The following is a 115343-nucleotide window of genomic DNA, read 5'->3' on the forward strand; positions in this document are numbered from 1 at the left end:
GACCGAAGGCCTCAAACCCTATGAATTCGTGCCGGTGGCCCTGGTGGCGGCAGCGGTGAGTACCGGCACCGGCATCCGCGACCAGGAAACCACCCTGGGCACCGAGGCGCAGTTCCTCGACGGCGCCAACGGCAAGGTGCTCGCCCAAGTGGTGCGCAAGGGCACGGGCAAGCCGCTGTCCAACGACTCGCAGGTGATGAAGGCCGATGACGTGAAAGGCGTGATCGATGACTGGGCGTCGGACCTGCATCAGTCGTATGTGAAGCTGAAAAAACACTAGGGACTAGAACGCATTCCTGGCGGGTTTGTTGTAGTAGCTGAGCAGGGCGTCGTAGCGACGGGTGATGAGGTAGTAGTCATCACTCAGTTGCTGTGGTGGGGCGTGTTCCCGCCAGTCCCGATGCAGGGTGCGCAACGCCTGGAGGTACGCGTCGGCTGACGAGCGGGTGGCATACCAGAGGTGAGTAGCCTCATCCTCCCGTTTGCTGCGTGGCATTTTAACCAGGAAGGCCTTGCTGGCATCGCTGGCCTGTTGCAGCGTCTCGGTCAAACTGAGCAGTTGCTGGGGCGTCAGGCTGGCGTCGCGTACACCCTGGTCAATCTGGTTCATCGCCTGGCGAGCCGCGATCATATGGTTGAGCAGGTGCCAATGCAGGTCCCGGCCGAAGCGCGATTCGATTCGCGCCAGTTGTACCGGACGCAGATGGATGTCTTCGTTTTCCAACTGGGTGCGTAACTCGGCGGATGCCCTCAGGTATTCTTCGCCCCGCTGAGCCAGTTTCCCTTCCAGACTCTTGTTCATGGCCTGCGCCACAAACTGGCGCATGTTCGACGGCATACCTTCGGTTTGTATCGGGTCAACCATGTCCGCCAGCGAGGTGAATTTATTCAGCTTGTCGGCATACACCGTGGCGAGAGTACCGAGGTGGCTTCCGGGCTGCTGGCGCTCTAGTTTGAGTGTGTACAGCTGCGAACAGACCGCCGCCTGGATAAGGCGTGGCTCGGGCTCGTCACGGTCGCCAAACTTATCCTGGGTGGGCGCTTCGGGCTGTGTCGAACGCATACGGTAGTACGCCAGGCGCGTATCGCGATCAATGCGGTTCACGCAGTCAATGATCGGCGCCAGTGCGCTGGCCGTCGCGGTGGCAGGGCTGTCCCGTTGGTCGAGCCATAATTGCACGCGTTGCAGCGGTTTGGTGGCGCCGGCCACACCGAGCAATCCCAGGCCCAATACCAGGCTGATGGGTAACAACCATTTCGGATTCATTGCGCGGCCTCCTGGCCATACCACTGTGCCTGGGTGGCGGGCGCCTGACAGTCGGGGGCGGTGCGAGGCATGCGGCTGCACAGGCGTTCGGGCCACTGTTGCAGGCCCTGGTTACGGGTCACGTGTTGCTGGTTGTCGAGCACCGTCAAGCCGGCGTACAGCACAATCCCACTGGTGACCAACAGCACCATGCCCAGGGCCGTCCAGCGTGGGTGGCGGGCGGTCCAGGGGGGGTGGCTGTTCATGAAGGGCCGCTTGATGACGCCGATAACCGCCAGGGTCGCGACCAGCGCCAGGCTGGCAAACGGGCCGAACGCGTAACCCAGCGCTGCGGCAAGGATCAGCCCTGGCAGCAGGTCCCGTATCGGCAGCAACGGCAGGTGAGTAGGGCTGAACCAGCGCGGCAGGCGCTCACTGAATCGTTCATCGAGCACGCGGTACTGATGAGCCAGCGGGCGCCAGACCTGCCAAGCCAATCCCGCGCCTATCACGGCGCTCAACGCCCACAGCAGGCCGTAGCCCAAGGTCGGCAGCACATTGCCGGCCAGGGGCTCGGCATTCACCAGCACGCCCACCAGGCAGCTCAACACCAATGCGACAATCCAGGGCCAGGTGTCCATGGTCGTGTCCCAGCCTTGCCAGAAATACACGGTACCGCCGGGCATCGCTTCGGCTTCGGCCACATGGTCGGCGTAGATATCTGCGCTGAGTGCCTGGCAAGCTTTCCAGTCATGTTCATCGAAGCGTTGGGCGAAGGCACGGCGCTGCCCCAGGCTCATCGGTGCCAATAGCAGCCGGGCGGCACGTTGTTGCGGGCTGTTGGGCGCTTCGGTGGCCAGTGCCCGTTGACGTGCCATGAAGACCGGGCCTTGCTGGCGTTGCAACAGCCGCGCCCAATCCCCCGCCGGGCAGTCATGACCGGCGCCGCCATGCCAGTGCTGGCCGGCGCACACCGCGTCGAACACCGCGCTCGACCAGTAGTGACTCTGCGCAAGCAGGCGGGCCAGCCATTGGTTGAACCACTCGGCATGCGGGTGATTGTTCACCCAGGGATGCTCGGAGCGCGCGGCATAGGCAGCCAGGAACGCAGCCTCGTCCTTTTGCTCAAGGGCCTGGCGCAAGGGTTGCTGCAAGGCGCTGCGGTGCTTGCGCTCGAGTCTTTCGATCAGCTCGCCGGGCAACTCCAGGCGCTGCCAGGCCGTCAGCCAGTTGAAGGTTTCAAAGGCCCAGCGGGTGTCTTCGGGGTTGAGATGCCCCTCGATGTCGCGCAACAACAGCTGGATTTCAAAGTGCAGCGCATTGCCATGGGCCATGGCCGCCTGGTAGTGGTCGGCAAGGCTGTCGCCCCGGATGTCGATGATCACTTCGTCGACTTCCTGCAGGCTCTGGCTCCACGCCAGTGCGGCCTCATAGGCTTCGCGCAGGCGCTGGAAACCCTCGGGGTCATCATCCGGCCGGGTTTTCTTCAGCAGGGCGGCGTATTGGCGCTTGATCGCGCGGCTATCGGCATCCGGGGCCAGGCCGAGGACATTCCAGCAAGTCATGTGCAGTGCAACTCCGTAGGCAATCGCGCGCACATTACCTGTTTTACGGGTTGATAAACCAGCGGTAGTAGGGGGTAGGGCTCGCGGTAGGACTGGCCCGGTCCAGCCCTGCGGCGACCGGGCACGTGGTGTTACTTAAGCGGCGTCAACGGCGGCAGCTTCCACTGGCCGTTACCCACCTCAGGCGTGGGCAGGTAAATCCGCAGGATTGCGTAGAACGGACCGGGTGGGGCCGGCAACCAGTTGCTCTGCTCGGCTTTAGGCGGCTCGTGGTGCTGCAGGGCCAGGGTCAGGCCGCCATCGGCGTCGCGCTTGAGGCCGGACAGCATGTGCGAGTTGATCAGGTAGCGTTTCTTGTGGTTGGGCACCAGTTGCTTGGTCTTGGCGTCGTACATGGTCAGCGACCAGAACGCATCGGCCGGTGGCAACTGGTCCTTGGCGAAATGCACGGTGTAGCTGTGGCGTGCGCCGTTGGCAGGCTTGCCCTCGCTGTCGATGACGTAGCTCAGGTACGCGACCTCATCGCCGGAGTTACCGAAAACCCCCATGTCCGCACCGGCGTAGCGGTACAGGTAATTGTTGTTCAGGTGGTCGCGGCTGCCGTACAAATCGGCACTGGAGACCTGATGCGTGTCGACCTTGTCCTTTTTGAACGCGGCAAACTCGGCGCGGGCATCGGAGATACCGTCTTCCAGGGCCTTGCGCTGTTCAGCGGTCAACGCCTTGACCTTGAAGGGCGCGCCTGGGGCGATACCGATCTTGGCGAAGCGCGCCAGCAGGTCTTTCTCGCTGTCCTGGGGCGCGGCGAAGGCCAGCATGAAGTTCAGGTAGCGAAACAGTTGCGGGCCTTCGGTCATGGTCGCCATGGGCTTGGGCCACTCCACTTTCGGAGCCTTGGCCGGCGCGGCTTGCTTCACGTAGCTGCTCAGTGACTGCACTTTGTAGCCGTTCTGGATCTGCTTGACCTTGTTCAGGTCCTTCTCGTCGAACAACTGCGTACGGTAGAGGGCGTAGGCGATGTTGCTTTCGCTGTACACCACCCGGTCCACGTTGACCGGCTGCTGACCTTTCCAGTCAGGGCCGGCGATCATGTAGTGGCCGCCGTTGTTGCCGGTGCTGCGGGTGCCCAGGTAGGCGATGTTCTGCGTGTAGAGATCGATCAACTGCACCGAGTAATAACGGTTGTCTTCGATCCTGGGCAGTGTCAGGACCTGGGGCTCGCTGCGCAGGTCCAGCCAGACGAAGGAGTAGGGCGTGTCCAGGTTCGGGGTGGCGAAGGCGGTGTCCTTGGGAGTGACGATCTGGGCAGTGTTGCCGATGTGGTTGAACGGTGCCTTGAAGTTGGCACCGCCCTTGTCGACGGCCTGGGTGTAGAGCGTCTTGTACATCTCCACCACCGGGTAGCCATACAGGTAGGCTTCCTTGGCGATGGCCCGGGCTTCGCTGGGGGTGGCGGTAAAGTCGGCCCAGGCGCCGGTACTCATGAGTATCGAGAGGCTCGCCAACAGCAGGCGCGTCGGTTTTCCAATCATGTTGTCGCGTCCTTCCAAAGTGCGTTTGACTGACGGGGAATAAAGGCGATGAGTTTCCTGTTTTATTTCCCGAACGTCACGTTAATCCCTGCGAATTATGCGAACTCATCAATGCCGATCCGTACGGCGGCTTGAACCTGTGGGTAAAGACGCACAAATAGCCGCCTCGATGGGCGGCATTGTGTAAAAGAGGGGGGGGGGTCAGGCGGCAGGCAGCATCGATTTGACTTTGTCGCGCAATTGATCGATGGAGAACGGCTTGGCGATCACCTGCATGCCGGCGGGCACATCGATGTTCTCGGCATAGCCGCTGGCAAACAGGATCGGCAGGCTGGGGCGCAACGCTCGCACCTTGGCTGCCAATTGCTTGCCGTCCATGTCCGGCAGGCCGACGTCGGTCATCATCAGGTCGATGTGCTGCGCGGCATTTTCGACAATTTTCAAGGCTTCTTCAGCGTCTGCAGCTTCAAGCACCAGGAACTCCAACTCTTCGAGCACATCAACGATCAACATGCGCACGATGGCATCGTCTTCGACGACAAGGAGGGTGGAGGGGGCTGCGGACATAATGAGGGTTCCCGAAAAAATGGAGGTGCAGGTCTTTAGCGGTTGAAAGACCATTCTCTAATGAGTCGCGTCAATCTCGGCAAGTTCCGTTGGCGCGGGCATTGTGACGGGAATGGAGGAAAATGTCGCGTTAACCACGAGGGGCCGCGAGCTATCAGTGGCACCCTCCTGCGCGCCGTTCAACGCCTTGCTTTTTCAGGAGCCCCAGCCCTGCCGGGGGCCGGGGCAATCCCATGCATCAAGACGGCAAGGGCGTGGACACCATCATTGAAACCGCAAAACTGTCGATCTTGTCTGTGACGATGTCATTGGGCTGGAACGCGCTCACGTGGAATTCCTTTTTGCCCGCCGGCGAAACCTTAGGTTTCAAGGTGCTGCTGATACTGCCGCTGTTGAGGATTTTTTCGACGCCTTCGCGCATGGACTCTACGTTGTCAAACCTGACCATCCCGCTATTGGGTTCGAAGAAAAACCACTCTTTTTGGCCATCCTTGACTCTGATGCCTGCCAGCATGGCGTGATCTTCCGTGCTGATCCTCAGGTATTTTGACGTCGTGGACTTGCTCAGATCGTCAATGATGGACTGAGGATTGAACAGTGAAGGGGTGGCGTTTATATGGAAGGTGTCTTTTGTGTTTACGGCGTAATGCAGTGTTTTTAAATCCTGATTGAATTTGTCATGCAGCGAAGAGGGAGATTTAGTCGTGGAGGCCTTGCGAAGGTTGTCGAGGAATGTTGTTTCGTCTCCTCGGTGCAAGGCGAGCGCCATAGCATTCGATAGCCCTGCGCAATCTCCGTTGGAGGTCAAATCAACACGGCCGAGGTAGTCCGTCTGGGCAAAGCGATTGATGGAGACGCCGGGAAGATTCTCGACGTCGCGGGTAAGCAACGCAGTGAAATACTCGCCCTCTTCAATTCTTTTGGCCTTCAACTCCCTGGCCAGAATCCCCATTTCTTCAGGGGTCCTACCAGGTTTTGCCGCCAATGCCATCAACGCCTCGAAACTGCGCTGTCCAGCGTAATCCGGCAGATCATCCAATGCGCCGTTTCGATAACCCAGGTTGAATTTTGGAAGTGTGTTGGAGGTTCTCGCGCCGGCGATATTCGTTCCGACACTCGCCAGGCATTTATCTGCGACTCTACCGAACAGATTGCCGCGCAGGGGGGAGAAATCCTCGATTGGCGGGCCATAGGGCAGGTTCCGGACAGGGTCATAACTGAACCACTGATCGTTTTTCAACACGGCAAAGCCTTCGACACTTTGCTCTCCGACCTTATAAGACCCTATCAGCGTCGGGCCATGTTCCTTGTTTGCGGCCTTCAACAGGTCATAGCTTCCGGACGCGCCACGCACCTTGTTGATCAGTAACTGCCCGGAATCGCCGAGAAATCTTGCGCCGCGCGTGGCCAGCTTGGCGGCTCCCGTCGCCGCGCTCCTCACTCCGCTCAACGGGTTGAGCGAGCTGATAAGGCTACTGCCGATGACGCGACCCGCCTGCAGTGCCTTCATGGCAGCGGACGCCGAGGATGAAGCCACCTTGGCGACCTTTGCGCCCGCACCGTAGCCCGCGGTCAGCAGCCCCAGCGCATCCAGGCCAAGGTCCATGAGCCCGGCTTCATAGTCACCGTCGCGGAAGTTGACAATGGCCGATCTCAAGGGAATCAAGTTGAGAGAAAACTGCCTCAGTCGCTCATCATTTTCTTTCTGCTGATCGAGTGTGGTGCTTCCATTGGCTTGCTGCCATTGGCTTTCGATATCAAGGTGCTCAAAAAAAGCGCCTGCCAGGTCGTGTGTTCGGGCAGAGGTGAAACTCGATGGGGGACGAGAAGGGTCCTCCGGCGGCTGTTCTTGCCCGAGCCGGTCCTGATGCCCAGGGGTGAACTTTTCGACTTTGGTCAATATATTCGCGTCGCGCCATTCACCCCGCGTAATGGCTGCCTCACTCTGTCGCTTGACGATGCGTTTGTTCCGGACATCGATCTCATAAACATTGACCTCGGTTTTTCCGTCAACCTGCCTTTCGGTTCTTACCAGCAATTCGTTGAGCTTGGATTGGAAAGCGGCCGGGTTTATGAAACCCCTGCCAATCTTGTATTGGTTGTATTGAAATAATTCGATTTTACCGAACTCCAGGTTTTTCCGATCTTCCAGTGGCAGCTCGGAAATCATGTGTTTTACCTGGGTCTGAATGCCATCTTTGAGTGATTGAATTGCCGATTCGTATTGCCCCAGGAATGTCCCATTGACGTTGAGCCTGGGTTGCTGGTTGATCGCGTGGATAGGAAGGCCAGGGTCGTCGGTTCTCCAGTTGACGTTAATGCCCATCATGGCCATGTCCAGCATCGAGTGCTTGCCAGGCAGTTGCCTGGCCTCGTCATCGGAAACGGTTGAGAGACTTTTTGACTCAAAGTCGATGCCCTCGCCAAAGTGCTCCTTGAGCTTTTCCAGGGCGATGGCTTTTCTGCTTGGAGTCTCGGCCATCAATGATTGGGAGGCCTTGACTCTGGCGCTTAACTGCTCATTGAACGCGGTCCGGATGCTGTCCACTTCCTGAGGGGTGTAGGAGGCATCGTCCTTCTTTGCGACCAGTCCGTTGGACACGCCCCAATCCAGCAACAAGGGCGTGATGATGTGCTCCGCTGGATCATTCAGGGCTTGTGCGGCACTCATGACCTGGCCGTAGCTCATCCGGGATGCCGTCCCCGGGGCACTCGCCTCGACCTTGGCCACCGCCAGGCAGAAACTCACCCAGGCCTGGCTGCCGTTGACCAGCGAGCCGGGAATATCCCTGACCAGGAACTGGGGCGCTGTACGTGACAGCAACAGGTGAGTGGCCAGCTTGGCCGTGGCTGGCGTAGCCCGGCCTTTAGCCACCAGATGATCACTGAGCCCCTGGACGATGGCTGACGGTGGCAGGCCCCAATAGTTTTGATGGCCCAAGTCAAAGCCAGCGATTGAATTTCTCACAGGCAACACGACGGACTCACGATCGAGACCGATGTGAAGGGCGGCCAACAGGTAGTCGCTGATACTGGTGGGCGTGGCGATTCCATTCAGCCCGCCCTGGATTGTCTGCCCTATGGTCTGGGCCATGGGGGACTTGAGCAGGGTGTCCAGCGCCCTCGCGGGGTCTTGCAGTTCGACATCCGAAAGCGCGCTGGCCTTGATAAGCGCACCCAGCGCCCCTTTGGCCAGCTCTGCCCGAGCTAAGGAGGGCTCTGCCTGGATAATGCGGCGCAGGATGCCGGACTCGACGATGACCCGTATCTTGCGGCGTTGTTCCTGGGTCAGGGGAAGGGGCCAGGATAAGCCTCCGCCGAGATCACCCAGCGGCGGTTCCAAGGCGCGGGCGTTCGCGGCATCTGCCAGGTGAAGCAGGTCGGCTCGGGTTTCAGGGATAGGTAAATCATGGTGCTTGATAAAGCTTTCCAGGTTGACAGTGGAGTCGCTGCCCGGAGCGCCGGACGCGTGAAAGGCCGAGTGTGGATCAATGACTGTTTGAGTGGTTTTCAAATGTGACAACACGGCGGCTGGAGCCGCGTCCTCTCCCAGGCTCTTCGTCGCCTCGGTGAGCTGGTGCGCGAGGTTTTTCCAGTTCTGTGCGTTTGCCTGTGCGCGTGCTTGGGGTGAAAGAGGCTGCGATTCATCCGCGGAGCGTCGTGCAGATGTGGCGACGGGGTCGCTGTGGGTGGACAGGGTGTTACCAGGGGTGGCCTGCGACTGAGCAGGCGTCGATGCAATGGAGTGATCTATAACCGAGGGGCGTGGTTGGAAGCTCAATGAGGATGCCATCTTCATTACCTGTGGTTGTTGGTCCTCCCTGGACCTGCTTCAGACCTCCGTTGAGTGTCGGGAGCGCACCAAGGTGTTCCTCCGGCATTGGTTCCATAAATGTCGGGCGTCGGCGGTGGCAAGTTGGGCGTGTTCATGGGTTTAAACCTTAATCCGCGTCAGAAACGTAGCCCTCTACCGACACTTTGGGGCAAACTCCCGGTTTTTCCCTATTTGGCCAAGGCATGCCCATGACTCCCGCGTCGTCCGTCGATGAAAAGAGCTTTCGTACACTGCTCAGCCGAAACGTGGCATTGCCCCTGGGTGTGGGCGTGCTCAGCGCGGTGTTTTTCGTCTGTCTGATCACCTATTTGCTCTCGGTGATCCAGTGGGTGGAACACACGGACCGGGTCATCAACAACCTCAATGAGTCGTCCAAGCTGACCGTCGATCTTGAAACCGGCATGCGTGGTTTCCTGATCACCGGGGACGAGCACTTCCTCGACCCGTACGAAGTGGCCAAGCCGCGCATCATTGCCGACCTGCGTAACCTGCAGGAGCTGGTGGCGGACAACCCGCAACAGGTGGACCGTCTGAAACGCCTGGAAGCCCTGCAAGCCGAATGGAACAAATACGCCCAGTCGATGATCGACCTGCAGCGCCAAAGTGGTGACTATCGCAACGCCGTGAAGTCCGGCCGCGGCAAGCGCCTGACCGACGAAATCCGCAAGGAATACGAAGACGCGGTGGCGATGGAGCAGCAGTTCCGGATCACTCGCAATGAACAGGTCACGCGCACCACGGTGATCAGCGTCACCCTCTATCTGTTGTTCGTTCTCGGCCTGAGCGGGATCCTGGCGTATATCGGTAGAAAAAATTTACTTTCTCTGTCAGATAGTTACAGCGCAAACCTCGCGTCACAACAGAAGATTGCGCAGCGTCTGGAGCGGCAGGCCTGGCTGCGTAACGGCCAGACCGAACTGGCCGAACAAGTGCTCGGTCAACTCACCCTCAACATGCTCGGACGCAATATCCTGCAGTTCTTTGCCCAGTACATGGGCTCAGCGGTGGCGGCGCTGTATGTACGCGAAGAGCACGGCGGCCTCAAGCGTGTGGCCACCTATGGCTTCTCCCGCGAGCAGGAACAGCTGGAGCAGTCGATCTACAGCGATGAGGGCATCGTTGGGCAGGCCGCCCAGCTCGATCGCCTGATTCGCCTGGACGACGTGCCGGTGGACTACTTCAAGGTCAGCTCCGGCCTGGGCGAAGGCTCGACCCGCAGCGTGCTGGTGGTTCCGACCAGCGATGACGACCGCGTCAACGGTGTGATCGAACTGGGCTTTTTGCGCCCGCTGGAGGAGCGCGACGTCGAACTGCTGGAGCTGATCGCCGGCAATATCGGCACCTCCATCGAGGCCGCCCGTTATCGCCAACGCCTGCAGGAAGTGCTGGCCGAAACCCAGCAGCTCAACGAAGAACTGCAGGTACAGCAGGAAGAACTCAAGACCGCCAACGAAGAACTCGAAGAACAGTCGCGCATTCTCAAGGAGTCCCAGGCTCACCTGGAAACCCAGCAGGCCGAGCTGGAGCAGACCAACGAGCAACTGGCCGAACAGACCCAGACCCTGGCCGAGCAGCGCGACGCCATGGACCGCAAGAACGTCGAACTCAACCAGGCCCAGCTGGAGCTGGAAGATCGCGCCGATGAATTGCAGCGCTCCAGCAAGTACAAGTCCGAGTTCCTCGCCAATATGTCCCACGAACTGCGCACGCCGCTGAACAGTTCGTTGATCCTGGCCAAGTTGCTGGCGGAAAACCCCCAGGAAAACCTCAGCGCCGAACAGGTCAAGTTTGCCGAGTCGATCTATTCGGCGGGCAATGACCTGCTCAACCTGATCAACGACATCCTGGATATTTCCAAGGTGGAAGCCGGCAAGCTGGAAGTGCGCCCGGAAAACTCAAGCGTCACGCGCCTGGTCGATGGCCTGCGCGGGATGTTCGAACCGTTGGCCGCCGACCGTAAGCTGGGCTTCCAGGTGCAGGTGCAGGCCGATGCACCGATCATGCTGTTCACCGACCGCCAGCGCCTGGAGCAGATCCTCAAGAACCTGCTCTCCAACGCGATCAAGTTCACCGAGCAAGGCGAGGTCAGCCTGTCGGTGTCCCGCGCGCCGGGGGAAGGCATCGCCTTTACCGTGCGCGATTCGGGCATCGGGATTGCCCCGGACCAGCAGGAAAGCATCTTCGAGGCGTTCCGCCAGGCCGATGGCACCACCAACCGCCGTTACGGCGGCACGGGCCTGGGCCTGTCGATTTCCCGCGACCTGGCCGCGTTGCTTGGCGGCTATATCAGCGTGACCAGCGAACCCGGCAAAGGCAGTACCTTTACCCTGGTGCTGCCGGAGCAGTATGTCGAACGCGAGGAAGATGCCGCGCCGATCGAGCAACCGCGCCAGGTGGTGACAGCGCCCGCACCCACGCCCATCGCAATTTCGCCGCTGCCGGTGGCCGACACCAGGCAGATCCCGCGCTTCGCCGATGACCGCGACAAGGCGCCGTTCACCACCCGCTGCATCCTGGTGGTGGAGGACGAACCGAACTTCGCCCGCATCCTGTTCGACCTGGCCCATGAGCTGGGTTACCAGTGCCTGGTGGCCCACGGCGCGGACGAGGGCTACAGCCTGGCCGAGGAGTACATTCCCGATGCAATCCTGCTGGACATGCGCCTGCCGGACCATTCCGGGCTCACCGTGCTGCAACGCCTCAAGGAGCACGCCAACACGCGCCATATCCCGGTGCACGTGATTTCCGTGGAAGACCGTGTCGAAGCCGCCATGCACATGGGCGCCATCGGCTATGCGGTAAAACCGACGACGCGCGAAGAGCTCAAGGACGTGTTTGCGCGCCTTGAGGCCAAGCTGACCCAGAAGGTCAAGCGCGTACTGCTGGTGGAGGACGATGACCTGCAGCGCGACAGCATTGCCCGCCTGATCGGCGACGATGACATCGAAATCACCGATGTCGGCTACGCCCAGGCCGCCCTGGAGCTGCTGCGCACCAACGTCTATGACTGCATGATCATCGACCTCAAGCTGCCGGACATGCTGGGCAACGAGTTGCTCAAGCGCATGGCCACCGAAGATATCTGCTCGTTCCCGCCGGTGATCGTCTACACCGGGCGCAACCTGACCCGCGATGAAGAGGCCGAACTGCGCAAGTATTCGCGCTCGATCATCATCAAGGGCGCCCGTTCGCCAGAGCGCCTGCTCGACGAAGTCACACTCTTTCTGCACAAAGTCGAATCCCAGCTGTCCCATGACCGCCAGAAGATGCTCAAGACCGCCCGCAGCCGCGACAAGGTATTCGAGGGGCGCAAGATTCTGTTGGTGGACGACGATGTGCGTAACATCTTCGCCCTGACCAGCGCCCTGGAGCATAAAGGTGCCGTGGTGGTGATCGGGCGTAACGGCCGCGAAGCCATCGAGAGACTCAATGAAGTCGACGATATCGACCTGGTGCTGATGGACGTGATGATGCCGGAGATGGACGGCTACGAGGCCACGGCCTTGATCCGCCAGGACCCGCGCTGGAAGAAACTGCCGATCATCGCGGTGACGGCCAAGGCCATGAAAGACGACCAGGAGCGCTGCCTCGCGGCGGGTTCCAACGATTACCTGGCCAAGCCGATCGACCTGGATCGCCTGTTCTCGCTGATTCGCGTGTGGCTACCGAAGATGGAACGCATTTAAGTGGAGCAACGTTTTTTGGAGAAGAGCAGCGATATTGAGCTGCGCCTGTTGATCGAGGCGATTTACCTCAAGTACAGCTACGACTTTCGCGACTACTCCGGCGCGTCGGTCAAACGCCGCGTGGCCCATGCCTTGCGCCAGTTCGACTGCGCTACGATTTCTGCGCTGCAGGAGCGGGTGTTGCATGACCCGGCAGCGTTCATGCAGTTGCTGCAGTTCCTGACGATCCCGGTGAGCGAGATGTTTCGCGACCCGTCGCACTTCCTGGCCATTCGCCAGGAAGTGGTGCCGCTGCTCAAGACTTACCCGTCGATCAAGGTCTGGATTGCCGGCTGCAGCACAGGCGAGGAGGTGTACTCCATGGCCATCCTGCTGCGTGAGGAAGGGCTGCTGGAACGCACGATCATCTATGCCACCGACATCAACCCCGCGTCCCTGGATAAAGCCAAGCAAGGCATCTTCTCCCTGGAGAACGTGCGGGCCTACACCGCCAATTATCAGCAGGCCGGGGGGCAGCGATCATTTGCCGACTACTACACGGCGGCTTACGATTACGCGATCTTCGACAAATCGTTGCGTGAGAATGTGACCTTCGCCGACCACAGCCTGGCGACCGACAGTGTATTCTCAGAAACTCAATTAATTTCATGTCGTAACGTTCTGATCTACTTCAATAAAAAATTGCAGGATCGAGCGTTTGGATTGTTTCACGAGTCGCTGTGCCATCGCGGCTTCCTGGTCCTGGGCAGTAAGGAAACCCTGGACTTTTCCGCCTACAGCAAGCAATTCGAACCCTTGGTCAAGCAGGAACGGATCTACCGCAAATCATGAACGACGTTGCCGCCAACCCGATTCGCGGGATTGAAGCCATCGTCGTCGGCGCCTCCGCCGGCGGCGTCGAGGCGTTGCTGAGTATTTTCAGCGAACTGCCCGACACCTTCGGCCTGCCGATCATTGCCGTATTGCACCTGCCGGATGAGCGCCGCAGCCAACTGGCGGAAGTCTTTGCGCGACGCCTGCCGATTCCGGTAAGGGAAGGGCAGGACAAGGAAGCGATCCAGGCGGGCACGTTGTATTTCGCCGGGCCCGGTTATCACCTTTCGGTCGAGCATGACCGCAGCCTGTCCCTCAGCCAGGAAGAGCGGGTACACCATTCCCGGCCGGCGATCGACTACCTGTTTGCCTCCGCCGCCGATGCCTATGGCAAGGGCCTGCTGGCGATTTTGTTGACGGGGGCCAATCAGGACGGCGCCCACGGGCTGGCCCATGTCAAGCACTCGGGCGGTACCACGGTGGTCCAGGACCCCAGCGAAGCACGGATTGCCGTGATGCCGCGGGCGGCCCTGGCCCTGCACACCCCTGACCATATTCTGACCCTGAGCCACATTGCCGCATTGCTGGCTTCCCTGGAATCCTCCCCATGTTAAGTACTGTCCAGGCCAAACTGCTGATCGTCGATGATCTGCCGGAAAACCTGCTGGCCCTCGAAGCGTTGATCAAGCGCGAGGACCGTCAGGTCTTCAAGGCTTTGAGCGCCGATGAAGCCTTGTCCCTGTTGCTGGAACACGAGTTCGCCATGGCGATTCTCGATGTGCAGATGCCCGGCATGAACGGGTTCGAGCTGGCCGAACTGATGCGCGGCACCGAGAAAACCAAGAACATCCCGATTGTGTTCGTCAGCGCCGCCGGCCGTGAACTCAACTATGCGTTCAAGGGCTATGAAAGTGGCGCCGTGGACTTCCTGCACAAGCCGCTGGATATCCACGCGGTCAAGAGCAAGGTCAATGTGTTTGTCGACCTGTACCGCCAGAGCAAGGCGATGAAGCAGCAAGTCGAAGCCCTGGAACGCAGCCGCCGCGAGCAGGAGCTGTTGCTCACGCGCCTGCAGGCCACCCAGGCCGAGCTGGAGCAGGCAGTGCGCATGCGCGACGACTTCATGTCGATCGTCGCCCACGAGGTGCGTACGCCCCTTAACGGCCTGATCCTCGAAACCCAGCTGCGCAAGATGCACCTGGCCCGGGATAACGCCGCCGCGTTCACTCTGGACAAGATGCACGCCATGGTCGACCGCGATGAGCGCCAGATCCAGAGCCTGATCCGCCTGATCGAAGACATGCTCGACGTCTCGCGTATCCGCACCGGCAAACTGTCGATACGCCCGGGGCGCTTCGACCTGGCGCAATTGGTGAGCAACCTGGTGGAGAATTTCGCACCGCAGGTAGCCGCCGCCGAATCGTCGATGCACCTGGCGGCCGAGGGGCCGGTGGTGGGCAATTGGGATGAGTTTCGTATCGAACAGGTGGTCACCAACCTGCTGACCAACGCCCTGCGCTACGGGGCCAAGAGCCCGGTGGAGGTGCGCGTGTATACCGAGCATGGCGAAGCCAGGGTAGAAGTGCGTGACCACGGGATCGGCATCAGCGAAGAGAACCAGAAGCGTATTTTCCAGCAGTTCGAACGGGTGTCAGCCAGCCAGGTTGCCGCGGGACTGGGCCTTGGGTTGTTTATTTCCGAACAGATCGTGGCCGCCCATGGCGGCACCATCGAGGTCGAGAGCCAGATAGGCCAGGGCGCCTTGTTCCGGGTGTGCCTGCCCCTTGAACCGTCGGCATGAAATCAATCGTCACCCCGACGCAACCTCTACGTGACCCCATGGTCGTAATTGCAGCAATTGACCGGACAAAGGCTTCCCATGAGTGAAGATGCACAAGATGTCGTACTGATCGTCGAGGACGACGAATCCATTATGTTTGTGCTGGGTGAGTACCTGGCCGGCCTGGGGTATCGGGTATTGAAGGCGATCAACGGGGAGCAGGCCTTTGAAATCCTCGCCACCAAGCCACACTTGGACCTGATGGTCACCGACTACCGTTTGCCCGGTGGGATTTCCGGCGTGCAGATCGCTGAGCCGGCCATCAAGTTGCGCCCGGAATTGAAAGTGATCTTTATCAGCGGCTACCCCCAGGAAATTCTCGACTGCAACAGCCCGATCACGCGCAATGCGCCGATCCTGGCCAAGCCGTTTGACCTGGATACCTTGCAGGAGCATATACAGCGTTTGTTGGCCTGAAGGGCCAAGTGGTGAATCAGGCTCTTCCTGAGCCTGAATGACACTGCTTGGCTAATGGCCATTTACGCCCGAATCATCTCCCGCACCTTCGCCGTCAACAAATCAAAGGTAAACGGCTTGGTGATCAACTGCATCCCCGGATCCAGGAACCCACCACGCACCGCCGCATGCTCGGCATATCCGGTAATAAACAGCACCTTCAGGTCCGGACGAACCTGCCTGCCTATCTCTGCCAGTTGGCGTCCATTCATGCCGGGCAAGCCGACGTCGCTGATCATCAGGTCAATGCGCTGGCTGGATTCGATAATCGGCAGTGCGCCATCGGCATCGCCCGCTTCGACAAAGGCGTAGCCCAGCTCACTCAATACCTGGCTGACCAGCACGCGCACCGCCGGGTCGTCCTCGACGATCAGCACGGTTTCCCCCCTGTTGGCGATCGGCAACAGGGCAGGGTCCACGGTCACATCGGGGGTGATTTCGCCGACAAAACGTGGCAGGAACAGGCTCACCGTGGTGCCTTTGCCTACCTCGCTATGGAGGGTTACATGGCCCCGCGATTGGCGCGCGAAACCGTAGATCATCGACAAGCCCAGGCCGGTGCCCTGGCCAATGGGCTTGGTGGTAAAGAAGGGGTCGAATACCCGGCCCAACAGGCTTTCCGGAATGCCGCAGCCGGTGTCGCTGACGCTCAGTTCCACGTAGTCGCCGGGCTTGAGCGTGCCGTAGGCGGCCGTGAAGACGCTGTCGAGGTGGCGGTTACAGGTTTCGACAACCAGGCGGCCCCCACTCGGCATGGCATCCCGGGCGTTGAGCGCCAGGTTGAGCAGGGCACTTTCCAGTTGATTGGGGTCGGCCTCGGCGGTCCACAACTGAGTGTCCAGGCGCATGTCCAAGGCGATGCTTTCGTTGAGGCTGCGTTGCAGCAGCTCGCCCATGGACGTCACCAGTTGGTTGATCTGTACCGGCTTGGAATCCAGCGACTGGCGCCGCGAGAACGCCAGCAGGCGGTGGGTGAGGCCGGCGGCGCGGTTGGCGGAGGTCACGCCGAGGTCGATCAGGCTGTCCAGGTCATCCAGCTTGCCGCGGGACACACGCCTTCGCAGCAGCTCCAGGCTGCCGATAATGCCGGTGAGCATATTGTTGAAGTCGTGGGCGATACCGCCGGTCAACTGGCCGACGGCTTCCATCTTCTGGGATTGGCGCAAGGCTTCTTCGTTGCTGCGCAACTGCGCCGTGCGTTCTTCGACTTGCTGTTCCAGCGTCTCAAGGGTGCGCTGCAGGCGCAGTTCGCTCTCGCTCAGGTCGATCAACCTGTCCCGTGCCTCATATTGCCGACGCCGTCCACGCAGGGCGGCGCTCACCAGGCTGATCAACGTCACGGGGTGGAAGGGGCGCTCCAGGAACGTCACGTTGCCCAGCAGGCCGCTGAGGTGGGATGAACCGTTCTGCTCGCTGCCGCCGTGATGGGTCATCAGCACGATGGGCAGGTCGGACCAGGCGGGCTGCTGGTGCAGGTATTCCAGCAGGGGCTCCAGGTCCGCGCCGCGCAGGGCTTCGGCTGCGATGATCAGCATGCCGGCGCCTTGCTCCACGGCCTCGCACAATACGGGCAGGCTGCTGGCAACCATGCCGGTGTAGCCGGCTTCCTTGAGCATCATCAGCGCCAACGAACCATCACGGCCCATGGGCGCCAGGACGATTGCGCGTTCGGATACAGGTGAAATGGTGGTCACACGCCCTCATCCTTGAGCAAAGGCGAACCGGCGCCCATGTAGGTCGGGATGCCGCGCAAAACCCCTTGGAAATTGTCCAGCGGTTCTCCGACGGTCATGCCACGGCTGCTGATACGGTATTCACGGATAGTCGACTCGTGGGCGCCGGTGCGTTTCTTGATAATCGAGATGGCGCGGCGCACCTTGCCCAACGCCTCGAAATAACGCAGCAGAATCACGGTGTCGGCCAGGTAAGTAATGTCGACAGGGGCCTGCATGTCGCCGACCAGTCCATGTTGCGCAACGGTCATGAACGTCGCCGCGCCACGGCGGTTGAGGTACAGCAGCAGTTCATGCATATGCAGGATCAGCGCGTTTTCTTCCGGCATTGCCGCCTGGTAGCCATTGATACTGTCGATGACCACGGTCTTGATCCCGCGCTCGTCCACGCAACGACGCACGCGGTGGGAAAACTCGCCGGGGGACAGTTCGGCCGCGTCCACCTGTTCGATCAGCAGGTTGCCGGTAGCCTGCAAGGCGGCGAGGTCGATGCCCATATTGTTCATGCGCTCGAACAGCAAACCCAGTTCTTCATCGAAGATAAACAGCGCGGCCTTTTCGCCACGGCCTACCGCCGCTGCGGCGAAAATCATCGAGATCAGCGACTTGCCGGTACCGGCCGGGCCGAGAATCAGGCTGCTGGAGCCGGTCTCTACGCCGCCGCCCATCAGGGCATCCAGCTCGCGAATGCCACTGCTCAAGGTCTGGCGTATGTAACCGCCACGATGCTCGGCCGCGACCAGGCGCGGAAAGACGTGGATGCCATCGTGCATGATGGTGAAGTCGTGAAACCCACCCCGATATTTCTGCCCGCGATATTTCACCACCCGCACGCGACGGCGTTCGGCGCCGTAGTTGGGGGTCAGTTCTTCCAGGCGAATCACCCCGTGGGCCACGCTGTGCACGGTTTTGTCGAGGGATTCGGTGGTCAGGTCGTCGAGCAGCAGCACGGTGGCGTCGTAGCGCACGAAGTAATGCTTGATCGCCAGGATCTGGCGGCGATAGCGCAGCGAGCTTTGCGCGAGCAGGCGGATTTCCGAGAGGCTGTCGATGACCACTCGGGTCGGCTTGACCCGCTCCACCACTTCGAAGATCTGCCGGGTTGCTTCGCCCAGCTCCAGGTCCGAAGAGTACAGCAGGCTCTGCTGATGCTCGGCATCCAGCAGGCTCTCCGGCGGGGTCAGCTCGAAGATATGAATATTGTCGTCCAGGTCCCAACCGTGGGACTCGGCGCCCTGGCGCAACTCACGCTCGGTTTCGGACAGTGTGATGTAGAGCGTTCGCTCACCCGCTTTCGCCCCGGCCTGCAGGAAGTGCAGGGCGACCGTGGTTTTACCGGTGCCAGGCTCACCTTCCAGCAGGAACAGGTGGCTGCGCGATAGCCCTCCGGCAAGAATGTCGTCGAGACCTTCGATGCCGATGGCTGCTTTTTCGGTTAACAACGCTTTGGATGTAGACAAGAAGTGCCCTCAGGTCACATACGAGTAGAGGATGCGCATCCAGGTGGACGCGCCATGTTCTCTTGACCGTAGCGCTTTGTGGCGGTTCAAACTGATGCGCGATTATTGTGCCTACAGGCCTTGCTGCAGTGCCGGATCGTCAGGGTTTTGCTGTTCGAGCTGGGCGAGCAGCACCTGCACATTCTGCAATTGGCCGCTTTCTTTCCAATAGTTGACCAACAGCACCCGGGCCTTGCGATTGGCCGGGTGGCGCTGGACGATTTCCTCCAACTGGCGCTGGGCCGCTTCCAATTCCTGCTGGGCATGCAGGGTGGTAGCGAGGTCGTAGCGGTAATCCTGATTGTCCGGCTCCAGCTCCACGGCCTTGGACAGGCCGAGCAACGCATAGGGGCGCTCGCCATGGTGCAGCAGCCACATACCCAGGGCATGTTGCAGGTAGGCCGACTCAGGGTGCGCCGCCAATTGCCGGGCCAGCAATTGGCGGGACTCATCGGTCTTGCCCTGTTTATCCAGCAACTCGATCTGCGCGACCACCGCTTGCAGGTTGTCCGGCTGCAAGCGCATGGCCTGTTCCAAGGCGTTTTGCGCTTCCGGCAGCAGGGCGCTGTGAATGTACAGGCGCGCCAGTTGAATCCAGCCTTCGGCCGTTTCCGGTTGGGCCTTGAGCTTTTTCACGAACTCGTCCAATACCTGCTGCAATGGCCCGAAGTACAGGCCCAAGGTGTCGGGCGACAGGCCGAGCAGGGCATTGGCGGCGGCAAAGCGTACGCTTTGTTCGGGGTCATCGAGCACCGGGCCGAGCAGCAGGGTGCGCTGGCCGCTGGGCACCAGGCCGACAATGCTGTGGATGGCCGCTTCGCGCACCAACGCTGAGTCGCTGGTGAGGTCTTTGTCGGCGAGCTTCAAGGCCTGGGGGCTGGGGTAGTTGGGCAATTCGGCATGCAGCGCGGCGCGGCGTTCGGGTGACAGGTCCGGCCGGCCCAGTTGCTGATACAGCACGCGCGCGGCGCCCGGCTCGCCGTTATGCGCCTGTTTCAAGGCTTTTGAGTAACCGTGGGCAATGGCAGGAGGCACGGCCACCTGGGCGGTGCGGGAGAAATACCAGGTGATCAGCACAATCAACAACAGGGCGCACAGGCCGATGATGGAGTAACGGCGTGACTTTGACATGCAGGCGTCCGAAAAGCTGAAGAAGCAAAGCCGCAAGCTTCGGCCAGACCACGGCAGGTGTCAAACCCGCATCAGGTCAGCACGTATTCCACCGGTTCCAGGGCCGGCGGCAGGTCGGTTTCGCCGAGGGCGGCCAGCAGCTCACGCTCCAGGGTGCGCAGGATCGCATTGCAGGGCAGGTCGTTTTCGTCAAAGCCGAAAGGGTCTTCCAGGTCGTCGCCGATCTCATCGAGGCCGAAGAAGGTGTAGCTGACAATGGCGGTAAACACCGGCGTCAGCCAGCCGAGGGGTTCGGCCATGGCGAACGGCAAGAGGATGCAGAACAGGTAAATGGTGCGGTGCAGCAGCAAGGTGTAGGGGAAGGGCAGCGGCGTGCTTTTGATGCGCTCGCACGCGGCCTGTACCTGGCTGAGGCTGACCAGGCGGGTTTCCAACTGGGTGTAACGCCATTCGCTGAGGGCGCCTTGCTCGGCCAGGGCGGAAAATCCCGCGCCAATCTGTTGCAGCACCCGGTCAGGCAGGTTGGGATGACTCGCTTCCACACTGGCCCAGGGCTGGATCGCCCGGGCTTCGTCTTCGTGGCGCAAGCGCGCGACCAGCCCGTGGGCGAAGCCGCCCAGGCCCCGTAGCAGGCGCCCACGCTCCGTCGGGTCAGTGAGCACCTGGGTCTCGCGAATCAGCGAGCGCACCTCAATGATCATCTGCCCCAGTTGCTTGCGGCCTTCCCACCAGCGGTCATAGCAGGCGTTATTGCGAAAACTCATGAAGATCGACAGCGACAGCCCGAGCAACGTAAAGGGCGTGGCGTTGACCTTGGAGAAATAGGCCGGGTGCAGGGTTTCCACCAACACGATCACCGACGCCAGCAGCGTGACCAGCAGGCTGCGCAGGGCGATGCGCTTGGCAATCGAGCCCTTGAGGGAAAACAGGATGCCCAGCAGGTTCGGTTTGGGACGTACGATCATCGCGGGGAGGACTTCTTCGGTGGCGCAGGCCCTCAGGTTAGGAGCTTGCACTGCGCACGTCCAATCGCTTGGGCTGACCGGACGATCAGCGCGGTCGATGATTGGCCAAACCAGTCAGCCATGTTGAAGGCTTTGACCATTGCTGCCGTGGCGTTGCAGAGCGACTATTTCGACGATCTCGACCGTTCAAGGAAACAATAATGCAGATTGAGAACAAGGTTTTTCTGGTCAGCGGCGGCGCTTCCGGCCTCGGTGCGGCCACCGCAGATATGCTGGTCGCGGCCGGCGCCAAGGTCATGCTGGTGGATTTGAATGCCGACGCCGTGGCGGCCAAGGCCAGGCAGCTCGGCGACAACGCCCGCAGCGCAGTGGCGGATATCAGCCAGGAGGCCGCAGCCGAAGCCGCCGTGCAGGCAACGGTCGCGGCGTTTGGCGGATTGCATGGCTTGGTCAACTGCGCGGGGGTGGTGCGCGGTGAAAAGATCCTCGGCAAGACTGGCCCCCATGGGCTGGCCAGCTTTGCCCAGGTGATCAACGTCAACCTGATCGGCAGCTTTAACCTGCTGCGCCTGGCGGCGGCGGCGATCGCCGAAACGGAAGCGAACACCGACGGCGAGCGCGGGGTGATCATCAACACCGCTTCGGTGGCTGCGTTCGACGGGCAGATCGGGCAGGCCGCTTATGCGGCGTCCAAAGGCGCGATAGCCAGCCTGACCCTGCCCGCCGCACGGGAGCTGGCGCGCTTCGGCATTCGCGTGATGACCATCGCCCCGGGCATTTTCGAAACCCCGATGATGGCCGGCATGACCCCGGAAGTACGCGACTCCCTGGCCGCCGGCGTGCCGTTCCCGCCACGCCTGGGCAAGCCTGCCGAATACGCCGCGCTGGTGCGGCACATCATTGAAAACAGCATGCTCAACGGCGAGGTGATCCGTCTCGACGGCGCCTTGCGCATGGCGGCCAAGTAAGGAGGATGAGCCATGAATGATCCCATCGTGATTGTCAGCGCCGTGCGCACGCCCATGGGCGGGTTCCAGGGCGACCTCAAGGGCCTCACCGCACCGCAACTGGGCTCTGCCGCCATCCGAGCGGCGGTCGAGCGTGCCGGCATCGCCGCCGATGCCGTGGATGAAGTGTTGTTTGGGTGCGTGCTGCCGGCCGGCCTGGGCCAGGCGCCTGCGCGTCAAGCCGCCTTGGGCGCCGGGTTGGATAAGTCCACGCGTTGCACCACCCTCAACAAGATGTGCGGCTCGGGCATGGAAGCGGCGATCCTCGCCCATGATTCCCTGCTGGCCGGCAGCGTCGACGTGGTGATCGCCGGCGGCATGGAAAGCATGTCCAACGCGCCCTACCTGCTGGACCGCGCACGCAGCGGCTATCGCATGGGCCATGGCCGCGTCATCGATCACATGTTCCTTGACGGCCTGGAAGATGCGTATGAAAAGGGCCGCCTGATGGGCACCTTTGCCGAGGAGTGCGCGCAGCTCAACGGCTTCAGCCGTGAGGCGCAGGATGCGTTTGCCATCGCGTCGCTGACCCGTGCGCAGGAGGCAATCACCCATGGCAGCTTCGCCGCCGAAATTGTCCCGGTACAGGTCACCGTCGGCAAAGAGCAGAAAACCATCCTGCATGACGAACAACCGCCCAAGGCCAGGCCGGAAAAAATCCCCGGCCTCAAACCGGCGTTCCGCGAAGGCGGCACCGTGACGGCGGCCAATTCCAGCTCGATTTCCGACGGCGCGGCAGCGTTGCTGCTGATGCGTGAGTCCGAGGCGCAAAAGCGTGGGCTCAAGCCGCTGGCGGTGATCCACGGGCATGCGGCGTTTGCCGATGAACCGGGGCTGTTTCCGGTGGCGCCGGTGGGCGCGATTCGCAAGCTGATGAGCAAGACCGGCTGGAGCCTCGACAACGTCGATCTGTTCGAAATCAACGAAGCCTTTGCCGTGGTCAGCCTGGTGACCATGAGCAAGCTGGAAATCCCCCACGCCAAGGTCAATGTCCACGGCGGTGCCTGCGCCCTGGGCCACCCGATTGGCGCGTCCGGCGCGCGGATCCTGGTCACTCTGCTCTCGGCCCTGCGCCAGAAAGGCCTCAAGCGGGGCGTCGCCGCCATTTGTATCGGCGGCGGTGAAGCCACGGCCATGGCCGTCGAATGCCTGTATTAAGGACTGAGCCCAATGCTGCCCAATGACGAACAACTGCAAATCAGCGACGCCGCCCGGCAATTTGCCCAGGAGCGGCTCAAACCGTTTGCCGCCGAGTGGGACCGTGAGCACCGCTTTCCCAAGGAAGCCATCGGCGAGATGGCCGAACTGGGCTTTTTCGGCATGCTGGTACCCGAACAGTGGGGCGGGTGCGCCACCGGTTACCTGGCCTACGCCATGGCCCTGGAGGAAATCGCCGCCGGTGACGGCGCCTGCTCCACCATCATGAGCGTGCACAACTCGGTGGGCTGCGTGCCGATCCTGAGCTTCGGCAACGATCAGCAGAAAGAACAATTCCTCAAGCCCCTGGCCAGCGGCGCCATGCTCGGTGCTTTCGCCCTGACTGAGCCGCAAGCCGGTTCGGATGCCAGTGGCCTGAAAACCCGTGCACGCCGTGAAGGCGATCATTACGTGCTCAATGGCTGCAAACAGTTCATCACCTCCGGCCAGAATGCCGGGGTGGTGATTGTGTTCGCGGTGACTGACCCCGCAGCGGGTAAGCGTGGGATCAGCGCGTTTATCGTGCCCACCGATTCGCCGGGCTACAGCGTGGCGCGGGTCGAGGACAAGCTCGGCCAGCATGCCTCCGATACCTGCCAGATCCTGTTCGAGGATGTAAAGGTGCCGGTGGCCAACCGCCTTGGGGAGGAGGGCGAGGGCTACAGGATCGCCCTGGCCAACCTTGAAGGCGGTCGCGTCGGCATCGCCTCGCAATCGGTAGGCATGGCCCGCGCCGCGTTTGAGGCTGCACGCGACTACGCCCGCGAGCGCGAAAGCTTCGGCAAACCGATCATTGAGCATCAGGCCGTGGCCTTTCGCCTGGCGGACATGGCCACGCAAATCGCCGTGGCGCGGCAGATGGTGCACTACGCCGCCGCCCTGCGGGACAGCGGCAAGCCGGCGTTGGTCGAAGCTTCCATGGCCAAGCTGTTCGCCTCGGAAATGGCTGAGAAAGTCTGCTCCGCCGCCTTGCAAACCCTCGGCGGTTACGGTTACCTGAGCGACTTCCCCGTGGAGCGGATCTACCGCGATGTGCGGGTCTGCCAGATTTACGAAGGCACCAGCGATATTCAACGCATGGTCATCTCACGCAATCTCTAAGGAGCCGATACATGAGTTACGAAACGATTTTGCTCGAAGTCCAAGGCCGCGTCGGGCTGATTACCCTCAACCGCCCGCAAGCCCTGAATGCCCTGAATGCGCAGTTGGTCAGTGAGTTGAACCAGGCCCTGGATGGCCTGGAAGCCAACCCGGAAATCGGCTGCATCGTGCTGACCGGCTCGAAAAAAGCCTTCGCCGCCGGCGCCGACATCAAGGAAATGGCCGAGCTGACCTACCCGCAGATCTACCTCGACGACCTGTTCAGCGACAGCGATCGCGTCGCCAACCGGCGCAAGCCGATCATCGCCGCGGTCAACGGCTTCGCCCTCGGCGGCGGCTGCGAACTGGCGCTGATGTGCGATTTTATCCTGGCCGGTGACGGCGCCAAGTTCGGCCAGCCGGAAATCAACCTCGGCGTGCTGCCGGGCATGGGCGGCACCCAACGCCTGACCCGCGCCGTGGGCAAGGCCAAGGCCATGGAAATGTGCCTGACCGGACGGTTTATCGATGCGGTGGAAGCCGAGCGCTGCGGGATCGTCGCGCGCATCGTTCCCGCCGATGAACTGCTCGACGAAGCGCTGAAAGTCGCCACGCTGATTGCCGGCAAATCGGTGCCGATCAGCATGATGGTCAAGGAAAGCGTGAACCGTGCGTTTGAAGTGAGCCTGTCGGAAGGCGTGCGCTTTGAGCGCCGGGTGTTCCATGCCGCGTTCGCCACGCAGGACCAGAAGGAAGGCATGGCGGCGTTTGTGGCCAAGCGCGCGCCGGAGTTCAAGGATAAGTAGCCGTTGCCAGCTGTATAGCTGCAAGCTTCAAGTAATCGCCAATGCGCTTTTACTTGAAGCTTGCAGCTTAAGACTTGCAGTTCTTACAGCTGGTAGTTTTTGAGTTCCCGGGCAATCACCATCCGCTGTATCTCGCTGGTCCCTTCGTAAATCTGCGTGATCCGCGCGTCCCGGTAGTAACGCTCCACCGGGTAATCCTCCAGATATCCATAGCCGCCATGAATCTGCATCGCGCTGGAGCAGACCTGCTCGGCCATTTCCGAGGCAAACAGCTTGGCCTGGGACGCCTCCGAGAGGCAGGGCTTGCCGGCGCTGCGCAGGCGCGCCGCATGCAGGATCAGTAAACGGGCAGCGTTCAGGCGGGTTTGCATGTCCGCCAGCAGGTTGGCCACGCTTTGGTGTTCGATGATCGCCTTGTCGAATTGCACCCGGTCGCGGGCATAGGCCAGCGCCGCCTCAAAGGCCGCACGGGCGATGCCCAGGGCTTGGGCGGCAATGCCGATGCGACCGCCTTCGAGGTTGGACAGGGCGATGGCCAGGCCTTTGCCGCGCTCGCCAAGCAGGTTGGCCTCGGGCACGCTGCAGTGGTTGAGGGTCACGGCGCAGGTGTCCGAGGCTCGAATACCCATCTTGTGCTCGGTGCGGTCGACCACAAACCCCGGGGTGTCGGTGGGGACCAGGAACGCGGAAATGCCTTTCTTGCCCAGGTCCGGGTCGGTCACGGCAAATACAATCGCCAGCTTGGCGCGCTTGCCGTTGCTGACGAACTGCTTGGCGCCATTGATCACCCACTGGCCGTGGCGCAGTTCGGCGCGGGTGCGCAGGTTGTGGGCCTCGGAGCCGGCCTGGGGTTCGGTCAGGCAGAAGCAGCCAATCGCCTGGCCACTGGCGAGGTCGGCCAGCCAGGTGTGTTTCTGGGCATCGGTGCCGTAGTTGAGGATTGGCCCGCAACCCACTGAATTATGGATACTCATCAGTGCGCCGGTGGCGCCATCGCCAGCCGAGATCTCTTCCACGGCCAGGGCATACGCCACGTAGTCGACATAGGTACCGCCCCATTCTTCCGGCACTACCATGCCCAACAGGCCCAGTTCGCCCATCTTCGCCACCAGGGCGTCGTCGATCCAGCCGGCTTTTTCCCAGGCTTGGGCATGGGGGGCGATTTCACCACGGGCGAAGTCGCGCGCCATGTCACGGATCATTACCTGTTCTTCAGTATATTCAATGTCTTGCATGGCTTATTTCGCAACCTGCTCGAAGTGATGAAAGAAGCTGTCGACGTGGCTTTTGTCCAGTCCATGGAGCGTCGGCGGGTTCCAGCGAGGGTTCTTGTCCTTGTCGATGATCAGCGCGCGGACCCCTTCGATCAGGTCGCCGCGTTCGAACCATTGGCGGTCAAGGTGCAGCTCCAGGGCAAAGCACTGTTCCAACGGCAGGCGCCGGCCGCGTCGCAGCATTTCCAGGGTCACGGCCATGGCCAGGGGCGAGCGGGTCTGCATCAGGTGGACGGTGTTCAGTGCCCACTCATGGCTGTCGGCGACAGTGACTTCCTGGAGCTGCTCGACGATGCTCGGAATGTCCGGCAGGCCGAAGAAGTGGTCGATAGCCGGGCGCAATGCGGCCAGCGGCGGGTCGGGCAGGCGCTGCACCGCCAGCTTGGCCAGCACGCCTTGCAGGTCTTTGAGGGGCGACTCGTGCCATTGCAGGCTGTCGAGTTTCTGGTCGAGGCTGGCCAGCTTGGCGCTGTCCAGGTACCAGTTGGCCAACCCGCAATACAGGGCGTCTGCCGCGCGAACCTGCACGCCGGTCACGCCGAGGTAAATGCCCAGCTCGCCGGGAATGCGCGGCAGGAAGTAGCTGCCACCGACGTCCGGGAAGTAACCGATCGCCACCTCCGGCATCGCCAGGCGGCTGCGTTCGGTGACGACGCGCAAATCCGCCCCCTGCACCAGACCCATGCCGCCGCCCAGGACAAACCCATCCATCAGGGCCAGTACGGGCTTGCGGTAATGGTGGATGGCCAGGTCCAGCGCGTATTCCTCGACGAAGAAGTCTTCGTGCAGGGTGTCGCCGCGTTTGAAACTGTCGTACAGGGAGCGGATATCGCCGCCGGCACAAAATGCCTTGTCGCCCGCACCGCGCAGGACTACGGCATGCACCTGCGGGTCGTCTGACCAGGCGTGCAGCTGTTGCGCGAGGCGGCGGACCATGTCCAGGGTGATGGCATTCAAGCCGGCGGGGCGATTGAGGGTGAGGTGACCGATATGGTTGCGTACTTCGGCCAGTACGTCGTCCTGACGCCTCTCGGCGCTGCTTGCTTCGCTTGAAACCTGAGCAGTCATCTGTAACTCCCTGCTTTTATTGTTCTTTATCAAGATGTTCGTGAGTAAACACTCTTGTGAGAGTATCAGTGCAAATTTGCACAGTACAACCCGGAATCATGCAGGTCGTTTTTGCATTTATGCAGGGTGGCGGGCGTGGGTTCAGGTCACGCGGGTTGCCAGTACTTCACCGATGCTGCGGCGCCGAGCGTGGGTTTCTGCAGCATGGATCAATTGCTCCAGCTCCGTCGGGGCCACGTCGTAGAATTGCTCCATGTCTGCCAGCGCCAGCTTCAAGTCGGCGGCCGTGATAGCGGGGTCTCGGGCGGCCCTGGGGTCAGGCAGGACAGTCGTCGACGTCTCGACAGCACCCTTGGGGTAGCGCGTTCGCGTCGCATTATTGTAGGCCAATGCGCAGGCCAGCAAGGCACCGGCGCCGAGTAATACGGCCCCCAATTCGTGCCAGCCCAGGGCGGCGGAGGCAGGGTCGGCCAGGACCAGGCTCATGGCCAGGCCACCGGCGGGCGGGTGCAGGCACCGCAGCCAGCACATCAGCACCACGGCCATGCCGGCCGCCAGGCAGGCACCGCCCAGGGTGCGCCCAAGGACGCGGGCCACCAGCAATGCCACGACACCGGCGCACAGGTAGCTGCCGATGATCGACCAGGGTTGTGCCAGCGCACCGGACGAAACCGCAAACAACAACACCGCCGATGCCCCCAGCGGGCCCAGCAGGTGCAGGGCCACCTCCATGCCAAAAAACTGGGCACAGAGCCACACACTGAAAAATGTGCCCAAGCCCATGCCAATCGCGGCACGGCTCCATTCGGTGGGGCGGGTGTTGATAGCAGCGGGAAACCAGCGAGAGCGCATTGAAAGGAAATCCATAAACGGCGGGCAAAAAAAAGGCTTGTCTGGTTGCCCGGAAAAGCCCTTTGAAAGTTCCTGCATTTGGGGGAGGAACCCGCGCAGTGTGCCGCGCCCGGCAGGGCAGCGCCAATGCATATTAATGAGGGTTAAATACAAAAATAATGAGGTTATCAAGGCGTGGCGGAGCGGTAGATAGCTACCGCATGTGGCCATCGAGTTTACAGTTGGGGTTCAGACGCAACTCAAGGTTGGGCAGGTTTAGCCAGGTGCAGCAGCACATAGGGGTTTCGGTCGAACTCACCGCTCAACGTAGGCGTGATAGAGGCAAAGCGCGGGTCTTCGAGCCCTTCGAAATCCGCCTGGCTCATCACCAGCCACGCCGGCCCTTGCAGCGGTGCCAGGTCAGAGGCTTGTTGGGTAAACAACGGCACCTGGTCGCAGTCGAGGTTGACCATGTATTTGATCGCCTTGGCGTCTTTGCCCAGGCCGTGCAATACCACGGGGGCGCGCTGTTGCTTGACCTGCTCATGCACTTGCAGGGTAAAGGTGCGGGTGTCGTAGACGCTGCGTTCGAGCGGTTCGACCACGGCAATATAGGTTGCCCACACCGCAAGCACGGCGGCAAGCGCCGGACCCAGCGGCCGCAGGCGAGCCCTGAACAACGCCAGCAATGCCAAGGCTTGCAGCACGCCGAGAACGGCGAACACCGGTCCCAGCTGGCTCAACTCTTGCGGATAGCGTGGCCGCGCGAATACCAGCCCGACGATCAGCAGGCCTGGCAGCAGCGTCCATAGACCCAACATCAGCCCACGCAACCCTGCAAACAACCGCCCCTCAGCGGCCTGGAACGGGTACGCCGCAATGATCGCCGCCATCGGCAACATCGGCAGCACATAGCGGGCCTTCTTTGCCTGGGGAATCGACAGGCCCAGCATCACCAGCAAGCCTGCCGCGGCGCAGTACAGCACCAGTTGCAACGCCGGTGTCGGCACGCGGCGCCCACCGACCGCAACCGCCAGCAGCACCAGCAGCGCCACGGGATAGGCGAGGGCGTAGTTGCCCAGCGAGCTGGTGAAGTAATACAACGCGCCGCTGGAGCCTTCACTGCCGTCCATTCGCCCCAGGAACTGCATGCGGATCACATCCTGCATGAAGCTTTCGCCGCCACTGAGCTTGGCCATCAGCAACAGCAGGCCGACACAGGCCGCCAGCAGCGCCAGGGCCAGCAGGCCAAAGCTGAACAGTTGGCGCCATTGCCGGTTGATCAGGTAGTAGCTGCACAGCACGCCCGTGGGAATGACCAGCCCGATCGGCCCGCGAATCGCAAAGCCGAGGATCAGCAGCAGGTACAGCCAGTACAGGCGTCTGCCCGCACCGAAATGGTCATGGGCATAACCGAGGTAGAACACCGCCAGGGCGATGGCGGCGAGCATCTGGTCAAGGGACACCGCACGGGTTTCACTGATGAAGGTACTGCTCAGCAACAACAGCGCGATGCTCAGCAGCCCCCAACGCTGGGAGTAGGGCGCCGTCAGGCGATACACCAGGATGACGATCACTGCCGAGGCAATCGACGTGGGCAGCCAGGCCGTGAGGCTGGTGACCTCGCCCAGGGGCAGGGACAACAGCCAGGTCATCAGCGTCGAGGTGGCCAGGTAATCGGCATACGGCTGCCCGTAGGTGGTGGGGAAAAAACCCGGCCCATGGCGCAGCATCTCCTGGGCAAACACCACGAAGCGTGAGTCGAAACCGATAATCGCCTGGTGCCAGCTGCCGGCGATGAACAACAGCAGCGCCAGCAATCCCAAGACGAGGGATTGGCGGCGGATCGTCGGGCTGAGCAGGGGCGGTTGAGCTTTGTTCACGAATCAGGCTTCCACGACCTGCGGCACCCACTGTTGCTGGGGGATCGGCAACTGGCAGGAATCGCCACGACCGATCGGGTAATACTGGAAGCCCTTGCGCGCCAGGCGCTCACCGTCATACAGGTTGCGGCCGTCGAAGATCACCGGGGTTTTCAGGCGCTGGTGGATCAGCTCGAAGTCGGGCGCCTTGAACTGCTGCCATTCGGTGCAGACGATCAGCGCATCGGCGCCGAGCAAGGTGGATTCCGGCGTGCCCATCAGCATCAGTCGCTCCTCGTCAGCGTAGATACGCTGGGTTTCCTGCATGGCTTCCGGGTCGAACGCCCGTACAGTGGCGCCGGCGGCCCACAACGCTTCCATCAGCACGCGGCTGGGTGCGTCGCGCATGTCGTCGGTGTTGGGCTTGAACGCCAGGCCCCACAGGGCAAAGGTCTTGCCGCGCAGGTTGCCCTGGAAGAACGCATTGATACGCTCGAACAGCTTGCTCTTCTGGCGCTGATTGATGGCTTCCACGGCTTCCAGCAGGTCGCTGGAGCAGTTGGCCTGCTTGGCGCTGTGGATCAAGGCACGCATGTCCTTGGGGAAGCACGAGCCGCCGTAGCCGCAGCCGGGGTAGATAAAGTGATAGCCGATGCGCGAGTCGGCGCCGATGCCCAGGCGCACGGCTTCGATGTCGGCACCCAGGTGTTCGGCCAGCTCGGCGATCTGGTTGATAAAGCTGATCTTGGTCGCCAGCATGCAGTTGGCGGCGTATTTGGTCAGTTCGGCGCTGCGCAGGTCCATGAAGATGATGCGGTCGTGGTTGCGGTTGAACGGCGCGTACAGGTCGCGCATCACGTCGCGCACTTCTTCGCGCTCGCAGCCGATGATGATGCGGTCCGGGCGGCGGCAGTCGGAAACGGCCGAGCCCTCCTTGAGGAATTCCGGGTTGGAGACGATATCGAACTCCAGGTGCCGGCCGGCCAGGTGCAGGGCTTTTTCGATATGGGCGCGCAGGGTGTCGCCGGTGCCAACCGGGACGGTGGATTTCTCCACCAGGATCACCGGTTCGATACGGTGGCGGGCTACTGCGTCACCCACCGACAGCACGTACTTGAGGTCGGCCGAGCCGTCTTCATCCGACGGCGTACCCACCGCGATAAACAGCACTTCGCCGTGTTCGACGGCAAGCTTTTCGTCAAAGGTGAAGTGCAGTCGCCCGCTCTCCAGGTTTTCCTTGACCATGGCCGCCAGCCCCGGCTCGAAGATGCTCACATGGCCTTGCTGCAGGAGCTTGACCTTGTTCTGATCGACGTCCATGCAGATGACATCGTGACCGACTTCGGCTAATACGGTGGCCTGTACCAGACCGACGTAACCACTACCAAATACACTGATTTTCATGGGGCATTCCTGGCGCTTGCAGCGCTAGCACGGCGAGAGTTAATAACCAGCACACCAAGGATGACAAGCGCCACCCCCAGGGTTTTCGAGAGGGAAAAATGTTCGTTGAACACCGGCAGGCTGGCGGCCAGCAGGTACACCAGCGCATAGCTGATGCTCAGCAGCGAATAGGCGCGGCCCAGGGGCAGGTGCTTGAGGGCGCCGAGCCAGCAGAGCATCGACAGCGCGTAGGCCAGGATCGCCAGGCTCACCACGCCGAGCGCCGCGAAGTCGATGGCATTGCTGTGGAACGCCGTCAGCCATTCGGTAGGCAAGGGCAGGCGCGTCATGCTCCAGCGCATGCCCAACTGGGCGGCGCTGACCAGGCCAACGCTGCCCAGGGCCAGGGCAAACCCACGCACGCGGCTCATACCTGGCGCCCCAGCAGCACCACACCGGCAATCACCAGCACCACGCCCAGCCAATGCCGTGTGTCGATGGGCTCCTTGAACACACAGCGCGCCACCAGGGTGACCAGGACAAAATTGAGGCTGAGCATCGGGTAGGCGATGCCGACTTCCAGGCGCTGCAACACCAGCAACCACACCAGCAAACCAAAACCCAGGCACAGCAGGGCCGACCACAACCATGGCGAGCGCAGTTTCAGCGCCCAACCGTCGGGCTGGTCGCGCCAGCCTTCCACGGCGAATTTCTGCGAGACCTGGCCCATGCATGTGAGCAGGCAGGCCGCCAATAACAGGAGCAGTGTGATCATGGCGCAACCTGCGGGAACACCAGGATCACGATATTGCCTTGCTCGTAGCGCTTGCCGTCCTTGGGCAGCAAGTCCACTTCGGCGAGTTCGTCGTCGCCCTTGACGCGCATGACCACACCGACCGCGCCGTGTTTGCGCGCGTCGCTCATCCATTGCTGGACCTGCGTGGTGTCGACCTTGTGATGGGCTGCATCGTCGAAGGCCAAGCCATATTTCACTTCGCCGACGGTGTTATAGAGGGTCACGTCCGGGCGCTTGACGCGCCATGCCAGGGCGGAGGCCGCGCCGAGGTCGTTGCTCAGCAACGCGCTGGTCTGGCTCAACTCCTGGAGGTGATCGATGATGAACTGGTCCGGGATCTTGTTATAAACCACCGAATGGGGCAATGCGGCCGGGACCAGCGCCACCAGCAACCAGCTGCCGACCACCGGCGCTGCCCACAAGCGCAGCGGGCGCGAGGCCTGCAACAGGTTGGCAACGATCCAGCCGAACAGGAAGACAAACACCAGCACCAGGCTGAGGGTTTCACTGCCGTGCTCGTACACCGGTTTTTTCAGTTGGAACCAGGTCAGGGCCAGTAACGCCACAACGCCAATCACCAGGTTCAGCCAGCCGTTGATGCGCAACACGCGCCCACGGGCCTGGGCCAGTTTGTCGGCCAGGGTGTGGCCCATCAGCAACGCCAGCGGCAGCAGGCACGGCATGATGTAGGAGGGCAACTTGCCCTTGGCCAGGCTGAAAAACGCCAGGGGCATCAGCAGCCACAACAACAGGAAGGCGGTTTTCGCCGCGCGTTTTTCCTGCCACGCCTGTTTCAGGGTGGACGGCAACAGCGCCACCCACGGCAGGCAGAAGGCAATCAGCAGCGGCAGGTAATACCAGAACGGTTCGGCATGCTGGGCATCGTCGCCGGCAAAGCGCTGGATGTGCTCGTGCCAAAAGAAGAAGTTCCAGTAGTCCGGCTCCTGCAGGTGCACGGCCAGGGCCCACGGCAGGCTCACCGCAATGGCCACGACCACGGCGACCAGGCCGTAGCCGAGCAACTCGCGAAAGCGTTTCTGCCAGATCGCGTAGGGCAGGGCGATCAACACCGGCAACAGCCACGCGAGGAAGCCCTTGGTCATAAAGCCCATGCCACAGGCAAAACCGAGCAGCGCCCAGGCCCCCAGGCGGCCGTTGCGGGTGGTGCTGTCGAAGCAGAACCACAGGGCGACGCCGGTCAGGTTGACCCAGAACGTGAACTGCGGATCGAGGTTGGCATAGCCGCCCAGTGCCGCCACGCTGACAAAACTCATGTACAGCACACTGCTGACCAGGCTTTTTTGCGGGTCATTCCACAAGCGGCGCGACACCAGGTACACCAGCAGGATGCTCAAGCCGGTGCTCAGCGCCGAGGCGAAGCGCACGCCAAACAGGTTCTGCCCGAAGATCGCCTGGCCCAGCGCGATCATCCAGTAACCGGCAGCCGGTTTTTCGAAGTAGCGGATCCCCATGAAGTGCGGCGAGGCCCACTTGCCGGTCAGCAGCATTTCCTGGCTGATCTGTGCATAGCGGGTTTCATCCGGAATCCACAGGCCGTGGGTGGCCAGCGGCAACAGGTAAAACACACCGAACGCCAACAGGAGCAGGGGCAAGGCCCAACGCCGGATCATGCCTGCTGCACTCCGAGCCACCCCTCACGGCCGCTCAAGGCGCCGCGCACCAGGTGTTGCCGGGGCAGGGTGGTCAGGTCCGCAGGCAACAAGTCGCCCAGGGGGTTGAAGTCGATGCCGCGCTGCCCTGCCTGGGCGAGCAACTGGCGAAAATCATTGGCCATCAGAATCCCTTCTACTTCTGCGTGGATCGTGTAGACGTTGAGCTTCGACTCGGCAAACCGGTCAAGAATGAAGCCGTTGAAGTCTTTGGCGGCCACCACCGGCCCGACGACTTCGTCGAAGGTCGGCAGGTCCACCGGAATTTGTGGCGTACCCGCGCTGCCATCGGCCAATGTCGGCCGAAACAGGCTGGTACCCCGGCAATCGCTGTTGTAGCGGAAGTTGAAACCTTGCTTGGCCTGCACCACCCGCTCATCGGCACGCCAACCAGCAGCCGCCGAACAGTCGATGCGCTCGCCGAGGATGTCGCTCAAGGTCTCCACGCCGCGTCGAATCTGCTCCACCAGCTGTGCATCGCTCCAACGCCCGGTGTTGGCCTGCCAGCCGTGGTGATCCCAGGCGTGCAGGCCGACTTCATGCCCCGCCGCCTTGGCCTGGCGCATCAAGTGCCCCAGGTCACGGCCGATCGGCTTGCCTGGCCAGGCGGTGCCGGCCAGCAGGATGTCCCAGCCGTACAGGCCGGCCGCGTTGGAACGCAGCATCTTCCACAGGAACTGCGGGCGGATCAGGCGCCACAAGTGGCGCCCCATGTTGTCCGGCCCGACACTGAAGAAGAACGTCGCCTTGACCCCGGCCTCATCCAGGGATTCGAGCAACCGTGGCACGCCTTCACGGGTGCCGCGGTAGGTATCGACGTCGATGCGCAAGCCTGCCTTCATTACTTTTTGTCCGCGATTTCGAGCATGGCTTCACGCAGGAAGAAGTCCAGCGTATTGCCGATGGTTTCGCTCATCTCCACGGTCGGCTCCCAGTTCAGCAGGCGCTTGGCGTTTTCGATGCTTGGCTTGCGGTGCGCCACGTCCTGGTAACCGGTGCCGTAGAACGCCTTGCTTTCGACGTCGCGGAAACCGGCGAACGGTGGGAAGTTGCCGCGCAGCGGGTGCGCCTCAAACTGACGCAGCAGCTCTTCGCCCAACTGGCGGATGCTGGCTTCGTTTTCCGGGTTGCCGATGTTGATGATCTGGCCGTTGCAGGCATCGTTGTCGTTATCGATGATGCGCGCCAGGGCTTCGATACCGTCGGCGATGTCAGTGAAGCAACGCTTCTGCTCGCCGCCGTCGAACAGGCGGATCGGCGTACCTTCCACCAGGTTCAGGATCAGCTGGGTGATCGCCCGGGAGCTGCCGATACGCGCCGAATCCAGGCGGTCCAGGCGCGGGCCCATCCAGTTGAACGGACGGAACAGGGTGAAGTTCAGGCCCTTGGCGCCGTAGGCCCAGATCACGCGGTCCAGCAGTTGCTTGGAGACCGAGTAGATCCAGCGCTGCTTGTTGACCGGGCCGACCACCAGGTTGGAGGTGTCTTCGTCGAAATACTGGTCCTGGCACATGCCATAGACTTCGGAGGTCGACGGGAAAATCACGCGCTTGTTGTACTTGACGCAGTAGCGCACCAGCTTGAGGTTTTCTTCGAAGTCCAGCTCGAACACGCGCAGCGGGTTGCGGGTGTATTCGATCGGTGTGGCGATGGCCACCAGTGGCAGGACCACGTCGCACTTCTTGATGTGGTACTCGATCCACTCGGTGTGGATGCTGATGTCGCCTTCGACGTAATGGAAGTTCGGGTGGCTGCGCAGGCGCTCGATGGCGTCGGAGCCAATGTCCAGGCCGTAGACTTCATAACGGTCGTCACGCAGCAGGCGCTCGGACAGGTGGTTACCGATAAAGCCGTTCACACCGAGGATCAGCACGCGGGTCCGGCGCGGCTTGCGGCCGGACTCGGCACCGCGCAGCACGGAGCCGTCGACCAGGCCCAGTTCGTTGGCCAGCGACGGACCCGCCAGGTACAGGCCGTTGTCATTGCGCTGGCCGAACTTGACCACCAGGGAGTCTTCGCCGCAGGCGATGCGCAGCGGGTTGACGCTGATCACACGGCCCGGCGCCAGGCCTTCATTGCCCTTGACCACTTCGGCTTGCCAGACGATGAGCTTGTGCTCGCCGACGGCGCAGAACGCGCCTGGGTACGGTTGAGTCACCGCGCGCACCAGGTTGAACAGTTCTTCAGCGGGTTTTTTCCACTCCAGCTTGCCGTCGGCGGCCGTACGGCGACCAAAGTAGGTGGCCTGGCTTTCGTCCTGGGCCGTTTCGGTCAGCTTGCCCGCAGCCAGTTGCGGCAGGGCGTCGCGCAGCAGGCTGGTGGCCGCATCACGCAGCTTGGCGTGCAGGGTCAGGCCGGTGTCGGTGCGCTCGATCCCGACTTTTTGCTGGGCCAGGATCGCCCCGGCATCGGCGCGCTTGACCATGCGGTGCAGGGTCACGCCGGTTTCGGTTTCGCCGTTGACCAGCACCCAGTTGGCCGGTGCGCGGCCACGGTATTTAGGCAGCAGCGAGCCGTGCAGGTTGAACGCACCTTTGCTGGCGGTGGCCAGCAGCGGCTCGCTCAGCAGGTTGCGGTAGTAAAAGGAGAAGATGTATTCCGGGTTCAGCTTGGCAATACGCTCGATCCACAGCGGGTGGTTGGCGTCTTCCGGCGCATGTACCGGGATGCCGTTGCGCGCGCAGAGTTGGGCGACAGAGCCGTAGAAATTGTTTTCCTTGGGGTCGTCGGCATGGGTAAACACGGCGGCAATGTCGTAGCCGGCAGTCAGCAGGGCTTCAATGCCCGCACAGCCAATATCGTGGTAAGCGAAGACAACGGCTTTTGAATTCATGACGAAACCTGATCGGAAGGAAAAGTAGTGGTGGAATGGGAGGACACCAGGCCGTCGACGACGACCACGGGTGCCGGTGCCGCCGGTTGGTTGCGCAGCACTTTTTCAATAAAGAAGCGGGGGCGGGCGCGCACGTCGCTGTACATGCGCCCCAGGTATTCGCCCAGCAGGCCCATGCCGATGAACTGGCCGCCGGTGAACACGAACAGCACCGCGAACAGTACGAACAGACCGTCACCGGCCCAGTCGGCGCCGAAGGCCAGGCGCATCACGATCAACGCAAAGGCGAAGAACACGCCCAGCGCCGCCAGGCTGAAGCCGACGATGGACAGCAAGCGCAGCGGCGTGGTGGTCATGCAGGTCAGCAGGTCGAACATCAGGCTGATCAGGCGCATGGCGCTGTATTTGGATTCGCCGTGTTCACGCTCGGCGTGGTGCACCAGGATCTCGGTGGTGTGACGGGCAAAGCCGTTGGCCAGGATCGGGATGAAGGTGCTGCGCTCGCGGCAGGCGAGCATGGCGTCGACGATGGTGCGCCGGTAAGCGCGCAGCATGCAGCCGTAGTCGCTCATGGCCACGCCGGTGGAGCGTTGCACGGCGAGGTTGATCAGGCGCGAAGGCCAGCGGCGAAAAGCCGAGTCCTGGCGATTGTTGCGTACCGTGGCGACCACGTCGTAGCCCAGGGCGGCCTGTTCCACCAGGCGCGGGATTTCTTCGGGGGGGTTCTGCAGGTCGGCGTCGAGGGTAATCACCACGTCGCCCCGGCACTGCTCGAAACCGGCCATGATCGCCGCGTGCTGCCCGTAGTTGCGATTGAGGATCACCGCCACCACGTTGCTGCCGTCTTGCGCGGCGGCGTCTTCGAGCAATTGGGCGGAGTTGTCGCGGCTACCGTCATCCACCAGGATGATTTCGTATTCGTAGGCCAGTTGCTTGCAGGCGGCAGTGGTACGACGCAGCAGTTCAGGCAGGCTTTCTTGTTCGTTGTAGACCGGGATAACGATCGACACGCAATGAATAGGGTAGGGTTTCAAAGATTCATGACCTCGGGACTGGAGCAACTTGGCGCGTGAAAGCAGTAGTAATCATTGGACGAACACCTGGCCCGCACTTAAAAAGCGGCACTAAAGATGAAGCGTAATCAACAGCTTAGCTGGTGTTGTGGAATTCGCTCTGAAGTTTCACGTTCAAGATTAAGCGCAAAAATGTGCAACAGATATGAAAGGCAGATGAAAAACTCGTTTATTTGACAGGTAGACAGCTAGGGTTCAGCTAGGTAACTAAGGTATGGCAGGGGAAGGTCCGCAGGCTGAATAGGCGTTGTCTGCAGGTGAGGCGCTTTAATCCGCCAGCCCTTGGTCTTAATTGAAGAATCTTCTCTGCAATGCGCTTCAAGTGCCGGTAAAGTAAGCCATCTCTTGCCAGGGTACTCGGATGAATAGCGTGCAGCGTATAAGCGGCCAATGGCGGCCCGTTTTGATCGGATTGTTGATGACGGCGGCCTGCGCCAGCGCCGTACGGGCAGATGATGGCGTGGCGCTCACCGCGCTCACCCAAGTGCCTGAGGGTGTTGAGGTGCGCGGCAGGCAGGTCGCCGCCTACACCTGGGACGACCGCCAGGGCAAGAACCTGCTGGTGCTCTCCGAGCAGGTCAGCGAACGCGAGGATGACGGTACCCAGTCGGCGTTTGTCTATGCGGCCCAATACCTGATCGACGGTGACCGTCCCAAGCGCATGTGGATGCTCTACGACGACGTGCAGCATTGCCAGTTCGATGCGGCGCTGCGCTTCGACATGGCCGCGACCAAGGTCACCGACCTCACTGGCGATGGCATCACCCAGGCCACCGTGGGCTATTCGCGCTCCTGCACCAGCGATGTCAGCCCCAACGAATTCAAGCTGATCATGCATGTCGGCAAGTCGCAGAAGTACCGCCTGCGCGGGGTCGACCGGGTCGGCGCAGCCTGGTGGGATGAGGAGGCCGGGGCCCTGCGTGGCATGCCGCTGCCCAAGGATTGCAGCGTGGCCGGGCAGCAGGCGCTGGTCAGCCAGTACAAGGAGCAGGGCACGGAGTTGCCGTTGCCGGGTTGCTATGGCGATGAGAAGGACTTTGCCAAGGCGCCGGAAGCTTACCTGGCCTTTATGCGTCAGCACTGGTTCGCCTTGATGCAGAAGCAGGATGCCGAATGGAGCCAGGCCCAGACCCAGCCCCAGGCGCCCACCGAGGATGAAGACACGGCACCGTGATTTTGTGCCAGGGCTTTTCCTGGGTTAGACTCGGTCTTCGCCAATTCACTAAATACCTCGATTAAACAATGAGTTGTTCGAGGTATTTAATCCAAAGGCTGATCTACCTTGACCGAGTCTATCCGCAACCCGTTGACCCTCTACCTCACCCGCCTGGCCCCCTCCAGCCAACTGACCATGCGCTACGTGCTGCAGGACGCCGCCGACCGCCTGGGCTTCGAAGACATCAACCTCGAAGACATCGACTGGCACCTGCTGCAACCCGAACATGTCATCGCCCTGGTCGCAGCATTGCGTGAAGACGGCTACGCACCGAACACCTCATCCTTGTATGTGAATGCCGTGCGCGGGGTGATGAACGAAGCCTGGCGCATGAGCCTGATCAGCCAGGAACATCTCCTGAAAATGCGCACGGTCAAGGCCACGCCCGGCACGCGCCTGGGCCAGGGCCGCAATCTGCGGCGCACGTTGATCCGGGAAATGATGGAGGTCTGCGCCGCCGACCCTCGCCCCCAGGGCCTGCGTGATGCAGCGGTCATCGGCATCCTGTATGGCTCGGGCATGCGCAAGTCCGAGTCGGTCAACCTCGACCTGGCGCAGATCAACTTCGATGAACGCAGCTTGCGGGTAATCGGCAAGGGCAATAAGGAATTGGTCAAGTATGCGCCGGACTGGGCTTTCGCCAAGCTGCAGGCGTGGTTGGCGTTCAGGCGCGAACAGCTCAAGGAAGGCGAGCAGGACGACAGCTTCCTGTTCAACCGCATACGCCGGGGCAGCCATATCACCCGGGAACGTATCACCAAGCATGCGATTTACTACATCGCCCGCCAACGGGGTGAGCAGGTGGGGGTGAAGATCATGCCCCACGATTTTCGCCGCTCGTTTATCACGCGGGTGATCGAGGAGCATGACCTGTCGATTGCACAGAAGCTGGCGCATCACACCAATATCCAGACCACCGCCAGCTATGACGTGCGTGACGACAACGAGCGGCGGCGGGCGGTGGATCGGTTTGATCTGTAGACGAACAGCTGCGGACCTACAGAATCGGTTTGCCGCCGGTGACCGCATAACGCGACCCCGAGATATAGCTGGCCTCGTCCGATGCCAGCAGCACATAAATCGGCGCCACTTCCACCGGTTGGCCGGGGCGGCCCAGTGGGGTTTCGCTGCCGAAACTCTGCACGTCGTCATCGGTCATGGTCGCCACGATCAACGGCGTCCAGATCGGGCCGGGCGCGACGCTGTTGACGCGGATGCCCTTGCTGCCGAGTAATTGCGCCAAGCCACCGGTGAAGTTGGCGATTGCGCCCTTGGTGGCGGCATAGGCCAGCAGGGTCGGCTTGGGCATGTCGGAATTGACCGAGCTGGTGTTGATGATCGAACTGCCGGCCTTCATATGCGGCAGCGCGGCCTTGCAGAGGCGAAACATCGCGGTGATGTTGATATCGAAGGTCTTGACCCATTCCTCATCCTCGATCTCTTCGAGCGTTTCGTGGGTCATCTGGAACGCAGCGTTATTGACCAGCACGTCAATGCGCCCGAACTGTTCCACGGTCTTGTCGACCAGCGCCTGGCAGGTGGCTTTTTGCGCGATGTCACCGGGCAGCAACAGGCATTGGCGGCCGGCTTCCTCGACCCAGCGCGCGGTTTCCCTGGCGTCTTCGTGTTCGTCCAGGTACGCGATGGCCACATCGGCGCCTTCACGGGCGAAGGCGATCGCCACTGCGCGGCCAATGCCGCTGTCGGCGCCGGTGATCAAGGCGATCTTGTTGGCCAGCCGGCCGGAGCCCTTGTAACTCTGTTCCCCACAGTCCGGGTACGGGTCCATCTTGCGCTGGGTACCGGGTACGTTTTGCGCCTGGGGGGCGAAGGGCGGGCGTGGGTAGTCAGTCATTTCCAATCTCCATAGGTTTCGAACGGTGCTATGGGATTAGTAGTTTCATGGCCGGCGATAGTTGTAATGGATGCCGGCCAGGCCCGACGAGCGGTATCGCTCAGCCGTGGGGCGGGGCGCTCGCCAGGTGCGCCGGCAGACGGCCCAAGGTCCACAGCGTGGTGAACATCGCCGCGAGCGCACACAGCGCGATACCCATGAGCATCGGCGCCGGTGTGTGGTCGGCGAACACTCCGACCAGGGTCATGGACACGGCAGCGGTGATCATCTGGATCGCGCCCAACAGGGCGGAGGCAGATCCCGCCACAGCACCATGATCTTCCAGGGATAACACGCCCGCCGCCGGCAACAACAGGCCGAGGAAACCGAAGCCGATAAACAGCGACGCCATCATCAAGGCCAGGCTGTCGACCCACAGCGTGGTCGCGGCCAGCAGCACCATCACGGCGGCTACGGCGACCACCGACCAGCGAATCAGTGGCGCCAGGCCGAAGCGCGCGCTCAAGCGTGCAGTGAGTTGGCTCATGGCAAAAAACGACGCGGCGTTCAGGGCGAAACACAGGCTGAACTGGGTAGGCGTAAGGCCGAAGTATTCGATATACACGAAGGGCGCACTGCCGATAAACACGAAGAACGTCGCCAGCCCGAACCCGCACACCACCGACAGACCGATGAAGACCGGGTCACGCAGCAGTGCGCCGTAGCTGCTGAATGCCGTGCCCAAGGTCTTGCCCAGTCGGCGCTCGGCGGGATGGGTTTCGGGCAGCTGCACAATTGTCATCACCAGGCACAGCACGGCCACCACCGCGAGCACGGCGAATACTTCGCGCCAGCTCCACAATGAAATCACCAGGCTGCCGGCCAGCGGCGCGAGAATCGGCGACACACTCATCACCAGCATCAGCAAGGCCATCAGCCGCGCAGCTTCATGGCCGGTGTACAGGTCACGCACGATCGCCCGGGGAATGACCATCCCGGCACAGGCACCGAACGCCTGCACGGCACGAAAGCCGATCAGCACTTCAATGGTGGGCGCCAGCGCGCAGCCGACGCTGCCCACCGCAAAGATCAGCAGCCCGGCGTAAATCGGCGGCTTGCGCCCGAACACATCGCTGATCGGGCCGTAGAACAGCTGGCAAACCCCAATGATCATGAAAAATACCGTGAGGCTCATCTGTACCGCCGCCGGCGAGGCGTGCAGGCTGGCGCCCAGGGTGGGCAGGGCAGGCAGGTAGATGTCGATGGCGAACGGGCCGACGGCGGTAATCAACCCCAGCAGTAACGCAAGGTGGGCAATACTTCGGGACATGGGCGGTTTCCGGCAGCGCAAAAGTCGATCAGCTTAAGGGATCCGCGCAGATCCGCAAACTTAGGCTTCACTAACAGGGATTGATGCCGATAACGGTAAGAACGTTGCTTCGACGGTTGGGTATGGGGATGTCAGCATGACGATCAAATTACGCTTGATGCTGTTGATTGCCACTGGGTTGCTCACGGCTCTGGTCATGAGCCTGGCCGGCTACCTGGGGAATGTTCGGATGAGCGAGGCCGTACAGGATAGCGAGGTGAGCATGACGGTCCTGCGCAACCATATGGAAGCCGACATGATGCACGACGCACTGCGTGCCGACGTGCTGTCCGCGATGCTCGTGGGGTTGGGCAAAAGCACCAGCAGCAAGGATGAGGTCAACACCTCGTTGAAGGAACACGCCGAGCATTTCCGTCAGGTACTGGGGGACAACCTCAAGTTGCCGCTGGATCCCACGATCAAAAGCGGCCTGGAAAAAATCAGACCCAGCCTGGACACCTATATCAGTGCCGGCGAGCGCATCGTCGCGCTGGCACTGGAGAATCCTGAGGCCGCTCGCGGGGAACTGGACACCTTCAACAAGGCGTTTTCCCAGCTGGAAGATCAAATGGCGGCGATGAGCGAGCTGATCGAAAGCAATACCCAGGAGACCAGCGCCAGCACGCGGCAGACCATCAGCCACGCCAATTTGACCTTGGGCGCCGTATTGCTCGCCAGCCTGTTGCTGCTGCTGGCCCAGGGGCGCTGGGTGTTGTCGAGCATCATGGCGCCGCTGCAGGCCGCCAGTCGCATTGCTGCCAGTATCGCCCGGGGTAACCTGAGCGAGCCGATTGTCGAACCCAAGCGCAAGGACGAAGCCAGCTCGTTGATCCGCAGCCTTGCCACCATGCAGCGAGATCTACGCGGCATGATCGAGGTGGTGCGCAGCAATGCCCACGGCGTCAATGGCATGAGCGAACGCTTGAGCCAGGGCTGCCATGACGTCGCCGGCAGCAGCCAGCAGCAAAGCGCGGCCGCCAGCACCATGGCGGCCGCGGCCAGTGAAATGACCGCCAGTATCGAGGAAATCACCCGGCATGCCGGGCGTGCCCTGGATATGGCCAACCAAGCCGAAGCCCTGGCCAAGGACGGCGGCCGGGTGATCCATCAGGTGGTGAAGGACATGGATGGCATTGCCCGCTCAGCGCAGCAATCGGCCCAGGTCATTCGTACGCTGGACAAGGAGTCCGAGGCAATCTTCAGCATTATCCAAGTGATCAAGGGCATCGCTGACCAAACCAACCTGTTGGCCCTGAACGCCGCGATTGAAGCCGCCCGCGCCGGCGAACAGGGACGCGGCTTTGCAGTGGTCGCCGATGAAGTGCGCAGCCTGGCGGGCCGCACCAGCGCCTCGACCCAGGAAATTGCCAGCATGGTCGGGCGTATCCAGCAGAACACCCGGGAAGCGGTGACCAGCATGGAGGAGGGCGTCACCCAAGTGGACAAAGGCATGGCGGTAACTGCCGAGGTGGAGCGAGCGATCCGCGATATTCTGCAGGCCACCCTGAATACCACCGAGTTGGTGAACGACATCTCGCGCACCATCGGTGAACAGAGCCTGGCCAGCAACGAGATCTCCCACCAGGTGGAGATGATTGCGGGAATGTCGGAAAACAACAGCCGCATCATTGGCGAAACCGCCTCGACCACCGATGAGCTGGCCGGGCTGGCCGGCAAGTTGTCGCAATCCGTGGATCGCTTCAGCCTGTAACACCGCACAGACCTGATACACGCTTTATGGACCGGCCCCCTGTGGGTCGGTTTTTTTTGGCCGGTCCACCGGCCCACTCGCAGGGCTCGTTGACCGGGCACTGCAAAAAAAGATTGAATATTCACACCTAATGTTATTTAAATAACAAAACAAGAGCGCCACGACCTGCCTGGTCGGGGTGCAACAAGGTGGAATAGCAATGAGCAAGATCGCAGTCATCGGCAGCAATATGGTGGATTTGATCACCTACATCGACCGCATGCCGGCCCAGGGCGAAACCCTGGAAGCGCCTGGTTTTGCCCTCGGGTGTGGCGGCAAGGGGGCGAACCAGGCGGTGGCGGCCGCCAAGCTTGGGGCGCAGGTGCTGATGTTGAGCAAGGTCGGCGACGACATGTTTGCCGACAACACCCTGGCCAACTTCCAGCGTTTTGGTATCGACACCCGTCATGTGCAGCGGGTGCCTGGGGTTTCCAGCGGTGTCGCGCCGATTTTTGTGCGAGCCGACTCCCACAACAGCATTCTGATCGTCAAAGGCGCCAATGCGCATTTGTTGCCGGCGGACATCGACGCAGCGGCCGCCGACCTGCGCGAGTGCACACTGATCGTGCTGCAGTTGGAGATCAATCTGGAGACGGCCTACTACGCCATCGAATTTGCGCACCGGCACGGCATCGCGGTGCTGCTCAACCCGGCACCGGCCCTGGCCGGCCTGAGCGGGGAGCACCTGGCGCAGCTGGATTTCCTGATCCCCAATGAATCGGAACTGGCGTTGATCACCGGCCAGGTCGTGGACTCGCCGGACGCCGCCCAGCGCGCAGCGCGCACGCTGGTAGCCAGCGGCATTCGCCACGTGATCGTCACCCTCGGTGAACACGGTGCGTTGTACGTGGGAGAGGAGGGCGAATTCCGGGTGCCGGGCCGAAAGGTCGTGGCACGGGACACCACGGGCGCCGGCGACGCCTTTATCGGATGCTTCATCCAGCACTGGAGCCGCGACGGCGGTATCCGGCAGGCCATGGAACAGGCCGTGGCGTATTCCGCCTGCTCGGTCATGGCCCTGGGCACCCAGACGTCATATCCCGACAGCGAGGCGTTCGCCCGTTTCCTGCAACAGCCGTAACCCCCAAACCAGCCCGGAGAACAATAATGAACAAACCTGCGCTGCAACAGACACCCGATGGTTTCTACCTGAACCGCACGCCCTGGTTCGCCTTTATCCTGCTGTGCAGCATCTTTGCGCTGTGGGCGGCGGCGGCAAGCATGAATGACGTGCTGATCGCACACTTCAAGAAAGCGTTTTTGCTCAGTGATTTCCAGACCGCCTTTGTGCAGTCGGCGTTTTACCTGGGCTACTTTTTCGTGGCGATTCCGGCGGCAATGGTGGTGCGCCGCTTCAGCTACAAGAGCACGATCCTGATCGGGTTGCTGCTGTACATGTTCGGCTGCCTGCTGTTTTTCCCGGCGGCGTCGACGGCCAAGTACGGCATGTTCCTGCTGGCGCTGTTTGTGATTGCGGCCGGCCTGTCGTTCCTGGAAACCGCCTGCAACACCTACTCGACCCTGATGGGGCCCAGGGAAACCGGGACGCGGCGCTTGAACATCTCGCAGACGTTCCACCCCTTCGGTGCGATGGCAGGGGTGTACGTCGGCAGTTTCGTGATGTTCAAGGACACCGACGCGACCACGGAACAACTGACCCGGATGAGCGCCTCCGAGGCCGCCGTGCAGCAGTTGCAGATGATCCAGTCCACGCTGTTGCCCTACAAGTGGATGATCGCCGTGCTGGTGCTGATGTTTATCCTGGTTGCGATCACTCGGTTCCCGGCCTGCAAGGGCAATAAGCCGGCTGACAGCAAGCCTGGCAGCCTGCGCCACAGCCTGGGCCGACTGTGGCGTAACCCGCGCTTTACCTTTGGCGTATTGGCGCAGTTTCTCTACGTGGGCGCCCAGGTCGGCGTGTGGAGTTTCACCATTCGCCTGGCGATGCAAATGGGCGGAATGAATGAGCGCAGCGCCTCATGGTTTTTGCTGACCACCTTTGCCGCCTACTTTGTCGGCAAGATGATCGCCAACCTGTTGATGCGCCGCCTGCATCCGGCCAAGGTCCTGGCGATCTACGGTGTGCTGTGCATTGTGCTGCTGGCCTACACCATTCTGGTGCCGAATATTTCGGCGGTGTACGCAGCGGTCGGCGTGAGTATTTTCCTCGGCCCGTGCTGGCCGACCATTTACGGCCTGACCATCGATGGGCTGGGTGAAGACACCGGCGTCGGCGGTTCATTGCTGGTGATGAGCATCGTCGGCGGCGGGGTGATTCCGATCTTCCAGGGCCTGTTGTCCGATGCCAGCGGCGGCAATATGCAACTGGCCTACAGCGTACCGTTGCTGTGCTTTATCGTGATCGTGATGTACGCGGTCAAGTGCATGCGCCAACCTGGCACGTTGCCGTCGAGCGCCGCCGCGGCGGTGGCCTCATGAATACGCGGATCCCGCTGTATCCAGCGGTGTTTGCCGAGCAGGAGAGAATCCTGTTGCAGTCCGAGGATTTCAAGGTCAGTGCCTGGATCTATCCATCCGGCGTGCTGGCCGTGAGCCTGGAGAACAGCCGTGGACGCCTGGTGCTGCTGCCTTATCAAGGGCAGATGATCTGGTCGGCGGTGTTCGACGGCTGTGACCTGACCATGAGCAACCTGTTCGAGCAACCCCGGCCCAGCCCGACGGTCATCGATACCTACGGCTGCTTCATGTTTCACAGTGGCCTGCTGCGCAACGGTTGCCCGGCGCCGGATGACACCCACGCCTTGCACGGCGAAATGCCTTGCGCCCCGATGGACTCGGCCTGGCTGGACTTCGGCGAGGGCTTTGTGCGCCTGGGCGGTTGCTATCAATACGCCAAGGGCTTCGGCGATCGCTACCGGGCGTGCCCCGGCGTGACCCTGCGCGCCGATTCGGCGGTGTTCGATATCGACATGGACGTGACCAACCTGGCCGGCAAGCCTATGGAACTGATGTACATGGCCCACATGAACTACGCCTTTGTGGCCGGCGCGCGGTTGGTCGAGCCATGGGGCATGCAGCGCCTGCGCCTGCGCACCAGCATTCCGGGCCACGTCAAGCCGACGCCGGACTGGAGTGCCTACATGGCGCAACTGGCCGAACAACCCGGGCAATTGGCCTGTCTCGATCAGCCGGGGTTGTACGACCCTGAAATCGTGTTTTTCTTCGACGGCGTCGGCACGGATGCCACCGGCCAGGCCCACTTCCTGCTGGATCATCCCGATGGCGCGGCGTTCTACACCCGCTATCGCCCCGAACAATTCGAGCACGCCGCACGCTGGATCCTGCACACGCCGGATCAGCAAGTGGCGGCGTTCGTGCTGCCATCGACGTGCGAACCCGAGGGCTATAACGCCGAGAAAGCCAAAGGCCACGTGCGTCTGCTGGCGGCGGGAGCCAGCGCTTCGTTCAGTGTCACCACCGGCTACCTGAGTGTGCAGGAACGCCAGCGGTTGCTGGGTTAAACCAGCAATTGCGCGCCATGGGCCTGGATGGCGTCCTTGTAGCTGCGGGGGATTTTCTTGTCGCTGACCACGTACTGAAAGTCCTCCAGGGTGGCGAAGTGAGCGGTGCGCACCGTGTCGAACTTGCTGAAGTCGGCGAGCAATACACGTTGCTGGGCCTGGCGCATGACCTTTTGCTTGACCTCGACTTCATTGAAGTTGAAGCACGTCACGCCGAATGCCTGGCTGACGCCGGCGGCCGTCACGAAGGCCCAGGTCAGGCGCACGCTGTCGAGGATGCTGCTTTCGGCACTGTTTTCAAACACCTGGTTCTTGCGGTGGAAGGTGCCGCCGCACAACACGATGTGGCAGTTGGGCTTGTTATGCAGCTTGAGCAGCACGTTCAAGGAGCTGCACACCGCCGTGAACTCCAAGTCGTCGGGGATGAAGTCGATCACAAACGGCGAGGTGGTACCGCAGTCGAAAAACACCGTGTCACCGGGCTGGATCAGGCGCGCGGCGAGTTTGCCGATGCGGCGCTTTTCCTCGACGTGGCGGGTGTCCTGCTCGGCAACCCGGTAATCGCTGACCTCGCTGCCGACCCGGGTGATGTAGCCACCCAGCAGGCGCAGGTGATCACTGAAGTGGTTGAGATCGCGGCGCAGGGTCATCTCCGAAACCTCCAGCAGCGCCGCCATTTCCCTCAGGTGAATGGCGTTCTGGTCCTGCAAGGCTTGTTGGATAAGCTTGAGTCGCTCGGCTTTTCTACTGTCCACGAGTATTCCAGGGCTTGATTGTTTGTGTTAGACAAGTGACATTTAATGTTATTATTGTAACATATTAGTGTGAGTGCTGTGACAAGCGGCACACGACCATTCGCAACATACAGGCAAGGGCACGTTAAATGAACACTCTTCAACCCGCAGCATTGGCCAAGTACATCGATCACACCTTGCTGGCGCCCGACGCCTCCCGCGAGCAGATTCGCACCTTGTGCGAGGAAGCCCGGGAGCACGGTTTTTATTCGGTGTGCCTGAACTCGGGGCAGGTGCCTTACGCCGCTTCCTGCCTGACCGACGACAGCGTGGTGATTTGTGCCGTGGTGGGCTTTCCCCTGGGCGCCGGCCTGAGTGACACCAAGGCCTTCGAAGCCGAACGGGCGATTGCCGCCGGGGCAGGGGAGATCGACATGGTGCTCAATATCGGCTGGTTGAAGGACGGTTTGCTGGAGGCAGTGCGCGAAGACATTGCCTTGGTCCACAAGGCCTGCGGCGCCGTGCCGTTGAAGGTCATCCTGGAAACCTGCCTGCTGGACGACGAAGAGAAAGTCCAGGCCTGCGAAATCTGCCGGGACCTGGGTGTGGCGTTCGTCAAGACCTCCACGGGGTTCAGCCGAAGCGGTGCCACCGCCGAAGACGTGGCCCTGATGCGTAAAACCGTGGGCGCCGCGGTTGGGGTCAAGGCGTCCGGGGGCGTGCGCGATTATCCGACGGCACTGAAAATGATTGAAGCTGGGGCGACACGCTTGGGCAGCAGTTCGGGGATTGCGATTGTCGGCGGGGCGATGACGGCGGCCAGTGGTTACTGAGTTTCGGGCCGGTGCCTGGCAGCCTGTAGGGAAATCCCTACAGGCCGCGCAAATCATTAGAGCACTATCCGGATTTCTTCATGGCTCTTTGCTATATGTCACGCTAGAGTGATTGGAAGATTCAATGAAGTCTTGATTTCTCCGGCCTCGGCCGAGGCCGCAGGACACTTCATACCTGTGGAGTGCACCATGAAAGTTCTAATCGCCGATGATTCATCCATGTCCCGCAAGATGGTCTTGCGTTCCCTGCCGGAATCACTGACCGAAGATGTTCGCCAGGCCTGTAACGGTGCCGAGGTGATGGAGGCTTACCACGCCGGTTTGGTCGACCTGCTTTTTCTCGACCTCACCATGCCCGTCATGGACGGCTTCCAGACCCTGGAAGCACTCAAGCGCGAAGACGCCAATGTGGTCGTCGTGGTGATCAGTGCAGACATCCAACCCCTGGCCAGGCAACGGGTATTCGACCTGGGCGCTGCTGCATTCGTAGCCAAGCCGGTTACGGCTGAAGCTGTAGTCAATGCCTTGCACGTCATAGGAGTGCTTTGATGGAAACCTTGGCCGCACTCACCGAAGACCAACGTGATGCCCTGCAGGAACTGATGAACATCGCCATGGGACAGGCGGCCGAGCGACTGGCGCTGCTGACCGATACCATGGTGACGCTTTCGGTTCCCTTTATTCACCCGCTGATCCGGGAACAGAATCACCTGTTGATTCCGGAGCATCTGCGCCGGAGCTTCATGATCGTCACCCGCCAGTCTTTTCTGGGTGAGTTACGTGGCGAAGTGTTCGTGTGCTTTGGCTCCAAGGGGGCCGATGAACTGGCCGAACTGCTGGGCTACAAGGGCAGCGGCCTGGAGCAGCAGCACGAATTGATGCTTGATGTCACCAACATCCTGACCGGCGCCTGCATCAGTGGCCTGGCAAGGCAGGTGGCGACTCAGGTGAGCTATGACGCACCGTCCATTCTCGTCCACACCGAACATGCGGCGAATGCACTGGATGAATTGAACCTGAATGAACACCTGGCGATGGTGCTGGAAATCCGTTTCGAGGTTCAGGCTCATCAGTTCTCCTGCGACTTGTTGATCTGCATCACTGAACGTACGGCAGGCGTTGTCGTTCGGGCCATAGATCGTTTGCTGGACGAGCTTTGAAGGGGCCTCTTCATGACAGACAGCAAGGTAATTTCCCGGGAAACCCTTGAGTCGATGCTCAAGGCCATCAATATGGGCGTGCTGCTGGTCGACCAGGACTGCAAGGTGCTGTTCTCTAACCATTTCATGTCCATCAACAGTGGCCGCAGCGCGGAAGAACTGGTCGGCCGTACGTTGTTCGAAGCCTTTCCGGAGCTGCCGGAGGCCTGGACCCGGCAGAAGATCAACAGCGTCATCACCCTGCAAAACTTTGCGTTCACGTCATGGCAGCAGCGGCCGCACCTGTTCAATTTCGAGAGTACCCGGCCCATCAGTGGCATGGTCCGGCTCATGTATCAGAACTGCACCTTCTTCCCCGTGCAAGATGCCGATGGCAGCAATCTTGGCGTGGGCCTGGCCATCAGTGATACGACTGACACGGCTGCCCGCCAACTCGAGTTGACGCAACTTAACAAGTTGCTGGAAGAAGAGAAGGGTGCCCAGGCGCTGCTGATCGCGCGGCTCGAAGACGCACAGGCGCAGTTGCTGCAGTCCGAGAAAATGGCGGCGATAGGGCAACTTGCTGCAGGCGTGGCCCACGAGATCAATAACCCGATCGGGTTTGTCGGCTCCAACGTCAACAGCCTGCGTCGTTACCTGGTGGACATCTTCGCGCTGCTCGAAGCCCATGAACAGGCGACCGACGAGAGGCATGCCAGCGCTCATCCCGAGCTTGCGGTGATGCGGGACAAGATGGATTACACCTTCATGCGCCAGGACATCGACGACCTGCTGGCCGAGTCGGTCGACGGCCTTGACCGGGTCACTCGCATCGTCAAGGACCTGCGCGAGTTCTCCCACGTCGACAGTTACGAATGGCAGTTGGCCGATCTGCACAAGGGGCTCGACAGCACCCTCAACGTTATTTGGAACGAGATCAAGTTCAAGGCTCAGGTGATCAAGCGCTACGGCGATGTCGAGCCCATCGAATGCATGGGCTCACAGATCAACCAGGTCTTCCTGAACCTGCTCATCAATGCCAGCCATGCCGTGGGGGCCGACGGCGAAATCACCCTCAGCAGCGGCAGGGAGGACGGGGGCGTCTTCGTCGAAATTGCCGACAACGGCCACGGCATTCCCCTTGAAATCCAGAACCGGATATTCGAACCGTTCTTCACAACCAAGCCGGTGGGCATGGGGTCGGGCCTTGGCCTGTCGTTGTCGTACAGCATCATGGTCAAGCACCATGGACGGCTCACCGTCGACAGTGAGCCGGGCAGGGGAAGTCGCTTCCGCGTCTGGTTACCCTTACGCCAGCCGGTAATCGAGGCTGTCTCTACCTGCGCCGTTGAAGGACGCTGATCATGGATACGCTGTCTTCCTGCGAAAAACGACACACCGTCATGCTGGTGGATGATGAGGAAAGTATCCTCAACAGCCTTCGGCGCCTGCTGCGCGCAAAGCCTTACGACTTGCTGCTGGCCACGAGCGGGGCCCAGGCGCTGAGCCTTTTCGAACAACACGCTGTCGACCTGATCGTCTGCGACGCGCGCATGCCGTTCATGGACGGGCCGACCTTGCTGCGCGAGGTGCATAGGCGCGATCCGCACTGCGTGAATATCCTGCTGACCGGCTACGCCGATATGAGCATGATCACCCAGGCGATCAACGATGGGTATGTGTTCCGTTACATCAGCAAGCCCTGGAATGATGAAGAGCTCAAGCTCACTCTCGATCAGGCTCTGGAAATGAAGAGTGCTCGCTGAGCGTAACCCTGCGAATTCGTCGCCAAGCCTATAACTCAACTAAATAGTCATTTAGTTGAGTTGGCTATCGGGGCAGGGCTCAGGCCTGGGCGAGGGCGCTGATACGCCGTTCGCTGATGCGCTCGACCGTGTCCATATGTTCGGTGCCCCACACGCACAACGCGCCCAGCGCAGTGGCCAGGGACTGCCCGAAGGGTGTCAGGGAATACTCGACCTTGGGCGGGATCTCCTGGAAGTCGATCCGCGCGATGATTTCGTCGCGCTCCAATTCCTTGAGTTGCTGGATCAGTACCTTGTCGGTCACGCCGCCAATCGCACGCCTTAACTCGCCATACCGATGAACATGTCGCGCCAGGTTATACAGGACCAGCGGTTTCCATTTGCCGCCAATCACCGCCAGGGCAGCCTCGAGCCCGCAATTGAAGGTGTTGTTCGCCATGTGATGGTGCTCCAAAGGGGTACTTACTAAAAGGTGCATACTATTCAAAAGAATAGTCTGGATCTAGAGTTGGGCCTCAACATTCTTCGGAGTTAACCATGAGCAGGCTCGACGGAAAAATTGCAGTGATCACCGGTGGCAACAGTGGTATTGGCCTGGCAACCGCCATGCGCTTTGCAGCGGAAGGTGCACAGGTTGTGATTGTGGGACGCAGGCAGGAAGAACTGGACAAGGCGCTCGGGCTGATCGGGCCTGGAGCGCTCGCCATTCAAGGGGATATCTCGAGGCTGGACGACCTGGAGCGCATTTTCACCCACATCAAAAGCGTCAAAGGTCGCGTAGACGTGCTGTTCGCCAATGCGGGCCTGGGGGATTTCCAGCCGCTCGGGTCGATCACCGAAGAGTCGTTCGATCGCACGTTCGGCATCAACGTCAAAGGCACACTGTTCACCGTGCAAACAGCGCTGCCACTGATGCACGCCGGCGGTTCGGTCATCCTCACCGGTTCGACTACCGGCACCATGGGCACACCGGCGTTCAGCGTGTACAGCGCCACGAAAGCCGCATTGCGTAATTTCGCCAGGAGCTGGGCGCTGGATTTGAAAGGCAGCGGTATTCGCGTCAACGTACTTTCACCGGGACCGATCTCGACACCGGGCCTGGACCTGGCGCTTTCAAGTACCGGCCAGAAGGATGCAATCATTGACGATATGACGGCGCAGTTGCCACTGGGCCGTATCGGCCAACCGGAAGAAGTTGCGGCGGCGGCATTGTTCCTGGCGTCGGACGACAGCAGCTTCATGACCGGCAGCGAAATGTTCGTGGATGGAGGGTTCGCTCAGGTTTGAGCCAGAGAGGGGTTTTGCCTGTTGGAATCTGACGGGCACTGCCCCTCATTACGTAACATCGTATTACGCATAATGTATATTATGTTAAATCGTGTGTCAGGCTCAGCCACTTCCCGCTCTCGTCGCCTACTGCGGTGCACCATCGCTATCATAGGTGCTGGATTCGTACCTGACGGCATTACTCATCGCCGGAGGGAACGCTGATGCTTGACTTACTTCTCAGCGAATCAAGATTCATGAGTGTGTTCCCGGAACGCTTACGTACTCGGCACCGTGAATCCGGCTTCACGTCCATGATAGCGCTCGAAGCGTTTAAGGGAGAAAGACGAGAGATCCAAGTCGGTCGAACCGCGTATGCACCACTGTGCAAACGCCTCGCCCAACGCGGCGGAATGTTTGAAGCCGTGACCGGAACAGGCGGACACCACCAAGGTGTGCTGCCACGCCGGATGCTCATCGATAATGAAATGGCGATCCGGCGTCACGGTGTAGGCGCAGACAGCAGACTTGACCACGCTCGAGGTAACACCGACGATGCGGCCGCGCACCTGGTGCTCATACATGTCCCGCTCTTCCGCCGGCGAGACCGTACGATCCATTGTTTGCGGCAACGAAGTAGTGTGGTATTGCGCGGTGGCGATTTTCAGGCTGCCCTCGCCGTGTAATGCGGGAAAGCCGTAGTTGATTTTGTCGTCGCCACGGCCGTGAGTGAGGATAAACGTCGGTGAGTGATCCACCCACTCGGCGCCCTCCTCCAGCCCGAACCAGAACAGCTTCTGCCGGTAGACGCTGAGCAGGCTGTCAAACGGCTCGCCCAGCAAACCGCCGCTCCAGTTGCCGGCGCTAATCACAAGCTTGTTTGCAAAGAGCGTGCGCAGATTCGTAGTGACATGGACTCCCTGCTCATTCGAGCTAATCCCAGTGACGGTTTCGCCTTTGTAGAGGATTGCTCCGTGTTGCTCGGCCAACTTGAGCTGCACATCAATGCAACGTTCAGGACGTACAAAACCTCCACCTGGCTCGAAATAGCCGATGGCAGTGTCGTGTACGTTGGCAAGTTGTGGAAAGCGCTGGCGAATCTGTTCGGCGGATAAAACGTCGTGCTCGATGCCATAGGCCTGTGCTAGGCCGATGGTGCGCAATGTGAAGTCGGTTTTATCGTTGGGGTCAAACTCGGGACTCGAAGTCAGAACCAATAGACCCGACTGTTCGAACAGCGACTCCCCTGATAATTGCTCAAGCTCGCGCCAGATGCGGTGGGAATTGCGCACAATGGGAACGTACTGCGCGCCCTCACCCACCGAAAGCCGGGTAATACGCGTATCGCCATGGCTGGAGCCCAGGTTGTGAGGTGGGTGATGGCGGTCGATACCCACAACATTCGCACCCGCCTTCGCCAACTGATACACCGTAGCGGCCCCCATGGCCCCCAATCCCAGTACCACTACATCACACCGCTCGGACATCAACTCTCACCTGTCAAAAAGAAGCCAGTTGAAAGTGAAGCCGATTAAGAATCAACGACTAAAAGAGCATATGCATATTATCAACCGAGCATCACCGGCCGCTCTGCTGCTGCAATACTACGCAGTGCTGAGTCCAAACACGCGCCTCTCCCGGCAACACAGGAGAGGCCGCCTGCCTGCATACCGTTGAGCTATCAGAGGAATAGAAAAAACAACATCATAATGATGGCACTGTCTGATACCGTGCACATAAACACAGCCACTCCGAGGATTGTCATGGGCGCAGGCGCTCCTATTCCGCCGAATGAAATTGAACGGCTTAAAGAGGTCGCGAAATTTTGTCCAGCTGACAGCGAGTACGATACTGTCTTCGATAAAATCGTCGAGATGGTTTCTGCTTACTTCAACGCACCCATAGCGCTGATTTCGATCGTCGATGAGCATCAGCAATGGTTCAAGGCGCGCGTAGGGCTTGAAGAGACGCAGACACCACGAGAAGTGTCCTTCTGCGCTTACTCGACGCTCGATAACGCCCCGCTGGAGGTATTGGACGCGACGCTTGATCCCCGTTTTAAAGACAATTCCCTGGTAACGGGGCCTCCGTATATTCGTTATTACACAGGCACCCCACTGATTACCGAAGAGGGTTTTACGCTGGGAAGCCTGTGCATCATTGATACAGTCTCACGTGCCGCTATGAGTGAGCGTGATAGCGCGATGCTCAGCGGTTTTGCTGAACTGGTGATGATGCACATCCACAGCATGCGCTCTCGAAACTTCGTCGACCAACCCACAGGGTTATTTAATCGACTCCGGTTTGAGGAGGATATACGCCAAGCGCTAAAGACCCACAGCGCGTGCCAAGCGTATGCGGTTGACATCATCTCGCCAAAGTTCCTCAACGATATCGTGAAGGCGCTGGGTTACAGTTTTGCCACAGACTTGGTCCTGGCAATCAAAGCGCGCCTACAAAAACTATTACCGCCACAGTGTCTACTTTATAAAATTAGCCCGACGCGGTTTGGTTTCCTCCTTGAGGAGGATCAAACGGCCGAGCACATTTGTGAAAACATCCTCAAGGACTTCAAAAAGCCTGTCGAATGCCACGCCATCCCCATACTCATGCAAGTCGGGATTGGCGTCCTGCCTATTCATAGCTCAGGGCTCCAGCAAGACTGGCTTCGCCTGGTGGTCAGCGCTGCGGATGAGGCGCGTGACCGCAGGCTGGGATGGTCGCGCTATGAGCCCCATTTTGATGCGGCTCAACAACGCGCGTTCATGTTGTTGAGTTCGTTGCCGGAGGCGGTCTGCGCCGACAAACAGTTCAGCCTGGTGTACCAGCCAAAAATCAAACTGCCCTCAGGACGGTGTCATTCAGTAGAAGCACTATTACGTTGGACACATCCTTTACTGGGGCCCATCAGCCCTGCTGAATTCATACCCTTGGCTGAAAAAACCGCACTCATACCTTCTGTTGGATTGTGGGTGCTCAACGCAATCATCCAGCAAGCGGTTATTTGGAAAGCGCAAGGTGTGCGCCTGCGGATAGCGATGAACATTACCGTCAGCGATCTTGAAAGCGCCGAATTCGTCGACTCGATGATCCATGAGATTCAACAGCACGGCCTGGACCCAGCTGGCTTTGAACTTGAGTTTACCGAAAGCATGCTCATGACCAACCCTGAAGAAGTCATCCGGCAACTGGAGCGTGTCCGTAAGTTTGGCGTAGAGGTTGCTGTTGATGACTTTGGCACCGGCTACAGCAACTGGGCTTATTTGAAGGAGCTCCCGGCCAATACCGTCAAGCTTGACCAATCTCTGATCAGCGGGCTGGGCAGCAATCAAAATGACAAGCAACTGGTTAAAACCCTGATCGGACTGGCTAAGGGGCTCGGCTACCGGGTGGTTGCAGAAGGCGTAGAAAATCAGGAAATCCTGGACCTGTTAATACAGTGGGGATGTTCCGAAGCACAGGGTTATTTGATAGCCAAGCCTATGAGCGCCGAGGCATTAGAAGCCTGGATAGCACAAGGAATCGATGGAGGTCGGGGCCGGTAGAATGACTGCCGGGGACGCGCAAGCAAGGACTCTATAGATCGCGGACACCACCTGCATTGTTGCGTCTTCGATCGTGCCTTCATTACGGCACAAAACCCAACCGTGATCTGCCAACGCTCGCTCGAATGCCTGGGTACACGCGCTATGTTCTTCCAGCTTATGGATCACCGTGCTGCTCAGCCCACGCCGTCGTGCCGCTGCCCTCGCCCATGAAATCTCAGGGGCGGTGACAATCCCGACATGCAGGTCTGGCACTCGCACGTTTCGATCAATGTTCAACTGCAGGATCTCTGCAAACGGAATTATCCGGCGAAACGCGGCATCCGACGGGTACCAGCGATCGATCAGGATGATGCTGCCTGGTGGCTGTTTAGCCAGCACCTGCCGGGAAATCCAGGCACGGCTGTCAGCAAAGCGTTCACACACCCTCAGCTCCAAGTCCCGGGAGGGACTTCTGACGAGCTGGTTAACAAGCGCCATTGTTCCCTCCCGGTACGGATCGCTTTTTCTCTCGCAAAGCCGGATCACCTTTTTGTTGCCTGCTCTCAGTGCTTTCGTAACGGCCTCCAACAGCGTGGTTTTGCCGGTGCCCTTGGGCCCATCCAGAGAAATAAACAGCGGACGATTCATTCTTCACTTAACAATTGAGATACCGTTTTTTTGCCCTGTCCGGACGCTGGAACCGCTCGGTGCGACTGCGCGAAGGCCCTATGAACAGAAAGTGATGAACACTCTACCCTTGTTTTGGCTCACGGGTCCCAAATCCACGCTGACAACCGCTGGTGAGCATCGGTTATCGCCCATCAGTCATGCGTGAGTGAGGTACCAGCGCCAGTCCTGCTCCCCGACTTCAGCGTTGAATTGACGGAACTCGCGCCATTTGATCGCCAGATACACCTTCAGGAATTCGGCGCCCAGCGCCTCGCGTGCCCAGGTTGAATCCTGCAAGGCCTGCAACGCGGTCAGCCAGTCGGTGGGTAGAAAATCGGTCGCCTGCTCATAGCCATTTCCCACGATCGCCGGGCCGGGATCGCTTTGATGGGTGATGCCGTAGTGAATCCCCGCGAGTAATGCGGCAGCGGCAAGGTACGGGTTGGCGTCCGCCCCGCAAATGCGGTGTTCGATGTGCCGACTGATTGCTGACCCGCCGGGCACGCGGAACGACACCGTACGATTGTTGACGCCCCAACTTTTGGCCAGTGGCGCGTAACTGCCGGCCTGGAACCGGCGATATGAATTGGCATGGGGGCAAAATATCGCCAGCGAGTCAAACAAGGTCGCCATCATCCCGCCAATCGAGTGACGCAACAGGAGCGTACCCTGTGGGTCTTCGCTCGCATACAGGTTGTTACCCTCCTCGTCGGCCAGGCTGACGTGCAAATGCATGCCACTCCCGGCCTGGTCACTGAACGGCTTGGCCATGAAGCAGGCTTGTAGCCCATGTTTGTTGGCGACACCTTTTACCAGGCGTTTGTAACGTACGCCTTCATCAATAGCCTGGAGTGCGTCGAAACGATGTTCCAGGGTCAACTCGACTTGGCCTGGAGCGTACTCGGAGATGGCCGTCCTGACTGGCAGGCCCTGTAGCGCACACGCAGCGTAGAGGTCATCAAGAAAGGGTTGCAGCTGCTCCAATTCGTATAGGCCATAAACCTGCGGTGCCTGGGGACGGATGCCGTTGGTCTGCTGCGCTGGCTGCGGCCGACCGTTGGCATCGCGTTGCTGGTCCAGCAAGTAAAACTCCAGCTCAACGGCCATTACCGGGTGGAAACCATCGGCTTTGAGTCGGTCAATGACATGCACCAGTACGTGTCGCGGGTCTGCCGGTGCGGCATGAATACCTTGGGTCGGGTGCATGCTCACCTGCACCTGGCCGGTGGGGTTGGTGCGCCAGGGTTGCAGGGTCAGGCTTCCCGCCAAGGGGTATGTCCAACAATCGGCATCGGCGACATCCCAGACCAGGCCTGTGTCTTCGACGTCTTCACCCTGCACGGTCAAGGCGAGAATGGAACTTGGCAGCGGCCGACCGTTTGCGTAGATCGCCAGCAGTTCGTCGCGATGCAGCAGTTTGCCTCGCGGAACACCGTTCGCGTCGAGAAGGAACAACTCGATGCTCAGCACTTCAGGGTGGGCGGCCAGATAAACTTCGGCCTCTTTTTTATCAGCAAATTGCATGTCACACCTCTTGGCGCTCATTCAAGCGACTGGACAGTATTCAAGAACAATGGAACTTATGAACAGATAACCCGCGCTCCAGGTAAGGCAAGCAGCGCGGTCAGCGCGTTATCCAACTCACCGATCAGCCTGTCGACATCCCCTTCACTTGTTTGCGGACAGCACAGGGTCATGTTGTGAAAAGGCGTGATCAGGATCCCGCGATTGATCAGATAGAGATGCAGCGCCATTTGAAGGCTGTCATGAAAAGCCGCCTCGGCTTGCGCGCCGGTTCTGGGCGAGGTGGCACAGAATTGAAACTCACAACGAGCCCCCAACTCGGTTACCGACCAGTTCAGTTGGTGCCGCTTGAACAACGCTCGAAATCCCTGGGCCAGTCTTGAGGCCAGGGGCAGCATGCGCTGGTACGCAGACTCGGTCATGACCTCTTCGAGGCTGACGCGCATGCAGCGCATCGCCAGTGCGTTGGCGGACAAGGTGGTGCCCATGCCACTGTGGCCATGCCCGCCGCTCGCTTCGCTGATGCTTTTCTGCGCATCGTGCATGGCCAACGCAACGTGCTCGGTCATGCCAAAGACTGCGCAAGGCACGCCACCGGCGATGGGTTTCCCCACTACGAAAAAGTCGGGCTTCAAATCCCATTGGCGCGTGCATCCACCGATGCCGGTAGAAATAGTGTGGGTCTCATCAATGACCAACAGACTGCCGTATTTTCGCGTCAGCTCGCGGCACTGTTGCATGAACCCCGGATCGGGCAGGACCATGCCGATATTGGTCATCGCCGGCTCGCACATCAGCGCGCACACGTCGCCCTGAGCTAAAGCAGCCTCCAGTGCAGCGACATCATTGAAGGGAATGGATCGACTGTATTGGGTCAAGTCGTAGGCTTGTCCCACCAGGCCCGAACGGTGCACGGTCTTGCCCTCTCGGTAACGGACCATCACGTCATCCACGGTGCCGTGATAACAGCCGTCGAACACCAGTAGAACATTGCGCTGGGTGATAGCGCGCGCCCAGCGCAGCACATAACGATTGGCGTCGGTAGCGTTGGCGGTAACTTGCCAATAAGGCAACTCAAATCGCTGGGCCAGCAACTCAGCGCAGACCACCGCGTCTTCGCCGGGCAGCATCGTGGTCAAGCCATTGTTCGCCTGCTCGGCTATGGCGCGGGCGATAGGATCAGGTGAGTGGCCAAACATCGTGCCGGTGTCGCCGAGGCAAAAGTCTATGTAGTCATGACCGTCGACATCGGTGAAGCGGGCACCTTTGGCACGCTGGACAAAAAGCGGCGAAGGCATCGACCAATCGCTCATCCAGTGCATGGGCACACCGTTGAACAGCGCCGCCTTGGCACGCTTGGCCAGCGCCATTGACATTGGGTTGTTTTCTATAAAACGGGCACGCTCGGCTGCGGCAAAGGCAGCAATCGCTGATTCACCAACTCCACTGTTCGACATGATTAGAACCCTTTGTTAAGTATCACCTTAGTTAAACTTCGTTGCCGTATAGATAAGCCACACGCCCTCATTCTCCAGGTGCAGCAACAGCTCCCGAATATTGGGTGAATATCGCTCCGCAAACTTATAACGTGGGTGTTGGCTTTAACTATTTACATTGCCAGCTGATATACAGCCTTGATATATCGCGCAGATGTTCATTCAAACGTCATTAACCGGATTGAGGGGCTTTATTCTCGACCAGGCAATTACCGCCATCGACCACGATAACTTCACCGGTGATGTAACTGGATTCTGGAGACGCCAGAAATGCAACCGCCGCCGCCACTTCGTGGGGACTGCCTGCCCGCCCGATCGGGGTAAAGCGCCCCGCCTCTGCTTCAACCGGCGTGGTTGAGCCCGTGGTGATCCATCCGGGCGCCACGCTGTTGACAGTAATCCCGTGCTTGGCGACTTCAAGTGCCAGTCCCATGTTCATGCCCACCATCGCGGCTTTGGCAGCGCTATAAGCGGCTTCGCCCGGGTTGCTCCCGCGGGTGCCCGTGGTGGAACTGATATTGACAATGCGCCCGTAACTTCGCGCCCTCATAGCGGGCAAAACAGCCTGCGTCAGAAGAAAAGCGGTGGTTAGGTTTCTGGCCAGTGAAAGGTTCCACTCATGCAGTTCCATACTCGCCAACTCCGAGAAAACCTCAGGGCTGCCTTGCATGGCCATACCGGCGTTATTCACCAGAATATCGACCCGCCCCCAGACCGACACCGCCCAGAGGCCGAATTCCCGCACCTGACGTTCATCGGTGAGGTCAACCGCCCTGCCCTCCACTTCAAACCCTTCTGCGAGCAGCTCTTTAACGCGTTCCTCGATGCGGCGGCTACTGGCGGTGATGATCAATCTCGCACCCGCTGTACCTAGCCTGCGAGCGATCGCCATGCCAATACCCGCTTCACTGCCGGCACCACTGACAAGTGCCACATGCCCCCTCAAATCAGTATTTAACATGGTGTTCCCCACGGACTTCATTTGGAATAGAAGTGGAAATTAGGCTAATAAACCTGATAAAAAAAGACGATCATCATCAGAAAATCTGACAACCACCATGGCGTTCACCAGTGAGTCACTGAAAGTTTTCCTTGCGGTTGTCGACAGCGGCTCCTTTTCCGCCGCCGCACGCAAATTGGGGCGGGTCCCCTCGGCCATCAACATGGCGGTGTCGCAGCTTGAAGCCGAACTGGATTTATTGCTTTTTGACCGATCAACCCGCAAAGCCATTCCTACGGCAGCCGCCAAAGCACTGGAGCCCCAGGCTCGACAGGTCGCCAGCCAGTTAAACCTGCTCGACGCCCATGCGCTCCAGCTTCATCAGGGGTTGGAGGAGCGCTTGGTCCTTGCGATGGCGCCGGAGTTGCAGACAGGCGTATGGAATCGTCCGCTGTCCATTATCGCCCGGGAGTTTCCCACGCTTGAAATCGAGATTCGCTCCGCGTCCCATCCGGAGGCGATGCGCATGCTCCATGAAGGGCGTGTGCAGTTGGCCCTTGGATTTGAACGACCAGGGCTTGACGAGCGGGAGACGTTTCTTGAAGCGGGGAGCCAATTGCTGGTAGCCGTTGCCGCTCCGGATCATCCTGCGGCCGCCGGCAAGAAAAGCCCCTTGAGTGAAGAGCAACTGGTCAACGTTCGGCAGATCATCGTGGCTACTGGAGGGCCTACAGACTCTGATCCACGTGTTGTGCTGTCACGGCGGATTTGGCACAGCGACAATTACCTGGCAACGCTGGATCTGGTCCAGCAAGGATTGGGCTGGGCTTATCTTCCACAGCCGTTGGTACAACCTCTGATCAGTTCGGGCGCATTGACGGAGGTGGTGTTTGACAACATGCCGAGTCAGATGCGGCTATGGGTCGATATCATCTGGGTAAAGAACCGTCCCCTGGGGCTCGCAGCGAGTCGCTACCTGAGCCTGATGCGCAAGATTGTCGAGGACGAGCCGCGGCGTGTTTGAGAAAAAAACCAGCCGTATGGCTCATTGAGGCCATTGCTCAAGCAGTATCGAGACGAATTTCTCCGCCGCCGGCGAAAGCGATGCTCCCCGGCGATAGACCAGGCCCAAGGAGCGGTTCACAACCGGCTCGATCAACGGGACGCTGACCAAGGTTGGATGATCTTCAGCCGGCATGGCCAGGCTCGGCATCGCCGAAACCCCCAGGCCGGCCTCCACCAGGCCCAGCGAAGTCGAGAGGTGCTGTACCTCGTAGAACCATTGCGGCCGCCAACTCAAGCCTGACAACGCGTGATCGAGCAGCATGCGGTTGCCGCTCAGGCGCCCTACCCCGATCAGGCGGTAATCGCTCAATTCGGACCAGGTGACCGAACTGCGTCCAGCCAACTCGTGATCACGCCGGCACGCCAATACAAAGGGCTCGCTGACCAGGGGCACGAACTCAATGTCCGGATGCTGCCCACTCATCATGTTGATCCCGAAGTCGGCCTCTCCCCGCAGCACCGCTTCAAGCCCCTCATTGGCACTCAAGTCCAGCAGGCGGATGCGGATTTTTGGGTAGCGCTCGTTATACAGGCGAATGACTGACGGCAGGAAATAGAAAGCCGCAGTAGGGATACACGCCAGGGTTACCCGGCCAATCTGGCGTTCGGCCAGTTCACGGATATTGAGAATCGACTCATCGAAGTCATCCAGCAACCGACGTGCCTTGGGAAGAAAGTCACGACCGACACTCGTGAGGCTGACCTTGCGCGTGGTGCGATCCAGCAACGAGGTGCCCAACCCCTCTTCCAGTTTTTTAATTCGGCGACTGAGTGCCGGTTGAGACAGGTGCAAGGCATCGGCTGCTTCGTGAAAACTGCCAAGTTCAGCGATTTTCACGAAGGATCGAATGTCATTCAGCTCATATTCCATGTCTTATCTCACCCGCACAAGGCGTCAAAAGGAAACTCAGCGTAAATTTATCATTCGCAAAACGCAATAATCTCTTCAATCTTTGCATTTGAAACATTTTTTAAAGCTTGAGACTCTTGCTCCAAGAACATCAATTACACCGATTGATCAACAAGAGTCAGTATCATGCAAAGAATTCCCTGTGTGCTGATGCGCGGCGGCACCTCGAAAGGTCCGGTTTTTCTTGACTGGGATTTGCCCGCCGCCGTTGAGGCCCGCGACGAACTGCTGCTTAACCTGATGGGCTCCGGTCATGAACTGGAGATCGACGGCATCGGCGGTGGCAGCCCGCAAACCAGCAAGGTTGCGATTGTCAGCCCTTCGCTGCACCCGGATGCGGACGTTGATTACTTGTTCGTTCAAGTGATGGTTTCACAACGCAGGGTCGACAGCGCCCCCAACTGCGGCAACATGCTGTGCGCGGTGGGCCCGTTCGCCGTCGAGCAGGGTCTGGTCAAAGGCACCCCGGAGCGCACCCGTGTGCGTATTCGCAACCTAAACACCGGCACCTTTATTCACTCCGACGTGTACACGCCGGATGGCAAAGTCAGTTACGAGGGCGATACCGCCATTGATGGCGTGCCCGGTACGGCCGCACCGGTGCAACTGACGTTCCTCGACGCAGCCGGCAGCAAGACAGGCAAGCTCTTTCCCACCGGTAACACGCAGGACGTGATCGATGGCATTGCGGTGACCTGTATCGACATGGCGATGCCCATGGTGCTTGTCGACGCCAGCCAACTGGGCAAGCGCGGCGATGAGAGCCCGGCGGAACTGGACGCCGATAAGGAATTCCTGCGACGCCTCGAGACACTGCGGCTTCAGGCCGGCCTGGCCATGGGCCTGGGCGATGTCAGCGACAAAGTGATTCCCAAGCCGGTACTGGTTTCGCCCGCGAAAGCCGGGGGCACGATCCAGGTCCGTTACTTCATGCCGCACAACTGCCACCGCGCGCTCGCCATTACCGGCTCGATTGGTTTGGCCACTGCGTGCGTGATCGAAGGCAGCATCGTTGCGCAGATGCTCGGCGGGATCAGTACGCCGCGCCTTGAAGCGGTGCGGATCGAACACCCGAGCGGCGGAATTGATGTCGTATTGTCCTACACCGGCGTCAACGGTGAGACAATTCAGGCCTCAGTCGTACGCACCGCCCGCAGGCTTTTCTCCGGCTACGTCTACGCCACTGACTCGCAGCGCCTTGCCGGATAAATTCCGATAGTCGTTGGCATTTTTGCATCCGCACAATTCTAAAAATGGGTGATGCCATGAAAGTTGTTAAATCGCTCTACTTCCAGATCCTCTGCGCCGTGGCGCTCGGCATCGTGGTCGGGCATTTCTGGGCCCAGCAGGCCATTGCACTCAAACCCCTGGGTGACGCGTTCATCAAACTGATCAAGATGATGATTGCGCCCGTGGTGTTCTGCACCATCGTCACCGGCATCGCCGGGATGAGCGACAAGCGCTCCCTCGGGCGCCTGCTGGGCAAAACCATGCTGTTGTTCCTTGTCCTCACGGTGATCAGCCTGGTAATTGGCCTGGTCGCGGTGTACGTGTTCCAGCCGGGCGTCGGCATGAACATCGATCCCAGCCAGCTGAGCACCAAAGGATTGGCCCAGTACACGGAGTCGGCCGCAAAACTTGGGGTGGTGGAGTTTTTCATGCACATCATTCCCGAGACGTTTATCGGCGCCTTCAGTAAAGGTGAAGTGTTGCCGGTGCTGTTTATCGCGGTGTTGTCCGGCTTTGCCTTGTCGTCGCTGGGCGAGCGTGGCAAACCGGTACTCGACGTGCTCGAATCCGCCTCGCAAATGGTCTTCAAGATCTTTTCCTACCTGATGCGTTTTGCACCGGTCGGCGCTTTCGGGGCCTTGGCGTTCACTGTCGGCCAGTACGGCATCACCTCGCTGGGTTCGCTGGCGAAGTTGATCATGACCTTGTACATCGCCTGCGGCTTTTTCGTCTTCGTGGTACTGGGCAGCATTTGCCGCGCCAACGGCTTCAGCCTGTGGAAGCTGCTGCGCTACTTTCGGGAAGAGTTCCTGGTGGTACTCGGCACCTCCTCCACGGAACCGGTGATGCCGCGCATGCTGGAGAAACTCGAGGCACTGGGTTGCAAAAAAGGCGTCGTCGGCCTGGTGCTGCCCACCGGCTACTCGTTCAACCTGGACGGCACGGCCATCTACCTGTCGTTGGCGGCGATTTTCATTGCCCAGGCCTGCAACATTGATCTGAGCCTGACGCAGATCATCACCATGCTGGCGATCATGCTGCTGTCCTCCAAAGGCGCCGCCGGGGTTACCGGCAGCGGGTTCGTGGCACTGGCCTCGACCCTGACGGTCATTCACGACATCCCATTGGCCGGCCTGGCATTGCTGATCGGCGTTGACCGCTTCATGTCTGAAGCTCGCGCCCTGACCAGCCTGGCCAGTAACGCCGTAGCGACGGTGGTGATTTCGATGTCTGAAAATGCCTGCCACCGCGACACGCTGAACCGGATGCTCGACGCAAAATCTTCTGCCGCACCGGGAAAAGCCTGGGACGACCTGAAGGGCGCCAAACGCGTCTAGAGACAACCGGATAACGCTTCCCCCCTGACTTGACTGACCCCCCTCCCCGCCAGGCGCGTTGTGCCGCCCGGCGGGTCAGGGCTCGTGCGCCTCGGCGTCAGCCATTTTTACGATAACAACAAGAGAATCGTCCTATGCTCGCTTTCCTTGGCTTGGCCATGGTGGTCGTATTCACCTATCTCATCATGACGAAGCGCTTGTCGCCCATCGTCGCGCTCACCGTGGTTCCCATCGTCTTCGCGGTGATCGGCGGCTTTGGAGGCACCACTGGCAAGATGATGCTCGACGGCCTGAAAATGGTCGCCCCGTCTGCCGCGTTGCTGCTGTTTGCGATCCTGTTCTTCGGCCTGATGATCGACGCAGGCCTGTTCGACCCGCTGATCCGCAAAATCCTGAAGAGGGTCAATGGCGACCCGATGAAGATCGCCGTAGGTACGGCCCTGCTGTCGTTGCTGGTAGCGCTCGACGGCGACGGCACAACGACTTACATGATCACCTGCGCCGCAATGCTGCCGCTGTATAAACGCATCGGCATGAACCCGATGATCCTGGCAACCATCTCCATGCTGTCGCTGAGCATCATGAGTGGCATGACGCCCTGGGGCGGCCCTGCGACACGGGCTATTGCCGCGTTGGGCCTGGATGCCGGCGAGTACTTCGTGCCGTTGCTGCCGACCATGATCGGCGGTGCCCTGTGGGTGATCTTCACGGCCTTCATACTGGGTCGCGCAGAGCGCAAGCGTATCGGCAACGTGCAGCTGCAAAGCGGCGGCGGCGATTGCTACATCGATGCGATTCTCGAGGACACGCCCCACAAACGTCCGAAGCTGGCCTATGTCAATCTGGTGCTGGTGATCGCGGTGATGGCGGCGCTGGTGATGGGGCTGATGCATTCCGCGATCCTGTTCCTGATCGGCTTCGTGCTCGCGCTGATGATCAACTACCCGCAATTGGACATTCAGAAAGAACGCATCCTGGCGCACTCGGGCAATGCCATGACCGTGGTGTTGCTGGTATTTGCCGCCGGGATCTTTGCCGGGATCTTTTCCGGTACAAAGATGGTGGATGCCCTGGCACAGACCCTTGTCGACTGGATCCCGCCATCCTGGGGCCACCTGTTTCCATTGGTGGTTGCGATCACCAGCATGCCGCTGACCTTTGTACTGTCCAATGACGCCTACTATTTTGGCGTGGTGCCGATCCTGGCCAATGCCGCCGCCGCTTATGGCATCGATCCGGTTGAAATCGCCCGCGCCTCGATCCTGGGCCAGCCCGTTCATCTCATGAGTCCGCTGGTGGCCTCGACCCTGCTGCTGGTGGGCATGGTCGATCGCGATATCGGCGACTTCCAGAAGGCCACCGTCAAATGGGCCGTGCTGACCTCCCTGGTCGTCACCGCCCTGGCCTTGTTGACCGGGGCCATCAGCCTGTTCACCTGATCCACCCATAACCCCTGCTGCCTTCCAGCGCGCCTCACTCACGAGGCGCGTGCCGACCTGTACCCCAAATAACAACAACGAGTCATTTGCCATGAACCCTATGTATACCCGTCGAGCTTTGTTTTGCGCGTTAGGCCTGGTACCCGTCGCGGCGGCCAACGCCGAAGGTTTTATTGATGACAGCAAGCTCAAGCTGCAACTGCGCAATGTGTATTTCAACGAGAACTTTCGCGACGAGCACGGCTTGAGTGCGCGGGCCGCCAGAACGGCAAAGAGCGAACGCACCGAGTGGGCCCAGGGATTTCTGCTGGACTATCAGTCCGGATTTACCGCGGGCACCCTCGGCTTCGGCGTGGACGCCTTGGGGCTCTATGGGGTAAAGCTCGATTCAGGGCGCGGGCGCAGCGGCACCGGGCTCATGCCGGTGCATGATGACGGGCGGGCGGCCGGCGAGTTTGCCAGCGCCGGCGCTACGGCAAAAGCCAGGTTCGCCAAAACCACGGTCAAGTACGGCACCTTGCTGCCCAAGACGCCGGTGCTGATTTACAACGATGCGCGCTTGTTGCCCCAGACCTACCAGGGCACCCAGGTCAGCAGCAGCGACATCGAGAACCTGACCGTGACCGGCGGGCATCTGGACCGTTTCAAACTGCGCGACTCCACCAACAGCGTGCCGATCGTGCCTGATGGCTACAGCGGGGAAAAGTCCGGAGATTTCAACTACGCCGGGGCTGAGTACAAATGGGGCAAAAACCTGCGCTTGAGTTATTTCTACGGGGAACTCGAGCACTTCTACCGACAGAACTTCGCCGGTGTCCAGCACGACCTGCCGCTGGCCGGTGGCGTGCTGACCAGCGACCTGCGCTACTTCAACAGCGTTGATAGCGGCTCGGCCTATGCAGGCAAAATCGACAATGACATGTTCAGCGGCCAGTTGTCCTACGTGATTGCAGGCCATACCCTCGGTGGCGGCTACCAGGCCCTTCGCGGTGATGCCGGATTACCCTACATCAGCGGCGCGACCGTCTACTCGTTCAGTAATGCCGGCATCGGCAAATTCATTGAGGAGGACGAGAAGACCTGGATGCTCAACTATGGCTACAACTTCGCCGCCGTCGGCGTGCCCGGCCTGACCTTCTCAACGCGCTACCTGAGCGGCAATGACGGCAAGTCCACCACCACAGTCAAGGAATGGGAGCGTGATACCGAGCTGGCTTACGTTGTGCAAGCCGGCACGTTCAAGGGGCTGGGCGTGCGCATGCGCAACTATGTCTACCGTTCTGAGTTCTCCCGCGGCCGCGACAGCAATCGCCTCTACCTCACCTATGACATCGCCCTTTGGTAAGTCGACGATCGCGGCCCTTGCGGCCGCTTTCCTACAGATTCAGGTGAGGAACCCCACGCATGCTGTTTAAAAACAAAGTACTGATGCTGGTGCTGGCCCCGGTGGTGCTGTTGTCCACGGTACTGGCGCTGACAACGAGCACCACCTTGCTGTCGAGCGCCGAGCAGGAAGTCACGGCGACCCGGGAACGCCTGCTGGATGAAAGCCGGGAACGCTTGAAAGACTACGCTAACCTTGCCCGAACCTCGGTAGCGGAGCTGTATGCGCAGGCCGAGACGGGGGACACCGCAACGCGTGCGCTGGCGATCGCGCGGCTGTCCCGGATGAAGTATGGGGACGACGGCTATTTTATCGGCTACGACAGTCAGGTCGTGCGCCTGTTTCGTGGTGACAGCAGCGAAGGCGTCGGCACCAACATGAGTGAGCGCAAAGACAGGAACGGGCTTTACCTGAACCGGGAAATGGTTGCCGCCGCGAAGAACGACACCCACTTCGTCAACTATTCGGGGGCCCTGATCAATACGGATAAAGTCGTTCCCAAGCTGGCTTACAGCTTTTACCTGCCGGCCTGGGACATGGTCGTGGTCACCGCGATCAATCTCGACCGAATCGAAAGCCAGGTTGCCCAAGTACGAGGGGAAATCCATCAGCGTGTGCGCAGCCTGGTCTACGGGATAACCGTCATTGCCTTGATTGCGCTCGGGATCACCGGCGTGCTCGCAGTGTTAATGGTTAAAAGCAGCCTGCGTCCCCTGTCGCGGATTCGCGAGCACCTCGATGAAATCGCAGCGGGCGAAGGCGATCTGACGCGGCGCTTACCCATCAGCCGCGACGAGTTCGGCCAGGTGGCCGTGTCGTTCAATGCCTTCGCCGATAAGATTCATGGGCTGGTCGGCCAGATCGTCGGCATGGCCAGAGAACTGAATATATCCGTGACCCAGGTGGCCGAACAGAGCAAATGCATCGATCAGGTCATGGAACGGCAACGCCAGGAAACCGATCAAGTCGCTGCAGCAATCAATCAGATGTCATCTGCGGCGCAAGAGGTCGCCAACAGTGCCCAGAGTGCTTCAGAGGCAGCAGGCGAAACCGATGTGCAGGCCCAGCACGCCAGGCAGGTCGTCAATGAAAGCATCACCCGGTTGGGCAGCCTGACCGAGGACCTGTCCGCGGGAGGCGCCTCGCTGAAAAGCCTGCAAGGCGATGTAGCAGGCATTGTCACGGTGCTGGATGTGATCCGCTCGATCGCCGAGCAAACCAACCTTCTCGCACTCAATGCCGCGATCGAAGCCGCCCGGGCCGGGGATGCAGGTCGTGGATTTGCCGTGGTTGCCGACGAAGTACGCGCGCTGGCAAGCCGGACGCAACTCAGCACCCAGGAAATTCAAGCGATGATCGAGCGCCTTGACCAGGCCACCACCAAGGTCGTCACTGCAATGAGTCACTCCGGCGCAGCAGGCCATGGCGCCAGCCTGCACGCGGAACAAGCCGGGCAATCGCTGGGCAAGGCGGTCGAGTTGATCGTTACCATCAACACCATGAACGCGCACATCGCCAGCGCCGCGCAAGAGCAGACGTCGGTTGCCGAAGCCATCAATCGCAGCGTCCACCAGATAGCCCGCGCGATTGAAAACGTCGCAGACCAGACCCAAAGCGGCGTACATACGGTCGATGAGCTGTACGCCATCGGTCATCGCCTGGAAGGCCTGTTGAGGCAATTCAAGATTTAACCAGGACGGCGTTCAACCGGGACTGTCATTTTTGCCGAGGCGTTTCTGCCGCTTGAATCGGCCCGGTAGGCGGAGCGAGATGATCGCAACTGCCCAACCCCCTATCGCGCGTTTAACGTATGCACATTCACAAGTAATTTTCCCAGCCCATAGGTATGCTCCGCGTTTATTGCCGATCACTGATACCGGGATGCCAGCCCAAGTCTCTGCTGCTCAGTCGCAGTTTATGGAGCCGTATCCTCAAGGACGCTTGAACGATGAGTACCCTCACGCTGGACATCAGCAACCTGACGCCACTGCCTTACCACCAGCAGGTGGTCGATTACCTGAAAACCAGTGAGTCCGCCGTGTGGAGTTGGGCTTCGTCCCTGGGCGCCCAGCAGGAGCACGCCCAGGATGTGCGCGCGCAATTGCTGCGGGACACCTATCGGCTCGGCCCCGAGACCCACCCGCAGGCCTATCAGGCGTGTGAAACGGCTTTGCAGCAGTTGCAGATCCAGGCGCCCGCCACTTTGTACCAGGCCGGTGATGGCGCGATGAATGCGAGCCTTTATTACCTGGCCGGTGAAGTGCATGTGGTTTTTTACGGACCGATTCTTGAGCGGCTCGATGCCCAGGAGTTACTGGCGTTGCTGGGGCACGAGCTGGCCCATTACCGATTATGGTCGGAGCACGACGGTGACTATCTCACTGCCGAGCGCATTCTCAATCACGCAATGGCCGATGCGTATACGCCGCCAAGCCTGGAGCAGACCGCACGCTTATACAGCCTGCACACCGAAATCTACGCCGACCGGGGCGCTGCGTTGGTAGCCGGCGGGCCAGAGGCGTCAATTACCTCGCTGGTCAAGGTGCACACCGGGCTTGTCAGTGTTGACGCGGCCAACTATCTGCAGCAGGCCCGCGAGCTGGATGACAAGGATGCGCAGTTGTCCCAGGGCGTGTCGCATCCGGAGACGTTTCTACGTTCCCAAGCAGTCGACAGCTGGTGGCGGCAGGTCCCGGATACAGAGGCGTGGCTGCACCGCCGTCTACGCGGGCCGTTGTCGCTCAATCGCCTGGATGTGACCGACCAGGTCGAGCTGACCGCCCTCACCCGCGGCTTTATCGCCAGCTTTATCGGCGCAGCCGTGTTGCAGTCGGAGGTTGTACTCAATCAAGTGCGTGGCTTCTTCCCCGACTGGAAGGACAATGAAGTGCCCCTGGACCTGGGTACGCTGAACGCCGAACGTATCGACGCGAGCATCCACGAATACCTGCACTTCATCATGCTCGACCTGTGCCTGGTCGACCGCGACCTGCGGGATGAAGCATTGCTGCATGCCGCCCGCACCGCGAAGAAACTCGGCAGCGCCGACGACTTTATCAGCGTACTCAAGCGCGATATCAAATTTCCAAAACGTGAGCTCGACCCGCTCGTTCGCGCGCTCAAAGCGGAGGTCGACACATGGACCCAATAACCCCAACCGTCACGTTCACTCAATTGCTGCAGAGCCACGATGGTGCCGCCGTGCCCATCGATGATGTGCTGTTCCTGGCGCTGCCCCTGCTGCGCCAGGTAGCGCAACTGCATGAACTGGGGCGTGTCGCCCAACTCGGTTACCTCGATGTAATACAAGGGCCGGAGCGCTCCCTGCAACTGCGTAACCCCGAGGGCGTGACGCCGCGCCTGGCGCTGGACGCGATCAAGCAGGTGCAGCCCAATCCGGAATCGGCGCTGAATATTGTCGGCAAGGTCCGCCTGGTCCGGGATTCTGAAAGTGGCGTGGCCATTACCGACCTGCAGGTCCAGGAAGACCCGCACCAGGCTATCGACCACCCGGTGTTCCTCACAGAGTTGCACGCTTGGGAGCATCGTCTCGGGCATCACGACGAAATCACCGATATTTTCCAACTCGGCCAGTTACTGGCGTGCCTGGCCTGCGGCTTGGACTTTGCCGACATCAACGACCTCAAGACGTTTGCCCGGCACCGGCGCAACCTGTTCCAGCTCAATGGCCGGCTCAACCCGGTGCTGGCCAATCTGATCGTCGAGATGACAGAGCTTAACCGCCATGAGCGTGCCACGGATGTCGGCTCGCTGGTACGGCGCCTGGAGTCCTGGCGCGAGCAGCCGGCCAGCCTGGATGTCGAGCGTGTGCTGGCCCAGGCCGAAGGGCCGGCTTCACGGCGCACCGTCGTGCTGGAACACCTGCGCAACCGGCTATTCGACCTGTCGCGGCGCAATCGTCTGCTGTACTTCCGGCCGACCCAAGCCAACGTCAACCTGACCGTCGCCAGCGTACCGCTGGTGATGCGTATTGAAAGCATCCGCCCCGAAGCACTGTGCACCTGGCAGCCGACCTTCGGCGGTTTCTCCGAGCAGGTACTGAGCGGCAAGCCCGTTGGCCTGCAGCAATGGCTACGCTTTGACGACCAGACCTGGCTGCAAGCGTCCCTGGAACGCATCATCCAGGAAACCCGCCGCGACCGCGCCGAGTTCGGCTTCAGCAACCTACGCCTTGTGGTGGCCTTCATGCGCTGGCACAACCTCAAGGACACGCCGGAAGAACGCATTGTCACCCCGCTGCTATGGCTGCCGGTGGAACTGAGCCGCAAGAAAGGTGTGCGCGATCAGTTCATGTTGCAGTGCGATGAAACCGAGGCTGAATTCAACCCGGTATTGCGCCATCAGTTGCGTCAGCTCTACGATATCCAGTTGCCGGAAACCGTCGACCTTCAAAAGACCTCTCTGGAAGACATCCACGCTGATATTGCGCGCCAGATCAAGCTGACCGAGCCCGGCGTTGAGCTGCGCCTGCAAAGCAAGCCGCAAATCGAACTGATCCACCAAAAGGCCGTACAGCACCTGCACCACTTCCAGCGCCGTCGCGCACGTCAGCGCTCGGCCATGCCGTTGGTGAAGCCGGACTTCAGCTACGATCGCGAAGATTACCGCCCGCTGGGCCTGCAACTGTTCCAGCAAAAAGTGCTGCCCAGCGAGTTGCCGCTGCGCCTCGCGGTCGGCGCCAAACCCTCGCTGCGCACCCAGCATCCGCAGATGGTCGCCAGCAGCACCGAAAACAGCACCTTCGCCATGCCCGAAAACCAGGGGCACCGCTACGCATGGGACATCGACCTGACCCAAGTGACACTGGCCAACTTCAACTATCGCAAGATGTCGCTGGTACGCGACTACGCGCAGTTGATCGACGACCCGGCCCAAAACGAAGCGTTTGACCGGATGTTCTCCATCGAACCGAGAGAGGTCGAAGTTCAGGCCCCGGAACCGATCCCGCTGCCGGAACAATGGAACGTAGTGGCCGGCGACGCTACGCAGAACGCTGCCGTCGCACTGGCCCGCACCGGGCGCAACTTCATCATTCAGGGGCCACCCGGCACCGGTAAGTCACAGACCATCACCAACTTGATCGCCGACTATGCGGGGCGCGGCTTGCGGGTCCTGTTCGTGTGCGAAAAGCGCGCCGCACTGGATGTGGTATTCCACCGTCTGCAACAGAGTGAACTGGGCGAATTGTGCTGCCTGATTCACGATTCCCAGACGGACAAAAAAGCCTTCGTTGGCAACCTGCGCGAGTGTTATGAGCGCTGGATTGCCGGCGACGCCCAATCGCCCCAGCTCCAAGCACGACGCAGCGCCACGCTGAGCACCCTGAGCCAACAACTGGGCCTGATTGAGCGCTTTGAACAGGTTATGGCCGGCGTTCCAGAGACGCTGGCTTGCTCGGTGCGTGAGTTGGTGCGTCATTTGATCGACCTGCCGGCTGTTGCAACAAAACTGCCACCCGAAGTTATGGAGCGGTTGCCCGAATGGCGTCACTGGCAGGCACATAGTGAGCTGATGGGGCGCGTGTATCAGGCGATCAACGAACGCTTTGGCCTCGACAGTTTCGCGCGTCACCCCTTCAGCCGCCTCGGCGCAAGCCTGGTTACCCACGAACACGCCTATGGCCAACTCAAGGCATTCCTGGATGAAGCCTGCGGGCTCATGGACAGCGTCGAGCAGTTTCTGGAGGCATCGTCGAGCCTGCTTTCCAATGACACCCGCCTGGACGATGCGCGGGTACTGACCCAGGCTGCCGAACAACTGAGCGGCGCCAATCTGGCCTCGCACCTCGACCTGCTGGAGCCCGGCTCACCGGGCTCCCAGGCGCTGCATGCGGAACAGGCGGCATTGCAGACCCTGGCCGTGCAGCAACACAACGCCAGTGAAGCCAACCATTTTTGGCGCGACAAACTCGCCCCCCAGGACACTGACGCCGACCGGGAGCTGGTGCAGCGTCTGGAAGGTTCGCTGTTGCGTTGGCTGAAACCGTCCTGGTGGCGACTACGTGGCGAACTGCAACGACGCTATGACTTCAGCCAGCACGCGATCCGCCCAAGCTATCGCAGCGTGCTCGACAACCTGGCCGGCGAACACCGCGCCACCGCCGAGCTGCAGGCCGAGCAGCAGCGGTTGCAAAGCCGCTACGGTGTCCGGGATATCGATGTGTTCGTGCAACACCTGCAAGCCCTGCTCCAGCAATTGAGCACATCACCCTTATTGCGCCAGTGGGTCGAAGGCCAGCGCGCAAATCCGAACGCCTTGGCCAGCGTGCGTCAGGAAGCCAGCCTGCACCAGCCATTGGCACGCCTGGCCGAGTTGGTTGCGCAACATTGTGCATTCCAACCGGCGCCAAGCTTGGGAGTGCTGGCTGAATACCTGCGCGACCTGCGTGAAGAAATCGACGAACTGCCCGACACCCTCCCTCTGCTCAATGAACTGTACCAGGCCGATTCCGCCTGCCTGATGGCCATGCAACAGCACGCCCTGCCGCAACCGGCGCTGGATGGATTGATTGCCCAGGAGAACCTGACCCGTTTGTATCGCGCCAACCCGCAACTGGCACGCTTCGACGGCCCGGCGTTGAGCCTGGCAGTCCGTCAGGTCAGCCAAGCTGAAAGCAACCTGCTCAAGCACAACGCCCATGTACTCAGTGCCACGCTGCATCAGCGTTTTCTGGAAAATGTGAAGCAGTCGGCGATGTCGGTGACCCAACTGGATGCCCAGGCCCGTGAGTTCAAGAAAGCCTATGCCAAGGGCCGCCGCGAACTGGAGCATGAGCTGGGCAAGACCATGCGTTACCGCTCCATCCGCGAAATGGCGAGTGGCGACAGTGGCCGGGTGATCAACGACCTCAAGCCCATTTGGCTGATGAGCCCGCTGTCGGTGTCCGACACGCTGCCACTGACGCCGGACCTGTTCGACGTGGTGATTTTCGACGAAGCCAGCCAGATCCCCAGCGAAGAAGCCGTGCCGGCCTTGAGCCGTGCGCAGCAGGTGATCGTGGTGGGCGACGAGATGCAATTGCCACCCACCAACTTCTTCTCCAGCGCCGGCGACCAGGACGATAACGAACTGGTTGCCATGGAAGACGGCGAGCAGATTGCGATCAACCTCGATGCCGACAGCCTGCTGAGCCAGGCCGCGCGTAATTTGCCGGCGACCTTGCTTGCCTGGCACTACCGCAGCCGCCATGAAGCGCTGATCAGCTTCTCCAACGCCGCCTTCTACGAAGGGCGGTTGATCACCATCCCCGACCGTCGCATCGAACGCCCTGCCCCTGCCCATGCGGCGCTGGACTCCACGGACGCCCAGGCAGTGATGCAGGGCGCCGACACACTGCTCGACAGCCCGATCAGCTTTTTGAAGATGAGCGATGGCGTTTACCTCAGCCGCAGTAACCTGGCCGAAGCGCGTTATATCGCCAACCTGGTGCGTGAGCTGCTGCAACGTGAGACCGGCCTTAGCCTGGGGATCGTGGCTTTTTCGGAAGCCCAACAGGGCGCCATCGAGCAGGCCCTGGAGGACTTGGCCGCCAGTGACTCGGCCTTTGCCACTCGCCTTGAGCGCGAGTATGTGCGTGAAGATGCCGGGCAGTTCAATGGCCTGTTCGTCAAGAACCTCGAGAACGTTCAGGGTGATGAACGCGACGTGATCATCCTGAGTATCTGCTACGCGCCCGGACCGAACGGCAAGATGCTGATGAACTTTGGCCCGATCAACCAGCGCGGAGGGGAAAAACGCCTCAATGTGATCTTCAGCCGTGCGCGCAAGCGCATGGCGATCGTTTCCAGCATTGAGGCAGAGGCCATCACCAACACCCACAACGACGGTGCTGCGGCACTGCGCGCTTTCCTGCAGTTCGCCCAGGCCAGCGCCAGTGGGGATGCGCTGCGCTCCCAGGGTATCCTCGCCAACCTCAACCCAGGCGCCAAGCAATCCTTTGCCGTCAGCCTGCCCAAGGACAGCCTGCGCGGAGCCATCGCCGTCGCGTTGCGCAAACGCGGGCATACGGTGCAGGAGTATGTCGGGCGTTCGCAGTTCCGCTGCGACCTGGCGATCAGCGACGCCAGCGGTGAGCACTTCAGCCTTGGCGTGCTGCTGGACGGCGATACGACGCACGCGACTGACGTGAAAGAGCGTTATATCTTCCGCCCGACCGTGCTGCGCAGTTTCGGCTGGAAGATCATCGACGTGCTCAGTCATGACTGGCTGCGGGACCCAATGGACGTGCTGAATCGTATTGAAGCGCTGCTAAGGAATGATGAGGTGCCCGCGCTGCCAGAGCCTGAACCGGAAGTGGAACCTGCAGCGGTTGAAGTCGAGCCGCCGCCAGCCACTGAAGCAGCGATTCCGATGCGCGAGTTCACCTTTGGGGAAGGTAACTCCAACAAGTTCTGGCGTATCGGCGTCGCAGAGGCGGAGGTTGTGGTGAGCTTTGGTCGTATCGGCACCAAGGGCCAGACCCTGATCAAGTCCCTCGACAGCCCGGAACGGGCAGAGCGCGAAGCGCAAAAGCTGATCGCGGAGAAACTGCGCAAAGGGTATCAGGAGCAGGCGGGGCTCGATCACACCGAGCCGCGCTGAGTCGATCCGGCATTGTGCGCCCTCCTGCTCCAATACCATCAACGTGCGCTTTCCCCGCATTTTTTGATCGGGCGTGCCCTGACGTTGAAAGCTAAGCAGACGTCATCCGAAGCCCCCTCCGGGGCTACGAATGACCGCCGACTTCGTCACCAGTATTTAGCGCTCCACGGCCTGGGCGCTATCGGACCAAGGAAGAAACCATCGCTGTAACAAGCGCTCCAGATCATCCACATACGTGAACGCGACCGGCACGACCAGCAGACTTAAAGCGGTTGACGTTACCAATCCACCAATCACCGCGATGGCCATAGGCTGACGGAAGCTGGCATCCGCTCCCAGCCCCAGTGCAATGGGCAGCATGCCCGCGATCATTGCCAAGGTCGTCATAACAATGGGCCGGACACGTTTGTGACATGCATTAACCAAGGCATCGAAAACGGACAGGCGTTGCTGGTGAATGCCCATCACGGCGTACTCTACTAGGAGGATAGAGTTTTTGGTCACAATGCCCATCAACATCACAAGACCTATCATGGACGGCAGGCTTAGCATGCCTCGGGTCACGAGCAGTGCGACAAAGGCCCCACCCACTGAAAGCGGGATGGCGAAGAGAATGGTCAGTGGTTGAAAGAAGTCACGGAAAAGAAGCACCAGCACGCAGTACACGCAGAACACCCCGATGACAATGGCCATGCCGAACCCACCCATCAGCTCAGCCATGATTTCCGCATCGCCGGTTTCGATCAGCTTGACGCTGGTGGGCATAGCCTGGATCGCGGGTAAAGCTTTAGCCAGGGTCAGCGCCTGCCCTAACGGCATGCCCCCCAGGTCTGCACTGACGGTGGCGTACCTGCGGCGGTCATAACGGTCAATCTGCGTAGGGCCACTCTCTACCGTCAGGCTGGCAACACTGGATAAGGGGATCAAGCCATCGCGACCACGAACCCGAAGATTAGCTATCGTTTCAAGGTCCTGTCTTGAGGTATCTGGAATTCGCACCTGAATCGCTACCTGACGATTGTCCAGGTTTAGCTTGGCCATTTTTGCGTCAAAGTCCCCATTGGTTGCAATGCGAACCGTCTCACCAATGGTTGATGTAGTAACACCACGTTCCGCTGCCTGCTGAGCGTCGGGGCGTACGATGATCTCGGGGCGCTCCAGGCTTGCCGTGGAGGTGATGTTGGCAAGACCCGGGACATCGCGAAGTTGCCGCTCCAGCGCCTGCGCTGTAGTTTTCAGCGCTGCTTTATCGTCACTGGAGAGAATCAGCGAGAGTTTCTCCCCCAGCCCCCCCGAGCCGATTGAAAAGCGGGCTCCGGGTACATCGCGCAGCGCGACGCGTACCTGAGTTTCGATCTCAACCTGGGCTGGGCGCGTGCCGCGAGGAGAAAGTACCATCGTCATGGTCGCCCTGCGTAATTCTGCCGCCTGTGTCTGCCCGCGTCCGGCAGGTTGGGCGACCCCCACGCTGGTCATTACATGCTCGATGCCGGGAATATGCTGGATTGCACGACTCACCGCTCCCGTCGTCGCTCGGGTCGCCTCCAAGCTGCTGCCAGGGGGCAACTCAATATTGATATTGCTATAGCCCTTGTCGGAGGCCGGCATCAGACCTGTCTCAAGCAGTGGCACAACCGCGATCGAAGCAGCGAATATAAGGACCGTACCCAACAGCGTGAGGCGCCTATGGGTAAGACACCATGTCACTGCGCTGAGGTAGCGTGTCATCAGCACGCCGTCCTTGGCCTCAACATGACCGCTATGGGTCTTGAGCAGATAGGCTGCCATCATTGGGGTCAGCACCCTGGCAACCAGCAATGAGGAGAGGACCGCCACCACCGCGGTCCAGCCGAACTGCTTGAAAAATAGTCCCGGTATGCCACTCATCATGGCGGTGGGTAAAAACACCACGACAAGGGTCATGGTGGTCGCCATAACCGCCAAGGCAATTTCGGTTACAGCATCACCGGCGGCCTGTTTGATCGGTTTGCCCATACGACTGTGACGCTCGATATTCTCAATCTCGACAATAGCGTCGTCCACCAAAATACCCACGATTACTGCCAATGCGAGCAGGGTCAGGGTATTGAGCGAGTAGCCAAGCCAGCTCATGACCAGGAACGTTGGCAGGATAGACAAGGGCAAGGCTGAAGCCGAAATCAAGGTTGCACGCCAGTCGCGCAGGAACCACCACACCACCAGCACGGCCAGTAGCGCGCCCTCGTAGAGCATGTGCATCGATCCTTCGTACTGCTCACGCGTATAGTCGACGGTTCCGCAGACCTTGGTAAAACTCAGGCTTGGATCGGTGCCGTGAAGCTTGTTGAGTGCGTCGGCCACACCGGCCGCCACTCGCGTCTCATCGAAATCCTTGGCACGGAATATCCTGAATCCGACCACGGGTTTGCCGTCCAGGGTGGCGATCTGAGTCCGGTCCGCGTAGCCATCCTTAACCACCGCGACCTGGTCCAGGTTGACGCGTCGCCCACTCTCCAGCACCACCGGCAGGCTGTTCAGTTCGGCAGCTGTACGCACAGTCGCAATGGTGCGCACCGCCTGTTCAGTGCCCCCCACCTGCCCTCTTCCGCCAGACGACTCTTGCTCAACCGTTTTCAACGCCCGTGATACATCCGCAGCTGTTGCCCCCATGGCAGCCAAGCTTGCCGGATCCACCTCTACCAATACTTGACGCTGGACACCGCCGACCCGCTCGAACTTGCCGATACCGGGCACGCCCAGGATAGTCTTGTTAATGGTGTCATCCACAAACCAGGACAGGGCCTCTTCGTCCATTCGCGAAGACGCCACGGCGTAGAGCAAGGTCGCCTCATCACCACCCACCCGCACCGCACTTATAGAGGGCTGCTCCAAGTCGCCAGGCAGATCGGAACGCACTTTATCCACTGCGTCTTTGGTTTCAATCAGGGCATCGGAGAGTTTCTTTTCCAGGATGAACTCAACGTTAATCGTGACCAGCCCGTCGACGATGGAGGTGCTGATGTGTTTGATACCTGACAACGTCGCCAGGGAATTCTCGACCTTACGTGCAACCTCGGTTTCCATTTGAGCTGGCGCAGCGCCAGGTTGCGTCAAAGCGATAACGACCGTTGGGAGATCAATGTCCGGCATGTTGGCAATTGGCAAGGCACGAAAGCCAAGGATCCCGGCCAAGGAAAGCAGGATAAAAAGCAGGATGGACGGAATGGGATTACGGATAGACCACGTGGCAAAGTTCATCATTCACTCCTGGGCCGCAACCGGCGCTGCGGTAACGTGGACCCGATCGCCGTCGTTCAAGAAGCCGGCGCCTTGCACGACGACTTTGTCTGTAACACCAAGCCCTAAAAGGATTTCCACCTCGGCGTTTTGTCGACGCCCCACGATCACTGGCTGCATACCGATGCGGTCACCCTCGAGCAGTTTGGGCACATAGCTGCGACCATCGCGGATCACTACGCTTGCAGCCGGTACCACCAGAGCGGAGCTTTCAGCGACGACGACCCTCCCTCTTGGATACATGCCAGCTCTTGCCAGGCTGCCGGGTTCAATATCCGCATAGACAATACCGAGCCTGGTCTGGCTATCCAGGCTGGGCGCCAGCTCGCGCGCTACCGCTACGGCTGAGGTACCGTCAGGCAATACCAGGCTGATACGCTGGCCGGGTTTGACTTGGGATAGCTGCACAGCTGTCAGTTCACCACGCCATTCCAGGCGACTTTGGCGAATCATTCGAAATAGCTCTTGTCCCGTCCCATACACCGCACCCACCGTTGCACTACGGGCGCTGATAACGCCATCATCCGGGGCGATCACTTTGGCGTACCGTATTTGCAAAAGCGTTCCTCGCAGCAATGCCTTCGCAACACCGGCCTGGGTCACATACTGGAGAACGTCCTGCTCACTCATGCCGCCAGTACCCTTGAGCTGCAAAGCGCGCTGGCTATTGGCTTCGGCCTGTTGCCAGGACGCCCTTAGCCGTGACTCGTCGGCACCCAACAGGTCGGCATCGAAAGTCGCCAGCAATTGCCCGCGCTTAACGCGGTCCCCCACGTTCACGAGCATTTCAGCCAATCTCAAGCCCGATACCTGGGAACCGATGATTGCCTCCTCCCATGGGGCAATAACCCCGCTGGCCTCAAGCGTTGCAGGCCACTGCACCAGCGTTGCTGTGGTGGTAGTCACAGCCATCGCGACGGCAGGCTGCATGGGTGCCAGCGTGGCGTTGGAGTGAGCGGTGAAGAACAGGACACCGCCGACCATCGCCCCAATGCATAGGGCAACGACACTGACTGACCTGCGGCCGAGACGGCCCGAAGAAAAAAACAAGTTATTCATGGGCTGTGTTGTCCGGAATTAGGGCGATTGCTCCGCCGGTGGCTTTGACTAGGGATATCCAGGCCTGAGCCTGGTCGCGACGCGCAGAAATCTGCGCGTCCTGTGCCGAGGCGAACTGGCGGCGACTGTCTTCGAGTTCGAACAGGCTGACAGCGCCAACCTTCCACTGAGCATCGGAAGCCAGCAGTGTGGTGCAAGCAGCGATCACACCTTCTCGGGTCGATGCACCCCGTAATTCGGCCGATGCCTGAGCAGCAATAGCGTTTTCCACGTCCTGAACGGTAGTGCGCAACGTGCCTTGCAGACTGGTTACTGCGCGCCTGTAGCGAGCGTCAGCGACTTTCACATTCGCAGCGCCTGTACCGCCATCGAACAGCGTGCCGCTCAGGCTGGGGCCAATGGACCACGTGTTGAAATCAAGACTGGAGCCTGCGGCGCGGATCCATTGACCGGTCAATGCTGCCGTCAGATCAATACGCGGCAGGCGGTTTGCGCGAGCAACAGCGATATCTGCCCAGGCAGCGGCGACTTCACGCTCAGCCGAGATAACATCCGGGTGTTGCACCAACACCGTTGCAGGCATTGCAGGTACCGCCGCCGGCGCTCGTGGCATGAACACGGGCGCCGCATCAGGCGTTGACGGAGCAACACCTACCAATGTCTTAACCCTGCTAGAACTCTGGCCGCTGAGGGCCACCAAAGCGTTCACCTGGCGAGCGCACTGTTCTTGCTGAGTCGCCAGATTGGTACGGGACGTCGCAAGGCCCGTGAGTATGCGAGCTTCGTCAACCGCAGCGGCAAAGCCGCTTTGCAGACGTCGTCGAGTCAGGGCGAGGGTTCTTTCCCGGGAAGCGATGTCATCAACCAGCACACGCCGACTGTTTTCGCAGGCACGCAGAGTCAGCACATCGTTCGCGATATCGGCTACCAGGGTCAGTCGCGTTGATGCGGCATCAGCCGTGCGAGCATCAAGGCGGTTCTGAGAAGCTTCAACCGACTCCCGAACCCGTCCGAAAAGATCAATCTCCCAGCTGAAGCTCGGCCCAACCGAAGCCGAGGTGCCAAGCACAGTGGTGCTGGAAGAAAAAGGAGACGTGTTCTGGCTTTGCTCCCGCGTCAAGCTCGCACTCGCACCGATGGTGGGCAGCGTATCTGCGGTAGTCACTCCCAGCGTCCCACGGGCTTCGTCGATACGCATAAGCGCTTGAAGCAACGTTGGGTTATCAGCAAGCGCCTTATCGATCAACTCGTCGACAGCATCATCACCGAGCTTCCGCCACCAGGGCTTTGCCGCCAGTGAAGGCTGATTGTCCTCGGGCGCCGACGCCCCAGACCAACCGGAGGGCGTGGCCAGGGTCGGCTTGGTATAGGCCGGCTGCAACGAACAACCACCAGATGCCAACAGCGATGCAGCGAATGCATACATCGCCAGCCGCCTGCAGCGCACCCACGCGTGCCCGTTACGCTTGGCACGACTGGCGTCACGTTTGATTTTTGAAGTCATCTCAGATAACCGAAAATAAAGCACGTTAAGACCTTAACGGCAGACGCAAAGCCTTAAGCTGGCGCGTCGAGAGTCAAGTCGACTCATCGTGGGCGGCAGCAACTTATTCTTTACCGTCAAAGCAACCCCGGCGTTTTTTGGGCTGACTCACGGCGACAGTGAAAAGCTTCGCCAGCCTCTCAATAAGCCCTAGTGCGAAACCACAATGTCGGAGATCGGGTAGCGCCACCTCTCTTCGATCCGTGCATCATCCGCGCGATACCCAAGGGCAATCACAAGAGGAATCACCGCACCCCGTGGGAGATCGAGAAGTTTGGCGACCTGCGACGCGGAAAACCCTTCCATCGGGCAGGAGTCGATGCCTTTGGCTGCTGCGCCAAGCATGATTGTTTGAGCAGCGAAGATCGCATTGCGTGCTGCCCATTGACGACCGCCGGTGTGCCCAATAGGGATCAGCGATAAGGTGGGACGGATAAGTGCGGCAAGAGACACCAGCGGTGACCAGAATGCCGAAGATCCAATGCCCAGGATTTTCTGGAACATGCCTACTTGCTTGCGATAGTAAGCCTTCGAGTCAGGGCCCAGTGTCGTCGAGCTTTCTACATGAGCGAGTTGCGCTCTGGCGGTTCGCAGGCCCATCGCGGGGCTGGCCACTACGACAACAAAGTCTGCCGCTGTCGCCGCCGCTTTCTGCCCATTGCAGGCCGCAGCGACTTTAGCTTTCAAGGCCGGCTCTCGAATCCAATGCAGCTCGTACGGCTGCATGTTCCCGCTGGAAGGTGCAAAAGCAGCTTCAGCAAGCAATGCATACACGTCACCTTCGGGAATCGTCGTCGAGTTGAATTTACGAATGGCCCTGCGGAAACGGTTCGCTGCTTGAAAGCCGTCCCAAGGAAGTACCGGGTGATGTGTATTCATGATTGAGTTGCTCTCGGTTGGTTAAGAACGTTGTGTTTCCTCAACTCAAATCGTAAGTTAAAGCTTATATTTTAAAAACTCGCGTTCTGGAGCGTCCCATGAACAAAAGCCGAACGACCGTAACCCCCCGTAAAATCCCGGCCCAGGCACGCTCCCGCGCAACTGTCGAAGCGATTATCCAAGCGGCGACTTACATTTTGACCAAGGTCGGCTGGGAAGGCCTGACGACCAATGCAATTGCAGAGCGCGCGGGCGTCAATATTGGTTCGCTCTATCAGTTTTTTCCGAACAAAGAGGCGGTTATCGCAGAGTTACAGCGACGTCATGCCGCTGCAACGCGAACCGATTTGCTTAACGCGTTGGAAGTTTTGCCAGGACAACCGTCTCTTCGAGAGGCGCTCACAATGATCGTGGAAATGATCGTCGCGGAGCATCGCATCGCGCCTGCGCTTCATAAGGCGATTCATGAAGAGCTGCCCCGCACCGTTCGCCAGGAAGACCATGAAAAAGATCATATGCAGCGACAGTTTTCAGACGTCCTGAGACCTTTCATGAAGAATGTTCCCGATCCGGATCTTTCGATCTATCTGATGGGCATCGCTGCGCATGCGATCATCCATACCGTGACGGCTGATCGGCCACAATTGTTGGGGGATCAGCGCTTTATTACTGAGGTTGTCACCCTGCTTGAAAACTATCTCTATAGGCAAAATGGGGACAGGACCTGATATTCCTCAGTGGCCCCCCTTCGATAAAATACCGTTGTTCGACGGCAATCCCCTGGCGCTCCGCCAAACCGGCGAATGCCTCATGCTGCGCTTCGTTCAGCGCCTCATAGAGCCAGATTGAAGTGTCCAAAATCATTAGGCCAGTTCATGGTGGGAGGGGCAATCAATAGTAAACGCGGATTCTGCAATATAGGGCACCTCGGCACGTGGCCATCTCAATCTGTGAATTGGCCTCCAGTGAGCCGTGCACAGCGGCGGTTAGTTGATCTTTATCAGCTGAGCCAGCAAAAAGCTGATTTTCGTCAACAGCCCACCCGAGCCTTGCACCATGGCCTGGGGGTATGTGTTACACGCATACCTCATGCTCAAACGTCATAATCCTATTTTTTGCGGCGTGTTAATCTGCTGCGACTATGAATAGGCATTGATCGTCAGTCGACAATGGCCCCAACCAGGAAAGATCATGCCAAAAAAGTCCCACTCAGCGCTTCGCCGCAATTTTCGTGAGCTGTTTGCAACGCCAACCTGCGTTGAAACCGCGTCCGTGTTCGACCCTATGTCGGCACGTATCGCCGCCGACCTGGGCTTCGAGGTCGGTATCCTGGGTGGCTCCGTGGCCTCGTTGCAGGTACTGGCAGCACCCGACTTTGCCTTGATCACGCTGAGTGAGTTCGTCGAGCAGGCTACCCGTATCGGCCGCGTCGCCCAGTTGCCTTTTATTGCCGATGCCGACCACGGTTACGGCAATGCACTCAACGTGATGCGCACCGTCGAAGAGCTTGAGCGCGCCGGCGTCGCGGCATTGACGATTGAAGACACGCTGCTGCCTGCACAATTCGGGCGCAAATCCACCGACCTGATTTCCATCCAGGAAGGCATCGGCAAGGTCCGCGCCGCCCTGGAAGCCCGTGTCGATCCTGAACTGTCGATCATCGCCCGGACCAACGCCGGCGTGTTGTCCACCGAAGCGGTGATCGAACGCACCCGGGCTTATCAGAAAGCCGGTGCCGACGGCATCTGCATGGTGGGTGTCAGCGACTTCGAGCACCTGGAGAAGATCGCGGAAAACCTCACCGTGCCGCTGATGCTGGTGACCTACGGCAATCCCAAGCTCAACGACGCCCAGCGTTTGGCGGATTTGGGCGTGCGCGTGGTGGTTGCCGGCCATGGCGCGTACTTTGCGGCGATCAAGGCTACTTACGACAGCCTCCGCGCCCAGCGCCAGCTGACCCACAGCACCTCGAACCTCAGTGCGACGGAGCTGACCCATACCTACACGCTGCCTGAAAGTTACGTGGCGTGGGCCAAGGAGTTCATGGACGTGGAAGAGTAATAACTGCGTGGAATAAGGGGCCAATTACTCCAGCGCCCTCGCCCTTGTTAGTTCAACTTAAAAACTCCCCATGGAAAAAATCCGCCGTAGCAACTACGGCGGCAACCAAAGGGTATTGTCGAAGCAGAGCGGCTAAGACAGTGCCCACGCTACACCTCCCGCCGATTAAAAATAGTGAAGTTTAATTAATCGAGTTTCATCCCCGGCACACCTGCAGGCCGCGCAAAATCTGCCTGGAGTCAGCTTCGGCAAACCCGTCGAAGACAATAAGAAACCGTAACGCCTCACTTTAAAACTCTGCCCATACAAGCGTGTACGCCTGCCAGACAGTGCGGCGTTTCTGTGCGCGTTCATTATTCCGGGGAAGTTAATAACATGATTAAACAGTGGAGCCTGTTGGCGCTGGCGGTGTGCGCCAGTATCAGCCCCGTGGCGTTTGCCGAGTCCGTCACGGACCAGGCCGACTCCAAGGGTTTTATCGACGGCAGCAGCGTCACCGGCTTGTTGCGCAACTATTACTTCGACCGCGACCGTGCGAGCGGCAAGGCCGACAACCGCGACTGGGCCCAGGGCGCCATGCTCAACTACGCCTCGGGCTTCACTCAGGGCACCCTCGGCTTTGGCGTGGATGCCTACGCCTACGGCGCGCTGAAACTCGACGCTACCCACGCGGACGCCGGCACCGGCGACCTGCCGACCGATCGGCACGGCGATCCCGAGAATGCCTACGGTTCCGTCGGTGCTGCGGTGAAACTCAAAATTTCCAAGACCCAGTTGAAGTTCGGTGACATGCAGCCCACCGCGCCGGTCTTCGCCACCGGCGGCACCCGCCTGCTGCCGCAGACCGCCACCGGCTTTGATCTCACCAGCAGCGAAATCAGCGGACTGGACCTGGAAGCCGGGCACTTCACCAGCACCAACAGCGGCATGACCAGCAACCATGACCACGATATCTACGCCACCTACGCCAACGTGGCGGCCAACAGCGCGAGCTTTGTCGGCGGCAAATACACCTTCACCCCGTCACTGAGCGCGACACTGTATGCCGGCGAACTGGAAGACATCTGGCGCCAGTACTACACCAACCTCAACTACGTCATCGCCCTGCCCCATGACCAATCCCTGGCCCTGGACGGCAACCTGTACCGCACCCTCGACACCGGCGCCGCTAAGGCCGGCGCGATCAACAACACCACCTACTCGGTGGCGGCGGCCTATTCGTTCCTGCAGGCGCATACGCTGACGCTGTCGTTCCAGAAGGTGCACGGCGACACGCCCTTTGACTACATCGGCACCGGCAACAACGGCGCAGGTGAAGGCGGCGACTCGGTGTTCCTGGCCAACTCGGTGCAGTGGGGCGACTTCAACGGGCCAGGCGAGCAATCGTGGGGGATTCGTTATGACTTGAACATGGCCAGTTATGGCGTGCCGGGGTTGAGTTTCATGAGCCGCTATATCAACGGTTCGGACATCAACGGCACCCACACCCCGGTCAACAGCGCCTATGCCGGCGATTACGGTGCCGACGGCGCCCATCACGAGACGGACGTGGAGGCCAAATACGTGATCCAGAGTGGTCCGGCGAAAAACCTGTCGTTGCGCGTGCGTGATGCCATCGTGGCGTCCAACGCCGACCAGCGCGATGGCGACTTGAATGAGCTACGGGTGATCGTCGACTACCCGTTCACCTTGCTGTAAAGGGAGCCTTGTCAGGAGAGGGAATGGCTCCCTCTCCACGCCTAAGACGCGATCAGCCTACCCAGCCGACGGCAGTTTTTGGAATCACTTCCGACTCATCCAGTTTCGACGCAAACATACTCACGGCCTGCACCGCATCACTGGTGCTGGTGCGGATCTGCAAAATCACCGAACCCGCCTGGTCGGCCAGGTTCACGCCGCGTTGCGCGCCCTCTTGGGTGGAGCTCATGCTGGCCACCGCGTCGCGGGTTTCCGACAGGATCATGCCGATCATTTCGGCGATTTCCGCAGTCGAGCGGCTGGTACGCCCCGCCAACTGCCTGACCTCATCGGCCACCACGGCAAAACCACGCCCTTGGTCGCCCGCACGGGCAGCCTCGATGGCCGCGTTGAGGGCCAACAGGTTGGTTTGGTCGGCGATGCCTCGAATGGTATTGACGATGGCGGTAATTTGCTCGGAGCGCTCGCCCAATTGCCCGACCAGACGCGCCGACGCGCCGATGTTCTCCGCGATCCGGCGCATTTCAGCGGCGGTTTCATGGATTACCTGGGTGCCATGTTCGGCAAACCGCTCGGTCTCGGAGGAAATATGGTAGGCCCGGGAGGCGCCGCGTGAGTCTTCCTCGAACTTTTCCACGCGTTCAGTGATGTCACTGGCAAACTTGACGATCTTGATCAGCGTGCCGTCGCCGTCGTAGACCGGGTTGTAACTGGCCTCCAGCCACGCGACACGGCCATGCTTGCCGAGACGTTTGAATTGCCCGGTGAAAAATTCACCGTTGTTCAAGCGTCGCCAGAAGTCGGTGTACTCGCTGCTGTTGATCAGGCTGGGTTCGCAAAACAGGCGGTGGTGCTTGCCTTTGATTTCGGCCAGCGTATAGCCCATGACGTGCAGAAAGTTCTCGTTGGCGTCCAGCACCTGACCGTTCAAGTCGAACTCGATCACTGCCATGGCCCGATCCACTGCGGCCAGTTTGCTGCGGGTCGCCGCCTCCTGTTCGACTTTGGCGGTGACATCCAGGGCGTACTTGACCACTTTCAGCACTTGGCCACGCTCATCCAGTACCGGGTTGTAGCTGGCTTCCAACCAGACCGTCTTGCCGTGGGCATCCACGCGCTTGAAGGTGCCCGATACGAACTTACCGGCCTTGAGCTCACCCCAGAACTGGCTGTAGGCGGGGCTGTTGGTCAGCACCGGCAAGCAAAAGTCCCGGTGGGATTTGCTCGCCAATTGGTCGCGACTGTAGCCCAGGGTTTTCAGGAAGTTATCGTTGGCACGCAGGACCTTGCCGTTGAGGTCGAATTCGACGACCGCCATGGAGCGTTCCAGGGCGCTGATCAGTCCTTTGTACTCGGTGACTTCGGCCGTCCTGGCCGCCAGTTCGGTTTTGAGTGTTGTATTGAACATGACGAGCCCTCAGCCGTGCGGAAAAACCTGTGTCTTGACTCGCTATCGGCTGGGAAATACGCGACTTTAAGGGGCGCAGCAGGATTATTTTCTGGCGTCAAATTATTGCTTGAGCCCGCAGGATTCAAGGCTTTGCGGCAAGCGAAGCCAAGCGCTCCCGCATACCGGTACTGGCCGCCGGGCCGGCCTGCAACACACAGTCCTCCAACGGCACGATGTGTCCCTCTGCACTCGCCAACATCGGCTGCACCGGCCGCCCCGTGTCCCGCTCGACCAACTCGACACTGGTGCCTTCTTCGGCGTAATGCCGGTTACCCCACGCCACCAGCGACATCAGCACCATGCGGAAATCCTCGCCCTTGGCGGTCGGCACATATTCATAGCGCGGCGGCCGCTCACTGTAGGCCCTGCGCTCCAGCATCCCCGCCTCCACCAACGCTGTCAGGCGGCGCGTGAGCATGTTTGGCGCAATGCCCAGGCTGCGCGAGAACTCATCGAAGCGGCGCAGCCCCTGCAACGCGTCGCGCATGATCAGGATGCTCCACCACTCCCCTACCCGGTCGAGGCTGCGGGCGATGGGACATTCGTCGCGGGTCAGGGACTTGCGTTGCATAAGGATTCCTTGGGGCCGGTGCACAGTTGTGTGACGCCATGTTACTTTCATCATGATAGTGACGTCCATAAGGTCTGGACCCTCAACGCAACCGGAGTCGATTGATCATGAGTAAACGTATCGTTGTGACAGGCATGGGTGCGCTGACACCGTTGGGCGCCGATGTGGAGTCAACCTGGAAGCGCCTGTTGAACGGGCAGTCGGGCATTCGTCGCCTGCCTGAAGAACTGATCGGCGACCTGGCCATCAGCATCGGCGGCCAAGTGCAGAGCGTGCTGCAGGACCCTGAAGCCGGGTTCGATCCTGATCGCCTGCTGGCGGCAAAAGAGCAGCGCAAGATGGACCGTTTTATCCTGTTCGCACTGGCGGCGGCCGACGAAGCCCTGAAGCAGGCCGGCTGGGCCCCGAACACCGCGCAGCAGCAGGAACGCACCGCCACCATCATTGCCTCGGGCGTCGGCGGTTTTCCGGCCATCGCCGAGGCGGTACGCACCACCGACAGCAAGGGGCCGCGACGTTTGTCGCCGTTCACCATTCCATCGTTCCTGAGCAACATGGCCGCCGGGCATGTGTCGATCAACTATGGCTTGAAAGGCCCGCTGGGAGCGCCGGTCACGGCCTGCGCGGCGGGGGTGCAGGCCATTGGCGACGCCGCGCGGATGATCCGTGCGGGCGAAGTGGATGTGGCAGTGTGCGGGGGAGCCGAAGCGGCGATCCACCGGGTCAGCCTGGGCGGCTTCGCCGCTGCACGGGCCTTGTCCAGCGCCTTCAACGACGCCCCCGAGCGCGCCTCGCGCCCGTTCGATCAGGCGCGGGACGGCTTTGTGATGGGCGAAGGCGCCGGCATCCTGGTCATCGAGGAACTGCAACACGCCCTGGCACGCGGTGCCCAGCCGATTGCCGAATTGGTGGGCTACGGCACCAGTGCCGATGCGTACCATATGACCGCCGGCCCGGAAGACGGTGACGGCGCGCGCCGGGCGATGACGCAGGCGTTGCGTCAGGCGGGGATCGAGGCGTCCGCGGTGCAGTACCTGAATGCCCACGCCACCTCGACGCCGGTGGGCGACAAGGGCGAATTGGCAGCTATCAGGACCGTATTCGGTGTCGGTGGCCAGCTGGCGATCAGCTCGACCAAGTCCGCCACCGGCCACTTGCTCGGGGCAGCAGGCGGGATCGAGGCGGTCTTCACCGTACTTGCCCTGCGCGATCAGGTCGCACCGGTGACCCTCAACCTGGAACACCCGGATGACCTGGCCGAGGGGCTGGACATGGTGCGCGGTGATGCGCGGCCGATGGCGATTGAATACGCGCTGTCCAACGGCTTCGGGTTTGGTGGCGTGAATGCCAGTGTGTTGTTCCGCCGCTGGGTATAAGCCAGCGGTTTGCCCCTGGGATTGTTTTCGGGGACCATGGCGCCTTTCCGTTATTGCCAACAAGAGGCGCCCATGGCCAACCACGACCTGTCCTACACCCCCGATCCGGATGCCGACTCGATTTCCTCCGACGTTGTCGGTTTCAACGGCATCCTGGTCTCCACCCAGATCCCGACCCGCGCCGACGGCAGCCTGGAACTGGGCGATATCACCCTGCAAAGCGAATGCACCCTGCAAGCGCTGAAAGTCGCGCTGGAAAAAGCCGGCAGCTCCATGGACCGGGTCATGCACCTGACCATTTATCTGACCGATATGGCCGACCGCGCCGCCTTCAATGAGGTCTACAAACGCTTCTTTGCCAAGCCCTGGCCCGTGCGCGCGGCGGTTGGCGTGGCTGCACTGGCGGTAGACGGCATGCGTGTGGAAGTCACCGCGATGGCCGCTCAAGCCTGAAGTAATGCCGGTCAGGCATTTCACAGCTACAATGCGCGCCTCAACCGTGACAAGCCTGACTAAAAAAACTATGTCCTTGCCCAAGCATCACCTGGAATTGCTCAGCCCTGCCCGCGATGTCGCCATCGCGCGCGAGGCCATCCTGCATGGCGCCGACGCCATCTACATCGGCGGCCCCAGCTTCGGCGCGCGCCATAACGCGTGCAACGAAGTGAGCGATATCGCTCAACTGGTGGAATTCGCCCGTCGTTACCACGCCCGCGTGTTCACGACTATCAACACCATCTTGCATGACAACGAACTCGAAGCCGCGCGCAAGCTGATCCATCAGCTCTACGACGCCGGTGTCGATGCGTTGATCGTGCAAGACCTGGGCGTGATGGAGCTGGATATTCCGCCCATCGAGCTGCACGCCAGCACCCAGACCGACATCCGCACCCTGGGCCGCGCCAAGTTCCTCGACCAGGCCGGGTTCTCGCAGTTGGTGTTGGCCCGCGAGCTGAACCTGCAGGAAATCCGCGCCATCGCCGACGAGACCGATGCCGCCATCGAGTTCTTTATCCACGGCGCCCTGTGCGTGGCCTTCTCCGGGCAGTGCAATATCTCCCACGCGCAAAATGGCCGCAGCGCCAACCGTGGGGACTGCTCCCAGGCCTGCCGCCTGCCGTACACCTTGAAAGACGACCAGGGCCGCGTCGTGGCCTTTGAAAAGCACCTGTTGTCGATGAAAGACAACAACCAGAGCGCCAACCTGCGCGCGCTGGTGGAAGCCGGCGTGCGCTCCTTCAAGATCGAAGGCCGCTACAAGGACATGGGTTATGTGAAGAACATTACCGCCTATTACCGCCAGCGCCTCGACGAAATCCTCGAAGACCGTCCGGACCTGGCCCGCGCGTCCAGCGGCCGTACCGCGCACTTCTTCCTGCCCGACCCGGAAAAAACCTTCCACCGTGGCAGCACCGACTACTTTGTCAGCGACCGCAAGATCGACATCGGCGCCTTCGACACCCCGACCTTCACCGGTTTGCCGGTGGGTGTGGTGGAAAAAGCCGGCAAGCGTGACCTGCAAGTGATCACCCATGAGCCGCTGTCCAACGGCGACGGCCTCAATGTGCTGGTCAAGCGCGAAGTGGTGGGCTTCCGCGCCAACATCGCCGAGCCCAAGGGCGAGTTCGAGGAAGACGGTGAGAAGCGCTACCGCTATCGCGTCGAGCCGAATGAAATGCCGGCCGGCCTGCATCAGTTGCGCCCGAACCACCCGCTGAACCGCAACCTCGACCACAACTGGCAGCAGGCGTTGCTCAAGACTTCGGCCGAACGCCGTATCGGCCTGTCATGGGTCGCACGTCTGCGCGAAGAACAGTTGGAAATCACCGCCACCAGCGAAGAAGGCATCCACGCCAGCGTCACCCTGCCCGGCCCGTTCGGCGTGGCCAACAAACCGGAACAGGCGCTGGACACCCTGCGCGACCTGCTTGGCCAACTCGGTACCACCGAGTATCACGCCACCCGCATCGAACTGGATGCACCGCAGGCATTCTTCATCCCCAACTCGCAGCTCAAGGCATTGCGCCGCGAAGTGATCGAAGCCCTGACCGCCGCCCGTGTTGCCGCCCACCCCCGTGGCGGGCGCAAGGCCGAGACCACGCCGCCGCCGGTGTATCCGGAAGCGCACCTGTCGTTCCTGGCCAACGTCTACAACCAGAAAGCCCGCGACTTCTACCACCGTCACGGGGTGAAGCTGATCGACGCAGCCTTTGAAGCCCATGAAGAGAAAGGCGAAGTGCCGGTGATGATCACCAAGCACTGCCTGCGTTTCTCCTTCAACCTCTGCCCTAAACAGGCCAAGGGGGTGACAGGGGTGAAGACCAAGGTCGCGCCGATGCAGTTGATTCACGGCGATGAAGTGCTGACGTTGAAGTTCGACTGCAAACCCTGCGAGATGCACGTGGTGGGCAAGATCAAGGGGCATATCCTTGGGTTGCCGCAGCCGGGCAGTGTGGTGGAGCATTTCAACCCGGAAAATATCATCTTTCAGGGCACGCACTGACCCTGTGGGAGCGGGGCCACCACCAGCCCCGCTGCAACCCCGCCGCCGCCAGCAGGATCGCCATCACCCCCAGCCATTGCAGCCAGCCCAGGCGATGCCCGAAGGCAATCCAATCGACGAAGATCGCCGCAATCGGGTAGATAAACGACAGTGCGCCGGTGATGGCGGTGGGCAGTTTCTGGATCGCGCCATAGAGCAACACGTACATCAAGCCGGTGTGCACCACACCGAGCGTGACCAATGCCGCCCAGGCGTTGGTGGTGGCAGGCAAGCTGTTCCAAGGCACCAAGGGCGCCAGTAACACTGCGCCGGTGGTCACCTGGATCAACGCCATCAAATGCGGTGGTACGTCCTTCAAACGCTTGATGATCAGTGCGGCAATCGCATACAGCAATGCCGCGCCCAGCGCCAAGGCGATGCCCGCCAGATAATCGTCGCCGGTTGGCTGATTACCATGGGCGGTGACGATCGCCAGCATTCCCAGGAACGCCACGCTCAACCACGCCAGTTTCTGCACGGTGATCTTTTCGCCCAGGAACAGCGCTGCCAGCATCACCAACATGAACGGCTGCACGTTGTACACCGCCGTGCTGATGGCGATCGACGCGCGGGAATAGGATTCGAACAGCAGCAACCAGTTGCCGACAATCGCCACGCCACTGAGCATCGCCAGGCCGAACGTGGCCCAACTGAGCAGGTCCAGGCGCAGGTAGCCGAGCAGCGCGCACACCAGCAACAGGGTCAGGCCGCCGATCACGCAGCGCCAGAACACCACTTCGATCACCGACACGCCGGACACCAGCACAAACCAGCCGATGGTGCCCGAGATCAGCATGGCGGCGATCATTTCCCACGAACCGAGACGGATGGATGAATCCATGATTGATGCTCCTCAAGTGAGGCTCAATTATGGCAATCTGCTGGTGAGCGGCTCCAGTGGGTAAAAAAGGCAGAATCCCGCAATCACCTTTTCTTATTAGGCGAACACCATGATTGACACCATCGACCAGCAACTAATCGCCGCCTTGACGGATGACTCGCGGTTGTCCCTCAAGGCCCTGGCGGGCAAAACCGGGCTGTCCTCGCCCAGCGTCGGCGAACGCCTGCGCCGCCTGGAAGAACGTGGCGTGCTGACCCACTACACCGTCGACATCGACCCCAGGCACTTCGGCTACCTGCTGCAAGCCATCGTGCGCATCCGTCCCCTGCCCGGCAAATTGCAGGAGGTGGAGCGGCAGATCCAGGCGATACCCGAATTCACCGAATGCGACAAGGTCACCGGCGAAGACTGCTTCATCGCACGCCTGCATGTGCGCACCATGGACCATCTCGACAGCCTGCTGGATCGGATCAATGCCTACGCCGAAACCAACACCGCCATCGTCAAGAAAACCCCGGTAAAGCGACGTTTGCCGCCGCTGACCAACGACTGAACAACAACACACCGATTCTTGTGGAGAGTGGGCCGGGTGTGGTGAGCGGGCTTGTTTGGGCAAGCAGGCTTCCTGTGGCAGGCAGGCTTGTTGTAGTAAGCAGGCCTGTTGTGGTGAGCGGGGCTGTTGTGGTGAGCGGGCTTGCCCCGAGCTGGGGCGCGAAGCGGCCCCTAAACCTGACCACTCACCATGCCTGGATAAACGCGGTGCCTTTATTGGGGCTGCTTCGCAGCCCAGCGCGGGGCAAGCCCGCTCACCACAACAAGCCCGCTCACCACAACAGGCCCGTTCACCACAACAAGCTCACTCACCACAACAGGTCTGCTCACCACAACAGCCCCACCCACAACGGGAGCCTAGTCGTGAAGGGCCTTTGCAGCGGGCAGCAAACTTTGAAACTTGTGATAACGCGCCGCCAACACCGGCTGCTGCAACAGGTCAGGCTTATATCGCGCCTTGACCGGCATCCCCGCCGCGAGCAGCTCCGCCCCCTGCCCCATCGCCACAAACCCGAGCTTTGCCGCGCCAATACACGCGCTCAATTCACTGCCCTGCAAGGTGAAGATTTCCCGCTGCAGGATATTCGCCAGCAGCTGCGCCCAGTACTCACTGCGCGCACCACCGCCCACCAGGGCCAAAGCGGTAACGTCGGCGCCGGTCGATTGCACCGCGCGCAACGCATCAAGCAAACCGAAACCCACCCCTTCCATCACCGCGTAACCGAGCATCCCCGGCGTGCAATCGTGGCCCAGGTTCATAAAGCCGCCGCGCAGCAAAGGATCATTGTGGGGTGTGCGTTCGCCGGCCAGGTACGGCAGGAACAACGGCGTCCCTAAAGGCACGTGCTGCTCAATCGGCAATTGCGCCCGCACCTGCTCCAGTAACGTCTGTTCATCGGCCATGCCCGTCAGCCGTGTGACCCAGCGCAGGCAACTGGCGCCGGCGAGCATGGCGCCCATGGTGTACCAGCGGTTGGGCAGCGCGTGGCAGAAGCTGTGCACTGCACTGGCCGGGTTGCCTGCAGCGTGATCGGTGATCGCAACAATGGCCGCGCTGGTGCCAAGGGTAATGAAGCCATCACCGGCATTGACCGCGCCGATGCCGACCGCCGCCACAGGGTTGTCACCGCCACCGCCGGCAATCACCACCTCAGCTGACAGGCCCAGTCCCGTGGCCGTCAACAACGCGCTCGCGGCACCACCCTCCACCAGCCTGGGCAATTGCCCGGGCGTAAGGCCTGTAGCGCGAACCATAGGGGTAAACCATGCCCGCCGCGCCACATCCAGCCACAACGTACCCGCCGCGTCGGACATCTCGCTGATGCGCTCGCCACTCAAACGCAAGCGCAGGTAATCCTTGGGTGACAGCACGCAGTCAATCGCCTGGAACACCTCGGGCTCATGCCGTTGCAGCCACAGCAGTTTCGGCGCGGTCAGCCCGGCCATGGGCAGGCTGCCGGTGACGTCGGCGAAGCCGGGACCCAGTTGTTCGACCTCGGCCACGGCACGGGAGTCGTCCCACAGGATCGCCGGGTACAACACGCGGTTGTCCGCCCCCAGCAACACCGCGCCGTGCATCTGCCCCGACAGGCCGATACAGGCCACGCGGGTAAACGCCTCGTGTCCGCGCAGTTGCGCCAACGCCTGCAAGCAGGCTTGCCACCAGTCTTCCGGCGCCTGTTCAGACCAGCCGCTGTGCCGGCGCGACACGCTCAAGCGCACGCCGGCATGGGCCAGCACCGCGCCCGTGGCGTCCATGAGGATGGCTTTGAGTTCCGATGTGCCCAGGTCAATGCCCAGGGAAACAGGACTGTTCATGCGTGTGTTATTCCCATCAAGGACAGCCACAGGAGTTACGTAACTGCAGGGTCGGCGCCAGGCGCACGCTCTGGGGCGGTGCGTCAGGCGACGCCATACGTTGCAGCAACAGGTCGACCGCGCGGGCGCCAAGGGCCTTGACCGGCTGTGCGATCAGGCTCAGGCGCGGCACGAAAAAATCCGCCCAGTCAAAACCATCAAACCCCACAAGGGCCATTTGTCTCGGCACTTCAAGCTGCGCGTCACGCAGAGCGTGCATCGCGCCGAGGGTCATCAGGTTATTGCCGGCCATGATCGCCGTGGGTGGCGAAGCCAGGCCCAGCAACTGCGCCGTGGCTTGGCGCGCCGGTTCGGTGTTGGAGCCACCGTTGACCAGCAGCTGCGGATCGAAGGCCAGCCCCGCCGCGTGCAACGCCGCGCGGTAACCCGCTACCCGCTCATCCGTAGTACTGAAACCCGTGCGCCCGGCGATAAAGCCGATGCGGCGGTGCCCGTGACCGATCAGGTGCTCAATCAGGGCCTGGGTGGCCTGGGCATTCTCCACCCCGACCTGGTCAAACTGCTCGCTCATCATGCGGTCCACCAGCACCGCCGGAATCTCGTTGGCGCGCAGGTATTCCAGGGCCATCGAGCCGTTCGACGGCGCCAGCACGATACCGTCGACCCGCCGATGATGCAGCGCCATGACGACCCGCAGCTCCTGCTCCGGGTCGTCGTGGGTGTCGACAAACAGCATCATGTAGCCGTGCTTGGCGCACTCGGTTTCAATCGCGTGCACCGTCTCGCTGAAGTAATGGTTGGACAGCGCCGAGATCGCCACGCCGATCGTGTTGGTACTCGACCGCGCCAGCGAGCGCGCCAGGGTGTTGGGGATATACCCCAGCGCCTGGATCGCCCGCTGCACCGCCAGCACCGTGGCCGGGCTGACCTTGCGGGTGCCGTTCAACACGTGTGACACGGTCGACGTCGACACCCCCGCCCTGCTTGCCACGTCATCCATGGTCACCACGACGCTGTTCCTCTCACGCTATCAATGTTTACTCGACCAGCCACTGTACGTACCGACGTTGTCGCGGGTGATCAGTTTTGGCGTGAGCAGGGTCACCGCTTCGGCCGGGGCCTTGTCGTTGAGCAGGTCATTGCCGACATTCACCGCCGTCTGCGCCATGGCCCACGGGTCCTGGCTGGCTGACGCCTGGATCTGGGTATCGGTCTTCAGCGCGTTCTCGATATCCGGCGCGCCGTCCACCGAGGTGATGATGATGCCGCTGCGCTTGAGCTGCTTGGCCGCCAGGTCGCTGCCGATGGCCTGCGGGTCGTTGATCGCAAACAGGCCGTCGATTTTCGGGAAGCGCGTGAGGTAGCCCTGCATCACGTTCAGGCCGCCTTCGCGGGAGCCTTTGCCGTCCTGGTCGTCGGACAGCACCTTGATCTCCGGCGCGCCGGCCAATGCGGCTTTACAGCCTTTGACGCGGTCGGTCACGGCGGTGACTTGCGGGCCATTCTGGATAATCACGTTGCCCTTGCCGGCAAGCTTGTCCACCAGGTATTGGCAGGCCAGCTTGCCGGCTTCGACGTTGTCGGTCTGCACGGTGGCATTCACGCCCTTGGCGTCCACATCCACCGCCACCACGACGATGCCGGCATCGCGGGCTTTCTTGATCGCCGAGGCCATGGCCGAAGGGTCGACGGCGTTGATCAGGATCAGGTCGACCTTGGACGAGACAAAGTTGTCGATCTGCGAAAATTGCTTGCTCAGGTCATAGTCGGCGGACACCGAGGTGACCTTGACGTTGGGGTTCAGCTCCTTGGCCCGGGCCGTGGCGCCATCGGCCAGGGTCACGAAATACGGGTTGCCGAGCGAGCCCATGCTGATGCCCAGGGCCTTGAGTTCACGGGCCTCTGCGGCTTGGGACATCAGGGCAGCCAAGGCAATGACGGGAAACATGCGTTTAAGGTTCATGCGGGTCTCTCTTGTGATTGTTATGGGAGTGAAATCAGGTCCGCGCACCGGACTGGCGATAGCGATCCAGCGCGACCGCGCCGATGATCACGATGCCCTTGATGATGTACTGCCAGATGTCCGACACCCCCAGCAGCACCAGGCCGTTGGTGAGTACCGCGATGATCAGCGCGCCGATCAGCGTGCCGCCGATGGTGCCGACGCCACCGGTAAAACTGGTACCGCCGAGGATCACCGCGGCAATCGCATCCAGCTCGTAGGATTGCCCCAGTTGCAGGCCATTGGCGGCGAACAGGCGCGAGGCGCTCATCACCGCACCCAGCCCGGCCAACGCGCCGGACATGGCGTAGACGAACAGCAGCACCTTCCACACCTTGATCCCGGAGAGTCGCGCCGCTTCGGGGTTGCCGCCTACCGAATAGATCTGCACGCCCATCACCGTGCGCCGCAGGATGAACCACGACAGCGCCACCACCGCCACGGCGATCACCACCAGCCAGGGCACGCCGAGGATCGAGTCGTTGCCGATAAAGGCAAACGGCAGGTCGGGGTTGAACACGGTCTTGTCATCCGCCAGCAAACGCGCCAGGCCGCGCATGGCGGTGAGTGCGCCAAGGGTGACGATAAACGGCGGCAGGCGCATAAAGGCAATCAACCCGCCGTTGACCAGGCCCAGCAGCAGGCCGAAGCCGATACCGGCGGCAATCCCGAACATGCCGAACTGCGGCGACATCGACGCCTGCAACGCCACCACGGCCGACGCCGCCAGGATCGCCCCTACCGACAGGTCGATCCCCGCCGTGAGGATCACAAAGGTCATGCCCGCCGCCAGCACCACGTTGACCGAGGCCTGCTGGGTGATGATCGACAGGTTCTGCATGGTCAGGAAGTTCTCGCTGGCCAGGGCGAAGCCCACCAGCAGCAAAATCAGCACCGGCAACATGCCGACGGTGCGCATCAGTTCGCGGGCACGTTCGGCCTTGCCTGTTGTTGCAATCATTGAATCAGCCATGGGCAACCACCTGATCGCCACCGGTGGCGAGGTCAATAATACGTTCCTGGGAGATGACGTGGCCGGAGGCCCCGCCGACTTCGGCCACCAACTGGCCTTCGCGCATGATCAGCACCCGGTCGCAGGTGCCGATGATTTCCGGCAGCTCGCTGGAGATCACCACGATGCCCACGCCGGCCTGCGCCAGTTGATTGATGATGCGGTAGATCTCGGACTTGGAGCCGATGTCCACGCCGCGTGTGGGTTCGTCGAGGATCAGCACGTGGGGCTTGACCTCCAGCAGCCGCGCCAGCAGGACCTTCTGCTGGTTGCCGCCGGACAGCGTGCCGACATTGACCTTGCCCGACGCCACGCGAATCGACAGTGACTTGATTGCATCATTGGCACGTTTCAAGCCATGACCACGGTCGAGCACGCCACCGGCGCGGGCATCCGGCACACAGGCGCAGACGTTGATGTTGTCGGCCACGCTCATGTCCAGGAACAGGCCCTGGGCCTTGCGGTCTTCGGTGAGGTACACCACGCCGGCACGAATCGCATCCGCCGGGTTGCGCAGTTGGGTCACGGTCTTGCCCACCACTTCCAGGGTGCCGCTGGTGCGCGGATCGGCGGCGAAGATCAGCCGCGCCAACTCGGTGCGCCCTGCCCCCACCAGCCCGGCGATACCCAGCACTTCACCGGCATGCAGGTCGAAACTGCAATTACGCACGCGCTTGCCATCGGCCATATCACGCACACGCATCACCACCGCGCCGGGGTCGTAGGCGGCGTGTTCCTTCTTGTAGAAACCGGACAGATCGCGGCCCACCATCATCTTCACGAGGACTTCGGCCGACAGCGCGTCGCGACTCAGCTCGCCGATGTATTGGCCGTCGCGCAGCACCGAGACACGGTCCGACAGTTCATAGATCTCGGCCATGCGATGACTGATGTAGATGATCGCCAGGCCCTGGCTGCGCAGTTGCTTGATCAGCGCAAACAGACGGTCGGTCTCGCGCGACGACAGCGGCGTGGTCGGTTCGTCCATCACCAGGATCCTGGCGTGGGCGTGCAAGGCCCGGGCAATTTCCACCAGCTGACGCTCGGCAATCGACAGGCTGCTGACCTTAGTGGCCGGGGTGAATTCGGCGCCCAGGCGTTGCAGCACTTCGACGCAACCGGCTTGCATGCCCTGGCGGTCGATGGTCCAGCCACGGCGCAGTTCGCGGCCCAGGTAGATGTTCTCGGCCACGCTCAGGTTCGGGCACAGGCTCAATTCCTGGTAGATCACGGCGATGCCGAGGGCTTTGGCGGTGGCGGGGGTAAAGGTGGCGACGGCCTGGCCGGCCATGCGGATTTCACCGCCGGGATCGGCCTGGTAAGCGCCGGAGAGGATTTTCATCAGGGTCGATTTGCCGGCGCCGTTCTCCCCCATCAAGGCGTGGATTTCGCCGGGGTAGACCTTCAGGCCGACATTCTTGAGCACGCGCAAACCGTTGAAGGTTTTGCTGATGCCCTGCATCTCGAGCAAGGGTTCAAGGCTCATCAATGAGCTCCTGGTTTTATTATTTTTGTCGTTCAGCCCTCTTTGATCAGAGCCGATTGCCACCGACTCTAATCAGATACATTTACTTACGCAAGCGCTTGCGCAGGCCGTTTGTCGCTAGAAGAAACGTTTCATCAAGCGCATAAAGTGCAATTTTGGCATTTCTAACGTTTTGGCAGCATGCGCACCAGGGTGTTGTCACGCACCCAGTAATGGTGGAACAGCCCCGCGGCAGCATGCAGGCCGATCAACCAATAGCCGGCGCTGCCCAGCCACTCATGCCAGTGCTTGAGTTGCTTGGCCAGGTCGGGGTCCACCGCCACCAGCGATGGCAAGGCGAACTCGAAATACGGCACGGGCTTGCCTGCGGCGTTGAGCATCAGCCAGGCCAGCAGCGGTGTCACGATCATCAAGCCATACAGTGCCAGGTGCATCAGGTGCGCCACGGCAGTCTGCCAGGCCGGTGGACGCGGCAGGATCGCCGGGCGCGGCGCCAGGCGTCCCAGCAGGCGCAGCCAGACCAGCAGGAAAATCCCGATGCCGAACAGCCCGTGACCGCCGAGCAACACGCCCTTCAATGCATGGCCGCGAGGCAGCAGGCCTTTGATTTCAATGCAGGCGTACACGCCGACAAACAGCGCCAGCATCAGCCAGTGCAGGGTCATCGACAGCTTCGTGTAGCGCTGTGTCAGCAGACGTTCAGTCATGGATGGGGCCTTGTGCAGATGGTGGCCGCAAGCGGCCGTGGAAAGACCGCGCCACCCTGTCCGCGAAGTCTTAAGGCAGTCTGAAGATCGGGAAAAATATCCTTTTGCCACCTTCAGACTTCGTTAAGAAATGCCTCCGATACTCCTCCCAACTTCACTGGGGAGGCGTACTGCCAATGCCCGATATCGATTGGAACATTTCCTTGCCGCTGCTGTTCGGCCATGCCGACAGTGCACCGCTGCGCCTGTCCCGCGCCCTGCCCCAAGACCCGCAGCGGCCTGCCTTCGAAGCGTTTATCCAACAACGTTTTCGCCTTGCCCACGGCGCCGATATCCGCCACTTCATGCCGCAGTTGTTTGGCGTCAGCCAGGCCGACGGCGAGCTGTGTGCCGTTGCCGGTGTGCGCCTGGCAAGCGCCGAGCCGTTGTTCCTGGAGCGTTACCTGGACCATCCGATCGACCCGCTGATCAGTGCCGCCGCCGAACACCCCGTGGAGCGCGGCGCCATCGCCGAAGTCGGCAACCTCGCGGCCAGCGACACCGGCAGTGCGCGCCTGAGCATCATCGCCATTACCTGGCTGCTGGCCATGGGCGGCCTGGAGTGGGTGGCGTTCACCGGCAATATCGGCCTGGTCAACAGCTTCCACCGCCTGGGCTTGAAGCCCGTCACCCTGTGCGCGGCCGACCCGCAGCGCCTCGGCGATGAGCGCAATCACTGGGGCAGTTACTACGAAAGCCAACCGTGGGTGCATGTCGGCAATATCCGCGCCGGGTTCATCCATTTGCGCAACATGGGCCTGTTCTCACGCCTGGGGTTGCCAACCACCCTCGAGGATGCCAGCCATGTCGCCTGAAACCCGCCGCTTCCACGCCGTACTGCGTAGCCATGCCGAACGCAACGATGGCGCCATCGCCCTGTGGGGCGACAGCTTGAAAATGGATTACGCCCAGATGTTCGCCGAAGTGGCGTATCGGCAGGAGCGCCTGCGCGACGAAGGCGTCAAGGTGGTCGCCCTGGCCCTGGACAATGGCGTCGAGGCCATGCTGTGGGACCTGGCAGTGCTGTTCGAAGGCCTGACCTGCCTGACCTTGCCGCCGTTCTTCAGCCCGGCCCAGCGCGCCCATTGCCTGGAACAAAGCCACGCCGAACGGGTGATCGCCGAGCCGCATCTGGCGGCTGAATTGCGCGCCAACGGCTATCAACCGTGCGGCGAATTCTGGTGCCGCGCCTTTGAAGGCCGCCCTTCGATACCCGTGGGTACCGCCAAGGTAACGTTCACCTCCGGCACCACCGGCGCGCCCAAGGGCGTGTGCCTGGGCGCCGACAGCCTGCTGCGGGTGGCCCGCGAGCTGTACCAGGCCAGCCACGGCAGCGACCCACGCCACCACCTGGCGCTGTTGCCCATCGCGATTTTGCTGGAAAACCTCGGTTGCTACGCCGCGCTCTACGCCGGCGCCACCCTCAGCTTGCCCAGCCAGAAGAGCCTGGGCATCCAGGGCGCCAGCGCGGTGGACGCCGCACAATTGCTTGGCTGCCTGGCAACGCGTCAGCCCCACAGCCTGATCCTGGTGCCGCAATTGCTGTTGATGCTGGTGATTGCTGCCGATCAAAAGGCCTTCAGCCCACAGGGCCTGCGCTTTGCCGCCGTCGGCGGTGCGCGCGTCTCCAAGGCCTTGCTGCAGCGCGCGCAGCAACTGGGCGTGCCGGTATACGAAGGTTATGGGCTGTCGGAATGCGCCTCGGTGGTGAGCCTCAATCGTCCCGAGGCACACCGTCCTGGTAGTGTCGGCCGGCCACTGCCCCACGTGGAAATCCGCCTGGCCGAAGACGATGAAGTGCTGATCAAGGGCTCGACGTTGCTCGGCTACCTGGGCCAGACAGACCAACCCGAGCAATGGTGGCCCAGCGGCGACCTCGGCGCCTTTGACGAGGACGGTTTTCTCTACCTCAAGGGCCGCAAGAAACATCAGTTCGTTACCAGTTACGGGCGCAACGTCAACCCGGATTGGGTCGAGGCCGAGCTGACCCAGGGCGGTGTGATCGCCCAGGCGTTCGTGTATGGCGAAGCCCTGCCGCAGAACCACGCCCTGCTCTGGCCCCATCGCGCCGACTGCAGCGACGCGCAACTGGCCGCCGCCGTGGCCGAGGCCAACAGCGGCCTGCCGGACTACGCCCAGGCGCATCGCTGGACGCGCCTGACGCACCCCTTCACCGCCGCCAATGGCTTGCTCACCGCCAATGGCCGGCCACGGCGCGACGCCATCGTCGCCCGTTATCAAGCCCAATTTGCCCCGGCATTCAACGAGGAAGCCTCATCGTGAATTTTTTCGACACGCTGCAAGAAGCCACCCAGCAGGAGCGCCATGCGCTGTTCAACCTGCCGATCATCCGCGACGCCCTGGAGGGCAAGGTCAGCCTCGACAGCTATCGCGCGTTCCTGGCCCAGGCCTACTACCACGTGCGGCATACCGTGCCGTTGATGATGGCCTGCGGTGCGCGCCTGCCTTCGCGCCTGGAATGGCTGCGCAAGGCTGTCTGCGAGTACATCGAGGATGAATACGGCCACGAGCAGTGGGTGCTCGATGACATTGCCGCCTGCGGCGGTGATGACGACGCGGTACGTGACGGGCGCCCCGGTTTGCCCATCGAGTTGATGGTCAGCTACCTCTACGACCTGATCGCCCGTGACAACCCGGTCGGCCTGTTCGGCATGGTCAATGTGCTCGAAGGCACCAGCATCGCCCTGGCCACCCACGCGGCCGGCAGCATCCGTGAGCGCTTGCAACTGCCGGCAACGGCGTTCAGCTACCTGAGTTCCCACGGATCCCTGGATATCGGCCACATGGAAACCTATCGCCGCTTGATGAACAGCCTGGACGACCCCGACGACCAGGCCGCGGTGATACGCGCCTCCAAGGTGGTGTATGCGCTCTACACCGACATGTTCCGCAGCCTGCCGCGTCTCGGGGAGGCGCCCCATGCGCCTGTCTGAAACGCGCGTGGTGCTGACCGGCGCCAGCGGTGGCATCGGCCTGGCGATTGCCACCGCCCTGTGTGCCAGTGGTGCGCAGGTGCTGGCCGTGGCCCGTCACCGTGCACCACTGGAGGGGTTGCTTGAGCGCTACCCGGAGCAACTCTGCTGGGTCGGTGCCGACCTGACCTTCCTCGCCGACCGCCGTAAGGTGCTGGCCGCCGCCGAAGCCATCGGCGGCATCAACCTGCTGATCAACGCCGCCGGCATCAATCACTTCGCCATGCTTGAGCAACTTGAAGACAGCGACATCAACGGCATGCTGGCGCTGAACATCACCGCGCCGATCTGCCTGACCAAGCTTCTGCTTCCGCTGCTCAAGCAGGCACCGAGCGCCATGGTGGTGAATGTCGGTTCCACCTATGGCTCCATCGGCTACCCCGGCTACGCCACCTACTGCGCCAGCAAGTTTGCCTTGCGCGGGTTTTCCGAAGCGTTGCGCCGGGAACTGGCCGACACCCGCGTCGGCGTGCTGTACGTAGCACCGCGCGCGACCCGCACCGCGATGAACAGCCCGGCGGCGCAGGCTTTGAACGATGCGCTCAAATCCAACGTCGATGACCCGCACACCGTGGCATCGGCCGTGATCCAGGCCATAGCCAACCAGCGTCGCGATCTGTACCTGGGCTGGCCGGAGCGTTTTTTTGTGCGCCTCAACAGCCTGCTGCCGAACCTGGTCGACCGGGGTTTGCGTAAACAGCTGCCGCTGGTACGCCGCCTGAGCGACACACCTGAGAATAAGGACCCGAAGCCATGAAACAACTCTTTACCGCGCTGCTGCTCACCGCCCTGAGCCCCTTCACCTGGGCGATGGACGCCGTCGACCAACAACGCCTCAACGAGATCCAGACGCGCTGGGCGCACATCCAATACAACCTGCCCGAGGAACAACGGACCCAGGCTTTTGAACAACTCGCCACCCAGGCTACGGCCTTCACCCACGACCGCCCCCAAGCCGCCGAGGCGTGGATCTGGTCAGGCATCGTCACCAGCAGTTGGGCGGGTGCCCAGGGCGGGCTTGGCGCGTTAAGCAAGGTCAAGGCGGCCAAGGTCGACCTGGAAAAAGCTCTCGCCCTGGATCCCCAGGCCCTGCAAGGCTCGGCCTATACCAGCCTGGCCGCCCTGTACGACCGGGTGCCCGGCTGGCCGATCGGCTTCGGTGATGCGGACAAGGCCGAAGCGCTGCTCAAACAAGCCTTGCAACTGAACCCGGCAGGCATTGATAGTCTGTACTTCTGGGGTGACCACCTGTACCGGCAAAAACGCTATGGCGAAGCCCGTGAAGCCTTGCAAAAAGCCCTGCTGGCCGCGCCCCGGCCCGGTCGCGAAACCGCCGATGCCGGGCGGCGCAAAGAGATCGAAGGCGTGCTGGCTGACATCAACCAAAAACTCAAATGACAAGGAGTCTGCGTGCGCCTTTTACTGATCGAGGATGACGTGGCATTGGGCGAAGGCATTCACCAGGCGCTGGTGCGTGAGGGCTACACCGTCGATTGGCTGCAGGATGGCAGCAGCGCCTTGCATGCGCTGCTCAGCGAAACCTTCGATGCGGCAGTGCTTGACCTCGGCCTGCCACGCATGGACGGTTTGGAGGTGCTGCGGCGCCTGCGTGACAGCGGCTCCAACCTGCCGGTGCTGATCCTCACCGCACGGGATGCCACCGAAGACCGCATCGCCGGGCTGGACGCCGGCGCCGACGATTACCTGATCAAGCCCTTCGACCTGGCCGAACTCAAGGCACGCCTGCGTGCACTGCTGCGCCGCAGCGCCGGCCGGGCACGGGTATTGATCGAACACGCAGGCATCTGCCTGGACCCGAGCACCCAGCAGGTCAGTTACCACGGCGCACCGGTACTGCTTACCCCCAAGGAATATCAACTGCTGCACGAGCTGCTGTCGCCGCCGGGCCGCGTGATGACCCGCGACCAGTTGATGCAGTTGCTCTACGGCTGGAACGAAGAAGCCGAAAGCAACACCCTGGAGGTGCATATCCATCACCTGCGCAAGAAGTTCTCCAGTGAACTGATCCGCACCGTGCGCGGCGTGGGCTACCTGGTGGAGGAGCGCCAATGACCTCGATTCGGCGGCGAACCCTGAGCCTCATTATCGGCCTGCTGCTCACCGGGCTGCTGGTAATCAGCGTGCTCAACCTGCATGACAGCAATCACGAAATCGCCGAAGTCTACGACGCGCAGTTGGCGCAGAACGCCCGCCTGCTCCAGGGCGTCATGAGCATGCCGCTGGCCAGCCAGGACCAGGCCGACCTGTATCGCGCCTTCAACAAAGCCTTGGGCAACGCCATGCCCAAGGTGGACGGGCACCCCTATGAAAGCAAAATCGCCTTCCAGGTGTGGAGCCCACAGGGCGAACTGCTGGTGTTTACCACCAGCGCCCCGTCATTCGCCACGCCCCCCGCACAGCCGGGGTACAGCAATATCGACGACCTTAATGGCCGCCAATGGCGCGGCTTCGTGCTCAAGGACAAGGACAACGGCCTGCGTATCTGGGTCGGCGAGCGTGATGACGTGCGCTCCGACCTGGTCCAGCGCATCGTGCGGCATACCCTGTGGCCCAACGTGCTGGGCAGCCTGATCCTCGCCGCCATGGTCTGGCTGGCCATCGGCTGGGGCCTCAAGCCGCTGGCCGATATGGCCGCCACCTTGCGCGCGCGGCATTCCGGCTCACTGGAGCCGATGCAACTGACGCCCCTGCCCATGGAGTTGGAGCCGATGCAGGCGGCGTTGAACCGCATGCTCGCGCAGATCCAGGACATGCTCGGCCGCGAGCGGCGCTTTATCGCCGATGCCGCCCACGAAATGCGCACGCCCCTGGCGGTATTGCGGGTGCACGCGCAAAACCTGCTGGAAGCCGGCACTGAAACCGAACGGCGCGAGTCCCTGGCCTTCCTGATCAGCGGTGTCGACCGCACCAGCCGCCTGGTCAACCAATTGCTGACCATGGCACGCCTGGAACCCAGCGCCGGGCTGCCAGCCGTGCAAGCTATCGACCTGGCGACAACGGTGCGTGAAACGCTGATTCAGCTGACACCCTGGCTGCTGAGCAAAGGCCTCGAGCTGGTGTTCGATGTCGACGATGCCCAGTACCGCGTAACAACCGATGCCGGCGCAATCAACATCGCCCTGACCAATCTGGTGACCAACGCGGCGAACTTCTCCCCGGAGCACGGGGTGATTACCGTGGGGTTGTGCAAAACAGCCAGGGGATGGGTCCTGAGCGTCGAGGATCAGGGGCCTGGCATCGACGAAAGCCAGCGTGAGCGGCTGTTCGAGCGGTTCTACAGCCGTGGCAATGCCCAGGGCGCCGGCCTGGGCCTGACCATCGTGCAAACCATCGCCCAACGCCTGGGCGGCCAGGTACGCCTGGACAACCTGGCGGCCGGCGGCCTGCGGGCGAGCCTGGAGATTGCGCAGTGATCGGCCCAGCGGGTATCAGGGCGTAATCGCGACTTTCATCACCCCATCGCGCTGATGGGCGAACAGTTCATAGGCCGCCTCAATGTCGTCGAGCTTGAAGCGGTGGGTCACCAGCGGCGACAGGTCCACCCCGCCGCTGGCGACCACCGCCATCAAGCGACGCATGCGTTCCTTGCCGCCGGGGCACAGGGTCGAGACGATGCTGTAATCCCCCAGGCCTGCGCCAAACGCGTCATAGGGGATGCGCAGGTCGCTGGAGTACACCCCAAGGCTGGACAAGCGGCCACCGGGACGCAACACGCGCAAGGCCGATTCGAAGGTGCCTTGGGTGCCCAACGCCTCGATGGCCACATCCACGCCACGCCCGTCGGTCAGGGCCATGATCTGCTCGACCACGTTGCCTTGCTTGAAGTCGACAATATGGGTCGCGCCCAGGCCACGGGCGACGCCCATGCGTTCGCTGACGCCGTCGACCCCAATGATCATCGACGCGCCTTTGAGCCGTGCCCCCGCTACCGCGCACAAGCCGATCGGCCCGAGGGCAAACACCGCCACCGTGTCGCCAATGTTGACCTCACCACGCTCGGCACCGGAAAAGCCGGTGGACATGATGTCCGGGCACATCAGCACCTGCTCGTCACTCAGGCCATCGGGGATCGGGCACAGGTTGGCCAGCGCATCGGGCACCAGCACGTATTCGGCCTGGCAGCCGTCGAGGGTGTTGCCGAATTTCCAGCCGCCGGCGGCACGGAAACCATGGCGGGTGTCGGGGCCGTCCTGGGCACCGCAGCCGCACAGGCACGCATAGCTCTGCCCGCTGGGCGTGATTGCGCCGGCGATCACCCGTTGCCCTTCGACGAAACCGCGCACCTGGGAGCCCAGCCGCTCGATGATGCCCACCGGCTCATGGCCCACCGTCAGCCCTTTGGCCACCGGGTACTCACCGCGCAGGATATGCACGTCGGTGCCGCAGATGGTCGTGGTGGTGATCCGCACCAGGGCGTCGAGCGGGCCGACCTCGGGGATCGGTTTATCCTCGAGGACGATGCGGTTTTTCTCAACGAAGACAGCGGCTCTCATGGTTGCCATGGTGTGACCTCCTGCTGGGCATGTGGGGTGGGACCAGACTGCGCCGCGACGGCGCGCCGAACGTTGATCATGGTCAACCCTTTGCCGATGCGCATGACCGAACGTCGCCTGCCCTGCCCGGCGGCCAGGCGTCTTGATGCAGATCAATGGCGCCCCAGCCCCCGGGGGCATGATCGAGCAAGGCACTGTTGCCCGATGCTGACCGCCAGGAGCCCACACCATGCCTACCCTCGAAGCACGTAACCAGCAGGCCGCCCCCGCCTACGCAGCACTGCCGAAACCGCACTGGATCGATCAGCTCGACGATGGCCGCCATGCACTGGTGCGCCCCCTCGGCGCCGACGACCGTGAACGGGAATACAACTTCATCAAGGGCCTGTCCCGTGAATCGCGGCACGCGCGCTTCCTGGGGGAAATCAACGAGCCCGGCAAGACCCTGATGGACCAATTGATGGATGTCGATAACCAGCAACGCATGGCCTTTATCGCCTTGGTGCACGACAACGGCCAACTGATCGAGATCGGCGTGGCCCGCTATGCCGCAGCCAACGCGGATGAATGCGAATGCGCGGTCACCGTGGCCGATGCCTGGCAACACCTGGGCCTGGGGCGCCTTTTGATGCTGCACCTGATGACGGCGGCACGCGCCAATGGCTTTAAACGCATGTACACGGTCGACGCGGCAACCAATGCGCCGTTGCGCGAGTTGAACCAGGCCTTGGGATTCCACAGCGTCATCAACCCGGATGACAGCACCCAGGTCATCAGCAGCGTGATGCTCTAAACCGCGCCGCACGGTAACAGGGCGGCCCGCCGCCCTGTGTCGGCGTACACCCGTTTGAGTGTATCCATACCGTAGTGCGGGCGGTATCTGCTATTGTCCGGGGATCTCATCTCCTCCTCATCGCGTCCACGCGATTTTCTGTGAGCATGCTCTGCGGCCCTGTCATCGACACGGCCGGGCCGATCTGCCTGGAAAACACCGCCATGGACAAACCCGTCACTGGACCACCGCTTGAAGCCCAATCGCGGGCCGAAAAAATCGTCGAATTCAAACGCCAGAAGACCCTGCTGAAGACCGGTGCCCTGCAAGACGCAATCTTCAACAGCGCCTACTTCTCCAGCATCGCCACCGATGAAAAGGGCGTGATCCAGATCTTCAATGTCGGCGCCGAACGCATGCTCGGGTATGCCGCCGAGGATGTCCTCAACCGCATCACCCCCGCCGATATCTCCGACCCCGCCGAACTGATCACCCGCGCCGCCGCCCTCAGCCTGGAGCTGGACACGCCGATCACGCCGGGTTTCGAAGCCCTGGTGTTCAAGGCCTCCCGTGGCATCGAGGATATTTACGAGCTGACCTATATCCGCAAGGACGGCAGCCGCCTGTCGGCCATGGTCTCGGTGACGGCGCTGCGTAACCGTCATGACACCATCATCGGTTACCTGTTGATCGGTACCGACAACACCGCACGCAAACACGAAGAAGCCGAGCGCAAAGGCTTTGAGCGCGCGCTGGAGGAAAAGAACCTGGAGCTGGAACATGCCAGCCATATGAAATCCGAATTCCTCGCCACCATGTCCCACGAATTGCGCACACCGCTGAATGCGGTGATCGGTTTTTCCGAGGCGTTGAAGGACGGGCTGGTGGGCGACATGAGTGAGACCCAGCGCGAATACATCGGCGACATCTTTACCAGCGGCCAGCACCTGTTGTCGCTGATCAACGACATTCTCGACCTGTCCAAGGTCGAAGCCGGGATGATGGACCTGGAGCTGGAGTCCGTGGAACTGGCGGGGTTGCTCGCCAACAGCCTGTTGATCGTGCGCGAAAAAGCCGCCCTGCAACGCATCCAGTTGAAGCTCGAAAGCCAGGGCGACTTCGGCACACTGGCCCTGGACCTGCGCAAGACCAAGCAGATCATCTACAACCTGCTGGCCAATGCGGTGAAGTTCAGCGAGCACGGCAGTTCCGTGACCCTGGCGGTGCGCCAGGTGGCCCGCGAACAGGTCGGGCGAGTGCCCGGCGATTGGCCGATGCACGGGTTTGTCCTGCAACCCAGCGCCCACCAGCAGTTCCTCGAATTGAGCGTCAGCGACACCGGCATCGGTATTGCCGAGGACGACATGGGCAAGCTGTTCAAGGCCTTCAGCCAGATCGACAGCAGCCTGGCGCGCAAATTCGAAGGCACCGGCCTGGGCTTGGCGATGGTCAAGCAACTGGTCGACCTGCACGGTGGCAGCGTTGCGGTGGCCAGCCGTGAAGGCCTGGGCGCCCGGTTTGTGGTGTGGCTGCCACTCCACCGCAGCACGGAGGCGCAATGGCCCATATCCTGATCGTCGAAGACAACGAGGCCAATATGCGCCTGGCCCGGCTGCTGCTGGTCAACGCCGGCCACACGGTGGTGTGGGCCGCCGACGCCGAGAGCGGCCTGACCCTGGCCCGCGAAGCCCAACCGGCGTTGATCCTGATGGACATCCAGCTGCCTGGCATGGATGGCCTGGCCGCTACCGCACTGCTCAAGCAGGACCCGCACACCGCCCATATCCCGGTGATTGCCCTCACCGCCATGGCCATGAAGGAAGACCGTGAAAAGACCCGGCTGGCCGGTTGCGATGCCTACATCAGCAAGCCGCTGCGCTACAAAGAGCTGTACCAGGTGATCGACACGCTGTTGCAACACACCACCCTCACCCCCCTCAGATGAGTCCTCTCCATGGCCAGCCAACCCGCAACGCTGTTGATCGTTGATGACGAACCCCAGGTTCGCAAACTGCTGGAAACCCTGTTGCAACACGAGGGCTACCGGACCCTGAGTGCAGGCAGCGGCGAGGAAGCCTTGCAACTGGTGGCCAAGCAACCACCAGACCTGATCCTGCTGGACATCATGATGCCAGGCATGGACGGCTACGAAGTGGCCAGCCAGCTCAAGGGCGACGCAGCCACGGCGAGCATTCCGATCATCATGCTGTCGGCCCTCAGCGAGTCGAGTGCGCGGGTCAGTGGCCTGGAAACCGGTGCTGAAGAGTTCATCAGCAAGCCGGTGGAACGGGTCGAGCTGTGGCTGCGGGTGCGCAACCTGCTGCGGCTCAAGAGCCACGGCGATCAACTCAAGCGCCATAGCCAGTTGCTTGAGCAGCAACTGCGCCAACATGCCGGTGACAGCACGCGCATGAACGTGCACGACCTGGCCCGCCAGGAACTGGAAAACGCCCTGCGCCAGGCCGTGGAGCACGATGAGTTCACCCTGCACTACCAGCCAAAAGTCGCGTTGGCCGACGGGCAGATCTGCGCCCTGGAGGCACTGCTGCGTTGGGAGCGCCCAGGCTACGGCGCGGTATCGCCGGCGGTGTTCGTGCCCGTCCTGGAAAGCCTGGGTTTGATCGTGGAGGTGGGAAGCTGGGTGATCCGCAGCGTATGCCAGCAGATTGCGACGTGGCAGCGCAGCGCGATTGGCGCCGTCGAGGTGTCGGTGAACGTCTCCGGCCATCAGTTGATCGAGGGCGACCTGATTGCCGATATCGCGCGCATTCTCACTGAGACCGGCGTCGAACCCCATTGGCTGGAAGTGGAACTGACCGAAGGCTCGCTGATGGAGAATACCCAGCACACCATCGCCAGCCTGCAACGCCTGCGCGCCATGGGCGTGAAGATCTCCATCGACGACTTCGGCACCGGTTATTCCAGCCTGGCCTACCTGCGACGCTTTCCCATCGACACGCTGAAGATCGATATTGCGTTTATCCGCGAGGTCACCAGTAACCCCCAGGACGCCGCGATCACCCGCACCATTATCGAGCTGGCCCACAGCCTGAGCCTGCGGGTGGTGGCCGAGGGCGTGGAAACCCAGGCGCAACTGGCGTTTTTGAAAGAGGCCGGTTGTGATCAGATCCAGGGCTATCTGTTCAGTCGGCCATTACCCGCGACAGCACTGGAGCGCTTGTTATTGGAGCGGTGAGATCCAGCGGGGGGCAGATTAATGGGCGTTCATTTGCACCGGCATGGCGACGGAGGGCTTGCCAGGCGTCTGCGCTGCAGGCAGGTTCTTTAATGCCGGGCTGTCGGGTTTCAACGCCAGGTTATCAGCAAGGTCCCGTGTCTCCTGAACACTGAGAGGCTCATTCCTGATCGCTTTGGCAAGTAACGATCCCAAGCTCCTCGCCTGTCCATAAACAGGAACGAACCGTTGCGCCAAATCGCCGACCCCTTTCAATGCCGAGTCCATGGTCTGCTTGTCAACGCCGAATACCTTGCCGATCTGGTTGCGGGTATTCAAATCAACCAGCAGCGCGCTGAAGGGATTGTCCAGGTACCGCTCTGTGGCATCGGCGGCGTTCTTATTCACCCCGAACGCCTGCAGGGCATCGGCGATGCCGGCGGAGGGATGTTCAAGGTGCCTCAACAGTTCTTCGTAGAGCCCCCGCGTATCGTTTGCAGCGATATTGTCGAGCGCTTCGTTCCGAACCGTTTGCTTGAATGCACTTTCCGTCATCGGCACCAGCGGCCTGGGGCTGTTCAAGCCGTTTTTAACAAAATAGAAATTGCCCTTTTTATCTCCACCTTGAAGGTTTCCGTAGGCGTCATATTCAAAGAGTACTTTTGTACCATCCGGTCGCAGTCCTGAATAAAGCACCCGCCCTTCCGGGGATATCTGTTCTTCCTTAAGCCTTGTCAAACCGTTGACCGCAGCGGGCGGTGCGGACGGCCCCTTGTCCAGTCGGACAAATATATCGTCACCTTCGTTGGCATAAGGCCCGACGACGGCATTGATGTCATGGTTTCTGAATCGAATCAGTGTATCGGCGACATGGGCTTGTTTTTCGGGAGCGCTGTCCCGCGCAAAGTGCCGGGTAAATGCCTTGAGTAGCCTGGGGTCGTCAGCGCGTGTTTGCAACCAGGCGTTCATGTCTTCGACAGTATTGAAAGACTGGTATGAACTGCCGTCTTTCTCCGGAACATAAAGCACGATGTCAGGCCCATCAGGTACAAGCGGTACCCGTTGAATGAATATGATGTCCTTGGCTTGAACACCATCCACGGCGAAGGTCCTGACTTGCACGTTGGGCAGGCCTGCCTGGCCTGGCGACAGCACGGCCTCGAGGAGGTTGTTGACGTCAGGCGGCATTTTGCCGCTGTTCAAGTCCTTCACCAGGCTCTCGTTGAATTTTTCCCTGGCATTTTTAATGACAAAGGTGTCCTCGGAATCCTCCCAAGAATTGGCACTTATCGGCGCAGTGTTTATGGGGCGGGCGGCGGCGGTAGCGGTGGAAAAAGTCATAATCGGCCAAGATCGGTAGGGAGTGAGGGAAATGTTCCCCAGCCGCGCAGCTGTCTTCCTGCGATGCTGTCTGAGGTGTGTGTGCTTGGCTGACGAGAGTGTTCCAGCTTCAGTCGTTACCGTTTGCTTCAACGGCCGAGACATTGTTCATACCCGCAGCTGCCTTGCCAGGGCTCGACAGCTACAGGGCCGGGATTAATCGGGCTTTTCGGTATTGCCCACATCCGCCGCGTCATCCAGATCATTGAGCGGTACTTCTGCATCATCCATCAGGGAACCCGGGTCTTCATTGCCCGGATCGTTGAGTTCTTCTTCCAGTTCTTTGGACATGATCGTCTCCTCTAACCGCCCTGGGTGTCGATATCGGCATCGGTTTC

General features: G+C 60.9%; 95 protein-coding genes and 4 pseudogenes (2 of these 99 cut by a window edge). 51 read left to right on the plus strand and 48 right to left on the minus strand.

Going from position 1 to position 115343, the window contains the following annotated elements; translation table 11 throughout:
• Positions 1–280: the final stretch of a DUF3313 domain-containing protein gene (locus C8K58_RS04200; protein ID WP_092357984.1), read on the plus strand. The gene continues 392 nt to the left of window position 1, outside the view; only the last 280 of its 672 coding nucleotides appear in the window; the start codon falls outside the window, past its left edge; its stop codon occupies positions 278–280.
• A gap of 3 nt (positions 281–283) precedes the next feature.
• On the opposite strand, the gene C8K58_RS04205 is transcribed toward C8K58_RS04200, so the two are convergent.
• The 5 genes from C8K58_RS04205 to C8K58_RS04225 all read right to left on the minus strand — a co-directional run bounded on the left by C8K58_RS04205 (position 284) and on the right by C8K58_RS04225 (position 8703).
• Positions 284–1267, minus strand: a complete 984-nt coding sequence (locus tag C8K58_RS04205) for a DUF3829 domain-containing protein (protein WP_092357986.1) — start codon at positions 1265–1267, stop codon at positions 284–286.
• Positions 1264–2811 (minus strand): J domain-containing protein, encoded by a 1548-nt coding sequence (locus tag C8K58_RS04210; protein ID WP_092357989.1) that lies wholly within the window; start codon positions 2809–2811, stop codon positions 1264–1266. Before C8K58_RS04210 ends, C8K58_RS04205 begins: the two co-directional genes overlap by 4 nt.
• A gap of 131 nt (positions 2812–2942) precedes the next feature.
• Positions 2943–4343: a DUF1254 domain-containing protein gene (locus tag C8K58_RS04215; protein WP_027606558.1), complete on the minus strand. Its 1401-nt coding sequence runs from the start codon at positions 4341–4343 to the stop codon at positions 2943–2945.
• A gap of 201 nt (positions 4344–4544) precedes the next feature.
• Positions 4545–4910, minus strand: a complete 366-nt coding sequence (locus C8K58_RS04220) for a response regulator (RefSeq protein ID WP_092357991.1) — start codon at positions 4908–4910, stop codon at positions 4545–4547.
• A 238-nt stretch (positions 4911–5148) separates the two neighbouring features.
• Positions 5149–8703, minus strand: coding sequence for a hypothetical protein (locus tag C8K58_RS04225; protein WP_133822104.1), 3555 nt, complete (start codon positions 8701–8703; stop codon positions 5149–5151).
• A gap of 230 nt (positions 8704–8933) precedes the next feature.
• Between C8K58_RS04225 and C8K58_RS04230 the strand changes: the two genes are divergently transcribed.
• From C8K58_RS04230 to C8K58_RS04250, 5 genes are all read left to right on the plus strand, one after another.
• Positions 8934–12431 (plus strand): response regulator, encoded by a 3498-nt coding sequence (locus C8K58_RS04230; RefSeq protein WP_027605880.1) that lies wholly within the window; start codon positions 8934–8936, stop codon positions 12429–12431.
• Positions 12432–13262 (plus strand): protein-glutamate O-methyltransferase CheR, encoded by an 831-nt coding sequence (locus tag C8K58_RS04235; protein WP_169899613.1) that lies wholly within the window; start codon positions 12432–12434, stop codon positions 13260–13262.
• Positions 13259–13858, plus strand: a complete 600-nt coding sequence (locus C8K58_RS04240; RefSeq protein ID WP_027605878.1) for a chemotaxis protein CheB — start codon at positions 13259–13261, stop codon at positions 13856–13858. The genes C8K58_RS04235 and C8K58_RS04240 overlap by 4 nt, the downstream gene beginning before the upstream one ends.
• Complete coding sequence (locus C8K58_RS04245) at positions 13852–15045, plus strand: hybrid sensor histidine kinase/response regulator (protein ID WP_027605877.1); 1194 nt, start codon at positions 13852–13854, stop codon at positions 15043–15045. The genes C8K58_RS04240 and C8K58_RS04245 overlap by 7 nt, the downstream gene beginning before the upstream one ends.
• A gap of 78 nt (positions 15046–15123) precedes the next feature.
• Entirely contained in the window at positions 15124–15501 is a 378-nt protein-coding gene (locus tag C8K58_RS04250) for a response regulator (protein WP_027605876.1), read from the plus strand.
• A gap of 62 nt (positions 15502–15563) precedes the next feature.
• On the opposite strand, the gene C8K58_RS04255 is transcribed toward C8K58_RS04250, so the two are convergent.
• The 4 genes from C8K58_RS04255 to C8K58_RS04270 all read right to left on the minus strand — a co-directional run bounded on the left by C8K58_RS04255 (position 15564) and on the right by C8K58_RS04270 (position 20868).
• A complete protein-coding gene (locus tag C8K58_RS04255) occupies positions 15564–17234 on the minus strand; it encodes an ATP-binding protein (RefSeq protein ID WP_027605875.1) in 1671 nt (556 codons plus the stop codon).
• On the minus strand, positions 17231–18733 hold the full coding sequence (locus tag C8K58_RS04260; protein ID WP_027605874.1) for an ATPase domain-containing protein: 1503 nt from the start codon (positions 18731–18733) through the stop codon (positions 17231–17233). The genes C8K58_RS04255 and C8K58_RS04260 overlap by 4 nt, the downstream gene beginning before the upstream one ends.
• A gap of 111 nt (positions 18734–18844) precedes the next feature.
• Positions 18845–19903, minus strand: a complete 1059-nt coding sequence (locus C8K58_RS04265) for a tetratricopeptide repeat protein (protein WP_092357999.1) — start codon at positions 19901–19903, stop codon at positions 18845–18847.
• A gap of 71 nt (positions 19904–19974) precedes the next feature.
• The gene (locus C8K58_RS04270; RefSeq protein WP_027605872.1) at positions 19975–20868 is read right to left on the minus strand and encodes a bestrophin family protein; all 894 of its coding nucleotides are present in this window, start codon (positions 20866–20868) and stop codon (positions 19975–19977) included.
• Between the two features lie 200 nt (positions 20869–21068).
• Between C8K58_RS04270 and C8K58_RS04275 the strand changes: the two genes are divergently transcribed.
• The 4 genes from C8K58_RS04275 to C8K58_RS04290 are packed head-to-tail and all read left to right on the plus strand — an operon-like array spanning position 21069 to position 24958.
• A complete protein-coding gene (locus C8K58_RS04275) occupies positions 21069–21836 on the plus strand; it encodes an SDR family NAD(P)-dependent oxidoreductase (protein WP_027605871.1) in 768 nt (255 codons plus the stop codon).
• A 12-nt stretch (positions 21837–21848) separates the two neighbouring features.
• The gene (locus tag C8K58_RS04280; protein WP_027605870.1) at positions 21849–23033 is read left to right on the plus strand and encodes an acetyl-CoA C-acyltransferase; all 1185 of its coding nucleotides are present in this window, start codon (positions 21849–21851) and stop codon (positions 23031–23033) included.
• A gap of 12 nt (positions 23034–23045) precedes the next feature.
• Positions 23046–24173: an acyl-CoA dehydrogenase gene (locus C8K58_RS04285; RefSeq protein ID WP_027605869.1), complete on the plus strand. Its 1128-nt coding sequence runs from the start codon at positions 23046–23048 to the stop codon at positions 24171–24173.
• Between the two features lie 11 nt (positions 24174–24184).
• Positions 24185–24958, plus strand: a complete 774-nt coding sequence (locus tag C8K58_RS04290) for an enoyl-CoA hydratase (RefSeq protein WP_027605868.1) — start codon at positions 24185–24187, stop codon at positions 24956–24958.
• 83 nt (positions 24959–25041) lie between these two features.
• On the opposite strand, the gene C8K58_RS04295 is transcribed toward C8K58_RS04290, so the two are convergent.
• The 11 genes from C8K58_RS04295 to arnC form a co-directional block, all read right to left on the minus strand.
• Entirely contained in the window at positions 25042–26193 is a 1152-nt protein-coding gene (locus C8K58_RS04295; RefSeq protein WP_108573108.1) for an acyl-CoA dehydrogenase family protein, read from the minus strand.
• Between the two features lie 3 nt (positions 26194–26196).
• The gene (locus tag C8K58_RS04300; RefSeq protein WP_108573110.1) at positions 26197–27300 is read right to left on the minus strand and encodes an enoyl-CoA hydratase/isomerase family protein; all 1104 of its coding nucleotides are present in this window, start codon (positions 27298–27300) and stop codon (positions 26197–26199) included.
• 141 nt (positions 27301–27441) lie between these two features.
• Complete coding sequence (locus C8K58_RS04305; RefSeq protein WP_092358005.1) at positions 27442–28152, minus strand: HPP family protein; 711 nt, start codon at positions 28150–28152, stop codon at positions 27442–27444.
• A 239-nt stretch (positions 28153–28391) separates the two neighbouring features.
• Positions 28392–30014 (minus strand): glycosyltransferase family 39 protein, encoded by a 1623-nt coding sequence (locus tag C8K58_RS04310; protein WP_027605864.1) that lies wholly within the window; start codon positions 30012–30014, stop codon positions 28392–28394.
• 3 nt (positions 30015–30017) lie between these two features.
• Positions 30018–31397: a UDP-glucose/GDP-mannose dehydrogenase family protein gene (locus tag C8K58_RS04315; RefSeq protein ID WP_027605863.1), complete on the minus strand. Its 1380-nt coding sequence runs from the start codon at positions 31395–31397 to the stop codon at positions 30018–30020.
• A complete protein-coding gene (gene arnF, locus C8K58_RS04320; protein WP_092358009.1) occupies positions 31394–31807 on the minus strand; it encodes a 4-amino-4-deoxy-L-arabinose-phosphoundecaprenol flippase subunit ArnF in 414 nt (137 codons plus the stop codon). Before arnF ends, C8K58_RS04315 begins: the two co-directional genes overlap by 4 nt.
• Complete coding sequence (gene arnE, locus C8K58_RS04325) at positions 31804–32151, minus strand: 4-amino-4-deoxy-L-arabinose-phosphoundecaprenol flippase subunit ArnE (protein ID WP_065941524.1); 348 nt, start codon at positions 32149–32151, stop codon at positions 31804–31806. Before arnE ends, arnF begins: the two co-directional genes overlap by 4 nt.
• Positions 32148–33803, minus strand: a complete 1656-nt coding sequence (gene arnT / locus C8K58_RS04330; RefSeq protein WP_108573112.1) for a lipid IV(A) 4-amino-4-deoxy-L-arabinosyltransferase — start codon at positions 33801–33803, stop codon at positions 32148–32150. The genes arnE and arnT overlap by 4 nt, the downstream gene beginning before the upstream one ends.
• Entirely contained in the window at positions 33800–34684 is an 885-nt protein-coding gene (arnD, locus tag C8K58_RS04335; RefSeq protein ID WP_027605859.1) for a 4-deoxy-4-formamido-L-arabinose-phosphoundecaprenol deformylase, read from the minus strand. The genes arnT and arnD overlap by 4 nt, the downstream gene beginning before the upstream one ends.
• Positions 34684–36675, minus strand: coding sequence for a bifunctional UDP-4-amino-4-deoxy-L-arabinose formyltransferase/UDP-glucuronic acid oxidase ArnA (gene arnA / locus C8K58_RS04340; protein WP_027605858.1), 1992 nt, complete (start codon positions 36673–36675; stop codon positions 34684–34686). Before arnA ends, arnD begins: the two co-directional genes overlap by 1 nt.
• Entirely contained in the window at positions 36672–37709 is a 1038-nt protein-coding gene (arnC, locus tag C8K58_RS04345) for an undecaprenyl-phosphate 4-deoxy-4-formamido-L-arabinose transferase (protein WP_027605857.1), read from the minus strand. Before arnC ends, arnA begins: the two co-directional genes overlap by 4 nt.
• A gap of 400 nt (positions 37710–38109) precedes the next feature.
• On the opposite strand from arnC, the gene C8K58_RS04350 reads away from it, so the two are divergent.
• Both C8K58_RS04350 and xerC read left to right on the plus strand, forming a co-directional pair.
• Entirely contained in the window at positions 38110–38922 is an 813-nt protein-coding gene (locus C8K58_RS04350; protein ID WP_027605856.1) for a M949_RS01915 family surface polysaccharide biosynthesis protein, read from the plus strand.
• 108 nt (positions 38923–39030) lie between these two features.
• The gene (xerC, locus tag C8K58_RS04355; protein ID WP_027605855.1) at positions 39031–39945 is read left to right on the plus strand and encodes a tyrosine recombinase XerC; all 915 of its coding nucleotides are present in this window, start codon (positions 39031–39033) and stop codon (positions 39943–39945) included.
• Between the two features lie 16 nt (positions 39946–39961).
• On the opposite strand, the gene C8K58_RS04360 is transcribed toward xerC, so the two are convergent.
• Positions 39962–40819 carry an SDR family oxidoreductase gene (locus C8K58_RS04360; RefSeq protein WP_027605854.1) on the minus strand — a complete coding sequence of 286 codons (858 nt, stop codon included), beginning with the start codon at positions 40817–40819 and terminating at the stop codon, positions 39962–39964.
• Positions 40820–40919: 100 nt separating this feature from the next.
• Complete coding sequence (locus C8K58_RS04365; RefSeq protein ID WP_027605853.1) at positions 40920–42128, minus strand: multidrug effflux MFS transporter; 1209 nt, start codon at positions 42126–42128, stop codon at positions 40920–40922.
• A 136-nt stretch (positions 42129–42264) separates the two neighbouring features.
• Between C8K58_RS04365 and C8K58_RS32995 the strand changes: the two are divergent.
• From C8K58_RS32995 to C8K58_RS04385, 5 genes and pseudogenes are all read left to right on the plus strand, one after another.
• A pseudogene (locus C8K58_RS32995) lies at positions 42265–43020 on the plus strand (MCP four helix bundle domain-containing protein); the annotation flags it as partial.
• Positions 43021–43152: 132 nt separating this feature from the next.
• Positions 43153–43878, plus strand: coding sequence for a methyl-accepting chemotaxis protein (locus C8K58_RS33000; protein WP_370671277.1), 726 nt, complete (start codon positions 43153–43155; stop codon positions 43876–43878).
• Positions 43879–44077: 199 nt separating this feature from the next.
• On the plus strand, positions 44078–44998 hold the full coding sequence (rbsK, locus tag C8K58_RS04375) for a ribokinase (RefSeq protein WP_108573114.1): 921 nt from the start codon (positions 44078–44080) through the stop codon (positions 44996–44998).
• Positions 44999–45024: 26 nt separating this feature from the next.
• Positions 45025–46356, plus strand: a complete 1332-nt coding sequence (gene fucP / locus C8K58_RS04380; protein WP_027605850.1) for an L-fucose:H+ symporter permease — start codon at positions 45025–45027, stop codon at positions 46354–46356.
• Entirely contained in the window at positions 46353–47399 is a 1047-nt protein-coding gene (locus C8K58_RS04385) for an aldose 1-epimerase family protein (RefSeq protein ID WP_108573116.1), read from the plus strand. The genes fucP and C8K58_RS04385 overlap by 4 nt, the downstream gene beginning before the upstream one ends.
• On the opposite strand, the gene deoR is transcribed toward C8K58_RS04385, so the two are convergent.
• Positions 47396–48154: a DNA-binding transcriptional repressor DeoR gene (gene deoR, locus C8K58_RS04390; protein WP_108573117.1), complete on the minus strand. Its 759-nt coding sequence runs from the start codon at positions 48152–48154 to the stop codon at positions 47396–47398. The two genes, C8K58_RS04385 and deoR, sit on opposite strands and share 4 nt — an antisense overlap.
• A gap of 128 nt (positions 48155–48282) precedes the next feature.
• On the opposite strand from deoR, the gene deoC reads away from it, so the two are divergent.
• The 5 genes and pseudogenes from deoC to C8K58_RS04415 form a co-directional block, all read left to right on the plus strand.
• Entirely contained in the window at positions 48283–48966 is a 684-nt protein-coding gene (gene deoC, locus C8K58_RS04395) for a deoxyribose-phosphate aldolase (RefSeq protein WP_027605847.1), read from the plus strand.
• A gap of 189 nt (positions 48967–49155) precedes the next feature.
• Positions 49156–49515, plus strand: coding sequence for a response regulator (locus C8K58_RS04400; protein ID WP_065927544.1), 360 nt, complete (start codon positions 49156–49158; stop codon positions 49513–49515).
• Positions 49515–50126, plus strand: a complete 612-nt coding sequence (locus C8K58_RS04405) for a chemotaxis protein CheC (RefSeq protein ID WP_027605845.1) — start codon at positions 49515–49517, stop codon at positions 50124–50126. Before C8K58_RS04400 ends, C8K58_RS04405 begins: the two co-directional genes overlap by 1 nt.
• Before the next feature lie 12 nt (positions 50127–50138).
• Positions 50139–51467: an ATP-binding protein gene (locus C8K58_RS04410; RefSeq protein ID WP_027605844.1), complete on the plus strand. Its 1329-nt coding sequence runs from the start codon at positions 50139–50141 to the stop codon at positions 51465–51467.
• A 2-nt stretch (positions 51468–51469) separates the two neighbouring features.
• A pseudogene (locus C8K58_RS04415) lies at positions 51470–51853 on the plus strand (response regulator); the annotation flags it as partial.
• Between the two features lie 97 nt (positions 51854–51950).
• Here C8K58_RS04415 and C8K58_RS04420 read toward each other — a convergent pair.
• Positions 51951–52310, minus strand: a complete 360-nt coding sequence (locus C8K58_RS04420; protein ID WP_027605843.1) for a helix-turn-helix domain-containing protein — start codon at positions 52308–52310, stop codon at positions 51951–51953.
• Positions 52311–52408: 98 nt separating this feature from the next.
• Between C8K58_RS04420 and C8K58_RS04425 the strand changes: the two genes are divergently transcribed.
• Positions 52409–53158 (plus strand): SDR family NAD(P)-dependent oxidoreductase, encoded by a 750-nt coding sequence (locus C8K58_RS04425; RefSeq protein ID WP_027605842.1) that lies wholly within the window; start codon positions 52409–52411, stop codon positions 53156–53158.
• 257 nt (positions 53159–53415) lie between these two features.
• Here C8K58_RS04425 and solA read toward each other — a convergent pair whose 3' ends face one another.
• Positions 53416–54624 (minus strand): N-methyl-L-tryptophan oxidase, encoded by a 1209-nt coding sequence (gene solA / locus C8K58_RS04430; protein ID WP_108573119.1) that lies wholly within the window; start codon positions 54622–54624, stop codon positions 53416–53418.
• Between the two features lie 276 nt (positions 54625–54900).
• On the opposite strand from solA, the gene C8K58_RS04435 reads away from it, so the two are divergent.
• A complete protein-coding gene (locus C8K58_RS04435) occupies positions 54901–56682 on the plus strand; it encodes a GGDEF and EAL domain-containing protein (RefSeq protein WP_108573121.1) in 1782 nt (593 codons plus the stop codon).
• Here the strand turns inward: C8K58_RS04435 and C8K58_RS04440 are convergent.
• The 4 genes from C8K58_RS04440 to C8K58_RS04455 form a co-directional block, all read right to left on the minus strand.
• Positions 56635–57312, minus strand: a complete 678-nt coding sequence (locus C8K58_RS04440) for a dTMP kinase (protein WP_223841583.1) — start codon at positions 57310–57312, stop codon at positions 56635–56637. The two genes, C8K58_RS04435 and C8K58_RS04440, sit on opposite strands and share 48 nt — an antisense overlap.
• Positions 57313–57489: 177 nt before the next feature.
• Positions 57490–58857 (minus strand): glutamine synthetase family protein, encoded by a 1368-nt coding sequence (locus C8K58_RS04445; protein ID WP_108573123.1) that lies wholly within the window; start codon positions 58855–58857, stop codon positions 57490–57492.
• A 56-nt stretch (positions 58858–58913) separates the two neighbouring features.
• Entirely contained in the window at positions 58914–60314 is a 1401-nt protein-coding gene (locus C8K58_RS04450) for an aspartate aminotransferase family protein (protein WP_108573125.1), read from the minus strand.
• A gap of 211 nt (positions 60315–60525) precedes the next feature.
• Positions 60526–61314: an SDR family NAD(P)-dependent oxidoreductase gene (locus C8K58_RS04455; RefSeq protein ID WP_108573127.1), complete on the minus strand. Its 789-nt coding sequence runs from the start codon at positions 61312–61314 to the stop codon at positions 60526–60528.
• A 97-nt stretch (positions 61315–61411) separates the two neighbouring features.
• On the opposite strand from C8K58_RS04455, the gene C8K58_RS04460 reads away from it, so the two are divergent.
• Entirely contained in the window at positions 61412–62317 is a 906-nt protein-coding gene (locus C8K58_RS04460) for a LysR family transcriptional regulator (protein WP_092484232.1), read from the plus strand.
• Between the two features lie 21 nt (positions 62318–62338).
• On the opposite strand, the gene C8K58_RS04465 is transcribed toward C8K58_RS04460, so the two are convergent.
• Complete coding sequence (locus C8K58_RS04465; RefSeq protein ID WP_027605835.1) at positions 62339–63229, minus strand: LysR family transcriptional regulator; 891 nt, start codon at positions 63227–63229, stop codon at positions 62339–62341.
• 165 nt (positions 63230–63394) lie between these two features.
• Between C8K58_RS04465 and C8K58_RS04470 the strand changes: the two genes are divergently transcribed.
• From C8K58_RS04470 to C8K58_RS04500, 8 genes and pseudogenes are all read left to right on the plus strand, one after another.
• Positions 63395–64477 (plus strand): 4-oxalomesaconate tautomerase, encoded by a 1083-nt coding sequence (locus C8K58_RS04470; RefSeq protein WP_108573129.1) that lies wholly within the window; start codon positions 63395–63397, stop codon positions 64475–64477.
• A 44-nt stretch (positions 64478–64521) separates the two neighbouring features.
• Positions 64522–65835 (plus strand): dicarboxylate/amino acid:cation symporter, encoded by a 1314-nt coding sequence (locus C8K58_RS04475; RefSeq protein ID WP_108573131.1) that lies wholly within the window; start codon positions 64522–64524, stop codon positions 65833–65835.
• Between the two features lie 134 nt (positions 65836–65969).
• Entirely contained in the window at positions 65970–67274 is a 1305-nt protein-coding gene (locus C8K58_RS04480) for a CitMHS family transporter (protein WP_027605832.1), read from the plus strand.
• Positions 67275–67374: 100 nt separating this feature from the next.
• Positions 67375–68619 (plus strand): OprD family porin, encoded by a 1245-nt coding sequence (locus C8K58_RS04485; protein WP_371263378.1) that lies wholly within the window; start codon positions 67375–67377, stop codon positions 68617–68619.
• A gap of 83 nt (positions 68620–68702) precedes the next feature.
• Positions 68703–69491: pseudogene (locus tag C8K58_RS33005) on the plus strand (cache domain-containing protein); the annotation flags it as partial.
• A 102-nt stretch (positions 69492–69593) separates the two neighbouring features.
• The gene (locus C8K58_RS33010) at positions 69594–70349 is read left to right on the plus strand and encodes a methyl-accepting chemotaxis protein (RefSeq protein WP_371914529.1); all 756 of its coding nucleotides are present in this window, start codon (positions 69594–69596) and stop codon (positions 70347–70349) included.
• A gap of 257 nt (positions 70350–70606) precedes the next feature.
• Positions 70607–71809: a M48 family metalloprotease gene (locus C8K58_RS04495; protein ID WP_108573136.1), complete on the plus strand. Its 1203-nt coding sequence runs from the start codon at positions 70607–70609 to the stop codon at positions 71807–71809.
• Complete coding sequence (locus tag C8K58_RS04500) at positions 71797–77259, plus strand: WGR domain-containing protein (RefSeq protein ID WP_108573138.1); 5463 nt, start codon at positions 71797–71799, stop codon at positions 77257–77259. Before C8K58_RS04495 ends, C8K58_RS04500 begins: the two co-directional genes overlap by 13 nt.
• A 156-nt stretch (positions 77260–77415) precedes the next feature.
• On the opposite strand, the gene C8K58_RS04505 is transcribed toward C8K58_RS04500, so the two are convergent.
• From C8K58_RS04505 to C8K58_RS04520, 4 genes are all read right to left on the minus strand, one after another.
• Entirely contained in the window at positions 77416–80496 is a 3081-nt protein-coding gene (locus tag C8K58_RS04505) for an efflux RND transporter permease subunit (protein ID WP_043293557.1), read from the minus strand.
• Positions 80497–80499: 3 nt separating this feature from the next.
• Positions 80500–81594: an efflux RND transporter periplasmic adaptor subunit gene (locus C8K58_RS04510; RefSeq protein ID WP_027605827.1), complete on the minus strand. Its 1095-nt coding sequence runs from the start codon at positions 81592–81594 to the stop codon at positions 80500–80502.
• Positions 81587–83098: an efflux transporter outer membrane subunit gene (locus tag C8K58_RS04515; RefSeq protein WP_223841582.1), complete on the minus strand. Its 1512-nt coding sequence runs from the start codon at positions 83096–83098 to the stop codon at positions 81587–81589. Before C8K58_RS04515 ends, C8K58_RS04510 begins: the two co-directional genes overlap by 8 nt.
• A gap of 189 nt (positions 83099–83287) precedes the next feature.
• Positions 83288–84016, minus strand: coding sequence for a nitroreductase family protein (locus tag C8K58_RS04520; RefSeq protein WP_027605825.1), 729 nt, complete (start codon positions 84014–84016; stop codon positions 83288–83290).
• Between the two features lie 98 nt (positions 84017–84114).
• Between C8K58_RS04520 and C8K58_RS04525 the strand changes: the two genes are divergently transcribed.
• From C8K58_RS04525 to C8K58_RS04540, 3 genes are all read left to right on the plus strand, one after another.
• Complete coding sequence (locus C8K58_RS04525) at positions 84115–84744, plus strand: TetR/AcrR family transcriptional regulator (protein ID WP_027605824.1); 630 nt, start codon at positions 84115–84117, stop codon at positions 84742–84744.
• A 463-nt stretch (positions 84745–85207) separates the two neighbouring features.
• Positions 85208–86077 (plus strand): oxaloacetate decarboxylase, encoded by an 870-nt coding sequence (locus C8K58_RS04535; RefSeq protein ID WP_027605823.1) that lies wholly within the window; start codon positions 85208–85210, stop codon positions 86075–86077.
• A 375-nt stretch (positions 86078–86452) separates the two neighbouring features.
• Positions 86453–87775: an OprD family porin gene (locus C8K58_RS04540; protein ID WP_027605822.1), complete on the plus strand. Its 1323-nt coding sequence runs from the start codon at positions 86453–86455 to the stop codon at positions 87773–87775.
• A gap of 52 nt (positions 87776–87827) precedes the next feature.
• Here the strand turns inward: C8K58_RS04540 and C8K58_RS33015 are convergent, their stop codons facing one another.
• The 3 genes and pseudogenes from C8K58_RS33015 to C8K58_RS04550 all read right to left on the minus strand — a co-directional run bounded on the left by C8K58_RS33015 (position 87828) and on the right by C8K58_RS04550 (position 89796).
• The gene (locus C8K58_RS33015) at positions 87828–88412 is read right to left on the minus strand and encodes a methyl-accepting chemotaxis protein (RefSeq protein WP_223841639.1); all 585 of its coding nucleotides are present in this window, start codon (positions 88410–88412) and stop codon (positions 87828–87830) included.
• Between the two features lie 3 nt (positions 88413–88415).
• Positions 88416–89183 (minus strand): annotated as a pseudogene (locus tag C8K58_RS33020) (PAS domain-containing protein); the annotation flags it as partial.
• Positions 89184–89307: 124 nt separating this feature from the next.
• Positions 89308–89796, minus strand: a complete 489-nt coding sequence (locus C8K58_RS04550; RefSeq protein ID WP_027605820.1) for a helix-turn-helix domain-containing protein — start codon at positions 89794–89796, stop codon at positions 89308–89310.
• 107 nt (positions 89797–89903) lie between these two features.
• Here C8K58_RS04550 and fabF point away from each other — a divergent pair, with 107 nt between their 5' ends.
• From fabF to C8K58_RS04565, 3 genes are all read left to right on the plus strand, one after another.
• Complete coding sequence (gene fabF, locus C8K58_RS04555; protein WP_108573140.1) at positions 89904–91172, plus strand: beta-ketoacyl-ACP synthase II; 1269 nt, start codon at positions 89904–89906, stop codon at positions 91170–91172.
• 72 nt (positions 91173–91244) lie between these two features.
• Positions 91245–91625, plus strand: a complete 381-nt coding sequence (locus C8K58_RS04560) for a RidA family protein (RefSeq protein WP_027605818.1) — start codon at positions 91245–91247, stop codon at positions 91623–91625.
• 70 nt (positions 91626–91695) lie between these two features.
• Positions 91696–93675, plus strand: coding sequence for a U32 family peptidase (locus tag C8K58_RS04565; protein ID WP_027605817.1), 1980 nt, complete (start codon positions 91696–91698; stop codon positions 93673–93675).
• Here the strand turns inward: C8K58_RS04565 and C8K58_RS04570 are convergent.
• Positions 93653–94555 (minus strand): DMT family transporter, encoded by a 903-nt coding sequence (locus C8K58_RS04570; RefSeq protein WP_027605816.1) that lies wholly within the window; start codon positions 94553–94555, stop codon positions 93653–93655. The two genes, C8K58_RS04565 and C8K58_RS04570, sit on opposite strands and share 23 nt — an antisense overlap.
• A 109-nt stretch (positions 94556–94664) precedes the next feature.
• Between C8K58_RS04570 and C8K58_RS04575 the strand changes: the two genes are divergently transcribed.
• Positions 94665–95108 carry an Lrp/AsnC family transcriptional regulator gene (locus C8K58_RS04575; RefSeq protein WP_108573142.1) on the plus strand — a complete coding sequence of 148 codons (444 nt, stop codon included), beginning with the start codon at positions 94665–94667 and terminating at the stop codon, positions 95106–95108.
• Positions 95109–95464: 356 nt separating this feature from the next.
• Here the strand turns inward: C8K58_RS04575 and xylB are convergent, their stop codons facing one another.
• From xylB to C8K58_RS04610, 6 genes are all read right to left on the minus strand, one after another.
• On the minus strand, positions 95465–96925 hold the full coding sequence (xylB, locus tag C8K58_RS04585; protein WP_108573145.1) for a xylulokinase: 1461 nt from the start codon (positions 96923–96925) through the stop codon (positions 95465–95467).
• Between the two features lie 16 nt (positions 96926–96941).
• Positions 96942–97934: a LacI family DNA-binding transcriptional regulator gene (locus C8K58_RS04590; protein ID WP_027605813.1), complete on the minus strand. Its 993-nt coding sequence runs from the start codon at positions 97932–97934 to the stop codon at positions 96942–96944.
• 21 nt (positions 97935–97955) lie between these two features.
• Positions 97956–98888 (minus strand): ABC transporter substrate-binding protein, encoded by a 933-nt coding sequence (locus C8K58_RS04595; protein WP_108573147.1) that lies wholly within the window; start codon positions 98886–98888, stop codon positions 97956–97958.
• A gap of 34 nt (positions 98889–98922) precedes the next feature.
• Positions 98923–99900 carry a ribose ABC transporter permease gene (locus C8K58_RS04600; protein ID WP_027605811.1) on the minus strand — a complete coding sequence of 326 codons (978 nt, stop codon included), beginning with the start codon at positions 99898–99900 and terminating at the stop codon, positions 98923–98925.
• Positions 99893–101425: a sugar ABC transporter ATP-binding protein gene (locus C8K58_RS04605; protein WP_108573149.1), complete on the minus strand. Its 1533-nt coding sequence runs from the start codon at positions 101423–101425 to the stop codon at positions 99893–99895. Before C8K58_RS04605 ends, C8K58_RS04600 begins: the two co-directional genes overlap by 8 nt.
• Positions 101426–101589: 164 nt before the next feature.
• The gene (locus C8K58_RS04610; RefSeq protein WP_108573151.1) at positions 101590–102132 is read right to left on the minus strand and encodes a cytochrome b; all 543 of its coding nucleotides are present in this window, start codon (positions 102130–102132) and stop codon (positions 101590–101592) included.
• A gap of 176 nt (positions 102133–102308) precedes the next feature.
• On the opposite strand from C8K58_RS04610, the gene C8K58_RS04615 reads away from it, so the two are divergent.
• Genes C8K58_RS04615 through C8K58_RS04645 form a run of 7 tightly spaced genes read left to right on the plus strand, consistent with a single transcriptional unit; the run spans position 102309 to position 108598 of the window.
• On the plus strand, positions 102309–102986 hold the full coding sequence (locus C8K58_RS04615) for a thermostable hemolysin (protein ID WP_108573153.1): 678 nt from the start codon (positions 102309–102311) through the stop codon (positions 102984–102986).
• Positions 102976–104454 (plus strand): AMP-binding protein, encoded by a 1479-nt coding sequence (locus C8K58_RS04620; RefSeq protein ID WP_108573155.1) that lies wholly within the window; start codon positions 102976–102978, stop codon positions 104452–104454. Before C8K58_RS04615 ends, C8K58_RS04620 begins: the two co-directional genes overlap by 11 nt.
• Positions 104451–105125 carry a TenA family transcriptional regulator gene (locus C8K58_RS04625; protein ID WP_027605806.1) on the plus strand — a complete coding sequence of 225 codons (675 nt, stop codon included), beginning with the start codon at positions 104451–104453 and terminating at the stop codon, positions 105123–105125. The genes C8K58_RS04620 and C8K58_RS04625 overlap by 4 nt, the downstream gene beginning before the upstream one ends.
• Positions 105112–105921 carry an SDR family oxidoreductase gene (locus C8K58_RS04630; protein ID WP_027605805.1) on the plus strand — a complete coding sequence of 270 codons (810 nt, stop codon included), beginning with the start codon at positions 105112–105114 and terminating at the stop codon, positions 105919–105921. Before C8K58_RS04625 ends, C8K58_RS04630 begins: the two co-directional genes overlap by 14 nt.
• The gene (locus C8K58_RS04635; RefSeq protein WP_027605804.1) at positions 105918–106562 is read left to right on the plus strand and encodes a tetratricopeptide repeat protein; all 645 of its coding nucleotides are present in this window, start codon (positions 105918–105920) and stop codon (positions 106560–106562) included. Before C8K58_RS04630 ends, C8K58_RS04635 begins: the two co-directional genes overlap by 4 nt.
• Before the next feature lie 12 nt (positions 106563–106574).
• The gene (locus C8K58_RS04640) at positions 106575–107237 is read left to right on the plus strand and encodes a response regulator (RefSeq protein WP_027605803.1); all 663 of its coding nucleotides are present in this window, start codon (positions 106575–106577) and stop codon (positions 107235–107237) included.
• Entirely contained in the window at positions 107234–108598 is a 1365-nt protein-coding gene (locus tag C8K58_RS04645) for an ATP-binding protein (RefSeq protein WP_027605802.1), read from the plus strand. Before C8K58_RS04640 ends, C8K58_RS04645 begins: the two co-directional genes overlap by 4 nt.
• 15 nt (positions 108599–108613) lie before the next feature.
• Here the strand turns inward: C8K58_RS04645 and C8K58_RS04650 are convergent, their stop codons facing one another.
• Positions 108614–109687 carry an NAD(P)-dependent alcohol dehydrogenase gene (locus tag C8K58_RS04650; protein ID WP_027605801.1) on the minus strand — a complete coding sequence of 358 codons (1074 nt, stop codon included), beginning with the start codon at positions 109685–109687 and terminating at the stop codon, positions 108614–108616.
• 220 nt (positions 109688–109907) lie between these two features.
• Here C8K58_RS04650 and C8K58_RS04655 point away from each other — a divergent pair, with 220 nt between their 5' ends.
• The 4 genes from C8K58_RS04655 to C8K58_RS04670 all read left to right on the plus strand — a co-directional run bounded on the left by C8K58_RS04655 (position 109908) and on the right by C8K58_RS04670 (position 113646).
• Positions 109908–110471, plus strand: a complete 564-nt coding sequence (locus tag C8K58_RS04655) for a GNAT family N-acetyltransferase (RefSeq protein WP_027605800.1) — start codon at positions 109908–109910, stop codon at positions 110469–110471.
• Positions 110472–110674: 203 nt separating this feature from the next.
• Positions 110675–112024 (plus strand): HAMP domain-containing sensor histidine kinase, encoded by a 1350-nt coding sequence (locus C8K58_RS04660; RefSeq protein WP_027605799.1) that lies wholly within the window; start codon positions 110675–110677, stop codon positions 112022–112024.
• A complete protein-coding gene (locus tag C8K58_RS04665; protein ID WP_027605798.1) occupies positions 112009–112395 on the plus strand; it encodes a response regulator in 387 nt (128 codons plus the stop codon). Before C8K58_RS04660 ends, C8K58_RS04665 begins: the two co-directional genes overlap by 16 nt.
• Before the next feature lie 9 nt (positions 112396–112404).
• Positions 112405–113646, plus strand: a complete 1242-nt coding sequence (locus C8K58_RS04670) for an EAL domain-containing response regulator (protein WP_027605797.1) — start codon at positions 112405–112407, stop codon at positions 113644–113646.
• An 18-nt stretch (positions 113647–113664) separates the two neighbouring features.
• Here the strand turns inward: C8K58_RS04670 and C8K58_RS04675 are convergent, their stop codons facing one another.
• The 3 genes from C8K58_RS04675 to C8K58_RS04680 all read right to left on the minus strand — a co-directional run.
• Positions 113665–114966 (minus strand): dermonecrotic toxin domain-containing protein, encoded by a 1302-nt coding sequence (locus tag C8K58_RS04675; RefSeq protein ID WP_098479537.1) that lies wholly within the window; start codon positions 114964–114966, stop codon positions 113665–113667.
• A 195-nt stretch (positions 114967–115161) separates the two neighbouring features.
• Complete coding sequence (locus tag C8K58_RS32645; protein ID WP_256221203.1) at positions 115162–115296, minus strand: hypothetical protein; 135 nt, start codon at positions 115294–115296, stop codon at positions 115162–115164.
• Positions 115297–115307: 11 nt separating this feature from the next.
• On the minus strand, positions 115308–115343 hold the end of the coding sequence (locus C8K58_RS04680) for a hypothetical protein (protein ID WP_092358066.1). The gene runs 177 nt beyond the window's last position; 36 of the gene's 213 nt are visible here — the last part of the coding sequence; its start codon lies off the right edge, out of view — the gene reads right to left on this strand; it ends in the stop codon at positions 115308–115310.

It is taken from the genome of Pseudomonas sp. GV047, assembly GCF_003058245.1.
Lineage (GTDB): Bacteria > Pseudomonadota > Gammaproteobacteria > Pseudomonadales > Pseudomonadaceae > Aquipseudomonas > Aquipseudomonas marginalis.

Bases quoted from the DNA above. Each gene is read 5' to 3' on its own strand.
- C8K58_RS04205 (WP_092357986.1), bottom strand. From the start codon at position 1,267: ATGAATCCGAAATGGTTGTTACCCATCAGCCTGGTATTGGGCCTGGGA.
- C8K58_RS04210 (WP_092357989.1), bottom strand. From the start codon at position 2,811: ATGACTTGCTGGAATGTCCTCGGCCTGGCCCCGGATGCCGATAGCCGC.
- C8K58_RS04215 (WP_027606558.1), bottom strand. From the start codon at position 4,343: ATGATTGGAAAACCGACGCGCCTGCTGTTGGCGAGCCTCTCGATACTC.
- C8K58_RS04220 (WP_092357991.1), bottom strand. From the start codon at position 4,910: ATGTCCGCAGCCCCCTCCACCCTCCTTGTCGTCGAAGACGATGCCATC.
- C8K58_RS04225 (WP_133822104.1), bottom strand. From the start codon at position 8,703: ATGGCATCCTCATTGAGCTTCCAACCACGCCCCTCGGTTATAGATCAC.
- C8K58_RS04230 (WP_027605880.1), top strand. From the start codon at position 8,934: ATGACTCCCGCGTCGTCCGTCGATGAAAAGAGCTTTCGTACACTGCTC.
- C8K58_RS04240 (WP_027605878.1), top strand. From the start codon at position 13,259: ATGAACGACGTTGCCGCCAACCCGATTCGCGGGATTGAAGCCATCGTC.
- C8K58_RS04245 (WP_027605877.1), top strand. From the start codon at position 13,852: ATGTTAAGTACTGTCCAGGCCAAACTGCTGATCGTCGATGATCTGCCG.
- C8K58_RS04250 (WP_027605876.1), top strand. From the start codon at position 15,124: ATGAGTGAAGATGCACAAGATGTCGTACTGATCGTCGAGGACGACGAA.
- C8K58_RS04265 (WP_092357999.1), bottom strand. From the start codon at position 19,903: ATGTCAAAGTCACGCCGTTACTCCATCATCGGCCTGTGCGCCCTGTTG.
- C8K58_RS04270 (WP_027605872.1), bottom strand. From the start codon at position 20,868: ATGATCGTACGTCCCAAACCGAACCTGCTGGGCATCCTGTTTTCCCTC.
- C8K58_RS04275 (WP_027605871.1), top strand. From the start codon at position 21,069: ATGCAGATTGAGAACAAGGTTTTTCTGGTCAGCGGCGGCGCTTCCGGC.
- C8K58_RS04280 (WP_027605870.1), top strand. From the start codon at position 21,849: ATGAATGATCCCATCGTGATTGTCAGCGCCGTGCGCACGCCCATGGGC.
- C8K58_RS04285 (WP_027605869.1), top strand. From the start codon at position 23,046: ATGCTGCCCAATGACGAACAACTGCAAATCAGCGACGCCGCCCGGCAA.
- C8K58_RS04290 (WP_027605868.1), top strand. From the start codon at position 24,185: ATGAGTTACGAAACGATTTTGCTCGAAGTCCAAGGCCGCGTCGGGCTG.
- C8K58_RS04295 (WP_108573108.1), bottom strand. From the start codon at position 26,193: ATGCAAGACATTGAATATACTGAAGAACAGGTAATGATCCGTGACATG.
- C8K58_RS04300 (WP_108573110.1), bottom strand. From the start codon at position 27,300: ATGACTGCTCAGGTTTCAAGCGAAGCAAGCAGCGCCGAGAGGCGTCAG.
- C8K58_RS04305 (WP_092358005.1), bottom strand. From the start codon at position 28,152: ATGCGCTCTCGCTGGTTTCCCGCTGCTATCAACACCCGCCCCACCGAA.
- C8K58_RS04315 (WP_027605863.1), bottom strand. From the start codon at position 31,397: ATGAAAATCAGTGTATTTGGTAGTGGTTACGTCGGTCTGGTACAGGCC.
- arnF (WP_092358009.1), bottom strand. From the start codon at position 31,807: ATGAGCCGCGTGCGTGGGTTTGCCCTGGCCCTGGGCAGCGTTGGCCTG.
- arnE (WP_065941524.1), bottom strand. From the start codon at position 32,151: ATGATCACACTGCTCCTGTTATTGGCGGCCTGCCTGCTCACATGCATG.
- arnT (WP_108573112.1), bottom strand. From the start codon at position 33,803: ATGATCCGGCGTTGGGCCTTGCCCCTGCTCCTGTTGGCGTTCGGTGTG.
- arnD (WP_027605859.1), bottom strand. From the start codon at position 34,684: ATGAAGGCAGGCTTGCGCATCGACGTCGATACCTACCGCGGCACCCGT.
- arnA (WP_027605858.1), bottom strand. From the start codon at position 36,675: ATGAATTCAAAAGCCGTTGTCTTCGCTTACCACGATATTGGCTGTGCG.
- C8K58_RS04350 (WP_027605856.1), top strand. From the start codon at position 38,110: ATGAATAGCGTGCAGCGTATAAGCGGCCAATGGCGGCCCGTTTTGATC.
- C8K58_RS04360 (WP_027605854.1), bottom strand. From the start codon at position 40,819: ATGACTGACTACCCACGCCCGCCCTTCGCCCCCCAGGCGCAAAACGTA.
- C8K58_RS04365 (WP_027605853.1), bottom strand. From the start codon at position 42,128: ATGTCCCGAAGTATTGCCCACCTTGCGTTACTGCTGGGGTTGATTACC.
- C8K58_RS33000 (WP_370671277.1), top strand. From the start codon at position 43,153: ATGGCGGCCGCGGCCAGTGAAATGACCGCCAGTATCGAGGAAATCACC.
- rbsK (WP_108573114.1), top strand. From the start codon at position 44,078: ATGAGCAAGATCGCAGTCATCGGCAGCAATATGGTGGATTTGATCACC.
- fucP (WP_027605850.1), top strand. From the start codon at position 45,025: ATGAACAAACCTGCGCTGCAACAGACACCCGATGGTTTCTACCTGAAC.
- C8K58_RS04385 (WP_108573116.1), top strand. From the start codon at position 46,353: ATGAATACGCGGATCCCGCTGTATCCAGCGGTGTTTGCCGAGCAGGAG.
- deoC (WP_027605847.1), top strand. From the start codon at position 48,283: ATGAACACTCTTCAACCCGCAGCATTGGCCAAGTACATCGATCACACC.
- C8K58_RS04400 (WP_065927544.1), top strand. From the start codon at position 49,156: ATGAAAGTTCTAATCGCCGATGATTCATCCATGTCCCGCAAGATGGTC.
- C8K58_RS04405 (WP_027605845.1), top strand. From the start codon at position 49,515: ATGGAAACCTTGGCCGCACTCACCGAAGACCAACGTGATGCCCTGCAG.
- C8K58_RS04410 (WP_027605844.1), top strand. From the start codon at position 50,139: ATGACAGACAGCAAGGTAATTTCCCGGGAAACCCTTGAGTCGATGCTC.
- C8K58_RS04420 (WP_027605843.1), bottom strand. From the start codon at position 52,310: ATGGCGAACAACACCTTCAATTGCGGGCTCGAGGCTGCCCTGGCGGTG.
- C8K58_RS04425 (WP_027605842.1), top strand. From the start codon at position 52,409: ATGAGCAGGCTCGACGGAAAAATTGCAGTGATCACCGGTGGCAACAGT.
- solA (WP_108573119.1), bottom strand. From the start codon at position 54,624: ATGTCCGAGCGGTGTGATGTAGTGGTACTGGGATTGGGGGCCATGGGG.
- C8K58_RS04435 (WP_108573121.1), top strand. From the start codon at position 54,901: ATGGGCGCAGGCGCTCCTATTCCGCCGAATGAAATTGAACGGCTTAAA.
- C8K58_RS04440 (WP_223841583.1), bottom strand. From the start codon at position 57,312: ATGAATCGTCCGCTGTTTATTTCTCTGGATGGGCCCAAGGGCACCGGC.
- C8K58_RS04445 (WP_108573123.1), bottom strand. From the start codon at position 58,857: ATGCAATTTGCTGATAAAAAAGAGGCCGAAGTTTATCTGGCCGCCCAC.
- C8K58_RS04450 (WP_108573125.1), bottom strand. From the start codon at position 60,314: ATGTCGAACAGTGGAGTTGGTGAATCAGCGATTGCTGCCTTTGCCGCA.
- C8K58_RS04455 (WP_108573127.1), bottom strand. From the start codon at position 61,314: ATGTTAAATACTGATTTGAGGGGGCATGTGGCACTTGTCAGTGGTGCC.
- C8K58_RS04460 (WP_092484232.1), top strand. From the start codon at position 61,412: ATGGCGTTCACCAGTGAGTCACTGAAAGTTTTCCTTGCGGTTGTCGAC.
- C8K58_RS04465 (WP_027605835.1), bottom strand. From the start codon at position 63,229: ATGGAATATGAGCTGAATGACATTCGATCCTTCGTGAAAATCGCTGAA.
- C8K58_RS04470 (WP_108573129.1), top strand. From the start codon at position 63,395: ATGCAAAGAATTCCCTGTGTGCTGATGCGCGGCGGCACCTCGAAAGGT.
- C8K58_RS04475 (WP_108573131.1), top strand. From the start codon at position 64,522: ATGGGTGATGCCATGAAAGTTGTTAAATCGCTCTACTTCCAGATCCTC.
- C8K58_RS04480 (WP_027605832.1), top strand. From the start codon at position 65,970: ATGCTCGCTTTCCTTGGCTTGGCCATGGTGGTCGTATTCACCTATCTC.
- C8K58_RS04485 (WP_371263378.1), top strand. From the start codon at position 67,375: ATGTATACCCGTCGAGCTTTGTTTTGCGCGTTAGGCCTGGTACCCGTC.
- C8K58_RS33010 (WP_371914529.1), top strand. From the start codon at position 69,594: ATGGAACGGCAACGCCAGGAAACCGATCAAGTCGCTGCAGCAATCAAT.
- C8K58_RS04495 (WP_108573136.1), top strand. From the start codon at position 70,607: ATGAGTACCCTCACGCTGGACATCAGCAACCTGACGCCACTGCCTTAC.
- C8K58_RS04500 (WP_108573138.1), top strand. From the start codon at position 71,797: ATGGACCCAATAACCCCAACCGTCACGTTCACTCAATTGCTGCAGAGC.
- C8K58_RS04505 (WP_043293557.1), bottom strand. From the start codon at position 80,496: ATGAACTTTGCCACGTGGTCTATCCGTAATCCCATTCCGTCCATCCTG.
- C8K58_RS04510 (WP_027605827.1), bottom strand. From the start codon at position 81,594: ATGAATAACTTGTTTTTTTCTTCGGGCCGTCTCGGCCGCAGGTCAGTC.
- C8K58_RS04515 (WP_223841582.1), bottom strand. From the start codon at position 83,098: ATGACTTCAAAAATCAAACGTGACGCCAGTCGTGCCAAGCGTAACGGG.
- C8K58_RS04520 (WP_027605825.1), bottom strand. From the start codon at position 84,016: ATGAATACACATCACCCGGTACTTCCTTGGGACGGCTTTCAAGCAGCG.
- C8K58_RS04525 (WP_027605824.1), top strand. From the start codon at position 84,115: ATGAACAAAAGCCGAACGACCGTAACCCCCCGTAAAATCCCGGCCCAG.
- C8K58_RS04535 (WP_027605823.1), top strand. From the start codon at position 85,208: ATGCCAAAAAAGTCCCACTCAGCGCTTCGCCGCAATTTTCGTGAGCTG.
- C8K58_RS04540 (WP_027605822.1), top strand. From the start codon at position 86,453: ATGATTAAACAGTGGAGCCTGTTGGCGCTGGCGGTGTGCGCCAGTATC.
- C8K58_RS04550 (WP_027605820.1), bottom strand. From the start codon at position 89,796: ATGCAACGCAAGTCCCTGACCCGCGACGAATGTCCCATCGCCCGCAGC.
- fabF (WP_108573140.1), top strand. From the start codon at position 89,904: ATGAGTAAACGTATCGTTGTGACAGGCATGGGTGCGCTGACACCGTTG.
- C8K58_RS04560 (WP_027605818.1), top strand. From the start codon at position 91,245: ATGGCCAACCACGACCTGTCCTACACCCCCGATCCGGATGCCGACTCG.
- C8K58_RS04565 (WP_027605817.1), top strand. From the start codon at position 91,696: ATGTCCTTGCCCAAGCATCACCTGGAATTGCTCAGCCCTGCCCGCGAT.
- C8K58_RS04570 (WP_027605816.1), bottom strand. From the start codon at position 94,555: ATGGATTCATCCATCCGTCTCGGTTCGTGGGAAATGATCGCCGCCATG.
- C8K58_RS04575 (WP_108573142.1), top strand. From the start codon at position 94,665: ATGATTGACACCATCGACCAGCAACTAATCGCCGCCTTGACGGATGAC.
- xylB (WP_108573145.1), bottom strand. From the start codon at position 96,925: ATGAACAGTCCTGTTTCCCTGGGCATTGACCTGGGCACATCGGAACTC.
- C8K58_RS04595 (WP_108573147.1), bottom strand. From the start codon at position 98,888: ATGAACCTTAAACGCATGTTTCCCGTCATTGCCTTGGCTGCCCTGATG.
- C8K58_RS04600 (WP_027605811.1), bottom strand. From the start codon at position 99,900: ATGGCTGATTCAATGATTGCAACAACAGGCAAGGCCGAACGTGCCCGC.
- C8K58_RS04605 (WP_108573149.1), bottom strand. From the start codon at position 101,425: ATGAGCCTTGAACCCTTGCTCGAGATGCAGGGCATCAGCAAAACCTTC.
- C8K58_RS04610 (WP_108573151.1), bottom strand. From the start codon at position 102,132: ATGACTGAACGTCTGCTGACACAGCGCTACACGAAGCTGTCGATGACC.
- C8K58_RS04615 (WP_108573153.1), top strand. From the start codon at position 102,309: ATGCCCGATATCGATTGGAACATTTCCTTGCCGCTGCTGTTCGGCCAT.
- C8K58_RS04620 (WP_108573155.1), top strand. From the start codon at position 102,976: ATGTCGCCTGAAACCCGCCGCTTCCACGCCGTACTGCGTAGCCATGCC.
- C8K58_RS04630 (WP_027605805.1), top strand. From the start codon at position 105,112: ATGCGCCTGTCTGAAACGCGCGTGGTGCTGACCGGCGCCAGCGGTGGC.
- C8K58_RS04635 (WP_027605804.1), top strand. From the start codon at position 105,918: ATGAAACAACTCTTTACCGCGCTGCTGCTCACCGCCCTGAGCCCCTTC.
- C8K58_RS04645 (WP_027605802.1), top strand. From the start codon at position 107,234: ATGACCTCGATTCGGCGGCGAACCCTGAGCCTCATTATCGGCCTGCTG.
- C8K58_RS04650 (WP_027605801.1), bottom strand. From the start codon at position 109,687: ATGGCAACCATGAGAGCCGCTGTCTTCGTTGAGAAAAACCGCATCGTC.
- C8K58_RS04655 (WP_027605800.1), top strand. From the start codon at position 109,908: ATGCCTACCCTCGAAGCACGTAACCAGCAGGCCGCCCCCGCCTACGCA.
- C8K58_RS04660 (WP_027605799.1), top strand. From the start codon at position 110,675: ATGGACAAACCCGTCACTGGACCACCGCTTGAAGCCCAATCGCGGGCC.
- C8K58_RS04665 (WP_027605798.1), top strand. From the start codon at position 112,009: ATGGCCCATATCCTGATCGTCGAAGACAACGAGGCCAATATGCGCCTG.
- C8K58_RS04670 (WP_027605797.1), top strand. From the start codon at position 112,405: ATGGCCAGCCAACCCGCAACGCTGTTGATCGTTGATGACGAACCCCAG.
- C8K58_RS04675 (WP_098479537.1), bottom strand. From the start codon at position 114,966: ATGACTTTTTCCACCGCTACCGCCGCCGCCCGCCCCATAAACACTGCG.
- C8K58_RS32645 (WP_256221203.1), bottom strand. From the start codon at position 115,296: ATGTCCAAAGAACTGGAAGAAGAACTCAACGATCCGGGCAATGAAGAC.